Raw genomic sequence first — 115,343 nt, forward strand, 5'->3', positions numbered from 1 at the left:
TTTACTTTAACTAAGGTTCATAGTATAAACTCTACTGAAATCAGTGAATTAAGAAAGTACGTACATTTTGATAATTTGCTTCCACTTTATCCTGAAAAAAGCCTCATCCTTGAGAACAACAGTAGCGGAGATAATAAAAAGGATATAAACATGCGTGCTGTAGATATAGTTACACCTCTTGGAAAAGGACAAAGAGCATTGATAGTTGCTCCACCTCGTACAGGAAAAACGATATTGCTTCAGCAAATGGCTCACTCTATAGCTACAAATCATCCTGAAATAGAACTAATAGTATTACTTATAGATGAAAGACCCGAAGAGGTGACAGATATGATACGCTCTGTAAAGGGTGAAGTGGTAAGCTCTACATTTGATGAACCTGCCTACCGTCATGTCCAACTTGCTGAAATAGTAATAGAAAAAGCTAAAAGAATGGTTGAACACAAAAAAGATGTAGTGATTTTGCTTGATTCTATAACTCGCCTTGCACGTGCTTATAATGCAGTCATTCCTTCGTCTGGAAAGGTTCTAACCGGTGGTGTAGATTCAAATGCGCTGCAAAGACCAAAACGCTTTTTTGGAGCAGCTCGTAATATTGAAAATGGTGGTTCTTTGACAATCATCGCTACAGCCCTTATAGAAACTGGTTCAAAAATGGATGATGTTATTTTTGAAGAGTTTAAAGGCACAGGTAATGCTGAAATTATACTAGATAGAAAACTTGCTGATAAACGTATATTCCCTGCTATTGATATTACAAAATCCGGAACAAGGAAGGAAGAGCTATTAGTTGATAAGGCCATACTAAATAAAATATGGGTATTGCGTAGGATACTTAACCCTATGGGATCTGTTGAAGCAATGGAGTTTTTACGTGACAAATTACTTTTAACAAAGAGCAATGCTGACTTTTTTAACTCCATGAATCACTAAAAGTAAGCCAATTCTAATGGAGCAAAAAAGCAAAGCTCTCTTATAGCTAAAATAATTTGGATTTATCAAAATATATTAAGCTGGCAATCTAACTTAAGTTGCTATTCCAACTTATAGAACTGATTTTGATCAAAAATTTTGTGTAGTCAGTTTATTTACAATCGATTTTCCAGTGTCAGCCACTTAGATGACACCTTTTTGACTATTAGTATTAATATGTTTATACAATTGTGTACCAGTGTTGAAATGACACACTCAAAAGGGGATTGTATTTACTCTGAATCAGATGATAAATTAGATGCTTGGTAAGCGTAATTTGGAGCTTCCTGTGTAATGATTATATCATGAGCATGACTTTCTCTTAACCCTGATGAAGTAATAGTGACAAATTTGCAGTTTTTTTTCATCTCTTCTATATTACGGTTGCCGGTGTAACCCATTGCAGCTTGCAACCCACCAATTAACTGACAGATCACTCCTGAAGCTGGACCTTTAAAAGGAACTCTTGCTTCTACTCCTTGTGGGACTAAATCAAGTTTTGAATCTTGAAAATAACGGCTAGCTGACCCTCGTTTCATTGCACTAATAGATCCCATTCCTCGATATTCCTTATATGCTCTACCCTTATACATGATAATCTCACCTGGGCTTTCCTCAGTACCAGCAAAGATTGAACCTATCATCACAGTATCAGCACCAGCTGCAATAGCTTTTGCAACATCTCCCGAATATTTTATTCCACCATCAGCAATTAGTCTGACGTTTTTTGTTTTACAAACCTCTGCAATATTCTTGATCGCAGAGAATTGTGGCATACCAACGCCTGTAACTATTCTGGTAGTACAAATTGATCCTGGCCCTATTCCAACTTTCACTGTATCAACACCAGCATCAATCAACGCTTCAGCAGCCTCTGTTGTTGTGATATTTCCGCCGATTAATTGAGTATTAGGATACATCTTTTTTATTTCCTTAATAGTGCTGATAACGTTCTGGGAATGACCGTGAGCGGTATCTACAATAACCACATCAACCTCTTCTTCGACCAAAGCTTCACATCTTTCTATGCCGTCTTTTTTACCAGTACCAATTGCAGCGGCAACTCTGAGTCGACCTTTACTGTCTTTACATGAATTTGGATATCTATTGTATTTTTCGATGTCTTTAACTGTGATTAGACCTATGCAACAAGAATTTTCATCAACAACCAAAAGCTTCTCTATTCTATTTGCATGCAACAATTTCATTGCTGAGGCGCTGTTTACTGCCTGCTCTCGAACTGTTACTAACTTATCCTTTGTCATTACCTCGGAAACTTTTGTATTCATGTTATGGTCTTCAATAAACCTTACATCTCGATTAGTTAAAATTCCCACCAACTTGCGTTGATCAACTACAGGAATGCCGGAATAATTATACTCTCTCATTAATGAAACTGCTTCTGCAACTGTTTTATCTGGGGAAATTGTAATTGGGTTATACACGATCCAGCTTTCATATTTTTTCACCCTTCTTACTTCTAACACTTGTTCATCTATTGATAAATTCTTATGTATGCAACCTATTCCACCATGTTGGGCAATAGCTATTGCAAAGCCTGATTCAGTGACAGTGTCCATTGCAGAGGATATGAGAGGGATATTTAGTTCTATATTATTTGTTAGATAAGTTCTTGTGTCTGCATCACGAGGCAATACATCAGAATAGGAAGGTAAGAGAAGTACATCGTCAAACGAATAACAAGCTTCCATTTTTTTTCATATGCTTTATTTAAAGCTTATACGCCAATTAATGAAATTGCAATAGAGCTTTTGCAAAATTAGCCTGGCTCCAGCTATTTTTAGATCAAAATAGGATAGAATAGGTATGCAGCTCCTAATATATTTATCGCATAATTACATTATTTGCTAGCAAACAGAACTGCTCAATAGTTAAGCTTTCTGGACGTTGGTCTCCACTCAGTTTAGCATTCTCAAGAGTAGTTGAGACATCACTAGTTATACTTTGCAAGCTATTCCTCAGCATCTTTCTTCTTTGAGCGAACACAGCACGTGTTAGCTTTGTTAAGGTTTCTAAATTTACTGCAAATCTTGGAGTGGGTAAAGGTTTTACTGTAATTACTGAAGAATATACTTTTGGTCTTGGAAAAAATTCCTTAGGTTCAATATCAAATTCCTTTTTTATGTCGCATAGTAACTGGCTTAGCACTGATAGGGAACCATAATCTTTAGAATTAGGTTCTGCTGTAATACGCTCTGCTACCTCCTTTTGGAACATTAACGTCAAATTCGTAAAAAATTTTATATTATTTAACCACTTTAAAAATAATGCTACTGAGATATTGTAAGGCAAGTTAGCAATGACTTTGACTGGACATTCTACCAGCTCTTTTTCTACAACATTAAGTGCATCTGATTCTATAATTCTATATTTTCCCTGATGCTCATTTAGCAATTGTTCGTGATGTTTCACTAAACTACTATCTTTTTCTATAGAAAGTAGAAACTTTGGATTATACGCCAATATTTCTCTTGTTAACGCACCATACCCAGGACCAATTTCAATAACATTAAAATCTTTCAGGCTACCAGCTAGGGCAACTATTCTTTTTGTTATCTCATTCGATAAAATAAAATTTTGCCCTAGACTCTTTTTTGGCTTCAGTGAAAATTTTTTCATATGATCTTAGTATGCAGTATTTTAAAAATTAGTTGACGAAAATTCATCAATAATTGTATATTATCAGTGTATTTAATGCCGGCTTAGCTCAATTGGTAGAGCAACTGACTTGTAATCAGTAGGTTGTCAGTTCAAGTCCGACAGCCGGCACTCTTATCCATACAAGTAAAGTTGATGTCCTTTTTAATAGTAGCAAATTGGAAAATGAATGGAACGCGTTCTTCATTTGTTAACTTTATAGGCAGACTTAACAACAAGAGCAACGAAATTACCTCTAAATTAGTAATTTGCCCTCCTTTTACATCATTTCCAAGCAGCATAGAGTTGAACAATAATATTAAAATAGGAGGACAGAATTGCCATCATAAAGAATCCGGTTCTTACACAGGTGAAATTAGTGCAGGAATGTTGAAGGAACTAGGATGTAGTTACGTAATACTTGGACATTCTGAAAGGGCTCATGAAAAAGATAGTGAAATAAAACTTAAATCGAAAACAGCAATAGAATCAGGATTACACCCAATCATCTGTGTAGGTGAAAACTCAGAAGATTATAAAAATAAAAAAACAAAAGAAGTAATAGAATATCAATGCAAAAACCGTTTGCCAACACAAGGTGAATATACCATAGCATACGAACCGATATGGGCAATAGGAACAGGAAATGTGCCAAATAATGACGCAATTGCTGAGGTGATAGAGATAATAAAATTGTGTACTGGTAAAAAACACATTATATATGGTGGCTCAGTCAGCTCAGAAAATATAGGAAACTTGCTCAGTATTCCAAATCTATTAGGAGTTTTAATTGGTAGTGCAAGCTTAGATTTTGATCACTTTTATCAAATTACACAACAAGTCGAGAAAAAACTTTCTCTTAATTAATTCTAAAGGATAAACATTCTTATTATAATGGTAAGGGAGTTGGAGAAATGTTTCAAGGAGTTTTCTGTTGGCTAAGGTTGTGACAATAAAGTTAAGCACTGCCAAAAACTATGGAAGAAGTCATTATAATTTGTATTATATCTTTCATAAAATGGTTCGCATAAGTTATCTAGAAGTGCAACTAAACAAATACAAAAATCAAAGTGTTGCGGTTTTCGGCCTTGGTAAAACTGGTTTGTCCGTTATTAATGCTCTAACAAAAAGCAGTGCAAAAATATATGCATGGGATGATAATAAAGAGCAAATAGCAAATGCAAAAAAAATATATAAAGAGTGTAACTATACTCATCCCAATGAGTATAATTGGCATGAGATAAGCACACTAGTGTTGAGCCCTGGAGTGCCAATACCAACGCATTGGGTAGTAAAACTTGCAAGAAGCTTTGACTGCAAAATAAAATCAGACATTGAGCTATTTCTCGAAACTAAAACTACAAGCCAGAAGGTTGTAGGCATCACCGGAACAAATGGCAAATCAACCACCACGTCACTAATAGGGCACATATTAAAATCCACAGGGAAAAAAGTAGCTATTGGCGGGAATTTAGGTGTGCCTATTTTGGATTTAGAAAGAGATGCAGAAATTTATGTAATTGAATTCTCCTCTTTTCAATTGGAGCTAATAAATAAAATTAATGTAGACATTTCTGTATTGCTCAACATCACACCAGACCACATAGATAGACATGGAAGTATGAATAACTACATAGCAACTAAATTAAAACTGATAAACAGTAGCAAGATTGCCGTGATAGGATGTGATAACAAAATTACCGCTGATGTATTCAATAAATTCACTGGGAACAAAATTCCAGTTTCAGTAACATATTCCCTGGTGTCATTCCAGCGTATGACCAGAAAAGAAAAACCATTGCCAACTACTCAGATGATAGAGGGTAGTGCAAGAGATCTAATATCATTGGCAGATAACAATTTGCTTGATTATAGTGAACAGATTACTGGTATAGATCGAAATTATCTGGATCCCAGTGTCAGCTACTTGGATGACAAAAGGAGTACTGAGATTCAGGAGATCTCGCTAAAACTAGAGAATCACAACTTATCAATGAGTGATATGAAAGTAAACCTAGTATCCAATGTAGAAAATATAGTAGCTGCACACGCTGTGTGCAAGTTACTTGGAGTAGATAGCAGCACTATTGTCAATGAAATCAAATCCTTTCCAGGGCTAAGACACAGAAATGAATTTCTTGGCAAAATACATAATGTACTTTTTATCAACGATAGCAAAGCAACCAATGCAGAATCGACCGAAAAGGCAATTTTATCTTATAAAAACATATATTGGATTGTTGGCGGAAAAAGGAAAAAAGGCGGAATAGAATCATTAATCAAGCATTTCACCAAGATTAAAAAAGCTTTTCTTATTGGAGAATCAACTGAAGTTTTTGCAAACATTATGGAGAACAAAATAGATTATATGAAGTGCTATAATCTAGAAAACGCATTTAAACTGGCTTTTGAAGAGGCCATAAATAGCAAAGAAGAAGTAGCGATATTACTTTCTCCTGCATGTTCTTCTTTTGATCAGTGGAAAAATTTTGAAGAGCGCGGTGAAGCATTGTGCAGAATGTTTGAAAATCTCAGGTACAATTATATATGATGTTTAGTATAGTAATGTATGGAACAAAAGTTAATAGTAGATGAGCTGATTAAGGTTATTCCATTTGAAGGAATAAGTGACGCAACCTTATTGAAAATGTGCACGAACCTTAACCTAGCCAATAGTTTTTGTAAATTTCAAAATGGAATATATAGTGCTTTGGAGTACATAGCAGAGGACTTAAATAGCTCAATGGAAACTGAACTTTGGAATTCCAACTTAGAAGATATGAAGGTAAGAGAGAGGATAAAGTTAGCTGTCCAAATACGCCTTTCAAACTATGCTAAATTACAAAATTACAGAGAGTTTTTAAAAAATGTTTTATCATTTTCCATATTACCCCAAAATACATATTTTTCTAGTAAACTCTTGTACAGAACTGTTAGCGCGATTTGGTATGGCATTCATGATCAATCAACAGATTTTAACTACTATACAAAAAGAGCAATATTAGCTGGAGTGTACTTAAGTACGATACTCTTTTTTATCAATGATTATTCAGAAGATTTTGTAGATACCCTGTCGTTTCTTGACAAACGTATCAATAATGTCATGGCATTTCAAAAGTTTAAAACCTGTTTGAATAGAATGGTAAGAAACTTCTTATAGCCTCTTTACTTATACGGGTTACTCGTATTTATACCTAAAGCTGCCTTGATTTTTACGTTAAGATAATTGAACATCAACTAACAGTGAGCTTAACAAAGAACTTGATTGAAAGCAATACACTAGAAAGTAGTTTTCCTGGAAACTTGAAGTAGACAGAATTGATACACATAAAGCTGATCCATGTAAAAAAGTATCTGTTCAGATACACGACCAATGCTGTGTGATCCGTAGAGGTTATTACAATAAGAATGTAAGATCAAATAGAAATTTGGATTTGCAGTAGTTTATAGACCTTATTACAATTGCAAAGGATAAATTAGTTAATCTAGGTAAACTACGTCTGAGTTGGATAAAACTATACAAAATGACTACTTTTAGCAGCAAACATTAGAGCAGTTTTTCCAAGAGCAGTTTTTTTCATAGTCAAAATGAGGTAGACTAGGAGTACTAACTGCATAATTAACACCTGCGTTTGCTATTTCTACTAAGTATTTTACTACATCCAAGTGACCTGCTTGAGCAGCATCAAGTAAAAAGAGTGGAGCAACTATCTCCATGAAGCTTCTTTTGCCTTTTTTTGGTTGCTTAATATTTATAGCTAAAGCTTCAGGGTGTCATTTCAGTGCGTGACGCAGAGATGTACGTAGATTGAAGATCAGTGCTTGAAACTGGAATCCAGAAATTTTTTGAGAACACAAGTTATGCTAAGTTTTTGTTGGTAAGAAAGTCTGATGTCTGGGCACTGGGATGACAGTAGTGTGAGATGGGGCTACTTGGCGATGACAAAAAAGAATGTACTGGGATGACAAGAAATAGGGCAAATGTATAAAAATAAATATTTCTATATTCGGGAAATTGTGGACTTTAATATATCTGAATTTAGTAACTTCAATAAATTGTGATATATCTCTTACAGATTCATTCAAACTTAATTAAGTGGGAGTATTGTTAATGCGAAAAGGGTTTAATTAAAATGGTATGGCGTGTGAGGAAGACATACATCAATTGGTAGAAAATGGATTTGATATTAACTCAAAAGATGTAAGCGGAGTCACTCTCTTGCATAAGTTTACAAAAGAAGGAGATTTAGTTGGAGTAAAATCATTATTAGAGCACGAAGCTGACTTTAATGTTGTGGACAATGAAAATAGAAATCCACTGCATTATGCTATTATGCATGGACACAAAAAAATTGCTAAACTTCTTGTTAATCAACTGACAATTAATTCTAGAGATAAAAATGGATTTACTCCACTTTACCTTGCTACACTACAAGATGACACAGAATTAATGGATTTTTTAATAACAAAAGGCGCAAAAATTAATGAAAGAGATGCTGAGGAAGGCTATACTCCTCTTCACATAGCTTCACTATACGGTTCTAAAAAGAGCGTCCAGATTTTAATTGATAGCGGAGCAGATCTTGAATGTGAAGATAACAACTTTCGTACTCCTTTATTTTTGACCATTTATCAATGTACTACACATTATGAAAGTAGAGCAGGGATTATAGAATATCTGATAAAGAAAGGTGCAAACATAGAAGCAAAAGATGCAGAAAATAATACTACGCTTTTTCTAGCAGCATATAACAACAAAATGCAACTGGTAAAGCTTATTGTAAAGCAAGCAAAAGCTAGGTTAAAAGAGTTTATTTGCACAAAAAACAAACATGGTTTTGATGCACTGGATTGCGCTATTAAGCATAATAATAGGCAAATGGCAACATTTCTTGTCTCAAAGGGAATAGGAGCAGATGAACAAGATTATAGCGGTAACACCAGGTTACATGAAGCTAGCTATAATGGTGATACTAAAGCAGTTAAGTTCTTATTGGAGCTTAAGGTAAACGTTAATGCCGTCACTAGATGCAACAGAACTCCTCTGCTACTTGCAGCTAAAAAAGGCCATGTAGAAATTGTAAGAATGTTGTTAGCAGTAAAAGCCAATATGAACATTTGTGATCAACAAGGTTTTTCACCTCTACATCTTACTATTCAAAAGGATTATTTTGATATAGCTCAGCTATTAATAGAAAAAGGGGCAATTAAGTGTAGTAAAGATTATACTATAATAGGATTATTTATTGACAAGGCTCGTAGCAAAAAAAATATTGAAGAAAATGACAAAAAATTTTGTAGGTTTTTGATGCTTTACTTGAAAGAGCTACATAGTAAACACAAAGCCTTGTATGTACTTTCAATCCTAGCTCTAAGCTTAACAATTATAGGTTTACCGTTTATTTTCAAGCCTATTATTAAATATAGAGAAAGAAGTAAAATATATAAAAAAATTAGGGCTATGCTGATTTATATTTAAGTACAACAGGAGAACTAAGCTAAATAAAAATGGAATTAAATGTATCCGTTTAGCAGAGTGGCAAAATAAAATAGACAAAACCATAAAAATAAATGGTGTCATGCAATTTGAGCTTAGGCATAGATCCCACATAAATTTTTTGGTACATATTTTTTCAACACTAATTTCATATTCCATTCAAAGAATATTAATATTGGCATATAAGTATGAACATTATGCTAATATAATTACTTTTTAGGTATACATGGTAAATTTATGCCTGGAAGCAGTTTTTAGTTATTTCCTACACTTTCTTTATAAAAATTACAGGCGCCTTTTATTAGCTAAAGTAAAGGTCAAGTATCTGGAATTCTGGACATAAAATCCTCCTGTATAAAAAGATTAGAAAAAAAATGCAGCGCACATATGACAGAAGTGTGTATACGCTGAAAAAGATACGCTACGTTTTTTATTGAAAAGTTAACTGAAAGTCTGCAGACAAAGATAGATTTTGAGCTCTTAAAATATCTCTAATTGTCATTATAATCAGATTCAAAATATGAGGAAGTAATTTTTTTGACAATAGATTTCTTGCATAACCAAGTGTCATGCCAGCTGGGATCCAACTAAGTTGGTAAATACTTTACAACGTCTTTTACGCGAAAAGGCTGGATGTAAGTGTCACGCACTGGCATGACATCGTCTTGGATGAAAATCAGTACGTGATGCACCAAAAATTGTGCATTAAAAGGGTGTCATTTGAGTAACTTTTTTTGTTGTCATGCCAGTGTCAGCTACTTTCATGACACCTATTTGTTCCTATGATAGTCTTATCTGTCTATCTTATTTTGCTACTCTGCTGAACAGATACGTTTTTTTACCTTTTTTTGTTCTGTAAATTTTCTAGTATTTGTATGTTTAACATAAGAACTACACAAGACTACAAATGGTGAATCAGCATTACCTTAAAGAGAGTACCCATATTTTCAGTTAACCTTAAAAATTCACTGAAGATCTTATTCTTCTGTTCATTACTTGCATTTTTCATTAAAGCTTGTGCTCTTTCCTTTATACCAAAAAGGTGTAAAAATTCTCTTTGAGTCAAAATCTCACAATTTATGTGCCTTAATGAATCTTTTAATGATTGAAAGTTCACAAGTGCAGTGATGTCACTATTACCGACGTTTTCAAGAAAATTAGTATATTTATGCTGCCTTATCGATTGCAAAGTGCTCTTATATTCAGGATATACATAACCATAATCTATAATCAGGGCAGCTCCTCCGTTATTGACTATCTTATTCTCAAGTTTCTTTAATATTTCGATTCCTGCTAGGCATACTTCCACTACTGCACCATTGAAACCCCCTGTCATTCCAGTCTGGAATCTAGTTTTTGGTCTGGTTAAGCACTGGAGTGACAATGAAAGACTGCCATCATCTTGTTTTATTACTCTATTTTCATACCACTGCTCATCACGATAAATAAATTGGTCAATTGGAAGGGCGTCAAATAACTCATTTGCAAAAAAAACAGTTGGCTGATTTGGTAAGTTGTCGACATCTGTGTACCAATTAATATCTAATCCCTTTAATTTTTCCTTTTGTATTTTCTGTAAAATAGGGCTTATCTCAACTAGATGAATGTCCATTGAGCTAAAAAAACAGCTATATTTTTTGGTGACTCTTATTATATCATGAATGAGTGTTCCTTTACCTGGTCCAAGTTCAACTAGAGAAAATTTTGATGGCTTTCCTAATTTTTCCCATGTATTCATTATCCACACTGCAATTGTTTCACCAAATAGCTGACTAATTTCAGGTGCAGTAATGAAGTCACCATCTTTGCCAAGTGGTAATTTATTCATGTAATAGCCGTACTCTTTATGATATAGAGCAGCATTCATAAAATTACTGATGGATATTGATCCTTGGCTTTTATCAATTAATTCGTGTATATAAGTAAGCATATTATTAATGAATGTTTAACTATAGCGTGCCATACTATAAAATAGTGGAGTATTTATATATATAATATAAGTTTAAAGGCGATAGTGCTTTGGTTATGAATAGTCAAGATACGGATTATGTTACCCTTATACCTCAAGATGATGGTGTTGAATATAAATTTGAAGAAGTTGTCAATTTTATAGAAAATAAGGTTGTAGGTGCTGATGGATTAACTTTAGCGGAGGTATTTCAAGCATTAGTTAAAATGCTGAATGGTGACCTAGAGTTAGTAAAAAAAGTGTTAGCACATGCTAAGATTATGGTAAAGCATGGAATGAGGTTAGCAAAAGAGTCACAATTGAGCAGAGCTGATATTCGTAGAGCTTTAGAAGGGGAAGAAAGTGTTTTCAATAGGCAAGATTTTATCAAAAAACCACCTCTTGTACCTTCTATAAAATCGGTTAAAAAGAAAAGCAGAGGTCTTTAAATGGTTGAGTCTATAAAAAAATTTACTGTACAGTGTGATTTCAAAGGGCAAAGTTCACCTTTTGCAATATACATAGGAGATCCAAAGAGTGATACTCATCCAATTCACTATCAAGATTCCTGGCTTGCAAAGGAGCGTGGGGGAAACATACCTAATAGAGTCAAAGAAAGTCTGCAAAAACTATATAAGTTATCTAAAGAAAATGGAATCTCTTTCTCAGAATTATGTGCATATGCTATTACTGTAGTTAGTAATAATGATAAAAAAAATGACTGCAAGTAGTTAGGTTCTCAATATTTCATTTATAGAAGTTTTTGATCTCGTCTTCTCGTCCACTTTTTTTACTATAACTGCACAATAGGTTGAAATGTTATTTTTAGGTGGAGTAGATCCCGGTATAACTACAGAGTAAGGCGGTACTTCACCATAAAATACCTTACTTGTTTCTCTGTCAATAATTTTTGTTGATGCTCCAATAAACACACCCATGCCAAGGACTGATCCTTCTCTTATTATAACACCTTCGGCTACCTCACTACGCGCTCCAATGAAGCAATTATCTTCTATAATGACTGGAGAAGCTTGAATGGGCTCAAGAACTCCGCCTATTCCCACTCCACCGGAAATATGGCAGTTTTTCCCTATTTGTGCACAACTACCAACTGTTGACCAAGTGTCTACCATTGTGCCAGAATCAATGTATGCACCAACGTTGATAAAGCTCGGCATTAGAACAACATTTTTACCTATGTAAGCAGATTGGCGGACAAAACACCCAGGAACTGCTCTAATTTTTGAATGGCAAAATTTTTCTTCATTCCATTCACTAAACTTACTACCGATTTTGTCAAACCAGCAATTGGTGTTGTCTATCATTTTGATTTCCTCAGTGAGGAAATATAATAATATTGACCGCTTTATCCACTTATGTACTATCCATTCTCCACTTGATAGCTTTTCTGCTACTCTAATTTTACCACTGTCAAGTAACTCAATTACCTCTTTAATTATTAATCTTGCTTCGTGTTTTAGATTATAGTCGTTAAGTTTTTCTTTATCTTTCCAAATATTTTCTATCTTATCTTGTAATTTTTTAGTTGCAAGTTCTTCATTTATTATATACATATTGATATCAAATTTATATTATTTTACACGTAAGCACTATGAAAATACAATGTCATAATTGTACTAAAACTTACTTAGTATCTCGTAGGCAAATAGGTGAATCTGGAAGAAAAGTGAAATGTACAAACTGCAATCACATTTGGCATGAGTATCTAAAAGAAATGTCAAGTGAATTGTGTCCTGCTGGTACACAAGAAAAAAAAGCTAGCTGGAGGCAAAGTTTAACTCTAGCTTTTGCAACAGTTGCAGGGTTATGCGTTATAATTGTTGGTGGTATCTTTCCAGGGGAGGTAAGTAAGATATATAAAGCAGTTAGTTCATATAAAGATTCAATAAGCCATAAATTACGATACAAAAAAGTGCAAACGGAAAATTCACATGCAAGAGAACTTGTTGTCAATGAATTTTATCAAGATTACCTTTTTCTGTCTGATTTTAGACCTAGTTAAATAGGCATAAGTCATCAATGTCATGCAAGTAACTACACTTATTCCTTTATGGTAGTGTCATTCCAATGTCAGCTACTTTCATGACGCTCTATGATTGTTGTTACATCTTTTACTATAGATTTGTTTCAGAAGCTTACATCCAGAAAACTTGTATAGATTTTTTCTACTTCTGTGATATTATAAGCCTGTGATGATAAAATAAGTGGATATGGATAAGTCAGCGTATGAAATCATAGAGCATGAGTATGATGTGGTGATAGTGGGTGCAGGTGGAGCAGGGCTTAGAGCAACACTTGGAATGGCTGCAACTAATTTTTCAGTTGCCTGCATTTCTAAAATTTTCCCTACACGAAGTCATACAGTTGCAGCGCAAGGAGGAATTAGTGCAGCTTTGAGTAATATTGCTGAAGATGACTGGCGCTGGCATGCATATGATACAATAAAAGGTTCAGACTGGCTTGGCGATCAAGATGCAATAGAGTATATGTGTAAAAATGCTGCCAAAGCTGTGATTGAACTTGAAAATTTTGGTGTACCCTTTTCTCGTACGGAAGATGGAAAAATATATCAGCGTGCCTTCGGTGGAATGACAACTCACTTTGGTAAAGGAAAATCGGCTCAGCGTACTTGTGCAGCAGCAGATAAAACTGGGCATGCAATTCTTCATACTCTATATCAGCAATGTCTTAAATTTAATGCTGAATTTTTTGTCGAATATTTTGTAATCGATTTAATTATGGACAAAGGGACATGCTGTGGGGTGATAGCTTGGTCGCTGTGTGATGGTACATTGCATAGATTTCGTGCACATTCTGTGGTAATAGCAACAGGTGGTTATGGACGTGTTTATTTTTCTGCAACAAGTGCACATACCTGCACAGGTGATGGTAATGGCATGGTGGTAAGAGCTGGGTTGCCACTTGAAGATATGGAGTTTGTGCAATTTCATCCAACAGGAATATATGGCTCAGGGTGCTTGATGACGGAAGGATGCCGCGGTGAAGGTGGGTACCTCGTTAATTCTCAGGGTGAGAAGTTTATGGAACGTTATGCGCCAAAGGCAAAAGATTTGGCTTCTCGTGATGTGGTAAGTCGAGCAATGACAATTGAAATTAGAGAGGGAAGGGGAGTTGGGCCAAAGAAAGATCACATGTACTTGAATATAGCTCATCTTGATCCGGAGGTAATAAAGCTCAGATTGCCAGGTATTAGTGAAACAGCAAAGACCTTTGCAGGAGTTGATGTTACTAAAGATCCGATACCTGTTATTCCGACTGTTCACTATAACATGGGAGGTATTCCAACCAACTATCATGGGGAAGTGATCACGTTGCAAAAAGGTAAAGAAGAAGTGGTAGAAGGATTATTTGCAATAGGAGAGGCAGCGTGTGTTTCTGTACATGGTGCAAATCGACTAGGTTCCAACTCGCTTCTTGATCTTGTGGTTTTTGGTAGAGCTGCCGCGCTTAGGGCAAAAGAAAAATTAAAACCTGATACACCACATAAAAAATTGTATTCAGACTGCACAGACTTGATAGTAGATAGATTTAATAAAATGAGATTTGCTTCTGGAGAGTTCAAAGTAGCAAAAATACGAAGTGAAATGCAGCACACTATGCAGAAATATGCATCGGTATTCCGTGTTGCTGAAGTTTTAGAGGAAGGTAAAAAAGCTATAAAAGAAGTAGCAAAAATGATGTCTGACATTGCAGTTGAAGATCGCAGTATGATATGGAATAGTGATTTGGTTGAAGCGCTGGAGCTTGCCAATATGGTTCCACAAGCAGTTATTACCATGGAATGCGCAGCTAATCGCGAGGAAAGCAGGGGTGCTCATGCTCGTGAAGATTTCCCTGAACGTGATGATAAAAACTGGATGAAGCATACTATAGCATGGCTTAAAGAAAAGAAAAACCAAGTCAGTGTAGAGATTGACTATAAAAAAGTTGCTGAAAAAACTTTGAGCGATGAGATTGATTTTATCGCCCCGGAAAAGAGAATTTATTAGTCAATTCATCTAGTTTATTTATAAATTCTAGTATTAATATATCGCTCATTTTAGTAGCTGGTCTCTCTGTATGTTCTGACTGCTCTTGTGCTGCTGAGTTGTTAGCTAAATTTTGTTGTTCAGTAACATTTTCAGGTTGTGTTGCAGTTTGGAGATTATCTTTACTGGTTTGCTGATCATTGGTTAATTCTTTAATATGTTTCCTAATGCCGCTAAGTTCCAAAGTGAATATCAGACAGACCACTCCTGTTATAGCTATGATGGGTAACGCTGTTCCAATTGCAATTTGTCCTTGAAAGCAAGAAAGTGTTGCTATTGTAATAATAGTAGTTGCTACTGTGATTGCTAACAACACACTAGCTCTCCTGCCCGGATCAATGCATTTCCATACAGCAGATGCTCCTTTTTTTACACTAGAACCTAGCTTTTTAATGCCTGATTGACATTTTTTCGAAGCAGTTCCACAGTGGTATTTTTCCTCAAGCCTCTCTTTTAGTTCTTTAGCTTTCTCATGTGCTTTCTGTGGAGTACTTGAAAAATCTTTTAGATCTCGTAAAGTTAAATAGTACTTTTTAGTATGGAGTTCTGGATCTTCTAACCATAAAGAATCAGGGTTAGCACCGTTTTGTAACAATGCTGCACAAAACTTTGTTGTATTATCATAATTAGTGGCTAAATCAAAAATTGTTTCTTGCGATAGGTATTCGATACTTTTTTTTTCTGCTTTTTTCTTTAGTGCTAATTCTAGAGGTGTATTTCCTTGCCTGTTAGTTGCTTTTATAGCTTCATCTAATTTATCTTCAGATATTTTTCTTTCTTTTACTAAGGCTAATATTAATTTCAAGCATGTAACTTTTTGCTTCCCTGCCAGCAAGGCAATATGGTGTAAAGCATTATTGCCATTGGCATCTTTAAGGTTAATATCTGCTCCTTTTTTCAATAATTCCTTAAAAGATTTTTCATCTTTATCTTTAATTGCTAAATGTAGTTGATAATTATCATTACTATCTGGAGTATTTATGGTACGTGGCGTAATTTCTTTAATTTTTGTTCTTATTTCTGATTTTAACTCAGGTTTCTTTACTGACTTTGCTAATGTTTCTAAGAAATCACAATAGTATGTCTTTTGCTCTTCTTTTAAGTATTGTAATTCTTTTGTAGATAATCCTAAATTGTCAGAGCTGGCTCCATACTCTAGCAATTTTGTAAGAAACTTAAGTGTTTTATCGTTATCTTGGATTGTGTGAGAATCATGTTTCCCTTTTATTATCTTGTTAATTAGTGCTACCTGAAAAGGAGTCTTTCCTTCTTGATTTTCACTATCAACAAGTTGTGCTAGATCTTCCTTGGTGAACGTTTTTTTTAGGGTACCTAGAAACTTGCATTTCTGTTCCTTTTCGAGCGATGCAATAAGATGTAAAATATTATTTCCTTTTTCATCTTTTATGCTGTTAACATTCGTGCAATCTTTTAGATATTTTCTAAATTTCATGCTATTTCCATTTTTGATTGCTTTTAGTAATTGAACATTATTATCAGAATCTGATATTCCGTTTACTTCATTTTCAAAATTGCTACTGTAACCACTTTCTGACTCATTATCCTTGCGATTTTTATTAGAGTGACTTTTAGTGACTTCAGAAATTGCTTGCCTTACTTGGTTTTTTGTTTCATCTGATATTTTTTTTAATTGTTCGATTACTTCACCTAGTACTGGAAGGAAACATTGGACATAATATCTGTGATATTTTCTCTGTTCTCTAAGAGATTCTTCTAATTTAGTTAATACTTCAGGACTAGCGCCTTCCTTAAATAACCTTTTACATTCCTTGAGTGTTCCATCTTGACTTCTTGGTTTTTTATGCTTATGTTTTTCTTTTTTTACCTTTCTCTCTATAATGTTATACAATTGCTTGTCTTTTTTATCTTGCTCTTGTTTTTCATTTTTGTTTATATATTCACCTAGTTTGTTTGCATTAGTAACTAATACACTTAGATCTATAATCATATTAAAACCTCAATATTAAAAGCTATTTGGCGTTAACGAATTGGATTAAGCTTTCAAATTGAGCTAGATGTTATCGAAATCTAGATGAAAAGGCAGAAAATTAGTTTCTATTAGAAAATCTATTGTCATATTCAAATCCCCACTTTAGCACCTGTCTACTATTTTAACTATTTTATCTTAAAAAATAATAAATGTGGCTAAACTGTGAAGCATGAGTGCTACCGAAAGAGGTAAACCAATATTTTTATAGATCTTTCAAACTTGGTTTTTCTTCTAATTTTTTAAGAATTCCTTTACTTAGTATTGATTTTATCTCTTCTACGCTTTTATCAAGATCATCATTAATTATTACGTAATCATATTTATTACTTTTACTTATCTCTTTTTGCGCTTCTGCTAATCTCCGCTCTATTTCAATTTCATCATCACTATTACGCCTTTGTAGACGCAGTCTAAGCTCTTCCATTGAGGGAGGTAGTATAAAAACACTTACAACTTTTTCTCTTAAGATTTCAAATAAATGAAATGCTCCTTGCCAATCTATATTCAGTAAAACACTTATGCCACTACTCAGGTTTTGTTCTATAAAATCTTTTGGTATACCGTAAAAATTTTCAAAAACTTTAGCATATTCAAGCATTTGACCAGCCTTACATAGTTCATGAAACTTTTCTTCAGTAACGAAAAAATAGTCTTTTCCATTTACTTCACCGGGACGAGGTTTGCGTGTAGTCATAGAAACAGACATAACTAAATCGGTTGATTGCTCAAGTAATTTTTCTGATATAGTAGTTTTTCCAGCTCCAGAAGGAGAGGATAGAATCAGTAGTATGCCCTCATTTTTTACGGTCATTTTTCTTTATTTAACAAGTACATTATAGAGCTTTTTTAAGACTTTATATTTTTTGAATCAAAGTTTAAAAGACTAGAGTCCTCTAAATTAGAATTTGATAAATTGGTATCAATAAGAGAGGAATTATCAAAGACAGTATAACGTAAATCGGCTTTTTCAAGATTTGCCTTATTCAAATTAACGTTTACAAACTTTGCTCTACTTAATATTGAATTAGAAAAATTAGCATTTTCTAAATTCATGTCCTTAAACTCAAAGTAAGAATAATTTACATCAAATTTTTCACCCTGCGATATTTTCTCTTGCAGATCTTTAATTGAAGTTATAGCACTCTCTAGACCTGTAATTTTGCTCTGTCCCTGATTGTCAATCAAAATTGAATTATCAAATTTGCAATCTGTTAAATGAATATCAGCAATTGAACTTTTATATATGCTTGAAGAGAGAAAAGACATATCACTTATTGTCGAATCACTCAAATTGCTAAGAAAAAAACTAGCCTTTCTAAAGGTATTATCATAAAACACGGAGGATTTGAAATCACTTTCAATAAAATTTGAATCAGTGACTTTTAAGTTAGACCAGCTCGAATTATCAGCTAATAATTTGAAGAATATTGAATTTTTTATCTCACTGAAGTCAATACTATGGTGGGAAAGAGTACTATTATAAATTTGAGAGTCTTGAATTTTTGTCTTATACATTGAAGTTGTGCAAAGATCTGAATTTTCTATTTTTGCAGAGGTAAACAATGAATGGTCAAAGAACGAACCATTCATGTCGGAATTCACAAATTTAGTATTATGAAACTTTCCGTGACAGATGTTAGCATCATAGGCGTTAACTTTATACAATTCACTAAAACTAAAATCAATATTAGATAAGTCAGCATCCTGAAGGTCTGATTCTAAAAAATATGTATGTTCCATCTTGGAACCATTTAGTATAGATTTAGTGAAGTTTGAATTATCCCCTTTCACATAGGAAATTTGTGAATTGCTTAAATTGGCTTTTTCAAAGTTACTATCAACTATAATAGAAGCATTAAAATAGGCGTTCGAAAGATTACTACCTGTAAAGTCCAATTTTTTTATTTTAGCACCGTATACATTAGCGTTTTTTAGTGAAGAGAATTGTATCTTGAGCTTGTGTGCATCCACTCCAAAGAAACTTGCATTGTCGAAATTATTCTTCTGCATAACAGTGTCGTTTATTTCACTATCACTAAAATTTATGTAGCTAGCATTTGAGTTTGATAAATCGGATAAATTCATTTTTACATTCAAAAATTTGGTATGCAAACCAATTATATTACGCATACTTACTTTGTTGAGATTAGAATTGACAAAATCAGCATAACTGATATTAGATTGATCAAATATGATGTCTGTTAGATTTGTAGAAGCAAATTTTGAAAAACTTAAATTTGTGCCTTGTATTTTAACGCCATGTAAACTAGCATTGGAAAAATTAGCACCACGTAAATCAACATCGATAAAAGACACATCTGATAAATCGGTGTTAGAAAAATCAGCACCAATTAAACTTACTCCCTCAAAAATAGATTTATTTAAATATAATTGACTAAAATTAGCCCCATTCAAATTAGAGCCAAAACCTTTCTTAAAATCTTGTGGTATGCCTGCTTTATTACAATGTACTAAAAATTTAGCGAAATCTTTTTTATTGTAAGATACGTATTTTACATCGTGCAGAGCGCTTAAAAAATCGTTGATTGGATTTTTTTCATCATCTATTTCATTTCCATAGCATAAATGACCAACTAGAAAAGTTAATATCAAAAGTCTAATTATCTTTTGCATCGCAGGTACTTTCTTTTGTTTTTATAGCAAAGTTATACATCTCTGAGTCTTCTTCATTGTTTATTTCTTTATCCTCTAAAAGGTATGGCATCATTTCGGCAATTGCGTTTATTATGTTGATCTGCTTCCTTTCGATTGCTATTTCAATAAGGGACTTAAAATTATTATCAACTACTCTAGGATCAGCACCTTGTAATAAGAGAAAGCGAACTGTGTCTATTTTACCTTGTTTCACTGCATAAATTAGAGGAGTATCACCCAATTTATTTCTAAATCTTAGTATTTCTTGAATTGTTAATCCAATTTTTTCTAGCTTATTTATTACTCCTCTTAGACAAATTAAGTTGCCCTTTTTTATGCAGTAAAAAAATTGCTTACTGTAATCATCAGTAAATATAGTTTTAGGAAGGTGCTCATTTAGGATATCATATTGTCTTTTATATATAGACTTGCTTTTATGGTTCCATTCTTTTTTTATTTCTTTGTTTAGCTTTGTCCATTTTTCGCTTTCTTCATTTTCTTTGTCTACAGGTGTTATATTGTCAGGCTGTTCTTCTTTCTTTTTCTCTGTTGATTGGCTTGTTGAAAGTTCGGTATCTTTTATGTTATTCCCCTCTTCAGGCTGTAGGTTTGTTTGATTATTGTGACTGATTTTGTTCTCTTCAGGTTCTTTTTTTTCTTCTGATAAAGGACTTGTTAGAGCTTTGGTATCTTTTATATTGTTCCCCTCTTCTTCTTTGTCTACAGGTGTTATATTGTCAGGCTGTTCTTCTTTCTTTTTCTCTGTTGATTGGCTTGTTGAAAGTTCGGTATCTTTTATGTTATTCCCCTCTTCAGGCTGTAGGTTTGTTTGATTATTGTGACTGATTTTGTTCTCTTCAGGTTCTTTTTTTTCTTCTGATAAAGGACTTGTTAGAGCTTTGGTATCTTTTATATTGTTCCCCTCTTCAGGCTGTAGGTTTGTTTGTATATTTTCATTACTTGAATGTACTTCTTGATTGATTACATTTTGGGTTGTGCTTTCTTTTGGATCGCTGGAAGGTATTTCGACTACATTTGTTGAGTCTGTGCTTTCTTTCAGTTCGCCCAGAAGCGGAGAGGTTTTTTCAGCATCAGTATTGCTTTTCGATACGTCTTCTTGATTTATATTTTCTTCAGACTGCTCTACAGCAAACAAGTTGGATGATAAAAATATAGCAACTAATAGTATGAAATATAAAGTGTTCTTCATAGATATTGCAGTCATAGGCTTAATTAGAATGATACTATAATCAAATGATTAATCTACAGTAAAAAATGCCTTAAGGTTTTATTTATAAAAAACATTTGTATTACCTTTTCTATACGAGTAGAATTTTGCAGAGACTGAATATCAAAGTTTTTCCCATTTATTTAGGTTTTACCTCCAATTTTCATTGAAGTAGCTGACACTGTTTTTTTCTCGATTCCAGCGTCACGCGCTGGAACGACACCTTCATAATGTTATTCCATTTCTCTTGTCACCCCAGTACTTGATACTGGGATCCAGAGGACTGACCAGATAATAAGAACTGGTCACGCGTTGGAATGATAAAGGAGGAAGTGCTGGTTTGAAATTAAATTTTCTGGACTTTGGTGACACGCATTGACCCTATAGTTTTCTTTTCTCGTCTACCTGATTCTATCACTCTCCTGAACGGATATAAATTACTTGACACATTTGGTAGTTTAATTATTGTGAGTGAAGAGGAAGGTATTTTAGAGATCGAAATTCACCTTATTCAAGTCCGCAGACTTTTCAACTAATCTCTCAATAAGAAAATATAGCACAGTCTACTTCAGTACATACTTAATTTCTGTCATCAGGTGTGTTATATTTTTCTAAATCTTTTTTTATAGGAGGATCATTATGTCTAAAATTCCTTAAAATTAATTAAAGTTAAACATTAATTAAATAGTGCAGTACTGCCTTACGCGTTGCTAATCCAAACTTTACTTGCTGTAAAATAACACAATCTGCTACATCATTGCTAATCTCAATACCTCTGTTTATTGGTCCTGGGTGCATAACAATTGCATCGGGCTTTGCATACGATAGTTTTTGTTCATCAAGTCCATACAAATGAAAATATTCTTTTTCTGAAGAATTATTATTCATGCGCTCTTTCTGCAACCTCAAGAGCATAATTACATCAGCATCCTTTATACCTTCAGTTAACGAATAGTGAAGTGAATCTACTTCAGAAAAATGCTTACACATCAAAGCTGGTGGTGCAACTAAGCTTATTTTTGCTCCAAACATTTTTAGCAATCTTATATTTGATCTTGCAACTCTACTGTGCAAAATATCTCCACATATCACGATTTTGAGGTTTTTTATTTGCTTTTTATAATTGATAATTACAAGATAATCTGCAAGAGCTTGAGTTGGATGTTCACTGCTTCCATCGCCTGCATTGATTGACGAGCAGTTAACATACTTTGCCAGTGTATTAATGATACCACTACTTCTATGCCTGATTATCATATAGTCAGGATTCATTGCATTTAGTGTTCTTATCATATCTTTTAGATCTTCCCCTTTGTTAATAGAAGAAGATTTTATTGGTAAAGTTATAACATTTGCTCCAAGGTTTTTTGCTGCTATTTCAAAAGATGCGAGCGTACGTGTTGAATCTTCAAAGAATAGGTTTATGACTATTTTATTTTTCAGAACATGACTATTTTCAACTTTTTCTTCAAGGTGTTGGTTGGCTAATTTAGTTATATTTTCTACATCACCGATTGTGAGGTCTGAGATATTTAATAAATTCCTTCTCTTGTCCATAGCTCTCTTTTTGAGCTTATTCTACTTTCTTAATTTCAATTATACAATTGTAAAGTAAAGTAGAAGGAAGCTATAAAATTTTATTTCCACTTACATTCATCTGCTATCATAACAGCTTCAAAAAGGTGCTTTTCAAGCTCACTTATAGGTAGATCATTTTGTGGATAATTCCCCCAAGATTTTAACACATCAGAAGTTTCAATACCTTCAACAATAGGATATTCTTGATTTTTTTTAGCATATAGCTCTTGAGCCTGTTTGCTTACAAAAAACTCCAATAAAGCTATGGAATTTTCTCTGTGTTTTGCGTTTTTTGTTACCGCTGCACCACTAATATTCACCATTGTACCATCACTCGGGAAGAAAGCTCCTAACTTTTCTGTGATATTCTTTTTATTTTCTGATGAAAGGATTCTTGCAAAATAGTAGCTATTTACTATTGCGACATTGCCTTCACCAGCGGCTACAGCATAAATTTGATCTGTGTCACCACCGCTTGGTTTTCTTGCCATGTTGCTTACAATTCCACTCACCCATTCTTTTGTTTTTTCAAAACCATTTTTTGCAATCATAAAAGCGATCAATGATCGGTTATATGGACTTGTGGAAGAGCGTACTAATATTTTCCCCTTCCATTTTTCATTCGCTAAATCTTCATAGGTACTCAATTCCTTAGGATCTACTGATTCTTTGTTATAAACTAACATTCTAGCTCTTTTTGTTAGACCAAACCAATAATCTTCATTATCTCTAAATTTTGCAGGTATAGCATTTTTTAGAGTCTCTGAATCCACTCGAGATAAGAGCCCTCTTTTTTTCGCTAAAATCAAATTCACCGCATCTGCAGTTAAAAACAAATCAGCTTCACCGCCATTTTCCATACGTGAAAGCAATTGGGAATAATCGTCAATGATATAACGTACCTTGATGCCAGTGGTTTTTGTAAAATCATCAAACAAACTACGTACTAATTCTTCTTTACGTGATGAATAAACGTTTACTACTTGTGAATCATCAATTCCACTACTTTTATATAAAAAATTAACGGCTATCAATATAGCCGCTACTAAAGATATAAATATTAAACCTTTTTTCATAAACAAATCCCTTCATTGTCATCATCTCAAGCTATCAAAATAGCAAGGTCTTAGCAAGTGTAAATCTTCAAAACGTTGCGGTTACAGTACTGGAATAGCGATAAAAAGAAGTACGAGCCAGATTTAATTAATAATATAAGTAATATCCGGATGGCCACATCGTTCAGCAACTACTTGTAACAATTTTGAACCAATCTCTTCTTCACTCTTTTTGATAGTTCTAATAGCTGTTTCATTGGGCTTTTCACTACTAGCATCTTTTGTATCTAATAACAAGTAATCTTTAAAATCAGTTTTGCTCCAATGATGAATTGTGCAAGCTAAAGTGAAAAGCAGTAGAGTGCCTGAAATTGCAACGATTGGCCAGTAAATAGTAGGATTTGTGTATGAACTTACTATATTGCTCAAACCACCTGTTGAATAAAGTGCTAAAGGGAAGGTTATGTTTCCAGTAATAAGAACTGTTCCTAAGATAGGAAGCCATATTCTATCATTGATTAATGAATTTACTTTACTCTTGTAACAGACTGGCTGGCCTGTAAGTTCTACGATGTTCGGATCACTTTTTGCTTTTTCTGGAAGAGAGTGAAACGTAAAGTAAACACGATTACCGTTGCTATATTTTAATACCAAAGATTTGATGCATTTCTCATCTTTCTTTAATGTGCCTAATATCTCATCTAAAACTTCTTGAGTATCTCTTTTTGTGATCTTGTGCTCCTTAGTACGTACTGCTTGCATAAGTTCCCATATAATTCCAAAGACTAAACAAGACGCTAATACTCCGACAAATATAGTAACAGGATTTATGCTGCCGATGAATCCAATGAATTCTCTTTTCTTCACAGCTAAAACGATTGACGTAATACAACATGCCGCAACAAGACCTACGAAAGGCATTGTAACTTTCTTCTTTTGCATCGTATACTTTACTTTCTGTAAAAGTCTGTTTGTCTTTTTATTATCTTCAAGCAAAGATTTTTCAGAGCCATCTGTTTGATATGATGGTGGAGGAGTTGTATGTGCCTTCATTGATTTTTCTAAAGTTTTTGATATTTTTTGACTATCCCAAGGTTCGCTATATACTGCCTCTTGAGAAGATGATTTTCTTAGGTTTGTATTACCTACTTCACTATCTGAACTCTTTTTCGAAGTTTTTTTACTTCTATCTATGGATGCATAAAGAGGTTCTGAACTGTTCACATTCGATGCTTCTTGCCCTTCTTCATAAGAACTTGATTCGCTAGCCGAACTTGTACGTTGTAAAATTTCATTTTTACCATTTGTTTGTGATACTGTTCTTCTGCGTGCTGGTTCTAGTAGACTTGTTTTTTCTCTTCCATCTTTTTCAGTTATTCTGACGTTTCCTACGTTTGCTGATCCAGGCATATTCGCTCCAAAGTTAATTACAATGTTATGTTGATTACGCTATAGTTATTAAGATATAGTAAATACTAATTTAAGAATAAATATTAGTATAAGAACTGCTGATCAAAGATCCTTTCATTTAAAGGGAAATCTTTGTCAAAAAGTAGGGTGACTGTATTTTCGTGATCTTTCTGTATTTTTACCTGTGATATGTCGTGAAATTCCTTGTAATCTGATACTACAAGTGCTGGACGATTTTTCACATCATTGATATCAATTTGCACTATTGTATCATTTGAGATTAGCGCTCCATTCCAATGCCTTGGGTAGTAACTATTTATGGAAGTAAGAGCAAATAAATTTGAATTAAGTGGTAATACTGGCCCACCGGCAGAGAAGTTATATGCAGTGCTACCTGTTGGGGTAGACAATATAATTCCATCTCCTCTGAATTTTTCTACTTTTAGCTTATCATTGATGGTAATATTCATTTCCACTATTTGATTTGCATTTCTAAAGACATACACTTCATTTACTGCGATGTAATGGTGTTTTTTGCCACTTATGTCTGTGGCTTCCATTTTTAGTAAAGTTAGCTGAGTAGGGACTGCACGTTCTATATGATTAATTGGATCTTTAAAACACTTATTCATCAAAAAACCGACGTTGCCGGTATTTATTCCATACACATGTGTATCTTTATTTCCTATGACGTAGCCGTGCAGGGTGCGTAGCATAAAACCATCTCCGCCAACAACTATCAGCAGATCAACTTCATGCTTACCTACTTCCGCTATATTGATAAAATTGAATTTCTGTAGTAGTTTAGATACTTCCTGAGGCTTGGGTAGCGAAGAAGCAATATAGCCTACATTTTTATATTTATACATGTTAAACAAAGAGGGGAGGAACTAAAAAAGACTCCCGTATTTATCATTAAACTTAGCTATTTTACTATCCTTCTCCCCTGAACCGCTTGTTAAACTTCCAGTCCATGCAGGATGAGTAAGAGGATCTCTATCAAGCTTTATTTTTTGACCTTCTTTTCCATAAGTGGAATAAGTTTCAAACTCTTGACCATCTGTCATAACTATAGTAACTTTGTGATAATCGATTTCTGCCATTATTCTTACAAATTTCTTACCAGCTAAGATTTTAGTGAATCTGGTTCATTTGGTCAATCATCATTGTGAAATTTTGACAAAAATAAATAAAGTAGTATTCTTAATGAAGAACGAAAAATTTTTTATGGTTTTTGCTTTTCCTGGTCAGGGCTCTCAACTTATAGGAATGGGAAAGAGCTTATATGATGAATTTTCAGTTGCAAGGCAAGTATTTGATGAAGTAGATGACGTATTGGGTAGAAAGCTGTCTCATTTGATTTTCAATGGTCCTATTGAGAAATTAACCATCACGGAAAACGCTCAGCCAGCTATGATGGCAGTATCAATTGCAACGCTACGTGTTATGGAGTATGTGCTTGGTAAATCTCTTCACAATGTTCAGTATGTTTGTGGGCATTCAGTTGGAGAGTATACAGCGCTATGTGCTGCAGGAGCATTGACGCTTGAGTCTGCAGTCAAGTTGCTAAAAGTTCGTAGCGAAGCAATGCATGAAGCTTCACTAAAATGCAAAGGTGGAATGTTTGCTCTACTTGGAGCAGAAATAAGTGAAGTAGAAGGTATGTTAAAATCAGCTCAAATTGATTGTGAAATTGCAAACGATAATGGTGGTGGGCAGGTAGTGGTGAGTGGTACTGCAGAGGCTCTTGGGGTCTTACCTGATTTATTCAAAAACTCAAGTGTCAAGAAAATGATAAAATTACAAGTTAGTGGGCCTTTCCATTCATCTTTTATGAAACCTGCTGATGAAAAACTTCTGGAATTTTTAAAAAGCATCAACATAACTCGCCCTTCGATTCCTTTTGTATCAAACGTTACAGCTAAGGAAGAAAGTGATCCGGAGATCATAAGAGCTTTGCTCGCTAAGCAAGTTGTAAGTAGAGTAAGATGGAGAGAGATGGTTTTATATATGACAAGCCATGGCACTAATAGGTTTGTTGAAGTTGGCCCTAACAAAGTTTTATCTAATCTAGTTAAAAGAATTGACCAATCTATCAGTGTGAAAAATATAGATAGTATTGGTGATATTAATAGCTTCTTTGATGAATCATTAGTACTAACAGCGAAAAATTTAAAAGTTGGGTTAAGTTAAAGCATATCTATTTAATATCATTCAAGTAGCTAACACTAGTTCCTTTATGATGGTGTCATCCCAGCGCCAAGCACTGGGATGACACCGAATAGGCTACTTGAATAATACCGAAAGAGCTACTGGAACGACAAGGTGCTACTGAATGACACCTCTGGCCACTGCCATCATAAAGTTGCTACTTTTTAGGTGAACAAAGATGGTCAGCGCGTGACTCTGGAATCCAGGATTCAAGAAGAATGGGATCCCAGCACTGGGATGACACTGAAGGGGATACTGAAACAACACCGGGACTGCTTTGAGTGACAACCTTACGATGTTTCAAACTACAACAGCTGTGCATAGAGAGTAATGCGAAAAATTATACAATCAACGAACTACCTGTCATTTCATTTGGCTTTTTGATTCCAAGTAGCTGTAAAATAGTAGGAGCAATATCAGATAATTTTCCATCTCTTAGTTTTAAATTGTGACAAGATATAATAAATGGCACTTTATTTAAAGTGTGAGCTGTGTGAGGTGTATTATTTTCTTCATCGAACATACATTCCACATTACCATGGTCTGCTGTAATAATGAGTGCGGTGTTACCAACTTCTTCAGCAGCACTCAGAACTTTTGCAAGGCAATCGTCTACAGCAAGTACTGCTTTCTCAGCTGCTTTTATATCACCTGTGTGTCCTATCATATCAGGATTAGCATAATTTACAACTATCAGCGCAAATTCTTGAGAATGAATTGTTTTTACAAGTTCTTCTGTGAGCTTAAAGGCTGACATTTTAGGCTGCAAATCATAAGTTTTAACTTTTGGTGAAGGAATTAGTATTCTTTCTTCACCAGAAAAAGGTTCTTCTCTTCCACAATTAAAAAAGAAAGTCACATGCGCATATTTCTCAGTTTCTGCAATGCGCAGTTGCCGTAATTTATTGTCTTCTATTATCTGTCCCAAAGTGTTGGCAAAAGATTCAGGAGGAAAGAGATAAGGGATTTTTAAGTCCGCTTTATATTGCATCATACTTAGAATTGAAGAGAATTTTGCCACTTCAGTATAGCCTGCTTTACCAAGACAAATACTTGCCAATTGTATCATTCGATCAGCACGAAAGTTAGCCAATAGCAATCCATCTTCTGGTTTTATACCTTGATAATCGCCTATTACTGCGGGCCTGATAAATTCATCGGTTATATTATTTTGATAATTTTCATCAATAAGAGATACTGCATCATCATAACGAGGAGCCTTTGCAAATGCGATGGCTTCATAAGCTTCAATTGTTCTTTCCCACCTACTATCACGGTCCATAGCATAATAACGTCCAGAGACAGTGGCAATTTTTATATCATTGTCTTTTATACTCTCTGTAAATTCTTGAATGCATCTTTTCCCTGAATTTGGAAATGTGTCTCTGCCATCTAAAAATGCGTGTATTACAACTTTAATTCCGGGCTGTGATATTTTTTTTTCTAAAGATGAAATGTGCTTTTGATGCGAATGAACACCGCCATCTGATATCAATCCCATTATATGGCATATGCCATTCTTACTTTTTAGATCATTAATAAAATTCTGTAGATTTGCATTATTTTCTATCGTTTCGATTTCTTGATTAATACGCTGAAGGCTTTGCATTACCACTCTACCACTGCCAATATTCATATGGCCAACTTCTGAATTGCCTATTTGACCATCTGGTAATCCAACATCAGTGCCACAGGCAGATAGACTGCATTTTGGATAATTAGAGCTAATATATTGCCAGCAAGGGAGATTTGCATTGCTAATAGCGTTGTATTTACTATTTTCTATTCCATTACCCCAGCCATCTAATATACATAAAACGACTGATTTAAAGTTCATATAAAAATTAACATCGAAAACCTCCGATGATACCAAAAATAAACTCTTCTCACAACTTTTGTGTTAAAGTAGGAGATAAAAAAAAGCTGTTTAGAGGCAATAGTATATGAGTTTTTTCATAAAATATTTTATTATAGCTTTAATGGTGAGGTCAAACGAGTTATAGCCAATATATAAAGGATAATACTTTAGCAACATCAGGTGCTGTAATTAATGTTGATAGATCAGTAAACTTTTTAAAAAGCAATACAAAGATTACAAGACTTATTTTACGATGTTCAAAAATTAATTATGAGGTTATAAAAGAATTAGCTCAGCTTTCTCATCTTACTTCACTTGATCTAAGTTGCGGTTATGTTGGTACGGAAGGTGCAAAGATTTTAGCAAGTGGGAATCTTATAAATCTTACTTCGCTTGATTTAGGAGGAAACGAAATTGGTGATGAACGTGTAGAGGCTTTAGCAAGTGGAAATCTTACAAGTCTTACTGAGCTTAAATTATATGATAATAAATTGGCGATAGGGGAGCAAATGCTTTAGCGAGTGGGAATCTTATAAATCTTATTAAGCTTAAAGTATATGATAACAGCATTAATTACAGAGGTTCACAGACTTTGGTGAGTGGAAATTTGGTGCGTCTTACTTCAATTATTTTTAATTATTGTTATATTGATAGCACGTTCCCTAAAAATGTCCTGCCTTCACTGCAAAGTAGGTGTAATAAAAGAAAAATAGGGGAAGAATCAGGTAGCAAGCTAAGTGAGGTACAGGCATCTTTGCATTTTGAAAGTAAAGGTTTTAAAGCTATATAACTCCACAGTTTTGTCTGTTTAAGAGACAGAGAAAAGTTAGTGAATTCTGGGCTAAAAATGAAATGTACAGATTGTATAAAACAATGCTCCCCGGGCCGGATTCGAACCAGCGACCAATTGGTTAACAGCCAACTGCTCTACCACTGAGCTACCGAGGAATAAACTGCCTTCAACTTATCATATTGAACGTAGATTGTAAATGATTTTTATGTAGACTTTAAACCTAGATATCATTCCAGAGCATGGAGCTGTAATCCAGTTCTTATTACCTGATATGCTCATTTGACAGTTAAGTCTTCTCTACCCCTATTTGCATAATATCTTGACGATTCCGTTCACGGTTAAAAGATACCGAGGTAGTAGGGTGTATTAGTTTTTGCAAGCTGTTATTTTGCTATGGATTGCTGTAATGGCATCATCTATTTTATTGTTATCAAAGCCTGTTTGGGCAAGTTCGGCATTTCCACCGCAATCCCTTCTAGTTACAGTAGATACTAGCTCTTTTGCATTGATCTTATTAGTTAAATCTTTACTTACTTTGACAATCAAAACTGCTTTATCTTTTTCTGTTACCATGAAGGCTATTATAGTTTTCGTTTTTTGTTGCTGTAGAGCAAATTCCCTTATTATACTTCCTGGAACGTTATTGAAAGTGTGGCTTACGAAATTTATTCCATTTATTTCGGTACTTTTTATAGTTTCTACACTGATAAGCTTTTTATAAAGATTTTTTATTTTGACTTCAAATTCTTTGCGCTCCTGGCTTAAAATACTGAGTCGACTTATTATTTCATTTACTGGTGCTTTTACGCATTCTGCAACTTTTTTTAAGCTAATTTCATTATTGCGTACATAATTAATTGCTTCTTGACCGGTTAAAGCTTCAATTCTTCTCACTCGAGATGCAACGGAACATTCTGCTGCTATCTTAAACAAACCAATTTCTCCGGTACGCTCCACGTGTGTACCACCACATAGTTCTTTTGAATCTCCAATTTTTACAACCCTAACATTATCACCATATTTTTCACCAAATAAGGCCATTGCTCCTTCGTCTATTGCCTCATCCATACCTTGAACTTTTGTGGACGTAGAAAGATTTTCTCTGATTAGAGAGTTTACTATATCTTCTACTGAAGACAGCTGATCCTGAGTGACTGGCTTATTGTGACTAAAGTCAAATCTTAGTCTATTTGGTGCAACTAGAGAACCTTTTTGAGTAACGTGATCACCTAAGATTTTTCTGAGTGCAAAGTGTAGAAGATGTGTAGCTGAATGATTTCTTCTTAAGTCTTGTCTTCTTTTTTTGTTAATACTAGCTGTAACTGTGTTACCTTTACAAATTGAGCCTACGCACCTGTGCAAATACAAGTCATTAATCTTGTTGGTATTTTTGACTGTTACCATACTTCCATCAGACTGTATAAGATTTCCAATATCTCCCACTTGTCCACCTGACTCTCCATAAAAAGGTGTTTTATCAAGTATAATAGTTATCTTTTCTCCTTCTTTTGCAGAATCAATTACTTCATTTTTAGAGGAAATTATTGCGAGTACTGTTGCATCTTTTACTTCATCACGTTCATAACCAACAAATTCCGTTTTGCCAAACTGATCGATTAAATTAAACCATACTTGTTCAACAGACTTTTCACCAGATCCAGTCCAATTAGCACGTGCTCTTTCTTTTTGCTCCTTCATTGCATTATCAAAACCTTTTTGGTCAAAATTTATTTTCCTTTCTTTCAAAATATCAAGTGTGATATCCAAAGGAAATCCATAAGTGTCATATAGTTTGAATGCTGATTCTCCAGATAGAGTGTCACCTGATTTTAAATCTGCAGTGAATTTGTCCAAGAGATTAATGCCTTTCATTAAAGTGTCTTTAAAGTTTTCTTCCTCTGATTTTAACGTTGTTTCTATTAAGCTTTTCGCTCTGATTAGCTCTGGATAAGCATCTCCCATATAAGCCAAACTTGTGCCATCTATGAGTGCAGGAAAAACAAGGTTCAATAGAGAATCATTATATCCAAGTAGGTGGATATAACGTACTGCTCTCCTGATCAATCTGCGTAGTACATGATTTCTTCCTTCATTTCCAGGAAGCACTCCTTCTGCGATGAGAAATGCAGCTGCACGAAGGTGATCTGCGATAATCTTATGAGCTACTTTATTTTCCTTATTTCCACAGTACTCTTGTGATTTACCTACCAGAGCAGAAAATAGGTCAATATCATAGTTATCATGAACGTTCTGCATAACAGCTACTATTCTTTCAAGACCCATTCCGGTATCGATGCATTTTTTTGGTAATTTTTGTAAATTACCTTCTTCATCTTTATTAAATTCCATGAACACCAGGTTCCAAATTTCAACAATTCTGTCGTCTTCATGCAAATCCTGATTTGCATGATCGTAAAAGATTTCAGAACATGGGCCACATGGACCAGTATTGCCCATGCTCCAAAAGTTATCATCTGTTGTAATTCTTATGATTTTATCATCTGAAAAGCCACTTATCTTACGCCAAATTTCATATGCTTCATCATCAGTGTGGTAAACAGTTATGGATAGTCTATTTTTATCAAGAGACAATTCTTCAGTAATAAATTTCCACGCAAATTCTATCGCAGTTTCTTTAAAGTAATCACCAAAGCTAAAATTTCCGAGCATTTCAAAAAATGTGTGATGCCGAGATGTATAGCCAACATTTTCAAGATCATTGTGTTTACCACCTGCTCTGAGACACTTTTGACTTGAGACGGCACGTTTCATTTCAGTTTTTTGCGTGCCGGTAAAGATGTTTTTGAACTGTACCATACCAGCATTTGTAAACATGAGTGTTGGATCATGCTCTGGAATCAAAGGAGAAGAAGGAACTTGCTCATGATTATTATTTACAAAAAATTTTACAAATCTTTCTCTAATTTCGTTTAGCTTCATCGTTTTTACTGAGGTTATCTATGCATAATAAGTTGTAACAGAAGTAAAATCAATTTATCAATCTAAATATTAATATATACACTACTTAGTATAATAAAAGTAACCTTTATATAAAAATATTAATAAAAAGATATGGGTTTAAATATTTTATCCACTAACATAGAGAAATATTTATTAATTTAAATAATACTTTTGTTAATTAATTTAAGGAGTGTGAAATGCCAAAAAAAAATTCCAAAACACTAAGAATAGCATGCGAAAAAGAGAAACAACAAATAAGCAGGAGATGGATGGTCCAACAGTTAGAATTGTATCTGACTTGGAAAGTATAAAACAAAACAGAAGAGTAGAATTTTTAATTAAAGGAGAGAATTTAACAGTAGAAGACCTCTCTATATCTTCTAGAGCAGCTGAGATGGGTTTGGTTACAGGAATAGTAAATTCAATAGACATTCCTCAAGCAATTCGTGAATCGACAATAGATGGAATTATTTTAGCTCTTAAGAGTGGAGAAATAGAAAAAGGTAAAGAATATAATTATAGAGAATTTAAGAAAATATATCTAAAAAACCTTGTAGATGAATTGGGTGAGGATAGTTCAAAAAAAAAGCTAAAAGAAAGAACTGATGAAAATAGCCAATTGAGAGAATCTACTACTGAAGAAATTGATTATCAGATGCAGGAAGATGTAACTATCGAATCAGCTTATTTAACAAAACAAGAATTCGATTTTGCATCAAGCAAAGTAACTACTAAAGAGATTAATGACGTAATAAATGAAATAGAAGAATCAAATGCTAGTTATTGAATTACTCCTGAAGATATAAGTAGTCTTTCCCGTTTTGATAGTAATTCACAAGAAGTGTTAGATCATTCTATATTTAATAGCACAGATGTGGAAAGGCCTAAATTACCCGAAATAAATGGAGGACAGTATATAGGAATAGCAGGGATTGCTGGTGGTATATTGGGTGTAGTGCTAGCAGTAGCTTTTGCAGGATTAGGATACTTTTTATGGCATAGAAAAATAGGGAAGGTAGCTACGATATTGAAAAAGCGATGAAAAACCTTCCTGAACAAGCTCAACTTGAGGATTCCGGATCTACATCAGAAATAGAATCTTTGCTCAGCAATGCTACATCGGTAGTACATCTATCTTCTCAGATTAGTATCAAGTAAGATTCCAGAGTTTGATGGCACAACAGTGCCATCAACTTAGCTCTTACAGCACTTATATGATCTGGAACCAAAGGAGAAGAAATTTTCCTGTCTTACAAAAAATTTTATAACTCTTTCTCTAATTTTATATCGTTTTTACTAAGGTATAATAAACTGCAATGAGAAATTCAGATATTAATATATATCATTTAGTATAATAAAAATATAAAAATCTTAGTAAAAAGATGTGGACTTAAATAATTTATCTTTTATACATAAGGAAATATTGGTCAGCTTGGGGGTCATATACGTCAAGAAGATTTAAAAATACTATAGGAAAAAAAAGATCAATCAATAAGGAAAAAAGGAGTAAATGGATTATTATTGAATCAGAATTGCGAGATGTAGAACAAAACAGAACAATATATTTTCTATTGGGAGGAGTTGATTTAAAACTTAAGTATGTATGTATGCTTGACGATACATCTTATCGTATTCTTGTTGCTGAAGGGGAAATAGTGCATGCAGAAAATCCAAAAGTTATGATTGATTATATTGTTTCTGATCTCAAGAGTGGAAAAATACGAAGTTATAAAAGATATAATGCCAAAGAGTTTTATGAAAAGTATCTCAAAGAGTTTTTGAGTAATGAGAATTTGCAAAAGCTGGAAGCTGTTGATATTGAAAGTACAACAACAGAACTACCAAACTTAAAACAAGTAATGGAAGAAATGAAAAAATCAAACGCTAGTAATGGAATTACAATTCAAAATATAGGAAATGTTAAAAATATGACAAATATTTTGGGTAATCCTATGATTCATGATACGAACTTGAGAAGATTTAAATTATTGGAAACATCTCGATCAAATAAGGAAATATGGGAGCGTTAACAGTAGATATGTTACCAATGGGAGTAGTCTTGTTAGCAGCTATCTCAGCGGCTGTACCATTTAAAATGTTGGTTTTATAATAGAAAAAATAAAAGCCATAGTAGTTCTAAGGAAGAAACTTCATCTGGTTTTATTAAGTGCAATAACCTTGGAAAGTAGAGGTAATAGTATTATTTAGTCAAAATATTGCAAAAATAGAATTTTTTTATTGTTTTTTTACAGTTTCCTTATTTAATAATTTTTATGCTTAATTTATCACTAACTGTTGTGTAAACAGGATGAGAATTTTCAATAATCTACATCCTTTAGTAAGAAAAAATCAATACATTCACGATAAATTTACCTCATATCTGTGTTTTATATGTGGAATTTCGAATGGAAAATTATGCAGGCAAAGAAAGAAGAATAGTGAATATAGTTACTCAACATTGGAGTGATATAAAAGGATCAGATAGAGAATGGCCAGAAAGACATGAAATAGACACTGCAGAAATCATGGAGTCATGGCAGCATTGTTTTATCATTGAAGTGAAAGATCGAGGTTATATTTGTGAAAATGCAGGAGAAAAAGCCATTGAATTCTATGGTTTTAAAAAAAAGATGTACATCGATGATAAGTATGCAATTGATGCACCATTTTTGCGGCTATATAAAATAGATGCAGTTATTGATAAACTTGATACTGTAATAGAGAGTAAATGCTCAATTAACGAAGGGGAAGAAAGTGAAAGTGTTAGAATGAGGCAAGTATTGCTACCAGTTGGGAATGAAGGAGGTATAACACATATACTGGGTGTGATTACATTCAAGCTGTTTTAAAATACAATTTTAATTTGATTCTTTAATAAAATTATCTATACTCATACTTAATTACTAGTAAAGAACTCAATAGTGGTGTTTGTAAATTTGTTTAGAATATGACAAAAATAAAACTAAAAACCAAATCTTCTGTCAAAAAGCGCTTTCGCCTTACAGCTAAGGGTAAAGTCATCTCTACTCAGTCAGGTAAGAGACATGGCATGGTAAAGAGAAGTAAATCTAATATTCGTAATCAACGCGGTACAACGATTCTCAATAAATCTGACTCGCGTATAGTTAAACTTTATATGCCTTATGGCATTTAATAAAATGGAGGTAAGATAAAAATGGCTCGGATAAAGCGTGGAGTCGCTACTCATGCTCGTCATAAAAAGGTATTAAAATTAGCAAAGGGTTATAGAGGACGGGCAAAGAATTGTTATAGAATTGCATTGCAAAGGGTTGAAAAAGCACTACAGTATGCCTACAGAGACAGGAGAAATCGCAAACGTGATTTTCGTGGTTTGTGGATAATACGTATTAATGCAGCGGCAAGAGAACATGGACTTACTTATGGTAGGTTTATGCATGGTCTTAAACTTGTTGGAGTTGATTTGAATAGAAAAATTCTCGCTGAGATGGCTGTTAATTGTAAGGATGATTTTGCTAAATTAATAGAAACTGTAAATAGTAAGTTGGCAGAAAATTCCTAAAGCGAAAACACCTAAAAACATGAGAATTATTTTCATGGGGTCACCGGGGTTTGCTGTTGGTGCGTTAAACTTACTATTGAAACTACAGAGTGAAATAGTAGCAGTATATACCAAAGCTCCAAAACCTTCTGGACGTGGGCAGAGGTTAACAAAGTCCCCAGTACACATCGTTGCTGAAAAAAGTGACATAGAGGTATGTACTCCTACTTCTTTAAAATCTTCGATAGAGCAAGAAAGGTTTGGAAATTTTAAGCCAGACGTTGCAGTTGTTGCTGCGTATGGATTGATACTTCCAAAAGAAATTTTAAATATTCCCAAATATGGTTGTATTAATATTCATCCATCATTGCTGCCTAGGTGGCGCGGTGCAGCTCCGATACAGCACACAATTTTAGCCGGAGATCAAGAAACCGGAGTTAGCATTATGCAGCTAAATGAAGGATTAGATTCTGGCCCTATTTTAAAACAGAAAAAATTTCTTATTGAAAAAAGCGATAATTATAAGACGTTGTATGATAAATTGTCTGAATTAGGTAGTGATTTACTGCTGAAAGTACTAAACGAAATTGAAAAGCAAGCTCCCTTAAAACAGAGCGATAACGATGCGTGCTATGCTGACAAAGTAAAAGACTATAAAATTTACGCAAGTGACGCCTGTGAAATTGCTTATAGAAAGGTTAAAGCATTTTATCCAAAAGCATTCATTAAGGTAGAGAACAAACGTATCAAGATACTTGATTCTGAATTTGAAGCCTTCACTTCAGGACAAGGTGAGATCATTAATGATAATATGCATATAAGTTTAAAAGGTGGTACTTTAATTCCTAAAGTTGTACAAATGGAAGGAAGAAATCCTTGCGATATTAAAGATTTTGTTCGTGGCTTAAAATTAAGTTTAACAAAAAAATTTATAGAATAGACTACTTTGAAGGGAGGTTGAGGAGAGCTAAAGCAACTTCTACAATTTGGTATTCCTCTGCTTATTAGCGGAATCTACAACAAGATACCGCGTTTGGTGTACGAACTTGCAATTTGCAGGTAATTTGAGTAGTAGATGTTGTCATTCCAGTGCTTGATAATGGATCCATTTTCTATTGTACAGCCACCTGGTGTGCTCATTTAAAGTGAAGTTTTCTGGATCCCAGTGTCTGGACACTGTGATGACATCTTTCTTGGTCTCTTGTATCACAATGTTCGTACGGTTGTGGATAACGTGGCGGTATGACGTAGTAGCTATATATAGACAAATTTTCTTTTCTTAGATAGCATATAAGAAACCTTCTATATGAAAATTAAAAGAGCTTTAATATCAGTATACGATAAGACAAATATAATTGAACTTGCATCGTTTTTGATGCAGCAACAAATAGAAATTCTCTCAACCGGGAATACTTATAAAGTGCTATCAGGTGCGGGAATAAAAACGCAAGAAGTTTCAGATTACACACAATTTCCAGAAATACTAGATGGCAGAGTGAAAACTTTACATCCTAAAATTCATGGAGGAATACTCTGTGATCGAAAAAGGCACGAAAAGGAAATGCAGAATCTAGAAATTAAGCCGATAGATCTGCTTATAACTAACTTATATCCATTTTGGAAAACGGTTAATAGCAACTCAAATGAGAAGCAAATCATAGAACAAATAGATATAGGTGGAGTAGCATTAATTAGAGCTACAGCAAAAAACTTTCATTTCACTTCAGTGATTTCTAGCATTCAAGATTACGAAACACTGAAAGCTGAGATGATCAAAAATAACAATCAGACAACATTAGAATATAGAAAACATCTAGCAACTAAAGCATTTGCTCTGACTGCACAGTATGATTCTAATATTTACAATTGGTTTCTATCACAGGGTAAAAGCAATGAGTTACCAGAGTTTTTTACTTTATATGGATGTAAAGCACAAGGACTCAGATATGGTGAAAATCCTCATCAAAAAGCTGCATTTTATAGCAATCAATTTAGCAAATATCCACTGGAGAAAATACATGGAAAAGAGTTAAGCTATAATAATATAGTCGACATAGAGTCTGCACTTAACATAATTTCTGAGTTTCAAGAACCTGCAGCAGTGATAATAAAGCACAATAATCCATGTGGCGCTGCTGTTAGTGATAGTGCTTTAAAAGCATATGAAAAAGCTCTATCATGTGATGAAATAAGCAGTTTTGGTGGAATAGTTGCTTTCAATCGGGAGATAGATTTAAAGTTAGCAGAGAAATTAAACGAGATATTTTTGGAAGTGGTGATAGCACCATCGGTAAACAATGAGGCACTAAAAATTTTACAAAAAAAGAAAAATTTAAGAGTGATTATTCATCAATCTCTTCAGCAAAATGCAAAATATCAAATCAAAAATGTTGTTGGCGGGTTCTTAGTGCAAGAAAATAATAACCATACAGTAAAAGTAGAAGAAATAAACCGAGTGACAGAATGGACTACAACAAAAAAAGAGAAGGAAGATCTTATTTTTGCTTGGAAAATATGTAAACATGTAAAATCCAATTCAATAGTGATAGCAAAAGACGGTTGTGCTATTGGCATCGGTGCAGGACAAACAAGCAGAATAGATAGTGTGAATATTGCAGTAAAAAAAGCAGGTGAAAAATGTAAAGGCGCAGCGCTTGCTTCAGATGCATTTTTTCCATTTCCAGATAGTATAGTAGAGAGTGCAAAGCATGGAATTACAGCTATAATTCAGCCAGGTGGTTCATTGAAAGATCAAGACGTGATAGCAGCTGCAAATGAGAATAAAATTGCCATGTTTTTCACTGATGTTCGTAACTTTCTCCATTAAGCTTTGTATCCTGTCAGAATTATACCCACACAGGGCTTTGTTGCATAGCAGCTTATAGGTTTGAAAATTGTAGTAAATTGATGTGGTTACTTTAAACTCAACTATACCTATCTGTAATTGTAAGCTGTACTCTTGAGCTCCTGATGCGATTATAGCAAATCCTAAATGCCTTGCTGTTTTTCTTTATAGACATTCAGCTTACCTTGTATATTAGTCTATCTGGATGATATTTTACTTTTTCTAGAATATAATAATTCCCTAGAAATTACCCTACTCAATTCTATTGTACCTTGTTTAACATTGAAACATGAGTCTGGAATCTAGAATTTTTTTTTAAGAACAAAAGTTATTCTAAGTTTTTGTTGGTACGAAAGACTCGATTCCAGTGGGCTTTGTTGCATAGCTCAGATAAAAAGAATTGAAAGTTACTGACGAAATTCACTATAAAACAGGCATTTAACCTACGAAAGAAAAATATGCCAACTAAAGTGAAGGTGAGTAACTGCCATGGATATAACGGATTTCTGCAAGAAAGAGGAAATATTTTTCATTTTATTAATGAGGCAATAGAAAGTTGGTACGAAAATAGCCCCAAAATGCGAGGTGGAAATTATATTTATAGTAATAAAGTTGTGATTTTGGTGCATATGTCGCTAGTCTCTTTAGAATTTGCTTAAGATAAACGGTAGGGTTTATAAAAGGATATTTGCAGCAAGTAGTTAGTAGTCATTAGCTATTCGCAGGCTTCAAGAAGGTTTCAATATTAAGATCAATGATTGCAGAGTTGATAAAAACAATATGGAAGATATTGAAATTGCTATAGACAGTACAAGTATCAGATAATACCCCCTGGTCACAGTAAGGAAAATAGCGAAGTATCGCAGTTATAAACAGGTAAGAAAGCTACACGTAATATTGAGTATAAATAGTAAAAAAGCTATAGCTGCACGATATAGCAATGGTGCCTACTCCGACCATTATGGTGCTTGTAACTTGCTCAGCTTTCAGCATGCTATAAAAGCATTATATGCAGACAGAGCCTATCAAGCTTTATAAATTCTGCAAAAAACATGATACAAAGACAAAAATTTTACCGAAAAATCGTGCAGCGGAGCATACAAAATTGGATTATATGGCTGAAAGGAATGTTGCCATTAGATTATGTGGTAAAGACGGTGTGAAAGAGTGGAAGGAGGAAGAGGTTTATGGAAAAAGGTCATATATTGAAGGATTTTTTTCAAGATTAAAGCAAATATTTGGGTTTAGTTTTAGAAATAGATCTGAAGTAAATCGAGAAAAAGAGTTGCTAATAAAATGTTACTTACTCAATAAATTTACTGATATTGGCATGGCTAAGTTTGAGGTAGTTTCATGAATTTTTTATGCTTTACCCACTATCCGATAAGCGATGCAACAAAGCCATCCCAGTGTCAGCTACTCGGTTGACACCATCATAGAGATCAGCTACTTGGATGATAAAAGTAAAAAATATCGAAGTGTTGTGCTAGACTTTATACCTCTTGCATTGAAACTCACATAAATCATGAATTATGCATGTTTCACATAAAGGTTTTTGTGCTTTGCAAATGTATCTACCGTGTAAAACTAGCCAATGATGAGCATAAAGCAGGTATTTTTTTGGAACCACATTCAAAAGAGATTGCTCTGTTTTAAATATATCTTTTTCTTTCACAAGCCCAACTCTATTGCTTACTCTAAAAACATGAGTATCAATTGCCAATGTTGGAATACCAAGCCCTGAATTTAAGAACACATTAGCGCTCTTTCTCCCAACCCCTGGTAAAGATACCAAATCATCGAAATTAGTAGGCACTTTGCTATTGTACCGCTCAATCAATATTTTACTGAGCCCGATTATATTTTTTGCTTTGGAATTATATAAACCAATACTGCTTATGCATTTTCTCAGCTCACTTTGCCCAAGATTCAACATTTTTTCTGGCGTATCAGCGATACTAAATAGCTCCTTTGTAATTTTATTAACACTTATATCGGTCGTCCGCGCTGACAGAACTATTGCAACTAATAACGTAAAATGATTGGTATAATTTAGCTCTATTTTTGGCGCAGGATTTGACTGTTGAAATCTTTCAAATATTAATCTACTTTTTTTTGAGTCCATGCATAGAGCTAAAAGCTTATACTATACTGTTTGCTGTGTAAATTCAATTGCTCGAGGATGAGGTAGTCCTTCAGTATTAATATCAGACATATCAGTTTTTACCTCATCAAAATTCCTTTCAATAAATTCGCTTGCCACTTCTGTAAAACACTTTCTAACAAGAGGCATAATTATCGGCATTAATAGCCTTCGTGGATCATACCGTCCTAACAGATTAGTTTCCTTTTGTACTATATCTCTTGGATCTTCCTCAACTAAATCTTTCATGTGTTTTTCAGTGTATATTTCACAACCTTTTGAAAATATAGGACTAAATATCTGAGTAGCTAGCAGTGCTAACAATGACAAAGTACCAAATATTGTCACATCAACATAAAGACTATTAGAAATAAACCCTCTATCATCAAAGAACCTGTTCATAATCTTTTGAGGAGGAAAGAAATAAAAGCAAATTTGTAGGCTAGTATTAAGTTTACGCTCGCAATTTTTCCAAAGTCGCCTACATTTTTCCAACCAGGCAAAAGAAGATCTCTCAACAACCCATCTTTTTGGCAATATAGCAAAGGTGTGTAATTCGCTTCACCTCGACAGTTGCACCAATAGTTACTTTCATCTGTGTTGCAAAATTTTCTCCAGTGTAGCATGCATCAACCAGTATGTTTTTAACTTCAGAGAGACTTTCTTTAGCATTTTTAACCATTGTCAAAGCACTGCTACGATCAGTTATTTCTGACGTTGTTATATGAATTACGTGTGTCAAACCTTGTGTATCAACTGCGATATGAAGCTTTATTACTGAAATTTTTTTTGCCAGCATCATAACTTTTTTCTTCAGCATTACCGGTATTTTTACACTTTGGGCACCAATAATGCAGAAGCTTGTTTTGGTATTCCGACCACTGTTCTCTCCAATCAATTTTTAAGACAATTTCTAGAACACTTTCTCCATCTTCATTCGTTTTTTTACTCCATTTCTTGAAGTAATCGTAACAATTTCGCCATCTTGGAAACTCTTTTGGAAGCATTTGCCATTGACAGCTACTTTTTAGTACGTAAAGCACACCACAAAATAACTCGTATAAACCTAATCTTCTTGGCTTTATTTTCTTTCGCACGCTTTCTAAAATTAGTCTAATCTTTTCAAATTTTTCACAACTTATGTCACTTGGATATGTATCCCTCATACTTTACCTCATATAAACTATAACTCATCTTACCATATTCAGAGATCACTTACAGGCTCTTAGGTTAATATAAGCTTCCATTCAATTTAGTTTGCTTGTTAATCTTTATGGGGATTGGCAATCTTTTATCAAATGATGATGAAAGGAAAAAATTAGCTCAACAATATTACATATATTAGCTAATATGTTAATAGATTTACAAAGATTAAATTATTGCTATTCTAAATTTAAGTGTTAGTTAACTGAGTTTACAATGAGTATTAGAAATTTTTTTACCAAGGCAATCGTTCTCCTTTTAGTTTGCTTGTTAGTCTTTATGGGGATTGGCAATCTTTTATCAAATGATGATGGAAGGAAAGAATTAGCTCAAGTAGGAAAGGAAGTTATAACATCAGATGAATATAAATTACTATATCAAAATTATGAAAAGCAAATTTCTGGATCTGATGTAAGTAAAGAACAAGTAAAAAAGATGAAATATGATCTACTTAACGCACTTATAGAGCAAAAACTATTGTTTAACCTAATTAGCGAACTTGGATTAAAAGTTGGAGAAGAATCTATCAAAAGCCATATAAAAAATACCAAGTACTTTCAGGACGATAAAGGAGAATTTGACCATAATAAATTCCATCAAACTCTAAATAGCCTACATATAACAGAAAAGGAATATATAGAAAAACTAGAGAAAATCCTGCCTGCAATGATGTTCATGACTTCGTTGTTTAAAGATAATTATCCGGTAACTTTTGGTGAGAGTGTTGATGAGCAGATATACAAAAATCGCTACCAAACTAGAGTAGTTGATATTGTTAAAATAACTGAGGATGCAATTACAGACGTTCCTGAACCAGATGATCAAGCCTTACTTGATTTCTATGAAAGAAATAAGTCTAATTTTTATTACCCTGAGTATCGAACTGCGCAATACATTTCTCTGGATCAAAAATATTTTGAAGATCAAATCAGAATTTCAGATGAAGAGGTTGATAGTATAGTAGAACGTCAGGAACTTAAAAATCAAAGAGACATATTCAATGTGATATTTCCTACCAAAGAAAAAGCTGAAATGGCAAGAAGAGCACTTGAAGAAAGTAAAGCAAGCTTTGAACAAATAATAGAAGAGTTTAATAAAGTGAAACTCGATGAAACCAGAGTAAATAATATAACTAAGGATTTCTTACCTAAAAATATGAGAGAAAAGGTATTTGCTCTCAAAACAGGTGAAGTAAGTGAAGTTTTAACAAGCAATTTTGGATGGCACGTAATAAAGGTAGAAAGCATACATCAAATCTCTGATGAAGACTTGGTTGATTTAAAAAAAGACATAAGGTCAGTTTTAACCAATCAAAAGTCTTTTGAAAAAGTCAATGATTTCATAAATCAAGTGAATTATAAGATATACAATGGTGCAACGATTGAAGAAATCTCCAATAATTACAATTTACCTATACAAACCATTGGTCCAGTAGATGCTAGTGGAAAAGACCAGAGTGGTAATGAAGTAGGAAATTCCAGTGATTTCATTTCTTTCATTTTTTCACGCGAGAAAGATCAGAAGAGTTATTTTAAGGGTGTTGGAGATGCTGTTGTTGGTGTAAAAATCAGTGATATCGTTCCTCCTAAATTACAAAATTTTGAAGAAAGTAGGGAATCAGCCATAAAGCTTTGGCGTAGTGAATTTATAAAAGAAAGAATGTTTAAAATGGGACAAGAAGTAGCAGTTCAACTAAGAGAAAAGACAGATTTGGAAGAAATGCAAGGTATAAAATTGGTTAAAGGCCAGCAAATACAACGCAATGAACAAAACTACCCTTTTTCTTTCATAGAAGAGATTTTCAATATGAAAACAACTAATTCGGTAACAGATCCTATTCAATACAATAATGAAATTATAATAGGCGTTCTAAAACAAATGCATTCATCAAATGGTAAATTAAACATGCTTGACACCGGAAAACGTGTGATGATATCGCTAAAGGAACAGTTAATTAGCTATCTAAAATCAAAGTATAGAGTAGAAGTTAATCATGCTATGATTGATGATATATAAAAAAGTTTATTATCTTCCTTTTATGAGTGATTGGAGGGGATATGTTGTGTTTTTAGGTAAAAGAGGTACAATTAGTTTGACTTGAGCTGTTTATTGTATTTAAATTGTAATTAATATATGAATAAAGGTTGACATGGCAGTTAAAATAAGGTTAGCAAGGTTTGGGGCAAAGAAACGTCCTTTTTATAGGATAGTTGTAGCCGACTCGCGAGCACCAAGAGATGGGCGCTTTATTGAGAGAATAGGACAATATGATCCAATGTTGCCAAAAGACAATAAAAATCGTGTTGTGGTAAAAGCTGATAGATTAAAACATTGGCTAAGTTTAGGAGCGCAAGCAACTGAAAGGGTAATGTGGTTCATTAAAAAAGGCATAATAGATTTAGAAACAGAATCGAAAAAAATAGAAAAGAAAAAAGTTAAGAAAGTACAAGGGCAAGAAGCATAAGTCCTCTTAAATGCTAAACACTTATTTAACAAAAAGTAGTAAATTAGATGATGTTGTATCTTCTGATTTATTGGCTATGAATGAATTTATCTTTAAAAGTGTCAATGGTGAAGGTACTAAGCTTGCTACCGATATTACATCTCATCTTATTGATTCAGGAGGAAAAAAGATAAGGCCTAAGCTCATTTTTATTATATGTAAAATGCTGAATTACTCTGGAGAAAGTAGGGTCAACATTGCTGCATCGGTAGAATTTATACACAACGCTACTTTACTTCATGATGATGTGCTTGATGAAAGTAAGGCACGCCATGGAGTTGCAACAGCAAATAAAATTTGGGGGAATAAATCAAGCATTTTAGTTGGTGATCTATTATTGACCTTAGCATTTAGATGGCTTATAGAATGTGGGAATTTAAGTGTTCTCTCTATTTTATCTAAGGCATCTAATTTGCTTGTCAAGGGTGAGATAAAGCAGATGACAACGCGTTTTGACCCTAACACAATTAGGAAAAATTATTTTAATATCATTGGAGAAAAGACAGCATCTTTATTTTCTGCATGCTGCGAGGCTGCATCAGTAGTATCTGGAGCCACAAGTGATGAAACAGAGAGGCTAAGGAATTTCGGGTTTAATTTTGGTATGGCATTCCAAATAATTGATGACGTGCTAGATTATACTGCTAATCAAGGCACTTTAGGAAAGCAACTTGGAAAAGATTTCTTTGAAGGTAAAGTTACTTTACCTTCTATTATAGCGTATGAAAAAGGTAGCCCATCAGAACAAAAATTCTGGGAGAAATCTTTTTCTTCAGCTAGACACAATTTTGACCAAGCATTACAATATATTAATCATCATAATGCCATTCATGTTTCTATGGAAGAAGCTAAACACTATATTAATATGGCGCAAAGTAATATTGATACTTTTTCTGATTCTCTTTATAAAACTACTTTGATTGACTTTTTAAATGCAAGCATAGAAAGACAAGGATAGCTAACGCTTGATATTTTTAGATTGATTGTTATATATCTATTAAGTTTGTAAGGGTGAATGATATGTCAGATAGTAGTAAAGGGAAAAAAAAGAAATTTGCAGATCTGGTCAGTAAACGAAAAGGGGATGATCAAGAAGATCAGCAAACAGGTGATTTAAGTGAAGAGCTTAATATATTAAAAGAGCGTGCAGCTCAGCTTGAAGATCATTTACGTCGCGCTGTTGCGGATAATGAAAACGTTAAACGTATAATGCAAAAGCAAGTTAGCGATGCAAGTGATTATGCAGTCACAAAATTTGCACGTGATATGATCGACTCTTGTGACAATTTAAAAAAAGCAATGGAAAACTTGAAAGATGATGATCCTATTCATAAAGGAATAAAAGTGGCGCACCAAAAGATTGTGAGTGATCTAAAAAAACATGGAATAGAAGAAATAGATCCAATAGGTAACTCTTTTGACAGCAATTTACATCAAGCTATTGTGGAAAGAGAAGATAATGAAAAAGAGCCTGGCACTATTGTAGAAGTACTACAAACTGGTTATACAATTAAAAATAGGTTGCTTCGTCCTGCAATGGTTATTCTTTCTAAAAAATCTGCTGATTGCGAAAGTAACTAATAAAACACTCGAGGTATGGAAGAAGTTGTCTTCTCAGGTATTCAGCCAAGTGGAGTATTACACTTGGGCAATTATCTTGGTGCAATTAAGCAGTGGATAGGCTTGCAGGATAAATACAGATCTCTTTTTTGTGTTGTTGATCTGCATGCAGTCACAGCAAATAAGCTTCCCGCAAATGAATTAAAAAATAATATTTTTAAAGCAGCAGCAACTTATATTGCATGTGGAATAGATCCGGAAAAGTCGATTATTTTCAATCAATCCGCAGTTAGTGGTCATGCAGAATTGGGCTGGCTGCTAGGGTGCTATACACCAATTGGTTGGCTTAATCGTATGACTCAATTTAAAGATAAGGCTGGAAGCGATAGACAAAAAGCTTCTCTTGGGTTATATAGCTACCCACTACTTATGGCTGCGGATATATTGCTGTATCAAACTAGATATGTTCCTGTTGGCGATGATCAAAAACAGCATTTAGAACTTGCACGTGATATTGCATCAGCTTTTAACAATCATTATAAATGTAGTCATTTTATCATACCTGAAATCTTAACTTTGGATTGTACATCAAGGATAATGAGCTTACGAGATGGAGGAAGCAAGATGAGCAAATCTGATTCTTCAGAATACTCATGCATTAACCTTGACGATACAGATGACTTGATTGTCAAGAAAATAGAAAAAGCAAAAACAGATTCAATTCTAGGATTTGATTTTGCTACTTTAAAGTGCCGTCCAGAAGTAAACAATTTGGTAAACATTTATTCAGCGCTTAGTGATTTGAATGTGGAAAAAGTGTGTGAAGGAGTGAGTAAACATGATATGAAACACTTTAAAAAAGAGTTAGCTGGCTTAATCATCAGTATTATATCACCCATACGTGAGAAGTTGAAAGGTCTTTTGAAGGATCAGCTCCATTTACATAAAATACTAAAAGAAGGTACAGAAAAAGCAGCAGAGGTTGCAAATAACAATATAAAAAAGATCAAGGATATTATAGGGTTTGTTCAATAGGTTACGACTATTTCTTCCCATGGCTTTCAAATCGTGCAGCTATTTTCTTTACACTAACATGAGTGAGAAGAGGTTTTTTACTAACTGGAAGTTTAGAATCGGAACTTGCTGTTATGGGGTTCATTTTAGATCTTTTATTTCCTACCGGAAATGAGTGAGATTGGGAAGCAGTTTTTTGCGATGGTGCAGGATCTTTCTTCATACCGATATCTGCTTGTGTTGCAGGGGTGGCTTTGCTCTTAGCAGCTTGGTTTTGCTCAAATTTTCCTACTGTTAACTTTACTCTACCGTCCTTCTTGCTATTTACTTTTTCTTTTATAATAACCGCTTTTACTTCTGATGCTGCTTTATCAGCAGATTTTTTCAGGATTGGTTTACTTTTAGCTGATTTTTGCGAAGTCACTTCTACTATTATTGGTTTCGTGCTCACTTGTTGATCAACAATATCTAGCCTTTTAGGATTTGACAGTATTTCAGATTTATCTTCTTTAGTTTCTTGCCTAATTTCTTGATTGGTAGCATTTAGCGCTGGTGGATCTGGAGCCTGTCTCTTTTTATATCCTCTTCTTGCTCCTGCATTTTTCTTAGGTTTCGTTTTGTGAGTTGGCTCCTTTTTAGCTAACTTTGAGTCTTCCGAACCTTTTGTTGAAGATTTACTACTTTTCTCTTGATAATTTGATATTTCCTCACGTCCAGACTCTTCACTTAATGAACTTTCATAGCCCGAATCTTCAGGAGATACATTCTCTATTTCTGGTTTAAAGTGTACCTTTTTTGAGGCAGTAGGAGGTGGCGGAGGTGCTGTTGTTGGCCGTTTTATTCTCTTCATAACTAATTTTCCTACCGGCTGTTTTCCTTCTTGCAGCTTAGGAGTATCTTCCTTCTGCTTTGATGTCGTTTTATTTTCCGTGCTTACTTCGTATGATTTATGTTCTTTATTGCTTTTTCCACTCTGCTTTGAATCTAAAATTTCTTTAAGTCCTTTCTTGAATAGATTAATTGTACTTAAAATATTTGTGTATTCGGCTGCTTTTTCTATAGTGAAACCTGATAATTCATCACCAATAAAATTTTTTATGTCATTATCATTAGTTGGAATATCTTTTCCCAAGACTCTATCTAATATCCCTTTTAATGTTCCAATAAAACCGGGTGGCTTTGTGCTCAAAGGTTCTACATAATTATTCAAGTCGCTATATATAACAAATTTGGCTACATCTTTTGCTTTGTTTGTAAAATTCTTCAGAGCTTGAGATAAATCTTTCAGTGTTTCATCATATTGTTCATTAATTTTTTTTGTATCCTTCACCTTTATGACTCTTATCAAAGAATTGAGATTTTTATCATAATTGTCACTTTTAAGTAGATCACTCATACCAATTACTGTTTATTGTTTACTTAAATATCAATTCAAAGTATTAAGAACGAGTAAATGTTATATGACTTATCCTCTGACTCATAAACGCTTGCGTTCCTTAATGTGCAAAAAAAAATTCAATAATCTTCAATCAGCAATAGTATAGAAATCCAAAAAACAAGTAGTTAACACTGGAATCTAGGAATTATGATTGGGCACAAGTTGATGAGTATAGTTGTTTTATGTTGAAATACAGCATTTATGGAAAGATTAGATGTCAGTCTATAATGACACCCTTTCTGGAAAACTGGGATTACAGTGTTTGTATAACTTAATAGTTAGAAACTAAAGGAGTTCTTTTTTAAAAAACTTAAGTTATACTCATAAGTGTTTGATACTTTTGTAGTGATTATGTCCAGTTTTAAAAATAACTCCTGTTTTTATGGCGATAATGTCGAATTTGTGGAAGAAATTTATAGCCGTTACTTGCAAGGCGATAAATCAATTGGAGAAGATTGGTACAGAATTTTTTCGAGCAATTTAGAAGTTAATAAAGCAGAACCCTGCAGAGCACAGAATGAAGCTAAGGCAGATGCTGATGATTTAGCAAATTTTTTCAGATTTTATGGTCACTTTTTTGCAGACTTAAATCCATTATCACCGAATTTAAATAAGGAAATAGATTATCAAACATACTTGAATCTTTCTCCTACAAGTGACACTAGAATCTACAGAGATATTTACTGCAAGAATATCGGTTTTGAATTTATGCATATTTCCTCTTATGAGGAAAGAGTTTGGCTGCAGGAGAAAATTGAAAATCAGGTCTATACGCTAAGCCCTCAGGATAAAAAAGAAATACTAAGGCACTTGATTGAATCTGAGATGTTCGAGCAATTTCTCCATATGAAATTTCCTGGATATAAGCGTTTTTCTATCGAAGGTGGGGAGTCAGCCATTGTTGCAATTGAAAGAGTTATTAGTGATTCTGCAGCTTTTGGTATTGAAGAAATAGTTCTTGGTATGGCCCACCGAGGACGGCTCAATGTTCTAACCAAAGTGATGGGAAAAGATTATGCGGCAATGCTGTCTGAATTTCAAGGTAACCTTGCATATCCAAGTGTTCTTGAGGTGTCTGGTGATGTAAAATATCACCTTGGTTACTCTTCTGATCGAGCACTTGCGGGTGGTAAAAAAATACACTTAAGTTTATGTCCTAACCCATCTCACCTTGAGGCGGTAAATCCGGTTCTAGCTGGTAGAGTAAGGGCAAAACAAAATACGAGATCTGTGCTTGGAATATCAATTCATGGTGATGCAGCTTTTATCGGGCAGGGAGTGGTTGCTGAAACCCTGACTTTGAGCAACATTGAAGGTTATAAAGTTGGTGGTATCGTGCATATTGTCATCAATAATCAAATTGGTTTTACTGCGAATCCTCGTTGTGGACGCTCTTCTTTTTATTGTACTGATGTAGCAAAATCGATAGAAGCTCCAATATTTCATGTTAATGGAGATAATCCAGAAGCCGTGAGTTTTGCCGCGAGTTTGGCAATGGAGTATGTGCAGAGATTTAAAAAGGATGTGGTGGTTGACATAATATGCTACCGCAAATATGGCCATAATGAAGGTGATGAACCAAATTTTACTCAGCCACTTATGTATAAAGCAATATCAAGGCATAAAACTCCGGGAACAATTTACGAAGAGAAGCTGGCTGCAGAGAAAGTCCTAATTAGTGATGAAGTAAGTAAATTGCGCAGCGAATTTAGGGTAAGGTTGGATAAAAGTCTTGCTGAGTCAGTGACTTACACTCCAAAAAAAGCTGATTGCTTTGATGGAGTGTGGTCGAAATTGAGAAGAGCAAAGTTGAACGATTTGAGTGAATATTATACGGAATCTGGTGTTTCACCAGATGAGCTAAAAAAATTAGGTGTACACATAAATAGCAATATTCCAAGTAGTTTTAATCTCAATAATAAAGTGAGGAAAATACTTGATGGCAGAATAGAAAGTATAAGTTCCGGTAGCAACATAGACTGGGCCACTGGTGAAAGTCTTGCATTTGCGTCATTGCTTGAAGAAGAAATAGGAGTGCGCTTGTCAGGACAAGATTCTGGTCGTGGTACCTTCTCGCACCGTCATTCAAGGCTTGTTGATCAAGTAACGGAAGAAGACTTTATTCCACTAAACAACATAAGTGAGAAGCAAGCTCGCTTTGAAGTTATAGATAGTGCACTATCTGAGTATGCTGTGATGGGTTTTGAATATGGATATAGCCTTGACTCTCCATATTCACTGGTGCTCTGGGAAGGGCAATTTGGTGATTTTGCAAATGGTGCGCAAATCATGATCGACCAGTTTATTGCATCAGCAGAAACAAAGTGGTTGCGATCAAGTGGTCTAGTTTTACTTTTGCCTCATGGTTATGAAGGACAGGGGCCTGAGCATAGTTCTGCTCGTATAGAGAGGTTTTTGCAACTCTGTGCAGAGGATAATATGCAGGTGGTTAATTGCTCTACTCCTGCGAATTATTTTCATGTTTTACGCCGACAAATTAATCGAGATTTTCGTAAGCCTTTAGTGGTGTTTACACCTAAATCACTATTGCGTCATAAAAGCGCAGTTTCTAACCTTTCTGACTTTGAAGGAAAATTTCTTACGGTAATTCGAGAGTGTAGAACAGGTTTAGTTGCAAGTGATAAAATACGTAAAGTTGTAATATGTAGTGGTAAAGTTTATTACGACATAATTGAAATGCTTGAAGCACAAAAAATAAACGATATAGCAATAGTGCGTTTAGAACAATTTTATCCATTCCCGGCCGATAAACTAAACAATGAACTCGAAAAATATAAGAACGCTGAAATTATATGGTGTCAAGAGGAACCAAAAAATATGGGAGGATGGTTTTTTGTTAATCCGTTAATAGAAGAGGTTCTATCTAATCTAGACACTCAAGCAAAAAGGCCTAAGTGTGTTGCAAGACCCGCTGCTGCATCTCCTGCATGCGGTTATGCTAATGTCCATGCTCAACAACAAGCAGAAATTTTGAAGCAAGTTGTGCAGGGTATCTAGCACAATCTTGCAGATATTGAAGCGAAACCTAGCAAGCGAACATTGTTCTTAATACTTGGCACTGCAGCCGGGTGCGATAGAAAATATATCACAACAATCAAACTGCTTGTATACTCATGCAAATATAAAAAGACTTTATTTTTTTAATCAAAGCTTAATATTTGTTAACTTTTTCATTTATTTTTCTTAATATAGTTAATATTAACTATATTAAGATATATATGAATACAGAAGTATTTGAGAGGTTAATAGGGCAAACTAGTCTACGCAGCAATAGTAAGGCTGAAATCATACAATTAAATAGAAGCGAGAAAGCTTTTATAGATGAGGATAAAAAGTCTATCGAATTGGCTAAGGCTATTTTTGCAGAAAATAATATGTTTCGTTTTTGTAAACCAGGTTCTACTACAGATTACATTTTGCACAAACTAATAAATGATAAAAAGCTTCTAGAGGAAATGAAAGATAGAGGTACAAGTATAATACGTCTTTTTTCTTTGCTATCAATGTATCGTAATCTTCCTGATTGCTATGTTGTGAGAAAAGAAGGGTGTATTACTGAGTTTGAAATACTTACTGATGTTAACGAATGTTTAGAATCAGTACGTTTAGAAGACTTTATACTTATTGAGTCTGCTTTGTACCTAGAGTATATTTTGTTTGACAATGATGATATCATAAATAGGTTAGCTGAAGACTTGACTGAAGATAAAACAAAATTAGATATTTTCCTAAATGGAATTTTAGCAATGAAGAATTCGGATTTAGTATTGTCTTGTATTAACAAAATACAAGGGCTGAATGAGGAAGCTAGAAATTATGTTAATCGCTTACAGGAAAAAAACATGCTAGATAAAATCTTAAATCAAGATGATACAACGCTTGAAAAATTAGCTCTAAAGGAGTTATTAAAACTTTCTGTTTTACAGGAAAAAGAAACCACTAAATTAGAATCTCCTCAAATTTCAGGTGTAGAACATTGTAATGGGCGACAGATTTTAAAATATGCTGAGGCTCATTCAAATATGAGCCTTAGTATTGCTTAACTTTTATGGAGCATACTTTAACTTATTTCACTTCTACCAAGGGAATATTGTTCCAGCTATTGCTGCCATAGTTATCAATAGAAGCGTTTAGGTAATCTTTATCAAATCGTACTGGTACATCAAATTCGAAGCTTGCGGTGATTATTGTACCTTTTGCTGGTGGTTTCATAAATGCTATTTCTCCAGTTGAATAATTCACTGAATATTTTTCTGTCTTTTCACCATCTAGGTAAATTTTATTGTATCATGCACTGGCTTTTTAATAGTTCGTGTATGCTTGTCTTTTCCACTTATGTAAGTTTTCATCAGTTGAAAGATTGTTTTTTTATCGTCTCCTATGCCAATTCTTGATTGATAACTGTAAAGTCTGACCAATCCTTAAAGCGAAACCCTATAGCTTTACCTTTTCGTGCCTGAAAAATGTTATGAGTTCTGTTAGCTGCTCGTTTAACCTAACTCCATAAGCTATGTTATACCTGGCACGTGCACGAGACCGATTAATATTGCGCTGCTCACAGCCATTATGAGTTGTTACAATGTCAGTGGAAAATTCCGTCCTCCAGTGGAACCATAAGATATATTTTCTGGAAATCTAATTTCTGTGAATGACATATTTCCTCCTGTAAAAATAAAATTGAGATGTTTTAGCTAAAAAAAAGTGTGATTTATGCAAGTTACAACAAACATGTAATAGTATCTAGAAATCTAGATACTATTAAAAGATGAAGTAAATGTAGGGTTAGTGAAAAAAGAAATCAGTAATATTATTACTACGCAGAAGGTTGTAATAATGGTGTCTTTTCAGACATTTCAAATTCTTGCAGAAGTGTTGATATCGCTCCAGCTTGTTTACGATCATGATCTAAGAAATATATAATTAGTCCAGCAGCTATGCTAACAAGAGGAGATGCTATGATTGCACCTAATATAGCACTAGGAAAACTTACTACATCACACTCTGCTGCAATGCATGCACACAATCCAAATGCAATAAAAGCAAGAAGACTGACAGCAAATGTACGCCCTAAAGCATCATATATAGATCTTCCTTCTTTCAATTGAGCTTGGTCTTTCATACTTTCAATTAGTTTTGTTTTTGTATCTCCTTGAGCCAAATCTAATGGAGTCTTACCATCTGTATTTTTGATTAGACAGTTTGCACCACACTGCATAAGAGTCGGTATATCGTTAGGTTTATTATGGAAAGCTGCGTAGTGCAACAACGTATTTCCTTCATTGTCTTGAAAATTTAGTAGTGTATCAAGTTCTTCATATTGATCTATCGACCCTTTATTCCATATTGTCTCATTTAAATGCTCTATTACATCTTTTAGTGATTGCTTATTAGAATTTTTTACAAAATGAAGCAGAATTTCATGTATTGCCACCTTTTTTATAGCCTGTGAGCATTGTAAAGCATATCTAAATATTTCTGTATTAACAATCACTTCATTTTCTTTAAGAGCGGTCTTTAAATCCTCGATCGTCTTTCGACCATCTCTTATTTCAAGAGTTACTAAATATAAATCTGTGTTACTAGTCATATGACTCTCATAAATAATGTTAACTTATTGAAAATATAATAAATTATACTAAAAACTAAATAAATTAATATACTAATTATTTCAAAAAGCCTTTACTTTTGACTCAACGTCCATCTTTATCTCCTGTAAAAATAAAGTTGAGCTGATGTAGGAAAGAGCTTAAGCTTTTGAAGCTACTTTATCAATCAGGCTATAAATTTTAAATCCCGTTTCTTCTAGAAAAGTATGAGAAATATTTTCCTTTCTCTCACTTTTGAGTTCATGAATGTCGTTATGACTTTGCATTAACTGATATACACAAACACATGCAACAACTAAAGTCACTCCAGCAAGACATGCTAAAGGAATTGGTTGAGTAAAAACAGCAGCTATAGCAGATGCTGTGAATACTATAGCTGTTATTACAGCAGCTATGCTATAAATAGCCTCTTTCATGTAACTATTGATTAATTTCTTTTGTATTTCCTCTTGTTGATGAGTAAAAGTAATTACTGTATCTGTATGAATTGGCTCACCAGCGCTGGTATTAATTCTCTCTTTTTGTGTTTCATGATCTTGCACAATTGCTGATTTGCTAGTTCTGATATTATATTGTTCTTCTTGCTCTGATTGATCAGAAGCAGGAACTTCTATCACCTCACCAAAGATTTCTTCATTAGAAATTGGTTGACTTTCTGTTATATCTTCAGAAATTTCACTTAGGAGTGGCACAAAATTCCTCATGTAATTCACTACTCCTACAGTTTTTTTTTGCTACTATCTATCTCTAGTTGATTGAGATTTATATCTTGTATAAAAACTTCTGGATCATCATCATGTGCTGTAATTTTAGTTACCGTAACTTTTTGACTATCTTTCTCTATTGAATAAATATAAAGTTACACTTTGTACTTGTCGCATATCATTCTACCTTCAATGTTTGGACGACCCCATATAGGTGCGTCGGCTGTATGTGTATTAGTAATACGCTCTAAATATATTTGTAGAAAGACTTTGCGTCGTCTTGCTTATTAAGTCCATTTTCACTTATTACTTCTCCATCCGGATCTTTTTTAGGTACAAAATACTCTCCATTATCTTTTATTACTGCTTTATAGACCCAAAAACTTGGCCTTCTATTTTTGCTAGCATAATCTGCACAATCTTTTCTTAATGATTTTGCAGTAAAATGATGGCTGAGTATTAACTCGTTCAATCCTTGAGCCACACAGTTAAAAAAGCAATCTCCTGTCTTTATAGCAGCTCCTATTTTTAGCTTTTCAGGATGAGCGCTCTTTAGATCATGCAACAAATCACTTGATTTTTTTTATTTTCTTTGATTTGTTGAAAAAGAGCAATTGGCTCTCTTACATAGTTAGAATCTCTCATATTGTAACTCCAAAATAATTATTGTGTTTTAGTAGATTAATCAGCCTAGGAAGGCTAATTACTTAAGGTCGTGCTATGTTGCAAGCAAACACCAGCTATTCTTCTTGAACTAATATGTAGCACATACATATTGTTACTTAGTATATCTTAACTATACTCAAACTCTCTTATGCTACCAAGTAGGGAATTTATTAATCTTTTAACTCATCCACTTTTTTGCGTAGCACATTTAAATCAGTTGCTCCTACAAAAAGACTATCTCCAATTATCAAAAAAGGTGTACCGCCTACTCCTAAATTCCTTACTAAAAGTTTGCTGTTGTTTATCATTTGCTCAATTTTGTCTGCATTATTTTTCATAGAGTTATTAAAATCGTTCTCGTTAATCCCTATATTTTTCACTATACCTAATATAGTTTTATCTGAAAATTCTCCTCTGTGATCTAGTGCAGCATAGTGAAAGTCTAAGTACTTTTCTTTATCGATAAAATAAGTCGCTAAAGCACCTTTTGCTACCTTTAAGGAGTTGTTACCAAGTATTGGAGCATCCCTAAAGATATATTTAATTTTGCCATCATTGATCAACTGTTTTATGTCATTCTTTATTGCCTTACAATAGCCACAAGAATAGTCAAAGAACCCTACAGCTATGACATTGCTATTTTCGTTTCCTGAGTAAGGATAAGTGGAGTCGAATATTTCATTTTTATGCTGAGAAATTTTATTTTTGGTTGCATTAGCATAACTATTTTTAGCTGACTCTTCCTGGAGAGTTTTTATGATCTTATCAAAATTTTTACTGATGTAGTTATCTAATCTCTCACTTATATGGTCATCGTTTAAGATTGGATCGTTTAAGATTGGACTGGGGTGTGAAAGCCAATTGTTTATTACTGGTAAACTTGCTACTGCAAATATAAAAATCAATAAAAATAATATTTTAGACATACACTTACTTAAAGAATACAAATACTAAAGAAATTCTCAATGTTAAAACATTTTTATCAAGAAATGCAAACTTTATATATGTTATATCAGAGAATCTGGTGATATTAAGTAACGAAAACTTGTGTATAATAAGGCATTTGAAATTTAAGCAATCCTTACCTCCACGTATAACAATTGTAACCGCGGCAGTAAAAAGTTGATTATTTTATAACCGCCGCATGTAATGCTGACAAACACGGCGGTAAATTATATGAGAGAACCAATAATTGGTAGAGAGAAAGAAATAGCCACTCTAGAAATAAGCTTCTTTCTCAATCTGCTGAGTTTATTGCAATTTACGGTCGGCGTCGTGTGGGTAAGACATACCTAATAAAACAATTTTTCAGTAAGCATGCCGATATTGTATTTGAACAGACCGGGCTTAATGATGGTACTCTGCAGGAGGAGCTTACAATTTTTACATAGTCGTTATCACATACTTTTTATAAAAGTGCAAGGATGGCTTTGCCTAAAAACTGGATGGATGCCCTACAACAACTCACACTTGCTGTTGATCACAATACGCATGAAGATGAGCAAGTTGTTTTATTTTTTGATGAGTTGTCATGGCTCGCGGCAAGAAAATCTAGTTTTCTCAAAGCATTGGAATATTTTTGGAATACACATTGGACATATCGAAAGAAACTTATCTTGGTTGTACGTGGTTCAGCAGCTTCTTGGATGTTGGAAAACTTAATCTATAGTAAGGGGGGGATTATATAATCGTATTACTGCAAGGATACCTTGGCAGCCTTTTAACTTACGTGAAGCTAAAGAGTATCTGAGATATTTAGGGGTTAATCTTAACCACCAACAAATACTACAGATCTATATGGTTATGGGAGGAATACCACATTATCTCAAAGAAGTAAGTAAGGGGCTATCAGCAACACAAAACATTAATATGATCTGCTTTCAGAAGGATGTTTTATTATTTGATGAGTTTGATATGCTATTTCATTCTTTATATAAAGAACAAGAAGCGTATCTAAGCATTATTCGTGTAATTGCAAAAAAAAGCCAAAAGGAATCAGTAGAAAAGAATTGATAAAAGCAACTAAAACAACGGAAGGTGGCCGCTTAACTGCTAAATTAAGGAGTTTAGAAGAAGCAGGATTTATTGATGGTTTTTTGCCACTGAATAAGGGAAAAAGAGGAGTATATTATAGGGTAGTTGATGAATATATATTATTTTATCTAATATGGATTGAGCCGTTTAAAGAAGTAACAAAAAGAGCGATAATAAGTGATGTTCATTACTGGAAATTCGCGATAAACAAACCAGTTTGGCTAACATGGATAGGGCAAACATTTGAAGCGGTGTGTTTTAAACATGCCAATAAGATTAGAAGAAAATTAGATATAGAACATATAGGAGTCATATGTGGAGATTGGCAACATCATCCAGAGAAGAACAGTAAAGAAAGTGGTGCTCAGATTGACTTAGTTTTTGATCGAGAAGATGGGTGTACAATGCTCTGTGAAATAAAATATAGCGATAAACCTTACCCAATAACAAAGGAATTTATTGAACAATTAAAAGGAAAGGAGGCGGTTTATAGAGAAAGAACAAAGTCAAGGAAACAGAATTGGGTACTAATTGTTGCAAATGGAGCTCTTGAAAATCAATATCTAAAAGATACGATACATCATGTGATTACACTAGAAGATTTGTTTTAAGTAATTTTAGATTGCGTCTACAATATTTGTGCAATTGCAAATTTTAAGTTAAAATTAGTAGTAATGTCGTATGAACGGTATATAGGTATTTTATTTAGTTATAATAATGAGGTTTTTAAAAACTGTCCTTGCATTGTTAGTATTTTTCATGTCTACTATAGCTGAAGCAAGGTGGAGCAAGTACGAAGATGCTTCTGTCGAGGTTAAGTTTTCTAATGTTAACATTAATGTTAATAGAGATGGTACCTACGAAACGGAAGTTGAGCTTCAAGCAAAAATACTCAAGGAGTCTGGGCGTGATAGATTTTCTCTGTATAGTTTAATCTACAATGATGATAGTGCAGATTTGACTGTTTTAGAAGCTAAAACAGCTTATAACGGAGAGGAATATATAGTCACTGAAGACGTGATAGAGGATAAACCGCTAGCTAGTCCTAGTAAAGGCTTCGATCAGCTAAGGCAAGTAACCATACCATTTCCCAAAATAGAAATTGGCACAGAAGTATATTTAAGGTATAAAAAAGTTAACAAAAAGGTTCCTGTCGATAATTTTTATGGCTTGAGCCTTTCTTATTATGGGGATTATTTACAAGCAGATAATACTAAAATCAATTCTGAATTGCCCCTGAAGATTAAAGTTAATGATCCAAGAGAAGTATTAGAAATCGCTGAGGAAAAAAATGATGATATACACTCTATAAGCATTGCTTTGAAGAAAGCAGTTTATGAAAACACAATGAATGAACCACATAATGGAATATTGAATATTAAACACAACACTTGGGTATCACTGTCGAGTCTATCTAAATGGGAGGATTTGGCTAAAGAATTAGCTCCTGGGTATCATAGCGTCATTAATCAGCCACTTCCTGCAGTTTTTGAAGTCATAGCAAAATCTGCTGCTGATAAGAATAGTGATGAAGATAAGATCAATGCTGTTACTTCTTTATTGAATGAAAAAGTTCAATACATGGGAGATTGGCGCACAGTCTCAGGAAAATATTTTCCACGAGATTTAGAGAAAATTGCTGATTCTCAAGTCGGGGATTGCAAAGACTTTTCTGCGAGCACGGCTGCTGTTTTACAAGAACTTGGTTATAAAGTTCAACCTATTTTAGTTATGAGAGGAACTACTAGCACTTCTAATCCTGAAGCATTACCTAATATTGGTAATTTTAATCATGTGATGCTCAAAGTAACAAATAAAGATGGAAAAATATATTGGATTGATCCAACTAATACCGTAAGTATGGCACAGGGTATTTTTCCAGACATTGCTGATAGGAACGCTCTAGTACTCAATTCTGAGGAAGCAGATTACATAAAAATTCCTGCTGTACAAGCTGAAAATTCAAAAGTGATATCTCATAGTGAATTAACTATAGAAGATAATGTCGTAAATGAATATGGCCGGCTTACCGTACAAGGGGAAGCAGCCCTAGGTTTAACAGGGGTTGGATTGTATTATTCAAATGAGCAACTAAGGGATTCTGTTTTTCATATGATTAGTGGGGTATATCTTGATGAAGAAGAAAAGAAGTTCTTAGAATTGCCTGACCTTACTTTACGTAATGTAGAAGATCTTACAATCAAATATGAGTTTCAGCAAAAAAATAAGATTTTTAAGACAAATCTAGGACCTGCTTTGAATTTAGGAGATAATTGGCTTAATGATGTTGTCAATACAGCTTCTGACCAAGTGTCAGACCTTTTTATTGGTGTTCCTCAAACTAAGGAAAGCCATATGATAATAAAAGATATCAAAATTAAAAACTGTGAAAATTTGAATTTTGAAATAGATTCTCCCTGGTTATATGTAAATAGGTTCTGTAAATATAAAAATGGTGGAACCGAATTTAGCAATTTAATAACCATAAAGAAAAGCTTTATTACCAATGAAGAATTAAAGACTGCTGAATATAAAAACTTAAAAAGCGAATTGGAGAATGATTTTTCTAGAGCCTCTATAATAATAAGTGAATGAGTTGTGCTGGAAAAAGCACTTCTTAAAAGGCTTAAAATTTTTAAAATATGTACAATAACTTACGCGACTTCATCAGAGCATTAGAAGAAAAAAAAGATCTAATTAGAATTAAAAAAGAAGTTTCAACTATTCTTGAAATGACAGAAATTCATCGTAGAGTTTTGTCAAACAAGGGACCAGCTATCATTTTTGAAAATGTTATCACAGAAAATGGCAAAAATTCAATTCCCGTTTTAGTGAATTTATTTGGTACTATTGAGAGAATTGCATTCGGACTTGGTATAAATTCTGATGAATTAAGGGATCTGGGTAAACTTCTGGCGTTTTTGCGATCACCTGAGCCGCCAAAAACCTTGAAAGATGCTGTGAAAATGTTTCCTCTACTAAAAGTTGTATTGTCGATGCGGAGCAAAGTTGTGAGTAAAGCCCCATGTCAAGAGGTGGTGCTAACTGGGGATAAGGTGGATCTTAGTTTGCTACCTATTCAGACATGCTGGCCAAACGAGCCTGCACCGCTTATCACTTGGCCACTTGTGGTAACAAAAGGACCAACAGCAGACAAGCAAGATAATTTCAATCTTGGAATATATCGTATGCAGCTTGTGAATAAAAAAACGACTCTCATGCGCTGGCTTGCACATCGTGGTGGTGCAGGTCACCATAAACGGTGGAAGGAGAGGGGGCAAAATATGAAGTTTCCTGCGGCTGCTGTGATTGGTAGCGATCCTGCAACGATTATTGCTGCGGTAACTCCGGTGCCGGAGACTTTATCAGAATACCAATTTGCCGGACTGCTGCGAAAAAAACCACTTGAGCTTGTAAATTGTAAAACTATTCCTCTTCAGGTTCCAGCTCATGGAGAAATTGTTTTGGAAGGATATGTAAGTTTGGATAATTACCAAGATGAAGGGCCATATGGAGATCATACCGGTTACTATAATGCTGTTGAACAGTTTCCTGAGTTTAACATCACTGCAATTACAATGCGCAAAGATCCAATTTATCTCAGCACTTTTACTGGCAAACCACCTGATGAACCATCAATTCTTGGTGAAGCACTCAACGAAATCTTTGTGCCGATTCTCATCAATCAGTTTCCGGAAATAGTAGATTTTTATCTGCCCCCAGAAGGTTGTTCATATAGAATAGCGGTAGTGTCGATAAAAAAGGCTTATCCAGGGCACGCAAAAAGAATTGTTATGGGCACACTATCTTTTCTCAAACAGTTCTTATACACGAAATTTATTATAGTTGTCGATTATGATATAAATATACGTGATTGGAAAGAGGTGATGTGGGCAATGTCAACAAGAATGGACCCTGTGCGTGATACAATTACGATAGAGAATGCCCCAATTGATTATTTAGATTTTGCTTCCCCTGAAAGTGGTCTCGGAGGTAAAATAGGGTTTGATGCAACAAACAAACTTCCACCTGAAACCAAACGAGAATGGGGAAGAAAAATTGAAATGAGCGAGGAAATAATAAAGAAAGTTACAGAGAAGTGGAAGGAATATGGGTTGACAGATGATTAAACTATGATGTAGACTACCGCCGTGTATTTAGGTGTGGTTTGTGAGGCTTTTATATCTTTTATTTTTGTCAGCGTGTTTTTCTCTGTATTACTATGTGGATCCTACATTCTCGCCTTGCCCAAAAGCAATAGTTTGCTTCTCACCTGAAGAAGACTGTGCTGTACCGATAATCAGCGAGATAGACCAATCTAAAGAATCTATCTTAGTTCAAGAATATACATTTACTCTTGGAACAGTTGCAAAATCTTTGATTAACGCCAAAGAGCGTGGTGTTGATGTTAAAGTCGTCTTAGATAAATCACAACTCCATTCAAAACATAGTGTCATAAGCGAATTGTTTTCAAATGGAATACCGATTTGGATCGATAACAAGCCAAAAATTGCTCATAACAAGGTAATAATTGTTGATAATCAAAAAGTCATCACAGGATCGTTTAACCTCAGTAAGACAGCTGAAAAGGGAAACGCTGAAAATTTATTAATTATTGAAAATTATCCTGAATTAGTCCAGCAGTATGTGAAGAACTGGGAAATACGAATGTCACAATCCTCTCAATATGCTCCCTAGATACTTGATATCAAAAAAGTCTTTTTATTAATAGATGTAATTTCTTGTGATATAATAAATTAAAAGGTTTTAAGGGGTAGGTAATGGATTACATAAATGATGCTGCTGATAGTTGCTGCCATTCATGATTTTTTTCAAAATAATGGTGTTGGAGATTACAAAGTTCAATGCAATTATGGTGGTGTACCGTATGCTACTGACGAATATGTACATTCTGGAGACAAATTTTGGAGCAATAATTTTATATACTCACATTTTGGAAGGGAAATAAAAATTTATCCTCAAAGTGAGCTTTTAGCTAAAGAGTATGCTGGGAATACACTACCGGTTTCAATATCACTAAACGAGGATCTAATAAAAATAAAAGAATGTCAGAAAAAAAACTAAATTTGTAGAACTAGAAGGGGAATCAGGTGATATAGTATATAATAAGCAAAAACATATAAAGTGCTATACGACAAAGTTATCATATGACGATGTTTCTGTTCATAATAAAAACAAATTTTCAATACTGAATATTAGATATGATATGCCAAATGATCCGAGGTACAGTTTAAACATAGCCTTCACGAAGGTTAATGATAATCAACCAGGGTTTTGGAAAAAATTTAAAAATATATTTTAATAAGGTAGCTTCTCAATCAGGAATATTCTGGTGGAAAATGAATATCTACTTAGTAATGAATTTGGTCAGTAGCTACTAAGTTTTTCCTATAGCTATATAACGAAGGTTTGCTGGTCTTACATTTGTTCTCTGCAAGACAAAAAATTCACATAATTGTACATAGTATGGAATAAATAAACTTTCACTATATTTTTCGATTAAACTTACCTTTTCTCTATTGAACAGATTTCGTATTAAATCTTAAGTTCAACGCACCTAAATATATAAGCATTCCCAGCAAAATCATAGGTATAGAAAGAAATTGTCCCATAGTTAAATTGAACCATAAATAGCCAATTTGATAGTCTGGCTCGCGGAAAAATTCAACCACAAAACGTGCTATTCCATACCACATAACTGCAATACCAGTTGTTGCACCGTAATATAGTTTCACTCTACTCAAGAAAAACAGTGAATTTGCAACTACAAAAAGTAGCGCTCCTTCAAAAAATGCCTCATAAAGTTGGCTTGGATGGCGCAATAAATTATCACCATTTTCTGGAAATACCATACCCCACGGCATATTTGTAACCCTGCCAAATAACTCTCCATTTATAAAATTACCTATGCGGCCTAGAAGTAAACCTATCGGAACTCCACAAGAAATTAGATCCAGTGTGTAAAATATAGGAATGTTATGTCTTCTACAGGAGATTATTACTGCAAGCAAAACTCCTATAGCACCGCCATGAAATGACATACCTCCTTCCCAGGTCTTTAGTATTTCGATAGGATTGCTTATATAGAGAACTGGATCATATATCAATACGTACCCAAGCCTACCTCCAAGGATAATGCCTACAATAACGGCTGTTAATAACGAATCGTAAAAATTCTCAGTAAATATTTTTTGATTGTCTAGCTTATGTAAATACCAATAAGCAAAAACTATACCCAAAACATATGCTAAAGAGTACCAATATATAGAAACAGGACCGATGCTAAAAATAACTGGACTTAAAGACATATTTTACTACAAATTATTCTTATACAATCTACTTTTCTCACGTTCCCACTCTCTCTGCTTTATGGTTGCTCTTTTATCATAGAGTTTTTTTCCTTTCACAATGGCAATTTTAGTCTTTGCCAACCCTTTATCGTTAAAATAGATAGAAAGTGGCACAACAGTTATTCCAGAGGTTTTAATTTGACCAATGAGCTTATTTATCTCTTTTTTATGCAAAAGGAGTTTTCGTTCTCTTTTTGGCTTGTGATTCTTTTGGTTTGCAGCTTTATACTCTGCGATATGCATATTGTTTAGCCATATTTCACCTTTTTTTTCAGTAACGTAAGCATCAGAAATGTTTGCTTTTCTTTCCCTGAGTGACTTCACTTCACTACTTAAGAGGATCATACCTGCTTCAAATTCTTCTAAGATAAAGTATTCAAACCTTGCTTTTCTATTTTCTGCAATAACTTCCATATCTAAAGATATCTTTAAGCTTCAATATATTACAGAACTTTTGGTTTAATTCATAACAAAACAATTATCTCAGTAAATGCAAATTTGGTTAAAAAAGCTCCAATCTTCCTGCAAGTGTAATTTGTCCCACTCTTCCTACTGCCATTTCAGTCCTAGGACTAGCATTGCCTGACAAAGAACTTATCACATCTTTGCAGCCCCATTCAATAGCAAAGTGTAAAGGAGCATATCTATTATTGTTCTGTTTACTAACATATGCCCCACTTTCAATTAAAATATCTCTTATACTTTCATGATCGCTAGCAAAATGCAACAATGTAGTTTCTACGGGATCTAGATCACTATGTGTAGTGAATATATAATTGATATTAAATCCACTATCTTTCCGCCTCCGTAAATCAATTCTTTCTAATTTTATTTTTATTCGTTCAACTATGTTGTTCTTGCTTAAACCTGAAGTATCATTTATTTCTTCAAGCATTTTTAGAAAATCATCAAGCGTCATAATCTCCACTACTTATTAAAATAACTTGGTTACTATGTTCTTTGACACAAAAATCAAGAACTTTTTATTTTCCTAAAAAATCATTTAAGTTATACTCCAAATCATGAAAGTCAGACAAAATATTAAGTTTTTTTTTCTATCATTTGTGATTTTGTTTTCTCTATGGATTACATTGTCTGGTTATTTTGAGCCTTTTTTTATTCTCTGTGGAGTATTTTCTTCTGTGTTCACATTGATTATATTTAAAAGGTTAATTGATGCTGAAAGTGACCTTAGTCAAATTCTAAATGATAGTGGTAGGCTGTCACTTTATCAGCTTATAAGTTATATGCCTTGGCTAATTTACCAAATTATTTTTTCAAGTATTTATGTAACAAAAAAGGTGCTACGATTCAAATCTACAGTTGAGCCAATTGTTATTGTAAGAGAATGCATAGGACATAATGATAAGACTATTGCATTATTTGCTAACTCGGTTACGATTACTCCTGGAACTTTAACTATCAATGTTGAAAAGAAGCAGAAAAAATATTTATCTACCATATGTTTGATAGATAAAGATCTTGAAAATGGCATTTCTGAAATAGAAGGTAAAGTCTTAAAAATGCTATACCTAGTTAAGTAATTGCTTTAAATAAGTTAACAGCATCTCTGTATTCTCTTCTTAAGCTCTCAAGCATTTCTTTTGGAAGGCTATCAATAACAGTAGAACATAAATAATTGTACAAATCTTCTAGCCTTGATATGTTATTTTTCTTCTTGCTGTTGAATTTGTACGGAAAAATGCCCTGCATAATTTCAATATCAACAACCTTATTTAAAAATGCATTTTCACTTGTTATGCTTATTCTTGTAAGTATAGTATTAATTTCAGGTTCATTACTCGTATAAATATCTGATAATTCTGCCATTTTAATGACGTATAAAGTTACTACTTTTGATAAACAATTATCAGAATATTCACAATTTTTTACTACCTCCCACTGAGTAACCTGAGACTTGCTTGTTTTTGCATTGCTTGGTAATTTATTCATTGAATTTTCTCCATCTAATTCAGTGTAGTAAATTATACTAATACTTTGTTAAATAAATAATAACGCAGCCATAAAAATATGCATTTATTTACCATAAATTGTATAATATTCCTAAAATTAAATGTTAAAGTTACTTCAAACTGAATGATTTCTTTAATTCCATATTATCCAGCAGTGTAAAATATTGCTACACAATAGTATTTATTCTAAAATAAAGTTGCCTTTTGAGATATTTTATTAATATCCGTTCTTACGGCTGTACTAAAATGAAAAAGATAAAACTCGGAATACTAATTTCAGGTAGAGGATCAAACATGCAGGCTTTAATAGAAGCATGTCAAGATCAGAATTTCCCTGCTGAAACTGTGTGTGTTATCACAAATAATAGTGAAGCTGGAGGCCTTAAAATAGCAAAGCAAGCAGGAGTTTCAGCATTTGTTGTTGAAGATAAGCCACTTGATACTGATAAAATTCATGAAATACTTATTCAAGATAAGGTTGATTTAATTTGCCTTGCAGGGTTTATGAGAATTATAAAGGCCAATTTCCTGAATAAATGGCATAACAAAGTTATAAATATTCATCCCTCTTTACTTCCGTCATTTAAGGGCCTAAATGCTCAGGAGCAAGCTCTGAAAGCGGGTGTAAAAATTACAGGATGTACTGTTCATTATGTTACTCCTGAAATTGATGCTGGAGCCATAATCGCTCAAGCTACTGTTCCAGTGTTACCAAACGATGATGTTCACAGTCTCTCAGAGCGCATTCTAGCTGAAGAGCATAAGTGCTATGTAAAAGCAGTAAGATCAATAGCAGAAGGTATTAACTACTTACCTTGAGCGTTTTTTCCAACTTCAACAAAAAATAAATTTTCAGGATTCAGTAAAGAACTTGCCAGCTTGTTTACTTTTTCCAATTGAACATCATTAATCATATTTTCATAATTATTTATATGGTTAATATCAAGATCATCTATCTGCATACTATCCAGTAACGTTGCTGTATTCGCATTATTGGATAGAAAAGAGAAGATAAGGTTATTTACTAAACTGGTTTTTGCATCCTTGAATAATTGTTCGTCAATTCCTTCCTCTTTTATTCTGCTAAATGTATCTTTTACTGCTGATATAGCTTTGCTAGCAGTGGAACTATCAGTACTCATAAATCCAGATATAATATTTCCATGCTTATTAGGAACATTACGTACACTAACACCATAAGTAATACCTAGATTTTGTCTCAACTCTTTCATCAGTATTGAGTTTAGACTCATACCACCAAGTGCATTAATCAAAACACTAGCATTATAGTAATTAGGGTCTTCATATCCTATGCCTTTTTGAGCAAAAAGTATTACACTCTGTGGTATATCCATAAAAACGCTCTTACTTTCTGCAGGCCCAAATTCATTTTTTATAGATACCTTCCTAACTTTAGATCTTTTTGATGGTAACTTAGATAAATATTTATCGAGCAGCGTACTAACCTCTTCTTTTGTTGCACAACCAACAATACTAATAACGATATTATCCTTAGTAAAACTACGCTTTATGTATGTTAAAACATCGTCTCTAGTAATGCTCATTATAGTGTCTAGAGTTCCATATGGATTTCTTGAGTAAGGATGTTTTTTGAATAACAACGTATCCAACTCTTTTGCAGCAATAAAATAAGGATCTTTTTTAAAATTATTAAAGTTTACTTTGGCTTTTTCAAAAACTCTATTCAATCCTTCAGGATCAACTTTAGGACGCATTATAGCATCACTTAGTAGTGAAATTGCATCCTCTAGATTCTCAGATAAAGTGTTTAATGAAACCCTAAATGCTTCTAAACCAGCAGTAAAATTTAAACTAATTCCTTTATCCTCAAGCTTTTTTACAAAAGCTTTGGCATCATTTTTTCCTGCTCCTTCTTGAATTACAAGAGAAGTAAACCAAGCAAGCCCCTGCTTTTCTGCACTTTCATACACGTAACCTGCATCTTTGAATGATATATTGAGTGAAACTTTTGGTAGATCACGTTTTTCAACAAACAAAAACTTAAGCCCTTTATTAGTAGTAACCTCATCTATATTTAGGTAGCTGCTCGCCTGCAAATTAAAGACTGGACAGAAAAAAAGTAGAAATACAAGTTTACTTATTCTTATCATAATTACCTCCTTTTGGTAACAAACGGCCGACTAATTTATTAGTAGAAAAAATAGTACGAATTTTGTGATTTACATCTTTCAGATTGACATCATTAATTTTGCTATATGAAATGTCTATTTCATCAAGTGGGATACCTAGTGCTAGACGTGGTATATAAAACATTGCTACACTAGTTAAATCAGATAGATTATCAAACTGTGCTGCTTTGTATTTAGACTTTGTGCTTTGCAACTCTTCGCTTGTTATTTCTTCAGAGGTAAAGTGATTAATAGAATTTTCTAACTCTCTTGCAACAGCATCCAAATTCACCCCGCTTTTTGGAGTTACCCGAATCTCAATATAACCATTACTAAAAGCTAAGCTATTATAATAAGCAAACACTTCTACTGCTACATTTTTATCTAGGACTAAATCTTTATATAGCTTGCTAGACTTGCCATTACCCAAAATATCGACTGCCAAATCAACAGGAAAAGTTTCACTTATTTGCTCAAATAAAGGAACACTATAGCGAAAGTATAAAACTGGCTCTTTTACTTCAGTGCTTTCTAAAATTACCGATATATCTGCATTATGTATTGAATCTTGGTTCGGATAATGCTTAACTACAGGCTCAGCTTTAATTGCACCATATTTTTCCTTTGCTAATCCCACTACTTCTTCAAATTCTACACCACCAACAACGAGGAGTATAGCATTACCTGGATGATAATAGTTATCATGAAACCTTGTTATATCATCTTGATTGTAAGTTTTAATATCGCTCTCCCAACCAATAACAGACCTACCATAGCCATTACGATAAAATGCACTGTTCATTTCTTCCCAGAGTAAAGCTTCAGGATTATTATCAAATCTCATCTTTCTTTCTTCTAGTACGATATTTTTTTCTCTATCTATTTTGTCTTGAGTAACATCAAAATTGCCCATTCTATCTGCTTCAATTTCCATTGCTATTGGTAAATCTTTTTTGAGAACTAATTCGTAGTAGCAGGTGTATTCTTTAGTGGTAAAAGCATTAAATTGGGCCCCAATGCTGCCCAAAGTGGATTCTATGTCTTTAAATTTTCCTGTAGTTTCAAACATTAAGTGTTCAAAGTAGTGAGCCAATCCTGCTTTGCCAATCGGGTCATCGATTCCCCCAACTTTATATATTATTGCATGAAAAACAGCTGGAATTCGGTGATTGGGTACTACATAAACATCCAATCCGTTACTGAGCTTAGCATGCTTTATGATTTCAGCTTCCAAAGAAATCGGACAAACGAAAAAAAACACAGATAGTATAAAAAAACTAAAGAATTTGCACAGCATTATTTCATTCCTCATTTTTCTTAGAGATAGACCTATCATATATATACCACTTATATAACAATGTACACATTCCACAAACTATAAATAGATCAGCTAAATTAAAGGCTGGCCAATACCAATCATTGATATGAAAATATATGAAATCATATACAGCGCCCCAATAGATTCTATCAATTACATTTCCGATCGCTCCACCAATTATCAGAGAAAAACTAAGGTAAATTGACTTATCATTAGATTTATATATCAAGTATGCAAGTATAGCAATTATTAATATTGAACATGCCGAAAAAAAGAAGCTGCCATGCGGCAGAGTACTACACATTCCAAAGCTAATTCCTGAATTCCAAACTTCAACTAATTTCATAAAACTAGTAATCTCGATTGACTCCCCCTCATCAATCAATGAGTTTATATACAATTTACTTATTTGATCGAATGATACTATAATCAATATAATAACTAAACATATCCTCTTCATAAGTTTATCTTTGACTGGTAAGCCTTCATTATATCACGATCTATCTGTTTTGTTAACTCGTTAATACTACGGAATTTTTTTTCTGCCCTAATAAATTTTAAAAGTTGTATGTCAACCTTAAAATTGTATACATTTTCGTTGAAGTCAAATATATGCATTTCTACTATAGGTTTTTTTAAGTCCTTAAATGTAGGTCTCATACCAATGTTGACTACTCCATATAGCCAACTTGAACTATTTTCAGAAAATGCAACTTTGGCGTAATATGTACCAAGCTTAGGTTTTATCATGTAATCTTCTATCGGAATATTTATGGTTGGAAACCCTATTTCTCTACCTCTACATGCACCTTTTGTTACAATACCAGAAACTTGATAAGACCTACCAAGCAATTTATTAGCAATTTCTATTTCGCCTTTTTGTAAACACTCCCTGATTGAGGAAGAAGAGCAAATTTTTCTATCGATTATCAATGGCTCTAATTTAGTTAAAGTATATTCATACATCTGAGAATATTTTTCTAGAGTCAATATGTTACCCAATCGTTTGTGACCAAAAGTACAACTTTCTCCAACAGTTATATGTTTAGCACCATACTTCTTTATCAAAATCTTACCAATAAAGTCATCGCAGCTAACCTCAGAAAAACCTCTACTAAAATTAATAATATACAAGTAATCTATACCATAGCTGCTGATTAGTTCCTTTTTTTGTTCTTGGTCTATCAACCTAAAATTGTTCCTACTAAATAAAACAGTTGATGGGTGAGGCTCAAAAGTTAAAACTGCAGAGGGTAATCCCCTTTCTTGTGCTACCTTCTTTAGATTGGAAATTGCAAACTTATGTCCTAAATGAACGCCATCGAAATTTCCGAAAGTTAGTGCCACATTATCTTTTATCCCTTGCTCACAGTTGTAAATAATTTTCATACAATTTGATATTTTATATATAATAGTTGTATTTTATAAACTATGGAGATAAATCGTGAAAAACACTAAAGGAAAAGTTGTAATATATGTGAAGAAGTATTGCCTATTCTGCAAGAAAGCAAAAGAGTTATTGGATGAAAAAGGTGTGAAATACGAAGAGGTTGATGTACTTAGAAACTCGGATCTGTTTGACAGTATAAAATCAAAATATAACGTCAGGACAGTTCCACAAATTTTTATTACTGATGAAAATGGTGATTATGTACATCACATTGCTGGATGTGACAAATTGATGGATCTTGAAAAAGAAGGAAAGTTGGATAATATGTTGAATAACAATGAAGATGGCATTAATGCAACAGCTTACACAAGCGGCAGTAATGCAACAGCTTACACAAGCGGCAGTGATGAACACGAGGGATGTAATGTAATACATAATGAAGATTTTGTGTGATTTTTGTCTTACTGTTGCTGACATACCCACTTTAAACAATTTTTAATGAATTAAAAATACAATTCATCTGGTGAGTTTTTTTAGTGGGAAAAAATGATAAAAAATATTATAATTGTTAGCAACAACTTAATTAGTATTGAATTAACTAATAAAGAAGATTTAGAGAGTTTCATCAAGATTTTCACAGTGCTTGATAAGCATGTAGCAGCTACAACTCTTTTTACAGAAGAAGTGAAAATAGAGTATAAACAACACAATCGCATAGAAGTTGTTGAATTGATAAGAGATACAGGTTTTACATATCATGATGTTGAGAATGTGTTAAATCACCTAAGTAATCATGGAATGAAAGTACCAAGTAGCGTTATAGCAAGCACCCTTTCTTCTTCATACAATCACGCACTTGAGTCTAAGGATGTGGCATTTGCCTGTTCTAAAGGGTTGCCACAATTTTACATCAGGGTAAATAAGAATACCTTTATAATGACTCCTATAAGTGAAGAGAATCTGGAATTGAATTCGCAAAATAGCAAAATGCTTATAGAGTCATTAAAGAGTGAAAAAAGCACTTATGAATGCATGGTGGAAGAAAATATCATCAAAGTTATAGTTCATTCTGAAATACATCAGGCTATAAACTCGATTATAAAATCACTGATAAAGTCTTGCCTTTTAGCAAGAGATGAAGAAGAAAAATTCAAAGAGAAATTGAGACAACTTGCTTTTAAAGATCAAGCTTTCCTTGAGTATTCTAGCATCAAAACCATTCATAGATATCCGAATAACCATCCTCTGAGAAAGCATGAAAGTGTTATTAAAGATATAGAAAATATTTTATGTGATTTCATAATAAATGAGAACAGCGGGTTTGCTATAGAGCGGTTAAATAGACTGGGCTCAGAAGTCTCTCCAAATACTCCAAGAATCATCACTAAAACTATAGATAAGCTTGTTAAGTTTCACTAAAATGTTGTTGGAATGGTTTTAGCTAATGTCTACATATATCTGATTTTACTGATTGAGTCGAGCAGTTGAGCTGCTCTCTTTCATCCCAGTGTTTGACACTGGGATGATTTCTTTGTATGGTATCTTATATAGTGTTTTACAAATTCACGTAGCTATCTCAAATTTACCCGTATCAATGTCAGTAAATTTATTGAGAAATATCACTTAGTTCCTTAAATTTATGTTTTTGGATATATACTAATCATTTATTTTCAAAGCCTCAATAAAAGCATTTTGTGGGATGTTTATGTTTCCCACAGAATGCAATCTTTTCTTACCTTTCTTCTGCTTTTCAAGCAGCTTCATCCTTCGTGTGACGTCTCCACCATAGAGCTTGGCTGTTACATCTTTTCTATACGGGTTAATCGTTTCTCTAGCAATAATTTTTCCTCCTACTGCCGCTTGAATCGCGATTTTATATTGCTGGCGTGGTATCAAGTCTTTCAAACGTGCACATATTTCACGGCCTCTTTTTTCTGCCCTGCTTTTATGAACAATGCAGGCTAACGCATCCACAGGTTCTCCATTAACTAAAAAACTTAATTTATCTATCTGACTTTCCTGATAATCGGATATTTCCCAATCTAAACTTGCATATCCCTTGGAAATTGATTTTAGTCTATCGTAAAAATCAAAAACAACCTCAGATAGCGGTAATTTATACTTCAGTAGTGCTGTTGTCGTATTACCAACATAAGATAAATCCTGCTGTTCTCCTCTCCTCTCTTCACACAGAGATAGAATCTCTCCTAAATATTGATCAGGTACCATTATAGTTGCAGTGATCCACGGTTCTTCCACTATTTCAATTTTTGTAGCGTCTGGCATATCGCTTGGGTTATGGATATTTAAAACTTTACCATTTTGTGTTGCAACTTTATATATAACACTCGGTGCAGTTGCTGTTAGATCTAAATCAAATTCTCTTTCGAGTCTTTCTTGAATGACTTCAAGATGTAGTATTCCTAAGAAACCGCAACGAAATCCATAACCTAGCGCATTTGACGTTTCAGCATCAAATGTAAAACTAGCATCATTTAAATGTAATTTTTCTAGTGCTTCCCTTAAATATTTAAAATCATCTGTGTTATTGGGAAAAATACTGCAAAATACTACAGGATGCACTTCTTTAAAGCCAGGTAATGCCTTGCTGCACGGCCTTTTCTCTTCAGTAATAGTGTCTCCTACTTTGCAGTCTGCTACTTCTTTCATTGAAGCAGTTATAAAACCAACTTCACCTGCTGAAAGTTCACCAGTCATAACTTTTTTAGGAGTGAAAATACCGATATTATCGAGCTGATATGTAGCATTATTAGACATCATAACGATTCTCATGCCTTTTTTTAGTACTCCATTTTTAACTCGCACTAAAATTACTACTCCTAGGTAAGGATCATACCAACTATCAACTAAAATTGCTTGCAGTGGAGCATTTGTATCACCTTGAGGAGCGGGAAATTTTGTCACTATAGCTTCAAGTACATCCTTTACCCCAAGACCAGTTTTTGCCGATATCAAAATTGATTCAGTTGCATCAATTCCGATTACCTCTTCAATCTGAAGCTTTATCCTTTCTGGATCTGCAGCAGGAAGATCGACTTTATTAAGCACAACTATTATCTCATGATTATTGTCAATTGCCTTGTAGACATTTGCCAGAGTCTGAGCTTCAACTCCTTGGCTGCTATCTACTACCAAAAGTGAGCCTTCACATGCAGCTAAGCTTCGGCTGACTTCATATGAAAAGTCAACATGACCTGGTGTGTCCATGAGGTTGAGGCAATATTTATTACCATTATTTGCAGTGTAATTGAGTCTTACCGTTTGTGCTTTGATTGTGATTCCTCGTTCACGCTCTATATCCATTGAATCAAGTACCTGATTGGTCATTTCCCTTGTCTCAAGACCGTTACATTCTTCTATCAAACGATCAGCAAGAGTTGACTTCCCATGATCTATATGTGCTATTATTGCAAAATTTCTTATATTGTTCATAGATCTACTTATTTAAGTAGATCTATTTTACATTTTAAGTATTACAAGAGCAATTATTTATATCTCTTTTTGCTAAAAACATTAAGCTGAAGTCCTTGCCAATGGCCGGCAATGCTCATTAGCTGATGCTTGCTTCACTGTGCTACTTGGATCTCCTTGCTGTCTACACGTTTTTACTGCATCAGCAAGGCTTAGGTAACCAAGGACAGGAACTTTAATCTTTACATCTTTATTTTTTTTCTAAATCTTTATCATCTGGTTTATTACTTACTATTTTGGTGTACTTGGCAGAAAAAAAATAATTACTTTGGCCACGGAACTTTTACGACAGAGTTTGGAAAGTGGAGTAGTGATATAACAAAACTGACTATATGTTACAACTACTAGCAGGTAGCCATACATACGATAAAGATTACGTTAGTTTTTATCGGCTAAGACAACTAAGTTTTATAGAGGGAAGTAAAGGAACATTTATTTACGGAGAGTTATGCACAAAAAGTTTTTCTGGTAGTTATGATGAGATATACTATTACCCGTATGCTGCACTTGGAGTAGTATTTATAAAAAATACAACCAATGTGAACATAAATAAAACAATAGAATTTGTTGGATCATCATACTCTAGTACGGAGTATGGGGGAGCAGGATTATTTGTGGGAACTCCTGAGAATACTAATTCTAATAAATCAGGTATTTTAAAAATAGTATGGAAAAATGTTTACCAATACACGAGTTCTGATAGCAAGTTAGCCGGATCTGGGAATGTATAAATTCCAGCAAGAAAAACAATTGTAATATTACTTCACACATCATTCTAGAACACAAGTTAGTCAAGATATTCTTGCATCAAATTATGTACACAACTATGGTCAATTTATTCAGTGGGGGATTTATAACATAAGTAGCAATGTTCTCACCACAGGACTTGAGGTAGATGTAGAAAGTACGCTCAGGGCTTGGCAATGTCCAGGATTAGAACGAACTGATCAAATATGGCAATGAGGAGGAATTTGTGACTATTTATATACGTTTTGAAAACTACAAGCAGATTGAAACAACAACACTTGAAAACAAGCCAACAGGAAATGATTGGTATGAAGCGCCAAAGAATTTTGATTGGCAAAAAAGCTATTGTTTAACAGAAGGAGGAAAAATTGCTCAGCGTACTAAAGAAGATATACAAAAGGAGTTACTGGATAATGCGAAGCTTTGTGCATTTGATAGTATGCGTTTCCATTATGATAATCATACTCACCAATATGAAGGTCATTCTCACCAAAAAGCTAAATCTTATGAGATTCAAGCGGAAGCCACAAAAAGCGTTATAGCAGCACCAGAATCTATAGATGAAAAGGATAAAGAAATTGTAGAACCTTTAAAAAGTCCGTGGTATTATGGTTATTGAAATGGCAAGAATAATTGAAGAAAAAGTGAAAAAGCAGTAAGAGAAATAATGAAATGTGAAGAGCTTGAAGATCTAGCCAAGAGAAAGATTGAAGAAGCCAAGAGTGAAAATGAGCTAAAGACTTTGCTCGATGATTTTAGGAAAAAAATACAAAGAAATGGCTGAAGAATTTTTACACGGAGTAAATGTTATTGAGGTAACCTCAGGAGCAAAGACAGTACGTACAGCTAAATCATCAGTGATAGGTGTAATTGGTACTGCACCTGAAGATGATGAGAAAAAATTTCCGCTAAATAAACCAGTGTTAATTTCAGGAAGCGTAAAGGAAGCAGCAAAGCTTGGAAAGAGTGGAACACTACCTTCTGTAGCAAAGGGAATATTTTCCCAGATTGGTGCAACAGTAGTAGTTATTCGAGTTAAAGAAAGTGAAAACAGCGATTCAAATCTCAAAGAAATTGAAGTGCTAAAAGGTAAGTATGGTAAGCTTGGGTATGCAATACGTAGTCACCAAAGTTTTTTAGCAAGCAAAGCACATTTTAAGTCACAAATTATAGAGACTATTGGGCTAGGGCTAACGCTTGCAGCTCCAGTTAAAGTTGCGATTGACCTTGAAAGTGCTTTGGCTGATATTAAAAAAGTAGTAAAGTTTGACGATGAAACAAGAGAAGTTGACAAATTTGCGCAGAAAATAAAGGAGATGTCACGTACTATACCATTATCGTCAGCAGAGTTAGCACAAATAGCTGCAAGTGGTGATCAACTTGGTATTGACAAAAATGATCTTATGAAGTTTACAATAGTAGTTGCCAGAATGACCACAGCGTTTGATATGTCAGCAGAAGAAGCTGGTAATGCTATTGCAAAAATATCCAATGTCTATGGAATTAAAGTTGATGGCATGGAAAATGTAGGTAACATAATAAACCATCTTTCAGATAATACTGCTGCCAAAGCTAAGGAAAATGGTTTTTACACTGAATAGAATTGGTGGTAATAATAAACAGTTTGGTTTAGAAATTGATCAAGCAAGTAGCTTAGCAAGTGCATTCATAAGTTTAGGTAAACAACCTGAAAAAGCAGCAACTGCTATAAATAATTTTCTTAGTAAATTACATACCGCAAGAGAGCAAAGTCCTGAATTTCACGATGTATTAGATGAGATGGGAACAAGTATAGAAGAGCTCGGACAAACTATTAAAAAAATCCTCAAGAGGCAATATTGCAATTTCTTGAAACTTTAAAAAAAATAGATGATCAAGAGCGTGCCGGTATTCTTATGAATCTATTTGGTGCTAGGTTTCAAGATGACATTGCTCTTTTAGTAGGAAGCTTAGACATTTACAAGAAAGCTATTGAACATTTAGCTGATAAAGAAAAATATAACCCTTCAATGCAGGACGAATTTAACAATCGGGCAAATACTACAGCTAATAAATTACAATTACTTAAAAATGCAGTATTTGAAGCTGTCATGAATCTAGGGTCAGTAATGTTGCCTACTTTAAATTATGTAGCTGGAAGTTTGAAAGCAATAACAGAGCGTATAGCTTCTTTTGCAGAAAAATATCCAACTTTAACTACGGCAATCATGAGTACTTTAGCAGCTTTGATAAGTTTGAAAGTCTTAGTAGTGGGAGTAGGCTACGGAATTACTTTATTAGGAAGTACAATTTTTGGTCTTAAAGCAACGATATTTGCAACATTTTCATTTTTATCAGCTATATTTTCCTTCAGTAGTGACAGGACTAAGAGCAATAACACTCGCTGTAATGACTAACCCAATTGGACTTTTAATAGCGAGTCTTGTTGCTGGTGCAGCTTATGTTCTAACTGACTGGCAAAAAGTGAAAGACTTTTTCTCTAGCTTTTGGAAATCACTCATTGAACCTATGGGAAAAGCTTTTTCATGGATGGGAAATACAGTTAGTAGCATATTTGCTGAGAATATCCCGATTAGAAAATTTGAAAATAATGGAAATTTTGTTAATAAGCTTTCTAAAAATAGCATTTTCAGTAACGGAAACCCATTGACAAGTAATAGTGCTACTAAACAATTTTCAGAAAATAGTAAAGGCAATTTTGAGAGTTTTAAAGTTAAAGGTATTATAGAAGAAAAAAAAGAGCTATAGAACAAGAAGAAGTTGAGAAAGGATTCAAGAAAAGTAGATATGAAAATAGGGAATCTAAAGTATATAACCAAGCATTCTATCAAACGTTTAATATCAACATTAAGTCTGAAGATGTCCGCAGCGTTACTGATGCAGTAATAGAAAGATTTAGAGAACAAGCACGTGGGGCACTTTTTGATATAGTTGAAGAGTTACATTGATGTTGCTTGGGAAATGTAAGATTGAACCAACAAGCCTAAGATACAGTAAAGAAAAAAAAGGTGGTATACAATTGAATGTATTGAAAAAAAATGTTGCTACAAAACATTAGCTCAGGAATTGAATGTATTGATCTGACAGGAGTAATGTTATCCACGTTATCAGAGTAATGGCTTAGAACAGCTAAAAAATATACGTGATACTCAAGTTCTGGCTGATAATTCAGGAAATGTACTTGGGAATTTTGTCATTTATTTCATGTTGGAAAGAGTATAGTAGGAGTTGAAAATGTAGGAGGAAAAAGAAATTATACAGACGTTTTAGAAGGTGGCATTGAAATGTCTTTTACTATTGAAGTAGGAAAGATTAGTATTCATCTACGTTCTAGTGATAAAGACAACAATAAAATTGAAGTAAAGATAAGTGATGATGACGAGAAGAAACTTGATCAATTAAAAGATAAGGAAGAGATAGGAGAAAATTGCTTACTTGGTGGATATTCAGTACATGATGCGATTAAACGAGGATATTTTGAAAAATATGAACACTACGTCAATCTTCTAAAAAAAATTACCTTATATAATGAAAAGAAAAAAAATAGTTGGTGTGAGATGGTAACAAATTCAAAACAGACAACAAGCCGTACTGTAGGGTAAATGCTACACTGCTTGATTGTCTAAAGATCTTATATTACTCACCATAAAAACTTAACGAAGTGAGTAGTAAAAAGATTATGGTTATTGACTTAATGTTACATACCTTATACATTATGTTATGTATCTTAGCTTAAGGGGGGTAAGTATGGGTGAGTCTACTGGGATAGCAAAATCTATCATCAATCTACTAAAACTAAAATCCAAACCAGAACCGTATGATTTTGAATATGAATCCATTATAGAACATTTATTATCTAAAGAGCATTTGTTAAATGAACTGATGAATGATATGTGGTACTTAGGAGCTTTACCATCAGTTAGAAACTATAATGAACCACTATCTTTGATAGATAGCAAACTTGGATTAAGTGAACAGATTTGTGTTTGGCTTGCTCTAGATCACGATCTTACACCAAGTCAAAAAATTTTAAACAAAAAGTTACTTAGTGCTCTAAGATGTTTATCTTCTAACTGTGGTTCATTTGATAATACTGAGCCCCTTGAAGGATTTTTACATGATAATAAAAACAATAAAGATTTAAAAGTAATTCTTAACCTAAGAAGAGGAGAATCTCAATCAACAGTATTGCATGCGATTGCAGGAGAAAATATTGGTGGATTTCGTCGCACAGGAAATCAGGCTATAGATTTTCTCCTAGAAGCAGGTGCAGATCCTAACATACAAGATAATAAAGGAAAAACACCACTATACCTTGCTTCTGCTAAAGGTCATTACGATAATGCAAAGTCTCTTCTCTTGAAAGGAGCTAACCCTAATATAACAAGTAGAAAGGGAAGAACTCCACAACAAATAGCAACTAATAAACTCCGCTATGATATTGAAGAATTATTTTTAACTGATAAACAGAAAAAGATGAATAAGGAATTATATGACTTACTTGTACTCGATTCGGACTGCACTAAAAATTTAAAGGAGTTTTTAAGTAAGCATAAAGGAGATTCAGACCTAAAAGTGGTGCTAAATATTCGGCGAGGAATGGGTGAATCAAAAGTATTTTCTTATGTTGATCGTTTTTCTTGGGACAATGAAGGCCTTATTCAAGAGTTAAGAAAGATATTTTTAGAAGCAGGAGCATTAGATTATGCTATGAATATTTATCGTCAGAAAAAGGAAGGACAGGCCAGTAAATTACTCGTTAATTTAACTTCAAATCAAAAGGAGAAGTTAAATAAGTTTTCTGATAAGGTATTTCGAGCTCAAAACATGGCTGAACTTGAAAGGATTGTAAACGATGCTATAAAGTCTGGTGTACGATTAAACTATTCTCTTCCACAAGATTTCTTTTTAGGTAATGAGTACACTTTTACTGATTATGTGATGAAAAAAATCAGTGAGTTGGAAAAAAATCCTAAAGTTTCTAGTAGTATAATATGTCAATTAGTATCAAAAGGGGCAGTGTTTGGTAATACAGTTGATGCTAACACACTGATATCAGAATTTAAAGAGCATAAAACTAATCTAAAAAAAGCTTATATAGATTATGTTAGCAATTCTCGTAAGTTTATTGAAATCGCAAAAAGTGCAACCAATAGCGAGCTAAAAGATGTAAGAATAGACAACTCCGTTTTTTACTTAGAATATTCTCAAGATAGTAAAATAGACATTATAAAGATAACAGATGGGGTAAGGGATTTAGGTATAACCGATGGAGATGTAAAATGTGGAAGAAATATAGTAAAGATCGGTAAAAGTGAAGTAGAAATTAGAACTGAAGATGGCATAAGGAATTACACAGATCTTACAGAAGGCAGCAGTATAGCATTAACTTTCTATACTAGTTTGGGAAATGTAGACGTTAGGCTATATCCTGACGTACAGGATAAAAGCAAAATTATAGTAGAAGTGAGTAATAGAGAAGAAATATTAGAAAAATTCAAAGGTCGCGAAGGAGAGTTAGGCAATGATTGCGAGCTTGGTGGCTACTGGGTCTACGATGCTATTGAACAGGGATATTTTGAAAGATCTAGTGGATTGATGCATCCTGAAGTAATAGAGGAGTCTAACAACAAATGGACAGAACGTGAAGAATTAAGAAGGACTTCTGATCCTAGGAGAGAAGTTTCTAGGTAGATTAATTTGCCATAAAGGTTAAAGATTATTATTTAAATATAAACTACTATAATTTATAGATTTTGGATCATTTTCTACTACTGTTGTATCCAGCATGATTTATAACCCTTTCCCCCTAAATGATTGTTGCACACGTAATAAGTTAATTAAATAATCGATACCTTTTATCTCTTTTTTTTGAGTATGTCAGAGTCATGTTTACATCATAGCTCCTGCACTTAATTATTCCCCTAAGTGGCGCTTCATCATATTTTGCTTTTCTCTATATAGGTTGATTCTTTATCAATTCCTGCGCTTTTTGCCATTTTTCCTCTTTTATTATTGCTTCATGCTTTCCCTCATACTCTTTCTCATAATGTCTGATTTTTCCCACATATATTGGATTTGTTATTATTCTTCTCACCGTTGCTTTTTTAAAGATATCCGATTTTGTTCTGTAACCTTGACTATTTAATTCCCTTGCTAGTTCTGCCATTGACTTCAGCTCCAAATATCTTTCAAATATATGCCCTTATTATTAATTCTTTATCTTTTACATCATACCCAAGTGGCAAAGTTCCACCCATCCATAAACCTTGTTCTTTTGATGTTGCTATTTTGTTTTTTTATTCTCTCGACTATCATCTCTCTTTCTAGTTGTGCTGCACCTGATAATACCGTTTGTACGAATTTTCCCATTGGCGTATTATTGTCAAATATCTGCGTGACTGCTACAAAGTTTACTCGGTGCCTTCTAAAAAATGACGTTACTTCAATGTTGTCTTTTGTTTCTCTTGATAATCTATCTAACGTATATACTACTACACAATCTACTTCTCCTCCCTTTACATCTTCAAATAATTCCTTTATTGCTGTTCTTTCTAAATTTTTCCCTGAATATCTACCATCATCGTATCTTTTGGCCAATACCACCCATCCTTCTCGCCTTTTTATATATTTTTCATATGCTACACGTTGTGTATCAAGACTGTTAAACTTTTGTTCTAGACCGTCTTTATTTGACTTTCTCGTATATATTGTGCATCTCACCTCTTTTAGCATTTTCTCCTCTTCAGCTCCCATTTTTATCACGCATGCCAAATAATAAAGGTCCGTTGTAACTCATTCCCATTATTCTCCCTGCTACTGCTGACAATGACATGTAAAACTCTTCTCTGTACTCTAATAATTTAGACTTGATCTGACAGAAGAATTGACGAGTTCAAAACTGATATCAGAATCTGTTTTAATGTTATCAATATTTTTTTTTTGGTAAGCAATACTCATACTATCAAAAAAGGTCTGCATAGGCATAGCAATACTTACTGGAATGAGTTCTATCTCTGTTATAAGAATGCAACCAATGACGACATCTAACTGAAGCTCCTCCAAAGTACTATAAATCTTTTTCCTAAAGATAATATTGTAACATTCATCTTGCATAGTTCTATGAAACCTTTGACATATACCATTAGTTTGTGGAGAATAAGCTTTGGTTCTAGAATGATCAATATTTTCTACTCCCAAATATAACAGGTACGCATGACTACCTGGTTTACCACAATACTCTGTACCACGATCAGTTAAAATGCGTAGCAATGGAACTTTCTGTTCATCAAAAAATGGTATAACTCTATCATTGAGAAGATCTGCAGCTGTGATAGCAGTTTTCTCCGTATAAAGCTTAGCGAAGGCCACTCTAGAGTAGGTGTCAATAAAAGTTTGTTGATAAATTCTTCGAATACCTTTGATATTGCCTACATAATAGGTATCTTGACTACCTAAGTATCCAGGGTGTTGTGTCTCAATTTCGCCATTGGCTTCTTTTTGTTCCCTAGTTTTTTTCTAAAGCAGCAACTTGCTCCTCCGTTAAAATTATACCGTCTTGGACCACCTTTGCTTCCAGGGCTTTCAATCTCTTTTTAAAATTTTCGAGATCGTTTCTTTGCCATATTGACCTTATACCACTAGCAGATATTAGAATTCCTTTTTTCTTTAATTCATTAGCTGCTCTTTCTTGTCCATATGCTGGAAACTCTACTGCTATTTTAACTACTGCTTCTTTTGTATCCTTTGGTACTCTATTGGTAAGTAATGGTTTGCTTTTGTTTATCTCATATAATGCTTTTCCCCTCCTGTTTCATATAGCTCTTTGAAGCGGTAAAATGTATCCCTTGAATATCCCATTACTTTACACGCTTGGGATACATTTCCTAATTGCTTTGCAAGTTCTAGCAACCCCAACTTTGGTTCTAGTATTTTTTCTTGTGTTGTACTCATGTCTGACACTCCTTTAAAATTTATTTATATTTTTATCTTACTTTATTAATCTGTCAGATCAAATCTAAACTATTACATATTAAAACCTTTATATAATGCTGTCAGCGAATAGATGTTCGCTTGGCATTTCTATGCTTTCATCATCAGTAGGATTAAAGGGGAAATTACACTGAACAAGATTTGGAAGCTTATTGTTGTTCAATGATTCGTGTAATGCTACTATACCTTTATCGCAGACACTGTAAGAAAGTAAATTGAACTCGGTAATATTTGAAAAACTGCCATTCTTTAGTGCATTTATAAATTCCACTCCACCATTAGGGCTTATATTATTGGAAATTAAATCAAGCTTAACAAGATTTGGAAAGTTACCATTCTCTAATAATTTAGTGATTGCTATTGAACCTTGATTACCTATGATACTAGAAGTTACTTTACACTCAGTAAGATTAAGAGCATTAACATTCTTTAGTGTCTCATCTAAAACTTCTGCACCCTCAGCATCAATACAACAGTCGTGTAAGATAAGGCTTGTAATACTTCGATTCTCTTGTAAAAAGTTTATTAACTTCTCCATTTGTATATGCAGACTATTTAAGTCTAAGGTATTACCATTAACATATTTATTAAGTTCTACATGTTTATAACTCCTCTGTTAATATAATTCTCATTATAGCATAGACTTCAGTCATTGTCAAGTGTATTAACAAGCTGACACAAGATAACCCTTCAACTTCCCCCATTTATCCACTATACTGCTACAGGTCCTATAGCTTTTTAGTTAATGAATATTTTCAAGCAGGTTTCCTCTCTCATTTCCAGCAAGTTAAATGAGTTGAGGCAAAGGGGTGTTATAAGCACGAATGCAACAAACTTTATCATAGAGCCTCCAAGAAATAGAGCACATGGTGATATCTATACAAATGTTGCTATGGTGCTTGCAAAACATGAAAAGAAGAATCAAATTGAAATCGCAGAAGTTTTAGCTAAAGAGTTTGAACTTTTTGGTGAAGTTGCAAAAGTCGAAATAGCGGGCCCTGGTTTCATCAATATGCACTTGAAAATGGAAGTATGGCATGGGATTTTAAAGCAAATAAATGAACTAAAAACGGAGTTTGGCACTCTCAACATTGGAAACAATCAGGCAATCAATGTTGAGTTTGTATCCGCAAATCCAACTGGGCCACTACATATTGGTCATGCAAGAGGGGCAGTGTTTGGTGATGTTTTAGCAAATTTACTAAAGAAAGTTGGCCATAATGTCACTAAGGAGTACTATATCAATGATGCTGGAGCACAGATAGATAAGCTAATTCGGTCAGTATATTTGCGGTATAAGGAAGCTCTGGGAGAGAAAGTTAGCATTGAAAAAGGTTTATACCCAGGTGAATATTTAAAGCCAATAGGGAAGGGGCTAGCTAAAAAATATGGCAAGGAGCTTAGAGAAGAGGAAGATAATCGAGTAATTAGAGAATATACTTTAAGTTCTATCTTAGAACTTATAAAGGAGGACATGAGCTTGCTTGGAGTCAATCATGATATTTTTACTTCAGAGTATGAGCTACAAAAAAATGGCAAAATCGAAGAGAGTATAAAGATATTATCTGATAAGGGCCTTGTGTATGAAGGATACTTGGAGAAACCAAAAGGCAAAGAAAGTGAAAGTTGGACTTCCAGAAAAGAAATGTTATTTCGCTCTACAACATTTGGTGATGATGTTGACCGCGCACTAAAAAAAGAGGATGGTAGCTGGACTTATTTTGCATCGGATATTGCTTACCATTTTGATAAGATATCACGTGGTTTTAACAATATGATCATAGAGCTCGGCAGTGACCACGGCGGTTATATTAAGAGGCTTAGAGCAGTTGTCTCTGCGCTCAGTGATGATCAAGCAAAGATAGAGGTAAAACTGCATAATATTGTGAATTTCTTCGAAAATGGCAAACCTGTTAAGATGTCGAAAAGATCAGGAAATTTTCTTACAGCTAGGGATGTAGTGGAAGAGGTTGGCAGGGATATAACTCGTTTTATAATGTTAACACGCAAGAATGATATGGTCTTGGACTTTGATTTTGCTAAAGTTAAAGAACAGTCAAAAGACAACCCTATTTTTTATGTGCAATATGCTCACGCCCGTGCTCATTCGTTAATGCGTAATGCTCCAAAAGAGCTCCCAACAGCAGACCCTTCACTTTTAAAGACAGATGGGGAGCTATGCCTCATAAAAACCTTAGCAAAGTGGCCAGATGTGGTAGAAATATCTGCAAGGCTTTGTGAGCCACATAGAATTACTTTCTACTTACTTGAAGTTGCAGAAGCGTTTCACGTTTTATGGGGGTATGGTAAAAGTGATTTAAACATGCGTTTCATACTAGAAGATAACTTGAAACTCACCGCTGCAAGGATGTTTCTCGTCCAAGCCTTAGCGCACGTAATCTCTTCTGGGCTTTCTGTTTTTAATATAGATCCTTTGCAAGAGATGAGTTAATTTTAAGGCGAAAAATTATACAAGAGGTCTATTAAAATCACGTATATCGATTGTCTTGAAGTCACACAGTTGTTCTTTAGAGCTATGTCCTGTGATAATTACTATACCGTTCTGCTCGGAGCGTATTGAGATTAGGTTCAATACTAATTCACATGTTGTGCTATCAAGATTACAGAATGGTTCATCTATCAGCCAAATGTTTGCATTAGAAATTAACAGGCGAGCAAGCGCAACTCTTCTTTTCCAGCCTGCAGAAAGTTCACTATATTTGATATTAAGTACAGGTTGCAACTGTAAGCAACAAACGGCTGCCATAATTAGTTCTCTAGTATTCCGTATTCTTGCCCAGAATTGTATGTTTTCACCAACTGTTGAGCTATCTTTACAGGCATTTTTATGGCCTATATAGACCATGGAAGGTATATAGGATTTTAGGTCATCGTATATATCTTTTCCACAGTACATTATATTACCTGACACTGGCAGCAAAAGTCCAGATAAACTCCTGATTAAGCTGGTTTTGCCGCTACCATTTGGACCAGTGATCAAGATTTTTGATTTTGGTTCAGCTTTAAAATTGAGGTTTTTAAATAATACTTTGTTATTACGAGCACAGGATAGATTTTTACATTCAAGCATCTATTGGACCTTTAAAGAGAACTTGGAGCCTAAACACTTCAGTGTAAGAACATTGGATAGCTTGCACAACAAACAGTCAGTGTTCGACATACAACTGTACGAACATTGGGTTTGTAGGTAGAAGATGGTGTCATCCCAGTGCTTGACTGACTATAACACTGAAGAAGTTTAATGCCAGAAAGCAGGTTATACAACGGATACGTCATCTGCCTTTTCCTTTATACTTACCCTTAGTTGCAGACTGAGCTTTTATAAACAGCTCCCAAAATCCTTTTTTATCACCTTCTCCGTGTATCAATTGTGCAAAATGCTTAATTAAAACGCTACCCATCATAACCATCTTTGTCCATTTACCTAGCGGTTTTGCTATATCAACTATTTCTAGATCTTCTTTGTAAACTTGCATATTCTTTTGTCTCTCCCTTAGCATTTCCTGTTGTTTCATCAACTCTTTTTGCTTATTTTTTTGATATAATTCATTAAATCTTCTATTTTCTTCCCACTCTTCTTTGAGAACTTTTAGAGGAAATATAATTTTTCTAATATGATTTTTGTATATTTTTCTCAAAAAGAGAAATACTGCAATTACAGCAAGTAGTTCCGCACTATATATAATGATTTGTCCGAACGGCATTTTTATACTCAGCTTATTGGCAAGCAGTATTCACGATTATACCATAACTATAGAAATTTTACAATTTTTTTTCTGGATAAAGATAGTAGACTAAAAATTTCTAAAGAACAAAAGCAACGTATTTACGTACAGGCTATCAACTACTACACTCAAAACTGACAAGTGATTAATCATTAGAGAGTAGAGGAATCACGGCTCTCTAATGATTAAAGATGGACTGTGGTGGAAATTGAAGAAAATCTAATTGTCGGTTATCATGCTAGATCTACAATATAAGTTATAAAATTTTTAATCATTTTGGCTTATAATAATTTCTGAGTTAACCTTAGATTTCCTGAGCTGTGGTTTCTTTTACCCATGTTGAACTCTTAGCTTCTATACTCTAATTTAATTCCAGTTTTGACTATATAGGAGTTCAGAATGTCAAACAATATCTATAGCGATCAAGTTGATAATAGTAATTTATATACCTCTAATAATTTAGACTTGATCTGACAGAAGAATTGACGAGTTCAAAACTGATATCAGAATCTGTTTTAATGTTATCAATATTTTTTTTTTGGTAAGCAATACTCATACTATCAAAAAAGGTCTGCATAGGCATAGCAATACTTACTGGAATGAGTTCTATCTCTGTTATAAGAATGCAACCAATGACGACATCTAACTGAAGCTCCTCCAAAGTACTATAAATCTTTTTCCTAAAGATAATATTGTAACATTCATCTTGCATAGTTCTATGAAACCTTTGACATATACCATTAGTTTGTGGAGAATAAGCTTTGGTTCTAGAATGATCAATATTTTCTACTCCCAAATATAACAGGTACGCATGACTACCTGGTTTACCACAATACTCTGTACCACGATCAGTTAAAATGCGTAGCAATGGAACTTTCTGTTCATCAAAAAATGGTATAACTCTATCATTGAGAAGATCTGCAGCTGTGATAGCAGTTTTCTCCGTATAAAGCTTAGCGAAGGCCACTCTAGAGTAGGTGTCAATAAAAGTTTGTTGATAAATTCTTCGAATACCTTTGATATTGCCTACATAATAGGTATCTTGACTACCTAAGTATCCAGGGTGTTGTGTCTCAATTTCGCCATTGGCTTCTTTTTGTTCCCTAGTTTTTTTCTAAAGCAGCAACTTGCTCCTCCGTTAAAATTATACCGTCTTGGACCACCTTTGCTTCCAGGGCTTTCAATCTCTTTTTAAAATTTTCGAGATCGTTTCTTTGCCATATTGACCTTATACCACTAGCAGATATTAGAATTCCTTTTTTCTTTAATTCATTAGCTGCTCTTTCTTGTCCATATGCTGGAAACTCTACTGCTATTTTAACTACTGCTTCTTTTGTATCCTTTGGTACTCTATTGGTAAGTAATGGTTTGCTTTTGTTTATCTCATATAATGCTTTTCCCCTCCTGTTTCATATAGCTCTTTGAAGCGGTAAAATGTATCCCTTGAATATCCCATTACTTTACACGCTTGGGATACATTTCCTAATTGCTTTGCAAGTTCTAGCAACCCCAACTTTGGTTCTAGTATTTTTTCTTGTGTTGTACTCATGTCTGACACTCCTTTAAAATTTATTTATATTTTTATCTTACTTTATTAATCTGTCAGATCAAATCTAAACTATTACATTAAAAAATACAAATCTACTCAATGTTTGTTTGCCGAGTTTCGGATTGACACTTAAAGTTTTTGTATTTGAAGCGCATCCACAAACTGCATCAATGCCCTTCTATACCATATATACTGGATTTCTTACTACTTTTTCCGTGATTTTCTAAAAAAAAGTTTAAATAATTTTAATGCAGCTCAGAAATTACATGAGTTTTTAGTAAAAGCATACAAAACAAATTATCTAAATCAGAGATAACGCTATAATAACCTTCTAAAACGTTTTAAATCATAAAATTCAGAGATTTCTCATAGTGAGGAACTTTAATCTTTAATCCTCTTTAAAAAGTTATCTAATGCAGATTAGAAGCACCTGAAAACAGTTATGTAAAAGAAAGTTGCCAAAAAACTATTGACTTTTTTTTAACAGTCAGATAGAGGAGCTCAACGATTCCATACAAAAGATTATCGATGAAAATCCAGAGTTACAGAAGTGCCAAAAAATCCTTAGAACAGTGCCAGGAATAGGTCCAAAATTGTCTCAAGATTTTGTATGTCTAATGCCAGAACTTGTCTACTTAAACAAAAAAGAAGTCGCAAGTCTTGCTGGAGTTGCTCCACATCCAAAGGAAAGTGGAAAAACTATTGGCTATCGAAGAATAACAGGTGGTAGAAGCAATGTTCGTACAAAGCTTTTTATAGCTGTGATGGCTGCTACAAGATCTAAATCTGTACTTGGTACTTTTTACTCTGATCTGATTGGTAGAGGTAAAAAGAAGATGGTGGCTATAACAGCTCTAATGCGAAAGATCATAGTAATTGCCAATGTACGACTTAAAGAAGCAATTAATATGAAATAAAAAAAGCTGCATAGAAATAGGTTAATGAATATGTGCGCCCACACAAACTGAAAGCACATATTCATTAATTATAAGATCTAAGCAGTAACAGCTGTTTGATATAAAATTCTTTTTCTGCAATAAATTAGATTTTTTATTGCCGAAAGTACATTTTCTAGTTGAGTAGAAACACAAAATTATAAACAAGAGTTGTAATAAAACTAAACTCAAAAAATCATAGTTGATCATTGAATGACTTTATTTCTTAAGGATCTATAAAGAGACTGTGCAGTTCCTTACGCTCTACTCTATCTTGTATTTTGTTTTATTGCTTTTAATATCTTACTACTCATATATTTTACCTCATAGAGCTACTCGATATTATATACATAAAGATTAGGAAATGTTAAAACTTTCTACATTCTTGCATACTTCTTATTATTCTTTTAACATAGAAGATACTTTTTTTGAATGAGAAATCGCTTTATTAATCATATAATTCTCATGATTGTCATCTATTTTAGGCAGCTCATACAGATAATTCACCATTATTCCGGCTGACTGACTAATGCCTTTTTCAGAAGTATCAGCCATCCAGTTGATTTGTTTAATTGATGCACCATTGCTTAAATGAAAGTGTGCTACTGGATCATAAGCACCACCACCACTGCTTTTAACCTTTAGCAAATAATGTGCACAAAGTTTCAGTAGGGAATGTTTTTCGCATTCAATGTTAGTTTTTATGCTTTCTAAAATTTCTGTACCTGATTGTTTTATATTAAGCTTACCTAATAAAGCTACGTCTTGATTTTTTAGCCATTTTGTAAATCCAGGAACTGGAGAAAGAGTTGCATACACTTTTACGCTTTTAAATTCTTGCGATAGTTTTTCTACGACTCTCTTTATTAAAAAGTTACCTAGGCTAATTCCAGATAAACCAGTTTGAGTGTTTGATATTGAATAGAATATAGCAGTACTTGCACTGCTTGGGTCACTTGAAGGAACTGACTCGTCCAAAACGTGTTGAATACTATCTGCAATCTCATTCATCAGTGCAACCTCTACAAAAATTAAAGGTTCATTTGGTATTTTGTAATGAAAGAAAGAAAAACAGAGACGATCAGAATCTAGTCTGTTTTTTAAGTCATCCCAAGAGGAAATTTTATGTACAGCTTCATATTTTATAAGTTTTTCCAACAATGATGCAGGTGAATCCCAAGTGATTTGATGAAGATCAAGTAGATCAACATCAACCAAAGTACAAAGTATACTTTTTAATTCATTTTCTAGTGGACTTAGACTTTTATATTGATTCTTCAACTTGAGTACATCAGAACGCATATCAACAATAAACTTAAGGCCCTCCGGTAAGGAGATAAACTGCTTCAATATTTTAGAGCGTGGTGATTCAAGGACTTTTATTAAGTCTTGTTCAAACTTATAGCTCGACTCAGAATCTTGATTTTTCTTATATACTTTTATTTCTTCATCTATTTTCTTTTTATCCGGATTGAACTTTTCTGCCAGGGTTTGTAAAAATTTCATTTGACCTGCCTCGGATAAACTCAAGTACAAATTACCAAGAGATACGGTGTTCTTACGTGCTGAGACTTCATCCCCCTTTGGGTTTAAGCATTCGTTCATCTTCAAGACTAAACTATCGACATCGCGACTACTACTTAAATCAGGGCTAATATTGCCAACCCATGACCTTACAGCATCTGCTACTTCACCTAATATTTTAAAAAAGCCCTTTTGTGCTTTCTTATCTTCAACTTTTACTATATCAGTTTTTGCTAATGACTCTTTTATCATATTTTCTTTTATCGTGTATCTATCTTAATTTAAAGAAAAATCTTAGTCTACAAAGAAGGCATATATTTTCATGGTACAACTATTTTACAATCTATTTAAAATTTTCGTAAAGAGAGTTATATTTTTAATTTCATTATTTCTCTTACAAAAGTACTTTTATTATAAAAATGCTCTTTTTTCTCTCCCCCTTTTCCGGGTAAGGCTGATTTTTAATTACCTAGTCGAAGTTACTTAATTTTTACACATCTATTGTAAAGTACAAAGGCTGACTTTGGAATGAAAATGCTAGCTGATGCTTGGACTTTATTGATACTTACGCTACTTGAAACTATACTTGGTATAGACAATTTAATCTTTATTTCTCTAGCAATAGATAAGGTGCCAAATCTGCTGAGAGAAAGAGCCCGCCTGATAGGTTTTGGCTTGGCGCTATTGATGCGTTTTGTAATACTATTTTTTATATCACGTATATTATCAATGGAAAAGCCTATATTTTACTCTGTATCACTAGATATTTCAGTAAAAGATTTGCTTATGATTGCAGGAGGGTTATTTCTTATTGTTAAAAGTTCTATGGAGTTATGGAGCGAAATTTTTGTGCATGAGGAGAACAAAACAAAGGCAAACGTTAAATCACAATTTTTTTTAGTTGTGCTACAAATTATATTAATAGATTTAGTTTTTTCTGTTGATTCAATATTAACTGCTATAGCATTAACTCATAATATGATAATCATTGCTATGGCATTTACATTTTCCATATTAGCAATGCTATTTTCATCGAGTTATACCGCTAAGTTAATAAAATCCAGCCCAAACTTAAAAGTAATTGCCATTCTATTTATGTTACTCATCGGTATATATTTAATACTTGAAGGACTTCACATAGAGCTACCAAAAGCATATTTGTATTCTTCATTTATGTTTGCACTGCTTGTGGAAGCCATAAGCAAAATAAGGAAAATGCGGCCTTGAAATTATTTTGTACAAAGCAGAAATCTAATTTTATTCCGGTGTGTGACGAATGTCTGTACGAACATTTCGATGTCATCCGAGTAGCTGACACTGGGATCCATTATTCTTTTTTCTGGATTCCAGCATCACGCGCTGGAATGACATTAAATAGTTTTCCTTAAATTTTGAGTTATGCAAGCAGCCTCTTTGGTGTGATTCAAGTAGCTGAAACTGGAATGAAATTATTGCTACTCCCACTCAATAGTTGCTGGTGGCTTGGAAGTTAAATCATACACAACTCGATTTACTCCGGAAACTTTGTTAACAATTATACTACTGATGTCTTGCAAAAACCTCCAAAATACTAACGAATGTTGATCTTTATTTTCAAATGGAAATGCATCAGCTGTCATGCCATCAGATGAAGTCACAGCCCTTAAAGCGCAAACATATCCGTATGTACGATTATCTCCCATAACTCCCACAGTTTTTACTGGTAACAGTACAGCAAAAGCCTGCCATATTTTATCATACAGATCATAATTTTTCATTGTGTTGATATATATTTCATCTACTTCTTGCAATATTCGTACCTTTTCTTCATCAACCTCACCTATGATCCTCACTGCAAGTCCAGGTCCAGGAAATGGATGTTGCAATATTATCTCATCTGAAAGCCCAATTTCTTTGCCAAGCAGCCTTACTTCATCTTTAAAGAGATAGCGTAAAGGTTCTACTAGTTTTAGATTCATTTTTTCTGGCAAACCACCAACATTGTGATGAGATTTAATTGTACTAGTGTTTCCTGAAGCGTGCCCTGATTCAACTACATCAGAGTAAATGGTGCCTTGCATTAAAAAATCCACATCACCTATTTTTTTTGCCTCTTCTTCAAATACTTCGATAAAAGTATTACCGATAATTTTTCGCTTTTCTTCCGGATCAGTTATTCTCCTTAACCTACTTAAAAACAAGTTTGATTTATCAACGTAATTTATTGGAATTTCTTTTAACATAGCAGTGGTCTGGCTCTTACGCAATAACCCAGTATCGATAAAAATACAGTTTAATTGTTTTCCTATAGCTTTGTGTGTAAGAACTGCTGCAACACTTGAATCAACTCCCCCACTTACTGCAGCAATTACTTTTCTCTTCCCTACTAAGTTTTGAATTTTTTCCTTCTGTTTTTCAATGAATGACTTCATTGTCCAATCTCTCTCACAATTTGCAATATCTAAGAAATTAGATAGAAGTTTACTACCATTTGTCGTAGGCTTAACTTCAGGATGGAACTGAGTACAGTAAATCTTCCGCTGTTCGTTGGCAATTATTGCGATTGTTTGATTTATTATACCTGAGGCAATAGCAGTAAATCCTTGCGGTATAGTTTCGACACTGTCTGCATGGTTCATTAGCACATCGACTTCGGAATTAACGTCCCAAGTATCCTTTATAATTGGGGATTCTTTTAGTATCTTGATTTTAGTTTTGCCAAATTCCTGATTGAATTCTTTTCTTACCTTTGCCCCGAAGTAATGACAAATGAGTTGCTGTCCATAACATATTCCGAGTATAGGAGTGTTTATTATTTCGTTAAGTTTTATAATTTTATGTGCTACTTCACTTACTTCAGAGCAATTGTCATTTACAGATTGCGGTCCTCCAGAAAAAATAAATCCATTGAATTTTGATACTGTTTCGAAATCGATATTTCTTGGAAATATTTCACAGTAAACGCCCATTTCCCTGATTTGTCTTGCAATAAGCTGTGTAAACTGTGAACCAAAATCAATAACGGCAATTGCTGACAATGTGCTCCTCCATATTCTTTAAAGCGATATTTGATAATAAAGAAAACAATAAAGTAAGTAAACTAAGACCTGTTTAAAAACTTTAATACATGACTAAAGTAACTTAAATTTACCGCAACAGATTTATGATTAAGCTGTCTTAATTATCATTCCGATACTCTCTTCTTATCATAATAGCAACCCCAACATCTTTCCTTAAGTTGATGCCATTGCCTGAACGGATACGTTTAATATACATATAAATTCCTATCTTTTGTATCTAATAAACCAAGTGTTGGTACGATTGTTGCTTTCAGGAAGATAACGGTTTCTACTGTCTTAGCCAGTTTTTTTGACTTTTTATGCAATAAGTTTTGGTTATCTTTTCTATGCTCTATAAGCCCACCAATTACCATAACTTCGCCGCTCTTAATTTTTAACGTAGAGTGCATTTCTCTGGTTTCAATAATTGGAATGTCACTATTTAATTTCATTTTATTCTGTTGTGCGACATATTCTATATTTGGGTCTTTAGTGTAATCGTTAATTCTTGATAAGGTTGGGTGTATATCCATGAATATTTCATTAGTATCAATGTTAATGCTTGGGTGGATTATTAACACCACACCTATTGGAGTGCTATTCATCTTGGTAATTAATGCATGATTAGAATTTTTGGTATTTTTCTGTATATCGGAAGTAAAATAGATATGGTTTTTAGTAAATGAAATCATTGCTCGCTGATTATTTATAGCATGTACTCTAGGGCTTGAAATTACGGTTGAAGTGCCAAATTTGCCTAAATTTTTTACTAAATCTCCTAAATCACTAACACTAGAGTTAATTGCTAGGTCAATAATAGAGTTACCTTGATTTGTTATAGATTTGGTTTCATTATGCAAATCATTTAAGTTGAGACCAGAAAGGTATTTATCGTCTAATAAAACTTCAACTATTTTGGCCTCGATCATTACTTGAGAAGACGCCAATTTCTTAACTTTATTAATATATTCTTCAACAGCTTTGTGAGTATCTTTTCTAGCATTTAGTATAATGATACCAGCTTCTCTGTTGGATGAAAGAAACTCACCATCATCTACTCCGTTAACATCCATTATTGCATTTAAGCCTTTTTCTAATGAATTCCATAAATCACTACTATATTGAGATTTCATATAGTTTCTATCACCATCACTGTCGGTAATATTGCTACCAATGATAAAACTCCTTTGCGCAGAGTGTTGAATATTGATGAAGTCTACGTAATAATTTTGTGCATATGGCAAATCTTGTTCAATTCTAATTACACCATTATTCATTGAGTAACGCAATTTGGCGCTGTTGGCTATATTCTGAATTACTTCGTTTACGTTCTTATCTTTTAGTTTTAAAGTGATATTACCTGATATTTTGGGGTCTATGTCTAAGTTAATGTCAGAAAGTTTTCCTATCTCAATCAGTAAATCCTTTACTGGTACTTTTTCATCAACATTAATCGAAAGAAACTGATTACTGGTTGTAAGATAGGGAAACTCTACCGGTAAAGGTATCATTTCTGGTATTGCTGGTTCGTTATTCTTCAAAGGATTATTATATTGTTGCAACGAATAATCGTGCTTATAATTGTCTATATTAACAGAATGTTGCTTATTAGGTAGATGCGCACAAGAAATAATGAAAAGGAGTATTAAACATTTTAAAATAGCCATGAGGGCAGCATACAAATCTATACTAATAGTTTTCTATAAAAATGTTAAAAATGTATTTAATTATATCCGTTCAGGGGAGTGGTTTAAGAAATGATAGATAGGAGATTATGAAAAGGGTTTAGCCGCATGGAAGTGGGATGAAAAGAAGCACTGGTTTCACATGCGTCTGAACAGACACCATTTTACAGCATTTTAAATTTGTCCTGTGCAATGTTTGTACAGTTGCGATAAAATTACTTGACAAATTTTGACAGCTTTGTCATTTCGACAGTGAAGATGTTCTAGAGCTCGAAATCTATCTTCGTCTGCGGACTTTTCAACTTCATTAATTTGTAATCTCTAGTTAAAGTATATTGTACTTATGTATAGATAACCTCTATCATAGCTATATACATTTTTCTGAGTTTTTTTGTATTACTTAGGAGGATCATCATCTTTAAAATCATGGATTACGCATATCATTGACATAAATGCCTTAAGAGGACAGATGGTACCTACGTCCTCATATAGATTATGTATTTGTTCAGATACGGCTAAATTGTGTCTAGTGTAGAAAAATTAGACAAACTCAGCCTTATATGGAGCCAAATTCAACGGAAGTAGAATTATCCTCATTTCCATAATAGTAAGAATTTGCCTCTTGCGTATTATTAATAGAAGTTTTTAATAGTATTTCCTTATCACTATTCCATGCAACTTTCTCCATAATTAGAATATAATTCCTTACACTCTTGATTATCTCCACAATCCTTGATTTTACCATCATCATTTAGATAACTCTTCAATGCATCATAGTATACTTTAGTGTTATTACACTCTTTATCTACCATTTGTCCTAAGGTATTAACAAGTATCAATGGTGCAACTTGTTTTGCTTTTACAACACTTGTTTCACTGGACTCTCTAAAGAGATTAGGGCATGATCTCCTAGAAAAAAAAGCTCTTGTTGAATTCTGGATTACTACGGTAAACGTTCGGGTAACAGAAACTCTTAATCTCTTCTTCTCGATACGCTAACTCTATTTGATCATCCACACATTTTTCACATTCTATATTACCAAGCCAGGATATTGAATTAAGATCCTCTGTAAAGGCAAATTTAAAATTTACTGAACCATAATTACCATTTGCTCCCTCTTCTATATATTTTGCAATCTTAGGATTACTGTACATCTCAGGATATAATTCCTTTAGTAAATCAGATGCACTAAAACCTTGACAACCTATCTTATTATCAACTTTATAAAAATGAGAATACGGCCCACAATTTTCATACTTGGGACAATCTGAGGTTACTTTTCGAGATGTAATTTCTCCATTTTCATTCTCTCCTTCATCGTTAACAGGTTCGCCCGTACCACTTCCTTTTTTACATTCTTCAGCTATTTTTTATACCACTCAGTCTCTGCTTTTGCTCGCTTAACCTCCTCTTCACATTTCGTAAGCTTCTTTTCTACTAGTTCAAAATCCTCTTTTACTACGGAACTATTTGTAAATTCCTTCTCAGTCGTAGTTTCACCCTCAGTGATCTCATCTATATCCTCTTCACCATAAAAAAAGTTTGTTGTTATATAAATAACTATTATTAATTTGGTCAATATAGGTGTTTTTTGACATAGGAACCTCCTCTACAGTCAAAATTGAAATTGTATTAAAATAAAAAAAACTACAAATTTAATGTGAGTAAAAGAAACCACATTTCAAGAAACTTCGTGGTAACTTAGTAGCTATTATAAGCTATAATAATTAAAAATTTAATAACTTGCATTATAAATATAGCATATCTATCAATAAAAATTTTCTTTCAATTTCTAACGTATCTTTGCTAATTTTGCATACAGTTCACCTTAGAGAGTCATGATTCTTCTACTTTCATGTGATTAATCACTATAATCTTGAAGTGTGGTTTGTACGTAATTAGTTCTGGAACTTGCTAATGGATAATTGCTCTACATTTTAATCTCTATCGCTGTTCACAACATTACACTCTGGAACTGCATACCTAATACCGCATACTGATTTCTCTCTTTATCTTCTGCAAATTAATTAAATGAAGGGCATTAAGTATCCACACTACTAAAAAGAATGTTGCACAAAATATAAACATTGCAATGAGTGGCAGCAGTAAAGAACCTTCTATTGCTACTCCACCTTTTCTAAAAATACTTGCTGGCTGATGAAGAGTAGACCATAAATTCACAGAAAATTTTACTATGGGAATATTTATAGCACTAAAAATGGCAAATACTGCTGATGATTTCTCTGCTCTTGCTTGATTATCAAAAGCGCTCCAAAATGAAAGATAACCAACATACAGAAAAAACAAAATCAGCATTGAAGTAAGCCTTGCATCCCATACCCACCAAGTACCCCATGTTCCTTTTCCCCAGACGCTACCTGTGATTAAGCATATTGCCGAAAAGACTGTCCCTGCAGGAGCAGCGGCATGTGCTAAGACACTAGCAACGCTATTGTTCCATACCAACGAAATGAAACTGAGTGATGCAATGAGTCCGTATATTCCAAGAGCAAGCCATGCAGAAGGCACATGAAGATACATAATTCGTACGATTTCTCCTTGTTTATAATCTCCTGGGGAGAAGAATAATGCCAAGAACATTCCAATTAAAAAACATGCGAAACAAATAACCCCAAACCAAGGTAGAGCTTTTTTAGTAAAAGAAGTGAAATTTGTAGGCTTTAATAAAAACATTTGTTTTGAGAATAATTGTGTTAAGAATTTATCAATTAGTTTGAGTTTTATCAATAAGATAGTTTTTCTATATTTACGTAGTATAATAAATTAGCACAATTTCAGTAGCAGATTGCTTGCCATTATTTTTAGTATAACGTTGATGATCCTTAAAAAGCTTAACCTACACTTAGTGTCAGATTCAAGTGGTGAAACTGTTATATCAGTTGCAAAATCAGCTCTGAAACACTTTCGTTCTGTAGAAACGATCGAATATGTTTGGTCTTTCGTAAAAGGAGAAGAGCAGATTGACAAAATTTTAGAGGAAATTAATAGAAAAAGTGATGAGCATAATTTTGTTATATGCACTATTACTAATGATGAGTTAAGAAAATATCTAAAAAATAATTGTATAAAGCTAAAAATTCCCTACAGAGCGATATTATCACACATTATTAGGGAAATCTCATCCTATCTTGAAATTGAAAAAGACGAAAAACTTGACTTACATGCTGAGATAAATAACGAATATTTTCAGCGCATTGAGGCAATAAACTATACCATTAATCATGATGATGGACAAAATATTCAAGATATTGATAAAGCCGATATAATTTTGGTTGGAGTTTCACGCACATCAAAATCTCCCACCAGTATGTATTTAGCTTACCGAGGCTATAAAGTTGCAAATGTTCCTTTTGTTAGCGAGATACCCTTTTACGTCGACTTAGCAAAATTAAAAAATAAACTGACTATAGGAGTAACAATAGACGTAAGAAGGCTAATAGAAATACGCAAAAATAGACTGACTTCAATTAATAATGAAGGTAATAATATATATGCTGACCCTAGAAAAGTAGAAAAGGAAATTAAAGAAGCAGAGGAATTCTTTAAGCAAAATAACTGGCCAATTATTGATGTCACGCAAAGGTCAATCGAAGAAGCGTCAGCAACAATTATACAGTATTTTAATAAAATGTGAAAAATTTACCAATTGACTAACTCTCTGTCAGTGATCATAATGTAAGGTAATTCTATTATTACTGTAGATATGAAAGTTAAAGGGTCGCTAAAATCTCATCGTAACAGAGATAAAAATTGTAAAGTTGTGAAAAGGGGTGGTAAGGTTTATATTATAAATAAGGTAAAGCCAAGATGTAAAGCGCGTCAAGGTTCTTAGCTTTTTGTTTCCCTTTTTATGTCATATGTTTTTCATATGGAAGCATGGTTAGAAAGAAACAAGAATTGTTCTGTTTAACCATAGCACTGCCGATTTCTTCTCTTGCGTTATATTTTGGTATTAGCCTGATTACAGGCAGACGTGGCTTGTTAACATTAATTAACTTTTAAAAAAAAGAAATTAGTTACGTGCGTCAACAAGTCCATGAATTTTAGTTCCACCCTAAGCCCTCTTGAGCTTGAGAATTTTTCCTATGTATAGGCTGAGCATGAGTAACATCTGATCATCAATTATGCAAATCTGGATCTTGTTGTGCATACTTAAGTCATTTTGCCAAAATTCCCTTTTTGCATCATCTTTTAAACCTTTTGTGTATACTTCTGTAATTGTGGTAAATTTTTGATCATTGGCAGCCACTTCTCCACAATGCTTCCATACATATTCTCAACTTCTTCTCGCTTTTACTTTGTATTCCTTTTGTGCTCTTTAAAACGGTACCTTCTATATATATTTAATGTCATTAGGCTAAGTTACCGCTTTTTCTATTTTTACACTTCCTGCCCTTGATTAATTTGACCTGCTAACATTTTGTTTACAGGGCCTGCTATTAACTCTGGACAATTTATTCTTATGGTAAAAACTTCTTCTTCACTCTTATTTTTCCTTAACTCGATGCGTATAGTTTGTTAAATACTTCCGTCTGTCAAGTAATTTCTACTCATGAAAGTTATTGCTTGGAAGATTACTGAAATTTTGAAAAATGTAGTCTACTTCTATATTCAAATATATCAAGCAGTAATTCAAAATTAGCTATTGTACCTTTTGCACTATTATATGCAAGGTTGAGCAATTCTCTGTCCTCATATAAATCAGCAAATTTAAACTCCATGCACCCTGATTGTTTTGTGCCTAGAATATCTCCGCTACCCCTCAGCATCATATCCTTTTCAGCAATATAAAATCCATCCTGTGACTCACACATAATCTTTAACTTTGAATACGAACTTTTACTGAGATTGTCATATAACAGTACACAAAAAGACGGTTTATTTCCTCGTCCTACTCTACCTCTTAACTGATGTAATTGCGATAACCCGAACTGCTCTGCATTCTCTATAATCATAATAGTTGCATCTGGTACATCTATGCCAACTTCTATCACAGTAGTTGCAACAAGCAGAGAAAATTCATTCCTCTTGAAGGAAAACATCACTTGATCTTTCTGCTCTTGAGTTAGTTTTCCGTGTATTATTCCAACTCTACCAAAAAATGTCTTTTGTAGTTCCTGAAAGCGCATTTCTGCTGCGGCAATATTGAGTTCTTCGTTTTCTTCTATATATGGACAAATCCAATATGCTTTTTCGCCTCTATTTATAGCATCTTTCAGTCTTTGAATAATATCTGATACTTTTTTAACGTTCATAATAACGGTTTTTATTGGCAATCTAGATTTTGGTTTTTCCCTTAAAATAGAACATTCAACATCACCATACATAGCTTGCTGCAAGGTTCTTGGAATGGGAGTTGCAGTAACAAAAAGTATATCGGTATTTTCTCCTTTTCCTACCAACTGATTCCTCTGTATCACTCCAAATCGCTGTTGTTCGTCTATGACTGCGAGTCCTAAATTTTTAAATGTAACGTTGGCTTGAAATAATGCATGAGTACCAATTACTATATTTAAAATACCACTTGCAAGTTCGTTCATAATAATCTTTCTTTCCTTGCGCGCAGTTTTACCGGTAAGCAAAGCAACTTTTATATCAGTACAAGATAGAGCTTCTTCGATCCAATTATAATGTTGCTCAGCCAAGATAGTAGTTGGTGCCATTAGAGCTGCTTGCATGTTATTTTCTACCACATTCAGCATCGCAAAGAGTGCAATTACAGTTTTGCCACTCCCAACGTCACCTTGCAACAGACTTACCATGCGGTATCTGGATTTTTGTCTTTCTGAGATTTCATCTATCGCTCGAATTTGATCATTTGTTAATTGGAACGTTAATCCATTTAAGACCTGCTCTTTGTATTTATTCAATATTATAATTTTTTTTCCCTCTTTTTTTACATGATTTTCCCTTGCAAGCTTTAGTGCCAACTGATACGCAAATAGCTCATCATAAGCAAGTCTTTCTCTGCAAACTTCTGCTTCTACGAGTGAGCTCGGTCTGTGCAATCTTATGGTGCTTTCTTTCCAATTCAGCCATTTCTTTTGCTTGATTAATGTTTCATCTATCCACTCTGGCAAATCAGGCAAATCTTTTAGATTAGAACTTATTATGTTTCTAATGCTCTTGTTAGTAATACCGCGACATAATTGATAAATTGGCTCTATGCAGGCTATTTCTTTAAATTGATTGATATCAGATAACATGTAATCTGGGTGAGTAATTTGCCAATGTTCGGCAAACTTTTCAAGTTTACCACTGATTACTATATCTGTTCCAACTGGAAATAATTTATACAAATATTTAACTGAGTAATTAAAAAAAACTATAAATAAATACTGACTTTCACTTTCAACGATTATTTTATATGGCCTACCTCTAACAGTGGGGCGCTGGTGCTCATACACTTTTGCCATAAAAGTTGTAAATTCTCCCACTTGAGCATCAGGTAGTGATTTACTTCTATCAACATAACTGAGCGGCCTATAAAACAGCAAGTCCATTACTCTGTCTCCACCGCAAAGTTTAGGCAACATTGCGGAATGAAACCTTGGTATATTCTCAATTTTACTATTTAGAAAAGTCAGCACACTTGACTGCTCATCAACATTCATACTGTGTAAAACCTTTTATTCATAATAGAGCCTTACTAAAATCCTGTCATCCCATTATGACTGTCTATGTTAAGTATATTATTGATATATTAACTATTTTATGTATTATTATACTATCAGCAATTCATATCAAAGTATTAACAATGAACAACTCTATACAGGAAAAAAGGGAAATCCAGTAGTTACGCTAAAGGCTCAAGCGGAAAAGTTTGATTTTAGCAGGTTAAGGGCTGATAAAACCAATGAGTCAGCAAACACTGGTGAGCAGATGTATGAAGATTTTCGAAGAATGAGATTTGTTATTAACAGCAAAAATCTAGACCAAAGTTTAATTGGTGCATTGATAGACGGAGCTAAGCAATACAATTTTGATGAAGTTTGGGATAGGTATTATAAAAATCAAGGGATACCTGGCAATAAAAAAATGACCAATATAAAAAGGAGTTTGAAAGGTTTTATAATCTAGGTAAAGGGTACGCTCATCTATTACCAAAAGAAGGGGATGAAAATAAAAGTTATCGTGCGTTTGGAAAAGAAGTTTTCAAGGAAATGTTCAAATATTCTGAAGCTCAAGTTCCAAGCGATTCTATCTTAAAAGAACTAGTTACTAACTGTAACCAAGCTGCTTATGTAGGTACATTATATAATGAGGATAGTCCTATTTTCATGTAACTAAAATACATGAATTAACTTTCAGCTCGAGTCATATAACATATATTAATTGCAGTAATTCAGAACGTGTAGAAGTCACAGTTAAAGAGCTAATCTCTGCCACCGTATTTGTAAAGCCAAATGAAGAATTATGTAAATTGAACAGCTCACTAGAATTAGCACTTAAATCTCAAGATGGGAAAGATGATGTGATATACAAAAATGGCAAATTGTCACTTACTGTGCCCCGAAAATTGAGAGACTACAAAATTGATGGCAGAAGTTCATTTGATACCATTAAAGAATATTTCTACAAATTCTGCGAGAAGTTAGGGTTCAAGTTTGAAGTAGAAATAGAGCATGATTTAGGTGATACGATGAGCTACCTCGAAGAGGTAGCTCTGCCTATTCATAGCAATGAACACGAAAATACACCCTAAAACTAACAATTAAAATATCTCAAGTTCTGTTAGCTTATTTGCATAGTCAGTTGTACTAGACGCAACTTAATCTGACAGAAAAACTAATATCATTCTCTATAAGCAAAATATACTTAGCCAGGATAGAATAAAGACAAAATTTGAAGAAAAGCTAGGAAAAGAGAGAATTGAAGAGATACTCCAAGCTAAGCCTGAAAAAGACATAATGTGTGCAATACCTTATTCTAAACCTGAACGTATTTTTTTGAGCAAAACATTGCTCAGCTTGCTTTTATCCGTGAATTAAGAGATATGGCTCAATCATATGATGTTAACTTTATTGAAAATGGTGGTGAGTATCTTGCCCGGGGAGAAAAGATCGATAATCAAAGGGTTGGCCACAATGATGTTTCTTGGTGTAAAGATCTTTATATTTAAAAAGAAGAAAGTGAGATTGATGGTATCTTTGCACTAGTTATACATTTATCCACCAAAAAATAGTCATTTTGCTTGGATATTTGATATAATTTAGATCTATTAAAGCAAAAGCATGAATGAAGTGATAACGTTTGGTTGTCGTCTAAACTTTTACGAGAGCGAGTTAATCAAAGAAGCATTAAAAAAAGCAAAGAGAGAAAATGTTGTTGTAGTGCATAGCTGTGCAGTGACAAATGAAGCAGAACGCCAAGTGAAGCAAAAAATACGTAAGATCTATAAAAACGACCCAAGTAAAGAAATTATCGTAGTTGGCTGCGCTGTTCAATTAGATCCTAAATCATATAGTGATATTCCTGGTGTAAGTAAAGTCCTAGGTAATCAAGAAAAGCTAAGAGCTGAAAACTATCTACTAAATAATGATGAAATCTTAGTCAGTGATAACCAAGTAGAACCTATTCTCATTAATGGATTTGAAGATAAATCAAGGGCATTTATTGAAATTCAAAATGGTTGTAATCATAGTTGTACATTTTGCTCAATTACTGAGGCAAGAGGAAATAATCGATCTGTGCCAGTAAACAATATTATAGGGCAAATTAAGATTTTCATAGAGAATGGGTATCAAGAAGTGGTGTTTACAGGTGTTGATATTACTGACTTTGGTACAGATTTGTTTGGTAAGCAATCACTCAGTTCAATGATTAGAAGAGTTTTAAAGGATATACCACAATTAAAGAGACTAAGACTTTCCTCTATTGATGTTGCTGAAGTTGATGATGAACTAATGGATTTAATAGCTAATGAGTCAAGACTTATGCCTCACTTACACTTGAGTCTACAGTCTGGTAATAATTTAATACTAAAGAGAATGAAACGTCGTCACAACAGAGAACAAGTGATAGAATTTTGTCATAAAATGAAGAGCGTAAGACCTAATATAGCATTTGGCGCTGATATTATTGCTGGATTTCCAACAGAAACTGATGAAATGTTTCAGGATACAGTTGATTTACTGAAAAAAATAAATGTAGTTTATCTACATGCTTTTCCATATTCAGAGCGGAAAAACACACCTGCTGCACGGATGCCACAAATACCAGAGAATGTACGTAAAGAACGAGTAAAGCATCTAAGAGAAATAAATAAAGAAATGATGAGCAGTTTTTATCAATCTTTGCTCGGCACTGAGCAAAGCGTTTTGGTTGAGCAGAATAATATTGGTAGAACAGAAAATTTTGCATTAACAAAACTTACATCAAGAGTTCAAGCTAAAAGTATTGTGAAAGCTCATGTTAAAGGAATAGAAAATAATTGTTTAATTGGAAATATTATTTCTTAATTTTTGTACATTAAAGGAATATATGATATAGTAATTGTACTATAAGTGATAACTCCTTTATGATAATTAGAGTATCTGTTGCTTTATTTTTCATCTTCATTCCGTATGTCTATTTTTTTCTTACTTATATCAGTAACAATACACACATTGAGCAAGTACAATCGTTAAAGTTAGAAACAGATAATAATGAAAGTGTGATACATTCTGAAGAGGTTACTGAAAAAGAAGTGCCAATAAAATGTCAAGAACTTGAAAGTAGTTCACCTTCTGTTTTCCAAGTAGCTAATCAGAAAAATATGTGGCCAAGTATTGCAGATCAAGCTGAGCCTACAGAGAAAAAATCAAAAAAACTTGGTTTCTATGTTAGTGCTAGCGGTGGTAAGATATATTCTGATAGCTCAGAAGTATTTGTGGAGGGTATGCGTGCAATAGGAAAAAGAATTATTGCTTTAGCTGAGGGCCATTATGGTGGTTTTCTTTTAGACCTATTCTTAGGAGATGAAATTAAAAACATAAAAAAATTTAACGGTAAAATTGATTTTCAGTTCTTTGGCAGCGTATCTGTAGGTTACTCTGCTGGAGAAAATGGCCGAGTTGATTTTGAGACCATACATTCTAAAGTTAATATCGAAGATAGTAACTCTCCTCCGTTATTTGATAAATCAGCGAGTGTATCTGCATTCTTATTAAATTTTTACTATAACCCTAGTGTTCAAAATACTCAATTTGCTCCTTATATTAGTCTTGGTATAGGATCAACAGTTTTTAGATTAAAAAGGATTGATAAATCATCTAAAAATTTAGTGCCACTGAATCTTCCTTGGCTTGTTTATCAAATAAAGCTTGGTGTTGTTTACTCAGTAATTCCAGAAGTTAAAACCTTTCTCGCCTATCGTTACTTTAATATTCCAGCACCTATTGCAAATGATATATTCACTCATAATATTGAAGTTGGTTTGATGTTTAATTTTTAGTAATAATATCTGTTCAAGGGCATCTGAAGCAAAAGTGGTCAGTGCTTCTTTTCTTGCCATTAGACTTCTTGGATAACTTAAGAAACAAGTAGTAGAAGCAATATTAGGGAAGGTATAAATTTTGAGCAGGTAAGTAAACTTGATGAAGAGAAGCTTTGAAGACTAAGAGGAGTAAAAAGAAAAACATTGGAAAATAATAGAAATTTTAATAGAGGAAGAGTCCAAGAAAAAGGCAAGAGGAGGAAAACCAAATAAACAATGCATGTTTGTTAATAGTACTAGAATATTTGCGTAAATAACGTACATATTTCCATATAGCACAAAGCTATGGAATAAGTGAAAGTATTGCTAACGGCTGAATAGAAGATGCATTGATAAAACATTCAGATTTCAGGAAGATAAAGAGCTATTGAAGTCAAATGTAGAATACGAGATTTTAGTAATATAGCTAACCGAAGTAAGATCTGCTCGAGCACTGAAAGGCAAAATCAATAGCCGAATTAATATTGGGCCAAAAGGTTTATAGAGCCTTTCTTATGGAGTGCTTGATCAGAACTTCTCAATTCGATTTAAATCTGGCGAGTATGAAGGCAAGAACAAAATTTTACACCCAGTATTTTCTATCAAATTTTTCGTCCTTGCAGATTTATCAAAACTCGTATTGTCGAGAACAATAGTCTGTCCAGGTTTAAATACAGGAACAAGTACATTTTCTACATAAGCATCAAAAATCTCGCTGTTGCAGTAGCCATCAATTATCCATGGTGCTTTTTTCCTTCATTCAGTGCTCCAATCATGCTTACCTTCTTTCTTTTGAACCCTGGGCAAATAACCTCTTGCCTCTTTGAGACCAACCATATTCATAAAATTCATTGTCCTCTATTCCAGACTCATCTATGTATATCAAGTTTTCTTTATCTATTTCTTCTACTTTTTTTATGAACTCTTTGCGTTTCTCTTTATCTCTTTCTCGATAAAGAAAAGTTTTTTATATGTATAGTTTACTTTGCTAAGGTAGTTATATACTGTGCTTCTACACATATTACCAAATTCTTCAATTATCTTTTCAATCCTAATATCCTGATTTCCATTCAGAAATTTGATAAATCTATCCATATCTTTAATCTTATGGCCATATCCTTTGTGATAGCCTGAAGATGGTTTCTGTTTCTTTTTTCCTTTTCCTCCACAAATATATTGGTTTTATGCTCACTAAATTGGTAAACATGTTACAAAGTTTTTGACGACGAAAAGACTGGATAGCTACTTGTATGACAACTATTTAGTTGTCTTTTATCATATTTTGTCACTTCTCATCCTGCTGAACAGATACTAAAGTACTAGCTTTTGCAGATTGATGCACAATTCTATCAGAAGTTTTGTGACTATAATTGCAGAAAACATCGAGCATAAAACTCCTATCGATAAAGTGACAGAAAACCCTCTAATTGCTCCGCTACCAATAATGAACATTATTCCTGCAGCAATCAGTGTGGTGAGATTTGAATCAAGAATTGTTTTTATTGCATTTTTAAACCCTTCTTCAATGGCACGAGCTGTTCTTTTTCCTGCTCTTATTTCTTCACGGATGCGTTCAAATATTAAAACATTTGCATCCACCGACATGCCAACAGTTAGTGCAATTCCAGCAATTCCAGGGAGAGTAAGAGTTGCTTCAAGTAAGGTAAGAATGAGTAGTATAGAGATTACATTAAAAACGAGTGCAACAGACGCTAACAAGCCTAATTTGCCGTAAGTAATGATCATAGATAAACCAACGGCTATGATAGAGATTATTGCTGCAATTTCTCCTGCTTTTATTGACTCTTCTCCAAGGCTTGGACCAATGTTTTTTTCTTCAATTATTTTAAGTGGTGCAGGTAGTGCACCTGATTTTAAAAGTATTGCAAGTTCACTCGCTTGTTTTTCAGTGAAATTACCGCTAATTTCTCCCTCTCCATTTAGAATAGGTTCACGTATTGTTGGTGCAGTTAAGACTGTGTTATCTAAAACAATTGCAAAAGGCTTTCCTAAATTTTCTTTAGTAATTTTTGCAAATTTTTTGCTTGCTATGCTGTCGAATTTGAAATGTACTGTTGGTTTACCTAAATTGCCAAATCTAACTGATGCGTTAACTAATGAATCACCGCCTATTTCAGTTTTGCGGAATATCGGGTAGGAATTACCCAAAGAATCCTTGAGCATAATCGTAGTGTCGTGATCGATATCTTGCATTTTAGCTACATTGGTGTTTGCCAAATGGAAGGCCAACTTGGCTGTTTTGCCAAGCAGAGATTTTATCTGCTGAGTGTCTTCTACTCCAGGAACTTGGACTAATATCTTATTTTGTCCTTGTTTTTGCACACTTACTTCCCTAGTACCAAGCTTATCTAAGCGTCTTTGAACATTAACTATTGACTCTGAAACTACTTCATTGATTAATGAATTCTTATAATGCGGTTTATATGAAACTAAAATTGCAGTATTTTTTCTACTCAATTCTAAATTTGGGTTTATTTTATGTATTAACGTTGAAACTTTTTTGTAATCATCAATATTATTTAAAGTTACAACCACTTGTTTATCGTTTTTTGCGCTAAATTCAATCTTTTGTGTTAACAGACCTTCTTTTATTTCATCGGTTAGCATGCTTAGTTTCTCTTTGAAGTAAAAATCTAAGTCTACGTTCAGGAGTATAGACGATCCACCTTTCAGGTCGAGCCCTAGATTTATCCTCTTTTTTGAGGTGAGAAACTTATTATCAAAGAAGTTCGGCAGTGCTATATATAAAGATAACAAAAAAATTAGCAATACTGAAAGAGATTTAACTGTGAGCTTGTTTAGCATAAATTTAAAATATACTTAGGTAAAGTGTAAACTGAATGGTTGCTAATCACAAGCACCTAAATGAAAAGGTCCGTGAAAGATGAAAAACAAGCCTAGAACCAATATCTCTATAATTGATTTTGTTCTTCTAGAACATCATTTATTGAAGCAGTATAAACACATGTATTAGGTTCAGAGTTGGCTCTCAGATTCTCTGTTTGTTTTGTCTAATTTTATCAATTGCAAGGTAAGTGCATAAACCAAGTGTTAAGAAAATAACTATGCTAAGTAGTATGTGATTAGCAAGAAATTTATTATAACTTAAATCTTTCCAACCGAGAGGACTAGATAGAGAGGGGTGAGAGTAAAATCTGGGAATTACTACTACTGCACTTAATGCTGTTAGAATAATAGCGAAAGTGGCACCTACAAGAGGTAAAATATTCTTTTTATTAAATCTGCCATTAGAATCTTTTAAAATATCAAACATACATACTCGTCGATTACTAAATGTTCGTGATACTATGCACTAATTATAAAGTATTCAATAACTAAACTGGAGATAATAAAAAATGGACATAGAATATAGACATACAATATGAAGGATATATGCTAGTTAAAATAGGTACGAGAGGAAGCGACCTTGCGATCATCCAAGCTTTGGAAGCAAAACAAAGATTATTAGAGTCTTTTCCTAATCTATCCGTTGAGATCATTAAAATCAAAACTTCTGGTGATAAATATGCTAATGTAACCCTTGCTGAAATAGGAGGTAAAGGACTCTTCCTCAGGGAGATTGAGGCTGAATTACTCAAAAATAATATAGATATGGCGGTTCATTCGCTAAAAGATGTACCTGCATTTTTCTCGAAGGACTTAACAATTCCTTGTGTTTTAGAGAGGCTAAGTCCATGTGATGTATTTATTTCTCATAAATATAAGAGCCTAAAAACTGTGCCACAGCAGGCTACAATTGCAACTTCTTCAATAAGAAGAAAAGTTCAGCTGTTAAATCTCAGGCCAGACTTAAATGTAGTGTCACTGCGTGGAAATGTGACAACTAGACTGCAAAATCAGAATTTTGATGGAATGATTTTAGCTGAAGCAGGGCTGATAAGATTAAAAAAATATCACTTAATTACAGAGGTATTGCCACCAAAAGTCATGTTAAGTGCAGTAGGGCAGGGGGCAATTTGCATTCAATGCCGAAAGAATGATATAAAAGTTATCGATCTTTTAGAGAAAATTAATAATAATATGTCTTTTATAAGGGCAAAGTCAGAGCGCAGTTTCATGAAGACAGTAAATGGTTCATGCTTTACACCGCTTGCAGCTTTAGCAGAATATGCGAGTGAAAACATGCTACATCTTTATTGTATGTTAGCGGGCGCGAGAGTTATATGCTTTACTGAACGCACTTCGTTTGTAGAAGATGCAGAAAAAATGGGTATGGATGCAGGATTAGAATTAAAATCAAAATGCTTATAACCTTACCTAAAGTAGGTGGAATCTACCGTTATAATGTTTCAATGTCTAAAATGACTTGGTTAAATGTTGGTGGCCAAGCTGATGTGCTATTTAAACCACGTGACGTTGAAGATCTAATGTGCTTGATAAAAGATACTGAGTTACCAATTAGCATTATCGGTGCAACATCTAACATAATAGTGCAAGATAGTGGCATTCGAGGAATAACGGTGAAATTAGGCAAGGAATTTGCATATATAAAATGTAAAGATAATAACTCCATTGTTGCAGGTGGTGCTGCATTGCTTAGTAACCTTGCATACTTTGCCGGGGAACAGAAAATTAGTGGGCTTGAGTTTCTTGCTGGAATTCCAGGAACAGTTGGCGGTGGGATAGAGATGAATGCAGGTGCATATGGTAGTGATATTGCGAGTGTTGTAAAGTTTATAAGGGCAGTGAATCTAGAAGATGGAAATTTATATGAATTTTCCAGTGAAGAAATGGGATATTTTTATCGTGGACATAGTCTAAAAGGCAGGTGGATTTTTATTGAAGCTGAATTTAAAGGAGTAAGTTCAGAGTATGAGCTTATATTACAAAGATTGAAAAAAGTTATTGATAAAAAAAATAAAAGTCAACCAGTAAGAGGAAAGACTGCTGGTTGTATATTCAAAAATCCAATAGGCTGCAAGGCATGGAAACTGATTGATGAGTCTGGCTGCCGAGGATTAAGTAACGGTAGAGCTAAAATTTCTAAGAAACATTGTAATTTTCTGCTCAATTACAATAACGCAACTGCATTCGACCTAGAAAACCTTGGCAACAGAGTAAAAGATGCAGTAAAAGATAAATTTAACATTGAACTTGAGTGGGAGATAAGAGTGTTAGGTAGATAGCTGCTGCTGATTATCTTAACCTAATTCCAAAAGTTATTGTATAATATCATTTTGAGGTTTTATTTTCGATGCGCAAACTTGCAATATTCTTTTCTATACTATTTGCAGTTGTCGCTTACTATTTAAATAATGAAGTGATATTTGAAGTAGCAAAGCTATTTAGTGATATATTCATCAGTTTGTTGAAATTAATCAGTTTACCTTTGGTTTTTCTATCTATCGTGTCCACAATTTCAGGGCTTAAAGACTCAATTGAAATTAAAGTATTACTTAAGAAGACGCTGTTTTATACGCTGCTTACAACCATTATAGCTGCATTTGTTGCGCTATCTTTCTATTTATTTATAGATCCAGTAAGAAAAAATTTCATAAGTAACACAATAGAAAGTGTGAGTGACAGCAACCACAATTACTTTTCATACTTAAAATCACTCATTCCATCAAATTTTGTGCAAGTTTTTCTTGAAAATAACGTTATTGGCAGCATATTGATTGCTTTTTTGATGGGTGGAGCTATTATTTCGCTCTCAAAAGAAAAACAAGATATATTACACCAAATATTTTCTGCACTATTTGATACACTTCTTAGCATTGCTCAAGGGTTATTAAAGTTTATTCCTCTTGCTGTATGGTCTTTTATCACATGTTTTTTATGCGAGTTAAAAGGTGGCAGCGAATTCCATAGTCTTTTTTGGTATTTTGCTTGCATAATGTCTGCAAATTTCGTGCAAGCATTTGTGATTTTGCCACTACTCATGTGGCATAAAGGTATATCACCAATTCAAACGATGAAAGGTGTTATGCCAGCACTTACACTTGCATTTTTTTCTAAATCATCTAGCGCAACGCTGCCTACAACTATAGAATGTGTGCAAAATCAGCTAAAGGTACCAAAGAAATTGTCATCTTTTATTCTACCAATATGCACAACAGTCAATATGAATGCGTGTGCTGCATTTATTTTAATCACAGTGATGTTTGTTGCAGAGATGAATGGGCACACATTTTCCTTAAGTGAGATGTTCATATGGATTTTTTTAGCTACAGGAGCTGCAATTGGTAACGCTGGAGTGCCGATGGGGTGCTATTTTATGGCAACTAGTTATTTGGTATCAATGAATGTTCCTTTGTACATTATGGGATTGATTTTGCCTATTTATACAATCATTGATATGTTTGAAACTGCAATAAATGTGTGGTCTGATATCTGTATAACACAGATAATTAATAAAGAATTTAAAACTCAAGAATGATATTAGATAATACAATAATAAAAGAATTTGAAGAGGCTGGTGCGATTTTGCACGGACATTTTGTACTCTCATCAGGGCTGCACAGCAACACTTACATACAATGCGCTAAAATTTTTGAAAATCCAAGCAGAGCAATGAACGTTTGTGAGCTATTGGCGAATAAAATAAGAAAAGAGCTTATTGAACCCATAGATTTAATACTATCTCCTGCAATTGGTGGAATAATCGTGGGTTATGAGATTGGTAGACAGCTTGGAATCCGAACAATATTTTGCGAACGTGTTAATGGTAAATTTGAATTACGCCGTGGATTTGAGATTAAACAAGGTGAGAAGATATTACTAATTGAAGATGTGATTACCACAGGTAAATCTTCACTTGAAGCAGTAAAATATGCAGAAGAGAAGGGGGGTGAAGTTGTTGCTGGAGCTTCTTTGATCAAGAGAAATAGTGAAACAAAACTACCTTTTCCTATCATATCTTTGATTGAACTAAATATCAAAAACTATAGCGAGGAAGAACTGCCAAGTGAATTAAAACAATTACCCATAATGAAACCTGGGAGTAGAGAATATTTAACAAAATAGTTCTATATATGGCTAAAGTGATTCAGTAACTTTTACGTGTTATATGTTGATCTTTTTGCATCAAAGTTAGATATTACAGTTTATTTTCCTGTATTTTTTTAATAGAATGGCAAAATAAGATAGACAAGTAAAGATACAAAGTAAAAACAACAATAGGTATCATTACGGTTTGTGACACTTGCTTTATGTAGTTTCATTGTAAATGTTGTTTTTATTATAATACCTCCTATGATTAGTTTGCTTGTGAGCACCAGTGTCTAGGCACTGGAATGAAAAGAGAAGGCTAATTGAATGACAGGAAAGGAAGTACTAAAAACAAATAGGTGTCATTTCAGCACGTGACGCTGTAATCCAGAAAGGAACAATGGATCCCAGTGTCTAAGCACTGGGATGAAACCTTTTTGCTTCAATATTTTGCACAGTAGCCATGCAACTTAACAGATATTTTTCTCTTCATTTATCCTCAGGTTTTTATGGGTTAAAAAAACATAAAAACCTTATATAAAACCCCTGTTGTGATTAAAAATACACTAAATCTTGGTTTTTACATATTTCATCTTGTGCAGCAAAAGACAATAATTTTGCGCTCTCAACGAAACTTTTTGCACTGGCTTCTAAGATATTAGATTTTATTTCTGTAAGTTCACATTTAATCTGATCTATTTTCCCATTCAAATTTTTATGTGCATCTTCGATTAATTTATTCATTTCATCTTCTAAAAGTATTCTTATTTCTTTGCTTTCTGAAGTGACAATGTCGGCTATTTTGTCTGTAACTTCAGGTTTTATAAGTCTTTCAATTTTTTCTTCAGTGTATTTTTTACTGCTTCTTCTACCTGAGTTTATATTTCTGGCTTTAGCAGATCTGCAACTTCCGGTCCTACTTTTTTTTCACTGCTTTTTTAGCATTTGCTTCTACTGATTTTACTGTCTTATCAATTGAAGTCGATATTTTTTCTATTTGATTAGCTTTCTCTTCAGCTAAAGTTAGCATTTTTCCTTCTATTTTTTACTTCATCTTGAGCTGCTTTTCTAGCTTCTAGTTTTAAATCGTTACCCATTTTAGATATTACTTGATTCGCAGCTTCTTTTGCTGTTTTGCTTATACCAAGAATTTTATCAAACATTCCTGCACGATACACTTGAGAGCCGAAGTTTGATTCGTCGGCCAAATTTTTGTAATTGTATTCTTTCATAATGTACTCCTTAATTTAAAAATTATACTAACATTAATATATAAATACAAAAATTATATTAATATAAGTATAGTTTTTCAGGGCAGTAGTATAAATTTATAGTACCTTTTAAAAAAAATTCATGACTTGACGACAAAGAGCATTATATTGGTATCATGACTGACTTGGAAAAGACGAGAGAAAAACTGCAAAATCAAATTAACTATCATAATATCTTATATTATCAAAAAAGTAAGCCAGAGATAAGTGATGCTGAATATGATGAACTGAAGAAAAAGTTAGCTGCAATAGAGCCAGAAGCTTATGCAACACAAGATAGTGTTGGTGCTCCACCTGATGAGAGATTTTCTAAGGTGGAACATCAAGAACCTATGCTTTCTCTTGAGAATGCTTATGATGAGCAAGGTGTAGAAAAATTTTTTTCTAAAATAAAGAGATTTTTAATTGTAGATGAAATAGAAATACTGTGTGAGCCAAAAATTGATGGATTGTCATTTTCTGCAATTTATGAAGATGGGAAATTTGTTAAAGCTGCAACTCGAGGTGACGGTTTTGTAGGAGAGGATGTTACTCACAATGTTGCAACAAT

At 33.7% G+C, this 115,343-nt stretch carries 105 protein-coding genes, 2 tRNA genes and 14 pseudogenes (2 of these 121 only partly in view); 63 read left to right on the forward strand and 58 right to left on the reverse strand.

Features of this window, described 5'->3' with window-relative positions:
* Positions 1-933, forward strand: partial view of a transcription termination factor Rho gene (gene rho, locus wTKK_RS04895; RefSeq protein WP_407512460.1) — the 3' portion only. The gene continues 474 nt to the left of window position 1, outside the view; 933 of the gene's 1,407 nt are visible here — the last part of the coding sequence; its start codon lies beyond the left edge, outside the window; its stop codon occupies positions 931-933.
* A 272-nt stretch (positions 934-1,205) separates the two neighbouring features.
* On the opposite strand, the gene guaB is transcribed toward rho, so the two are convergent.
* Both guaB and rsmA read right to left on the reverse strand, forming a co-directional pair.
* Complete coding sequence (gene guaB, locus wTKK_RS04900; RefSeq protein ID WP_407512462.1) at positions 1,206-2,684, reverse strand: IMP dehydrogenase; 1,479 nt, start codon at positions 2,682-2,684, stop codon at positions 1,206-1,208.
* A 133-nt stretch (positions 2,685-2,817) separates the two neighbouring features.
* Complete coding sequence (rsmA, locus tag wTKK_RS04905) at positions 2,818-3,612, reverse strand: 16S rRNA (adenine(1518)-N(6)/adenine(1519)-N(6))-dimethyltransferase RsmA (protein WP_407512464.1); 795 nt, start codon at positions 3,610-3,612, stop codon at positions 2,818-2,820.
* 77 nt (positions 3,613-3,689) lie between these two features.
* On the opposite strand from rsmA, the gene wTKK_RS04910 reads away from it, so the two are divergent.
* From wTKK_RS04910 to wTKK_RS04925, 4 genes are all read left to right on the forward strand, one after another.
* A tRNA-Thr gene (locus wTKK_RS04910) sits at positions 3,690-3,762 on the forward strand.
* 24 nt (positions 3,763-3,786) lie between these two features.
* A complete protein-coding gene (locus tag wTKK_RS04915; RefSeq protein WP_407512466.1) occupies positions 3,787-4,497 on the forward strand; it encodes a triosephosphate isomerase in 711 nt (236 codons plus the stop codon).
* A 151-nt stretch (positions 4,498-4,648) separates the two neighbouring features.
* Positions 4,649-6,181: a Mur ligase family protein gene (locus tag wTKK_RS04920; RefSeq protein WP_407512803.1), complete on the forward strand. Its 1,533-nt coding sequence runs from the start codon at positions 4,649-4,651 to the stop codon at positions 6,179-6,181.
* Between the two features lie 18 nt (positions 6,182-6,199).
* Positions 6,200-6,790, forward strand: coding sequence for a COQ9 family protein (locus tag wTKK_RS04925; protein WP_407512468.1), 591 nt, complete (start codon positions 6,200-6,202; stop codon positions 6,788-6,790).
* A 374-nt stretch (positions 6,791-7,164) separates the two neighbouring features.
* Here wTKK_RS04925 and wTKK_RS04930 read toward each other — a convergent pair whose 3' ends face one another.
* On the reverse strand, positions 7,165-7,347 hold the full coding sequence (locus wTKK_RS04930; protein ID WP_407512469.1) for a hypothetical protein: 183 nt from the start codon (positions 7,345-7,347) through the stop codon (positions 7,165-7,167).
* A gap of 421 nt (positions 7,348-7,768) precedes the next feature.
* Here wTKK_RS04930 and wTKK_RS04935 point away from each other — a divergent pair, with 421 nt between their 5' ends.
* Positions 7,769-9,109 (forward strand): ankyrin repeat domain-containing protein, encoded by a 1,341-nt coding sequence (locus wTKK_RS04935; protein WP_407512471.1) that lies wholly within the window; start codon positions 7,769-7,771, stop codon positions 9,107-9,109.
* 919 nt (positions 9,110-10,028) lie between these two features.
* Here wTKK_RS04935 and wTKK_RS04940 read toward each other — a convergent pair.
* Positions 10,029-11,057, reverse strand: a complete 1,029-nt coding sequence (locus wTKK_RS04940; RefSeq protein ID WP_407512472.1) for a class I SAM-dependent methyltransferase — start codon at positions 11,055-11,057, stop codon at positions 10,029-10,031.
* A gap of 95 nt (positions 11,058-11,152) precedes the next feature.
* Here wTKK_RS04940 and wTKK_RS04945 point away from each other — a divergent pair, with 95 nt between their 5' ends.
* Together wTKK_RS04945 and wTKK_RS04950 are read left to right on the forward strand one after the other, a co-directional pair.
* On the forward strand, positions 11,153-11,524 hold the full coding sequence (locus wTKK_RS04945; protein ID WP_407512473.1) for a hypothetical protein: 372 nt from the start codon (positions 11,153-11,155) through the stop codon (positions 11,522-11,524).
* Positions 11,525-11,806 carry a DUF2610 domain-containing protein gene (locus tag wTKK_RS04950; RefSeq protein ID WP_010406917.1) on the forward strand — a complete coding sequence of 94 codons (282 nt, stop codon included), beginning with the start codon at positions 11,525-11,527 and terminating at the stop codon, positions 11,804-11,806.
* Here the strand turns inward: wTKK_RS04950 and dapD are convergent, their stop codons facing one another.
* Positions 11,807-12,649 (reverse strand): 2,3,4,5-tetrahydropyridine-2,6-dicarboxylate N-succinyltransferase, encoded by an 843-nt coding sequence (dapD, locus tag wTKK_RS04955; protein WP_407512476.1) that lies wholly within the window; start codon positions 12,647-12,649, stop codon positions 11,807-11,809. It lies immediately after the preceding gene.
* Positions 12,650-12,687: 38 nt separating this feature from the next.
* On the opposite strand from dapD, the gene wTKK_RS04960 reads away from it, so the two are divergent.
* Positions 12,688-13,098 (forward strand): zinc-ribbon domain-containing protein, encoded by a 411-nt coding sequence (locus tag wTKK_RS04960; protein ID WP_407512477.1) that lies wholly within the window; start codon positions 12,688-12,690, stop codon positions 13,096-13,098.
* A 208-nt stretch (positions 13,099-13,306) separates the two neighbouring features.
* Complete coding sequence (gene sdhA / locus wTKK_RS04965; protein ID WP_407512479.1) at positions 13,307-15,106, forward strand: succinate dehydrogenase flavoprotein subunit; 1,800 nt, start codon at positions 13,307-13,309, stop codon at positions 15,104-15,106.
* On the opposite strand, the gene wTKK_RS04970 is transcribed toward sdhA, so the two are convergent.
* The 4 genes from wTKK_RS04970 to wTKK_RS04985 all read right to left on the reverse strand — a co-directional run bounded on the left by wTKK_RS04970 (position 15,078) and on the right by wTKK_RS04985 (position 21,021).
* Complete coding sequence (locus wTKK_RS04970) at positions 15,078-17,114, reverse strand: ankyrin repeat domain-containing protein (RefSeq protein WP_407512480.1); 2,037 nt, start codon at positions 17,112-17,114, stop codon at positions 15,078-15,080. The genes sdhA and wTKK_RS04970 overlap by 29 nt on opposite strands.
* A gap of 244 nt (positions 17,115-17,358) precedes the next feature.
* Complete coding sequence (gene gmk, locus wTKK_RS04975) at positions 17,359-17,967, reverse strand: guanylate kinase (protein ID WP_407512481.1); 609 nt, start codon at positions 17,965-17,967, stop codon at positions 17,359-17,361.
* Between the two features lie 35 nt (positions 17,968-18,002).
* On the reverse strand, positions 18,003-19,790 hold the full coding sequence (locus wTKK_RS04980) for a pentapeptide repeat-containing protein (RefSeq protein ID WP_407512482.1): 1,788 nt from the start codon (positions 19,788-19,790) through the stop codon (positions 18,003-18,005).
* Positions 19,774-21,021 carry an ankyrin repeat domain-containing protein gene (locus tag wTKK_RS04985; protein ID WP_407512484.1) on the reverse strand — a complete coding sequence of 416 codons (1,248 nt, stop codon included), beginning with the start codon at positions 21,019-21,021 and terminating at the stop codon, positions 19,774-19,776. Before wTKK_RS04985 ends, wTKK_RS04980 begins: the two co-directional genes overlap by 17 nt.
* A 383-nt stretch (positions 21,022-21,404) precedes the next feature.
* Here wTKK_RS04985 and wTKK_RS04990 point away from each other — a divergent pair, with 383 nt between their 5' ends.
* Complete coding sequence (locus wTKK_RS04990) at positions 21,405-21,575, forward strand: hypothetical protein (protein ID WP_407512487.1); 171 nt, start codon at positions 21,405-21,407, stop codon at positions 21,573-21,575.
* A gap of 133 nt (positions 21,576-21,708) precedes the next feature.
* Here wTKK_RS04990 and wTKK_RS04995 read toward each other — a convergent pair whose 3' ends face one another.
* The 5 genes from wTKK_RS04995 to rpmE all read right to left on the reverse strand — a co-directional run bounded on the left by wTKK_RS04995 (position 21,709) and on the right by rpmE (position 26,185).
* Positions 21,709-22,596, reverse strand: coding sequence for an aspartate carbamoyltransferase catalytic subunit (locus tag wTKK_RS04995; RefSeq protein WP_407512489.1), 888 nt, complete (start codon positions 22,594-22,596; stop codon positions 21,709-21,711).
* Between the two features lie 80 nt (positions 22,597-22,676).
* The gene (locus tag wTKK_RS05000) at positions 22,677-23,693 is read right to left on the reverse strand and encodes an extracellular solute-binding protein (RefSeq protein WP_407512491.1); all 1,017 of its coding nucleotides are present in this window, start codon (positions 23,691-23,693) and stop codon (positions 22,677-22,679) included.
* Positions 23,694-23,816: 123 nt separating this feature from the next.
* Complete coding sequence (locus tag wTKK_RS05005; protein ID WP_407512492.1) at positions 23,817-25,082, reverse strand: hypothetical protein; 1,266 nt, start codon at positions 25,080-25,082, stop codon at positions 23,817-23,819.
* 83 nt (positions 25,083-25,165) lie between these two features.
* A complete protein-coding gene (locus wTKK_RS05010) occupies positions 25,166-25,951 on the reverse strand; it encodes an NAD kinase (protein ID WP_407512494.1) in 786 nt (261 codons plus the stop codon).
* Between the two features lie 21 nt (positions 25,952-25,972).
* A complete protein-coding gene (rpmE, locus tag wTKK_RS05015) occupies positions 25,973-26,185 on the reverse strand; it encodes a 50S ribosomal protein L31 (RefSeq protein ID WP_068651074.1) in 213 nt (70 codons plus the stop codon).
* 124 nt (positions 26,186-26,309) lie between these two features.
* Between rpmE and fabD the strand changes: the two genes are divergently transcribed.
* Complete coding sequence (gene fabD / locus wTKK_RS05020; RefSeq protein ID WP_407512805.1) at positions 26,310-27,275, forward strand: ACP S-malonyltransferase; 966 nt, start codon at positions 26,310-26,312, stop codon at positions 27,273-27,275.
* Between the two features lie 358 nt (positions 27,276-27,633).
* On the opposite strand, the gene gpmI is transcribed toward fabD, so the two are convergent.
* Positions 27,634-29,130 (reverse strand): 2,3-bisphosphoglycerate-independent phosphoglycerate mutase, encoded by a 1,497-nt coding sequence (gene gpmI / locus wTKK_RS05025; RefSeq protein WP_407512497.1) that lies wholly within the window; start codon positions 29,128-29,130, stop codon positions 27,634-27,636.
* Positions 29,131-29,429: 299 nt separating this feature from the next.
* Here gpmI and wTKK_RS05030 point away from each other — a divergent pair, with 299 nt between their 5' ends.
* Complete coding sequence (locus tag wTKK_RS05030) at positions 29,430-29,669, forward strand: hypothetical protein (RefSeq protein WP_407512807.1); 240 nt, start codon at positions 29,430-29,432, stop codon at positions 29,667-29,669.
* Positions 29,670-30,027: 358 nt separating this feature from the next.
* Here wTKK_RS05030 and wTKK_RS05035 read toward each other — a convergent pair.
* Positions 30,028-30,099: transfer RNA gene (locus wTKK_RS05035), tRNA-Asn, on the reverse strand.
* A gap of 211 nt (positions 30,100-30,310) precedes the next feature.
* The gene (alaS, locus tag wTKK_RS05040; protein ID WP_407512499.1) at positions 30,311-32,884 is read right to left on the reverse strand and encodes an alanine--tRNA ligase; all 2,574 of its coding nucleotides are present in this window, start codon (positions 32,882-32,884) and stop codon (positions 30,311-30,313) included.
* Between the two features lie 253 nt (positions 32,885-33,137).
* Here alaS and wTKK_RS05045 point away from each other — a divergent pair, with 253 nt between their 5' ends.
* From wTKK_RS05045 to fmt, 7 genes are all read left to right on the forward strand, one after another.
* Positions 33,138-33,692: a hypothetical protein gene (locus wTKK_RS05045; RefSeq protein WP_407512501.1), complete on the forward strand. Its 555-nt coding sequence runs from the start codon at positions 33,138-33,140 to the stop codon at positions 33,690-33,692.
* Between the two features lie 87 nt (positions 33,693-33,779).
* Complete coding sequence (locus tag wTKK_RS05050; protein ID WP_407512502.1) at positions 33,780-33,947, forward strand: hypothetical protein; 168 nt, start codon at positions 33,780-33,782, stop codon at positions 33,945-33,947.
* Between the two features lie 529 nt (positions 33,948-34,476).
* A complete protein-coding gene (locus tag wTKK_RS05055) occupies positions 34,477-34,935 on the forward strand; it encodes a hypothetical protein (RefSeq protein WP_407512504.1) in 459 nt (152 codons plus the stop codon).
* Positions 34,936-35,310: 375 nt separating this feature from the next.
* Positions 35,311-35,754 (forward strand): PAS domain-containing protein, encoded by a 444-nt coding sequence (locus tag wTKK_RS05060; protein WP_407512506.1) that lies wholly within the window; start codon positions 35,311-35,313, stop codon positions 35,752-35,754.
* Between the two features lie 98 nt (positions 35,755-35,852).
* On the forward strand, positions 35,853-36,059 hold the full coding sequence (gene rpmI / locus wTKK_RS05065) for a 50S ribosomal protein L35 (RefSeq protein WP_407512507.1): 207 nt from the start codon (positions 35,853-35,855) through the stop codon (positions 36,057-36,059).
* A gap of 21 nt (positions 36,060-36,080) precedes the next feature.
* Entirely contained in the window at positions 36,081-36,446 is a 366-nt protein-coding gene (gene rplT, locus wTKK_RS05070) for a 50S ribosomal protein L20 (protein WP_353277325.1), read from the forward strand.
* Between the two features lie 19 nt (positions 36,447-36,465).
* Entirely contained in the window at positions 36,466-37,365 is a 900-nt protein-coding gene (fmt, locus tag wTKK_RS05075) for a methionyl-tRNA formyltransferase (RefSeq protein WP_407512509.1), read from the forward strand.
* Positions 37,366-37,471: 106 nt separating this feature from the next.
* Here fmt and wTKK_RS06295 read toward each other — a convergent pair.
* Positions 37,472-37,602, reverse strand: a pseudogene (locus tag wTKK_RS06295) (WPE palindromic element domain-containing protein); the annotation flags it as partial.
* A gap of 129 nt (positions 37,603-37,731) precedes the next feature.
* On the opposite strand from wTKK_RS06295, the gene purH reads away from it, so the two are divergent.
* A complete protein-coding gene (gene purH, locus wTKK_RS05085; RefSeq protein WP_407512513.1) occupies positions 37,732-39,252 on the forward strand; it encodes a bifunctional phosphoribosylaminoimidazolecarboxamide formyltransferase/IMP cyclohydrolase in 1,521 nt (506 codons plus the stop codon).
* A gap of 476 nt (positions 39,253-39,728) precedes the next feature.
* Positions 39,729-40,627 (forward strand): annotated as a pseudogene (locus tag wTKK_RS06300) (IS5 family transposase).
* Positions 40,628-40,756: 129 nt separating this feature from the next.
* Here the strand turns inward: wTKK_RS06300 and nth are convergent.
* From nth to wTKK_RS05110, 3 genes and pseudogenes are all read right to left on the reverse strand, one after another.
* Positions 40,757-41,395, reverse strand: coding sequence for an endonuclease III (gene nth, locus wTKK_RS05100; RefSeq protein WP_407512519.1), 639 nt, complete (start codon positions 41,393-41,395; stop codon positions 40,757-40,759).
* Positions 41,396-41,416: 21 nt separating this feature from the next.
* Positions 41,417-41,788: pseudogene (locus wTKK_RS05105) on the reverse strand (molecular chaperone DnaJ); the annotation flags it as partial.
* 23 nt (positions 41,789-41,811) lie between these two features.
* Positions 41,812-42,579 (reverse strand): annotated as a pseudogene (locus tag wTKK_RS05110) (IS5 family transposase).
* 253 nt (positions 42,580-42,832) lie between these two features.
* Between wTKK_RS05110 and wTKK_RS05115 the strand changes: the two are divergent.
* The 5 genes from wTKK_RS05115 (at position 42,833) to trpS (ending at position 47,714) form a co-directional block, all read left to right on the forward strand.
* Positions 42,833-44,632: a SurA N-terminal domain-containing protein gene (locus wTKK_RS05115; protein ID WP_407512523.1), complete on the forward strand. Its 1,800-nt coding sequence runs from the start codon at positions 42,833-42,835 to the stop codon at positions 44,630-44,632.
* Between the two features lie 133 nt (positions 44,633-44,765).
* Positions 44,766-45,080, forward strand: a complete 315-nt coding sequence (gene rpsP, locus wTKK_RS05120) for a 30S ribosomal protein S16 (protein ID WP_407512525.1) — start codon at positions 44,766-44,768, stop codon at positions 45,078-45,080.
* Between the two features lie 10 nt (positions 45,081-45,090).
* Positions 45,091-46,077, forward strand: coding sequence for a polyprenyl synthetase family protein (locus wTKK_RS05125; RefSeq protein WP_407512526.1), 987 nt, complete (start codon positions 45,091-45,093; stop codon positions 46,075-46,077).
* Between the two features lie 62 nt (positions 46,078-46,139).
* Positions 46,140-46,700 (forward strand): nucleotide exchange factor GrpE, encoded by a 561-nt coding sequence (locus wTKK_RS05130; RefSeq protein WP_407512528.1) that lies wholly within the window; start codon positions 46,140-46,142, stop codon positions 46,698-46,700.
* A gap of 15 nt (positions 46,701-46,715) precedes the next feature.
* Positions 46,716-47,714 (forward strand): tryptophan--tRNA ligase, encoded by a 999-nt coding sequence (gene trpS, locus wTKK_RS05135; protein WP_407512530.1) that lies wholly within the window; start codon positions 46,716-46,718, stop codon positions 47,712-47,714.
* Positions 47,715-47,721: 7 nt separating this feature from the next.
* Here the strand turns inward: trpS and wTKK_RS05140 are convergent, their stop codons facing one another.
* The gene (locus tag wTKK_RS05140) at positions 47,722-49,089 is read right to left on the reverse strand and encodes a hypothetical protein (protein WP_407512531.1); all 1,368 of its coding nucleotides are present in this window, start codon (positions 49,087-49,089) and stop codon (positions 47,722-47,724) included.
* 393 nt (positions 49,090-49,482) lie between these two features.
* Here wTKK_RS05140 and wTKK_RS05145 point away from each other — a divergent pair, with 393 nt between their 5' ends.
* Positions 49,483-52,149, forward strand: coding sequence for a 2-oxoglutarate dehydrogenase E1 component (locus tag wTKK_RS05145; RefSeq protein ID WP_407512808.1), 2,667 nt, complete (start codon positions 49,483-49,485; stop codon positions 52,147-52,149).
* Positions 52,150-52,370: 221 nt separating this feature from the next.
* On the forward strand, positions 52,371-53,195 hold the full coding sequence (locus wTKK_RS05150) for a hypothetical protein (RefSeq protein WP_407512532.1): 825 nt from the start codon (positions 52,371-52,373) through the stop codon (positions 53,193-53,195).
* A 22-nt stretch (positions 53,196-53,217) separates the two neighbouring features.
* Here the strand turns inward: wTKK_RS05150 and wTKK_RS05155 are convergent.
* The 5 genes and pseudogenes from wTKK_RS05155 to wTKK_RS05175 form a co-directional block, all read right to left on the reverse strand.
* Positions 53,218-53,807, reverse strand: a pseudogene (locus wTKK_RS05155) (TIGR02217 family protein).
* A gap of 158 nt (positions 53,808-53,965) precedes the next feature.
* Positions 53,966-54,739, reverse strand: a complete 774-nt coding sequence (locus tag wTKK_RS05160; protein WP_407512534.1) for an ankyrin repeat domain-containing protein — start codon at positions 54,737-54,739, stop codon at positions 53,966-53,968.
* Positions 54,740-54,898: 159 nt separating this feature from the next.
* A complete protein-coding gene (locus tag wTKK_RS05165) occupies positions 54,899-55,471 on the reverse strand; it encodes a hypothetical protein (RefSeq protein ID WP_407512535.1) in 573 nt (190 codons plus the stop codon).
* 238 nt (positions 55,472-55,709) lie between these two features.
* Positions 55,710-56,030 (reverse strand): OTU domain-containing protein, encoded by a 321-nt coding sequence (locus wTKK_RS05170; RefSeq protein ID WP_407512536.1) that lies wholly within the window; start codon positions 56,028-56,030, stop codon positions 55,710-55,712.
* A 268-nt stretch (positions 56,031-56,298) separates the two neighbouring features.
* Complete coding sequence (locus wTKK_RS05175; protein ID WP_407512537.1) at positions 56,299-57,054, reverse strand: DsbA family protein; 756 nt, start codon at positions 57,052-57,054, stop codon at positions 56,299-56,301.
* Between the two features lie 519 nt (positions 57,055-57,573).
* Here wTKK_RS05175 and wTKK_RS05180 point away from each other — a divergent pair.
* The 7 genes from wTKK_RS05180 (at position 57,574) to wTKK_RS05210 (ending at position 63,247) form a co-directional block, all read left to right on the forward strand.
* The gene (locus wTKK_RS05180) at positions 57,574-57,816 is read left to right on the forward strand and encodes a hypothetical protein (RefSeq protein WP_407512538.1); all 243 of its coding nucleotides are present in this window, start codon (positions 57,574-57,576) and stop codon (positions 57,814-57,816) included.
* Between the two features lie 115 nt (positions 57,817-57,931).
* Entirely contained in the window at positions 57,932-58,141 is a 210-nt protein-coding gene (locus wTKK_RS05185; protein WP_407512539.1) for a hypothetical protein, read from the forward strand.
* Positions 58,138-58,773, forward strand: coding sequence for a hypothetical protein (locus wTKK_RS05190; protein WP_407512541.1), 636 nt, complete (start codon positions 58,138-58,140; stop codon positions 58,771-58,773). Before wTKK_RS05185 ends, wTKK_RS05190 begins: the two co-directional genes overlap by 4 nt.
* Positions 58,774-58,921: 148 nt before the next feature.
* On the forward strand, positions 58,922-60,757 hold the full coding sequence (locus tag wTKK_RS05195) for a DUF3857 domain-containing protein (protein WP_407512542.1): 1,836 nt from the start codon (positions 58,922-58,924) through the stop codon (positions 60,755-60,757).
* 47 nt (positions 60,758-60,804) lie between these two features.
* Entirely contained in the window at positions 60,805-62,292 is a 1,488-nt protein-coding gene (locus tag wTKK_RS05200; protein ID WP_407512543.1) for a UbiD family decarboxylase, read from the forward strand.
* Between the two features lie 40 nt (positions 62,293-62,332).
* Entirely contained in the window at positions 62,333-62,860 is a 528-nt protein-coding gene (locus tag wTKK_RS05205; RefSeq protein WP_407512545.1) for a phospholipase D family nuclease, read from the forward strand.
* 96 nt (positions 62,861-62,956) lie between these two features.
* Positions 62,957-63,247, forward strand: a complete 291-nt coding sequence (locus tag wTKK_RS05210; protein ID WP_407512548.1) for a hypothetical protein — start codon at positions 62,957-62,959, stop codon at positions 63,245-63,247.
* A 452-nt stretch (positions 63,248-63,699) separates the two neighbouring features.
* Here the strand turns inward: wTKK_RS05210 and lgt are convergent, their stop codons facing one another.
* The 3 genes from lgt to wTKK_RS05225 all read right to left on the reverse strand — a co-directional run bounded on the left by lgt (position 63,700) and on the right by wTKK_RS05225 (position 65,452).
* A complete protein-coding gene (gene lgt, locus wTKK_RS05215) occupies positions 63,700-64,491 on the reverse strand; it encodes a prolipoprotein diacylglyceryl transferase (protein ID WP_407512549.1) in 792 nt (263 codons plus the stop codon).
* Between the two features lie 6 nt (positions 64,492-64,497).
* Positions 64,498-64,947, reverse strand: a complete 450-nt coding sequence (gene smpB / locus wTKK_RS05220) for an SsrA-binding protein SmpB (RefSeq protein ID WP_407512551.1) — start codon at positions 64,945-64,947, stop codon at positions 64,498-64,500.
* Positions 64,948-65,035: 88 nt separating this feature from the next.
* Positions 65,036-65,452, reverse strand: coding sequence for a hypothetical protein (locus wTKK_RS05225; RefSeq protein ID WP_407512553.1), 417 nt, complete (start codon positions 65,450-65,452; stop codon positions 65,036-65,038).
* Positions 65,453-65,555: 103 nt separating this feature from the next.
* Between wTKK_RS05225 and wTKK_RS05230 the strand changes: the two genes are divergently transcribed.
* A complete protein-coding gene (locus wTKK_RS05230; RefSeq protein WP_407512554.1) occupies positions 65,556-66,077 on the forward strand; it encodes a Na+/H+ antiporter subunit E in 522 nt (173 codons plus the stop codon).
* Here wTKK_RS05230 and wTKK_RS05235 read toward each other — a convergent pair.
* The gene (locus wTKK_RS05235) at positions 66,070-66,486 is read right to left on the reverse strand and encodes a hypothetical protein (RefSeq protein ID WP_407512555.1); all 417 of its coding nucleotides are present in this window, start codon (positions 66,484-66,486) and stop codon (positions 66,070-66,072) included. The two genes, wTKK_RS05230 and wTKK_RS05235, sit on opposite strands and share 8 nt — an antisense overlap.
* Before the next feature lie 266 nt (positions 66,487-66,752).
* On the opposite strand from wTKK_RS05235, the gene purN reads away from it, so the two are divergent.
* A complete protein-coding gene (gene purN / locus wTKK_RS05240) occupies positions 66,753-67,325 on the forward strand; it encodes a phosphoribosylglycinamide formyltransferase (RefSeq protein WP_407512556.1) in 573 nt (190 codons plus the stop codon).
* On the opposite strand, the gene wTKK_RS05245 is transcribed toward purN, so the two are convergent.
* The 4 genes from wTKK_RS05245 to ribF are packed head-to-tail and all read right to left on the reverse strand — an operon-like array spanning position 67,313 to position 71,363.
* Positions 67,313-68,635 carry a M16 family metallopeptidase gene (locus tag wTKK_RS05245; protein WP_407512810.1) on the reverse strand — a complete coding sequence of 441 codons (1,323 nt, stop codon included), beginning with the start codon at positions 68,633-68,635 and terminating at the stop codon, positions 67,313-67,315. The genes purN and wTKK_RS05245 overlap by 13 nt on opposite strands.
* Positions 68,622-69,953, reverse strand: a complete 1,332-nt coding sequence (locus wTKK_RS05250; protein WP_407512812.1) for a M16 family metallopeptidase — start codon at positions 69,951-69,953, stop codon at positions 68,622-68,624. The genes wTKK_RS05245 and wTKK_RS05250 overlap by 14 nt, the downstream gene beginning before the upstream one ends.
* Before the next feature lie 4 nt (positions 69,954-69,957).
* Positions 69,958-70,434: a signal peptidase II gene (gene lspA / locus wTKK_RS05255; protein WP_407512557.1), complete on the reverse strand. Its 477-nt coding sequence runs from the start codon at positions 70,432-70,434 to the stop codon at positions 69,958-69,960.
* On the reverse strand, positions 70,431-71,363 hold the full coding sequence (gene ribF, locus wTKK_RS05260) for a riboflavin biosynthesis protein RibF (RefSeq protein ID WP_407512559.1): 933 nt from the start codon (positions 71,361-71,363) through the stop codon (positions 70,431-70,433). The genes lspA and ribF overlap by 4 nt, the downstream gene beginning before the upstream one ends.
* Before the next feature lie 55 nt (positions 71,364-71,418).
* On the opposite strand from ribF, the gene wTKK_RS05265 reads away from it, so the two are divergent.
* Together wTKK_RS05265 and wTKK_RS05270 are read left to right on the forward strand one after the other, a co-directional pair.
* Entirely contained in the window at positions 71,419-71,817 is a 399-nt protein-coding gene (locus wTKK_RS05265) for a glutaredoxin domain-containing protein (RefSeq protein WP_407512560.1), read from the forward strand.
* A gap of 93 nt (positions 71,818-71,910) precedes the next feature.
* Positions 71,911-72,783 (forward strand): hypothetical protein, encoded by an 873-nt coding sequence (locus wTKK_RS05270; protein ID WP_407512562.1) that lies wholly within the window; start codon positions 71,911-71,913, stop codon positions 72,781-72,783.
* Positions 72,784-73,020: 237 nt separating this feature from the next.
* Here wTKK_RS05270 and lepA read toward each other — a convergent pair whose 3' ends face one another.
* Positions 73,021-74,817, reverse strand: coding sequence for a translation elongation factor 4 (gene lepA, locus wTKK_RS05275; RefSeq protein ID WP_407512563.1), 1,797 nt, complete (start codon positions 74,815-74,817; stop codon positions 73,021-73,023).
* 262 nt (positions 74,818-75,079) lie between these two features.
* On the opposite strand from lepA, the pseudogene wTKK_RS05280 reads away from it, so the two are divergent.
* The 9 genes and pseudogenes from wTKK_RS05280 to wTKK_RS05320 form a co-directional block, all read left to right on the forward strand.
* Positions 75,080-75,819 (forward strand): annotated as a pseudogene (locus wTKK_RS05280) (hypothetical protein); the annotation flags it as partial.
* 10 nt (positions 75,820-75,829) lie between these two features.
* Positions 75,830-76,387: pseudogene (locus wTKK_RS05285) on the forward strand (hypothetical protein).
* Positions 76,380-76,683 (forward strand): annotated as a pseudogene (locus wTKK_RS05290) (phage tail protein); the annotation flags it as partial. The pseudogenes wTKK_RS05285 and wTKK_RS05290, both read left to right, overlap by 8 nt.
* The gene (locus tag wTKK_RS05295; protein ID WP_407512814.1) at positions 76,683-77,204 is read left to right on the forward strand and encodes a phage tail tape measure protein; all 522 of its coding nucleotides are present in this window, start codon (positions 76,683-76,685) and stop codon (positions 77,202-77,204) included. The pseudogene wTKK_RS05290 and the gene wTKK_RS05295, both read left to right, overlap by 1 nt.
* Positions 77,185-77,463, forward strand: a complete 279-nt coding sequence (locus wTKK_RS05300) for a phage tail tape measure protein (RefSeq protein WP_407512564.1) — start codon at positions 77,185-77,187, stop codon at positions 77,461-77,463. The genes wTKK_RS05295 and wTKK_RS05300 overlap by 20 nt, the downstream gene beginning before the upstream one ends.
* A complete protein-coding gene (locus wTKK_RS05305; protein ID WP_407512566.1) occupies positions 77,442-77,999 on the forward strand; it encodes a phage tail tape measure protein in 558 nt (185 codons plus the stop codon). Before wTKK_RS05300 ends, wTKK_RS05305 begins: the two co-directional genes overlap by 22 nt.
* On the forward strand, positions 77,992-78,351 hold the full coding sequence (locus tag wTKK_RS05310) for a hypothetical protein (RefSeq protein ID WP_407512567.1): 360 nt from the start codon (positions 77,992-77,994) through the stop codon (positions 78,349-78,351). The genes wTKK_RS05305 and wTKK_RS05310 overlap by 8 nt, the downstream gene beginning before the upstream one ends.
* Before the next feature lie 536 nt (positions 78,352-78,887).
* The gene (locus tag wTKK_RS05315) at positions 78,888-79,205 is read left to right on the forward strand and encodes a hypothetical protein (RefSeq protein WP_407512569.1); all 318 of its coding nucleotides are present in this window, start codon (positions 78,888-78,890) and stop codon (positions 79,203-79,205) included.
* 145 nt (positions 79,206-79,350) lie between these two features.
* Positions 79,351-81,297: an ankyrin repeat domain-containing protein gene (locus wTKK_RS05320; protein ID WP_407511583.1), complete on the forward strand. Its 1,947-nt coding sequence runs from the start codon at positions 79,351-79,353 to the stop codon at positions 81,295-81,297.
* Positions 81,298-81,392: 95 nt separating this feature from the next.
* On the opposite strand, the pseudogene wTKK_RS05325 reads toward wTKK_RS05320, so the two are convergent.
* The 4 genes and pseudogenes from wTKK_RS05325 to wTKK_RS05340 all read right to left on the reverse strand — a co-directional run.
* Positions 81,393-82,338 (reverse strand): annotated as a pseudogene (locus tag wTKK_RS05325) (recombinase family protein); the annotation flags it as partial.
* 10 nt (positions 82,339-82,348) lie between these two features.
* A pseudogene (locus wTKK_RS05330) lies at positions 82,349-82,468 on the reverse strand (DUF2924 domain-containing protein); the annotation flags it as partial.
* Positions 82,459-83,556 (reverse strand): annotated as a pseudogene (locus wTKK_RS05335) (IS481 family transposase). The pseudogenes wTKK_RS05330 and wTKK_RS05335, both read right to left, overlap by 10 nt.
* A gap of 88 nt (positions 83,557-83,644) precedes the next feature.
* Positions 83,645-84,133, reverse strand: a complete 489-nt coding sequence (locus tag wTKK_RS05340; protein WP_407512570.1) for a leucine-rich repeat domain-containing protein — start codon at positions 84,131-84,133, stop codon at positions 83,645-83,647.
* Positions 84,134-84,340: 207 nt separating this feature from the next.
* Between wTKK_RS05340 and argS the strand changes: the two genes are divergently transcribed.
* Positions 84,341-86,047: an arginine--tRNA ligase gene (gene argS / locus wTKK_RS05345; RefSeq protein ID WP_407512572.1), complete on the forward strand. Its 1,707-nt coding sequence runs from the start codon at positions 84,341-84,343 to the stop codon at positions 86,045-86,047.
* Between the two features lie 15 nt (positions 86,048-86,062).
* Here argS and ccmA read toward each other — a convergent pair whose 3' ends face one another.
* The 3 genes and pseudogenes from ccmA to wTKK_RS05360 all read right to left on the reverse strand — a co-directional run bounded on the left by ccmA (position 86,063) and on the right by wTKK_RS05360 (position 88,890).
* The gene (ccmA, locus tag wTKK_RS05350) at positions 86,063-86,686 is read right to left on the reverse strand and encodes a heme ABC exporter ATP-binding protein CcmA (RefSeq protein ID WP_407512573.1); all 624 of its coding nucleotides are present in this window, start codon (positions 86,684-86,686) and stop codon (positions 86,063-86,065) included.
* Positions 86,687-86,888: 202 nt separating this feature from the next.
* Complete coding sequence (locus wTKK_RS05355; RefSeq protein ID WP_407512574.1) at positions 86,889-87,320, reverse strand: hypothetical protein; 432 nt, start codon at positions 87,318-87,320, stop codon at positions 86,889-86,891.
* A 472-nt stretch (positions 87,321-87,792) separates the two neighbouring features.
* Positions 87,793-88,890: pseudogene (locus tag wTKK_RS05360) on the reverse strand (IS481 family transposase).
* Between the two features lie 414 nt (positions 88,891-89,304).
* Here wTKK_RS05360 and wTKK_RS05365 point away from each other — a divergent pair.
* Positions 89,305-89,807 (forward strand): annotated as a pseudogene (locus tag wTKK_RS05365) (transposase); the annotation flags it as partial.
* A gap of 417 nt (positions 89,808-90,224) precedes the next feature.
* Here wTKK_RS05365 and wTKK_RS05370 read toward each other — a convergent pair.
* On the reverse strand, positions 90,225-91,601 hold the full coding sequence (locus tag wTKK_RS05370; protein WP_407512575.1) for a malonyl-CoA decarboxylase: 1,377 nt from the start codon (positions 91,599-91,601) through the stop codon (positions 90,225-90,227).
* 282 nt (positions 91,602-91,883) lie between these two features.
* Between wTKK_RS05370 and wTKK_RS05375 the strand changes: the two genes are divergently transcribed.
* Positions 91,884-92,576, forward strand: coding sequence for a TerC family protein (locus wTKK_RS05375; RefSeq protein ID WP_407512815.1), 693 nt, complete (start codon positions 91,884-91,886; stop codon positions 92,574-92,576).
* 227 nt (positions 92,577-92,803) lie between these two features.
* On the opposite strand, the gene guaA is transcribed toward wTKK_RS05375, so the two are convergent.
* The 7 genes from guaA to ccmC form a co-directional block, all read right to left on the reverse strand.
* Positions 92,804-94,366, reverse strand: a complete 1,563-nt coding sequence (guaA, locus tag wTKK_RS05380; protein WP_407512577.1) for a glutamine-hydrolyzing GMP synthase — start codon at positions 94,364-94,366, stop codon at positions 92,804-92,806.
* A 227-nt stretch (positions 94,367-94,593) separates the two neighbouring features.
* A complete protein-coding gene (locus wTKK_RS05385; protein WP_407512578.1) occupies positions 94,594-96,054 on the reverse strand; it encodes a type II secretion system protein GspD in 1,461 nt (486 codons plus the stop codon).
* A 574-nt stretch (positions 96,055-96,628) separates the two neighbouring features.
* Entirely contained in the window at positions 96,629-96,760 is a 132-nt protein-coding gene (locus wTKK_RS05390; RefSeq protein ID WP_407512579.1) for a hypothetical protein, read from the reverse strand.
* Positions 96,738-96,884, reverse strand: a complete 147-nt coding sequence (locus tag wTKK_RS05395; RefSeq protein ID WP_407512580.1) for a hypothetical protein — start codon at positions 96,882-96,884, stop codon at positions 96,738-96,740. Before wTKK_RS05395 ends, wTKK_RS05390 begins: the two co-directional genes overlap by 23 nt.
* Before the next feature lie 97 nt (positions 96,885-96,981).
* On the reverse strand, positions 96,982-97,227 hold the full coding sequence (locus wTKK_RS05400) for a hypothetical protein (RefSeq protein ID WP_407512582.1): 246 nt from the start codon (positions 97,225-97,227) through the stop codon (positions 96,982-96,984).
* Positions 97,228-97,436: 209 nt separating this feature from the next.
* Positions 97,437-97,652, reverse strand: a complete 216-nt coding sequence (locus wTKK_RS05405; protein WP_407512584.1) for a hypothetical protein — start codon at positions 97,650-97,652, stop codon at positions 97,437-97,439.
* Between the two features lie 404 nt (positions 97,653-98,056).
* A complete protein-coding gene (gene ccmC, locus wTKK_RS05410; protein WP_407512585.1) occupies positions 98,057-98,767 on the reverse strand; it encodes a heme ABC transporter permease CcmC in 711 nt (236 codons plus the stop codon).
* A 142-nt stretch (positions 98,768-98,909) separates the two neighbouring features.
* Here ccmC and wTKK_RS05415 point away from each other — a divergent pair, with 142 nt between their 5' ends.
* Complete coding sequence (locus wTKK_RS05415; RefSeq protein WP_407512587.1) at positions 98,910-99,728, forward strand: pyruvate, water dikinase regulatory protein; 819 nt, start codon at positions 98,910-98,912, stop codon at positions 99,726-99,728.
* A 69-nt stretch (positions 99,729-99,797) separates the two neighbouring features.
* A complete protein-coding gene (ykgO, locus tag wTKK_RS05420; RefSeq protein ID WP_006015378.1) occupies positions 99,798-99,926 on the forward strand; it encodes a type B 50S ribosomal protein L36 in 129 nt (42 codons plus the stop codon).
* A gap of 222 nt (positions 99,927-100,148) precedes the next feature.
* On the opposite strand, the gene wTKK_RS05425 is transcribed toward ykgO, so the two are convergent.
* Together wTKK_RS05425 and wTKK_RS05430 are read right to left on the reverse strand one after the other, a co-directional pair.
* A complete protein-coding gene (locus wTKK_RS05425; protein ID WP_407512589.1) occupies positions 100,149-100,343 on the reverse strand; it encodes a hypothetical protein in 195 nt (64 codons plus the stop codon).
* A gap of 325 nt (positions 100,344-100,668) precedes the next feature.
* Entirely contained in the window at positions 100,669-102,708 is a 2,040-nt protein-coding gene (locus wTKK_RS05430; protein WP_407512591.1) for an ATP-dependent DNA helicase RecG, read from the reverse strand.
* 143 nt (positions 102,709-102,851) lie between these two features.
* Between wTKK_RS05430 and wTKK_RS05435 the strand changes: the two are divergent.
* The 4 genes and pseudogenes from wTKK_RS05435 to wTKK_RS05450 all read left to right on the forward strand — a co-directional run bounded on the left by wTKK_RS05435 (position 102,852) and on the right by wTKK_RS05450 (position 106,529).
* Positions 102,852-103,799, forward strand: a pseudogene (locus wTKK_RS05435) (hypothetical protein).
* Between the two features lie 291 nt (positions 103,800-104,090).
* Positions 104,091-104,216, forward strand: a complete 126-nt coding sequence (locus tag wTKK_RS05440; protein ID WP_407512594.1) for a hypothetical protein — start codon at positions 104,091-104,093, stop codon at positions 104,214-104,216.
* Positions 104,217-104,328: 112 nt separating this feature from the next.
* Positions 104,329-105,555: a tRNA (N(6)-L-threonylcarbamoyladenosine(37)-C(2))-methylthiotransferase MtaB gene (mtaB, locus tag wTKK_RS05445; RefSeq protein WP_407512596.1), complete on the forward strand. Its 1,227-nt coding sequence runs from the start codon at positions 104,329-104,331 to the stop codon at positions 105,553-105,555.
* A 59-nt stretch (positions 105,556-105,614) separates the two neighbouring features.
* Positions 105,615-106,529 carry a P44/Msp2 family outer membrane protein gene (locus wTKK_RS05450; RefSeq protein ID WP_407512597.1) on the forward strand — a complete coding sequence of 305 codons (915 nt, stop codon included), beginning with the start codon at positions 105,615-105,617 and terminating at the stop codon, positions 106,527-106,529.
* A 549-nt stretch (positions 106,530-107,078) separates the two neighbouring features.
* On the opposite strand, the gene wTKK_RS05455 is transcribed toward wTKK_RS05450, so the two are convergent.
* From wTKK_RS05455 to wTKK_RS05465, 3 genes are all read right to left on the reverse strand, one after another.
* Positions 107,079-107,288 (reverse strand): transposase, encoded by a 210-nt coding sequence (locus tag wTKK_RS05455; protein ID WP_407512817.1) that lies wholly within the window; start codon positions 107,286-107,288, stop codon positions 107,079-107,081.
* Positions 107,289-107,861: 573 nt separating this feature from the next.
* Complete coding sequence (gene secD, locus wTKK_RS05460) at positions 107,862-109,376, reverse strand: protein translocase subunit SecD (RefSeq protein ID WP_407512598.1); 1,515 nt, start codon at positions 109,374-109,376, stop codon at positions 107,862-107,864.
* 184 nt (positions 109,377-109,560) lie between these two features.
* Positions 109,561-109,845, reverse strand: a complete 285-nt coding sequence (locus tag wTKK_RS05465) for a hypothetical protein (RefSeq protein ID WP_407512599.1) — start codon at positions 109,843-109,845, stop codon at positions 109,561-109,563.
* Between the two features lie 119 nt (positions 109,846-109,964).
* Between wTKK_RS05465 and hemC the strand changes: the two genes are divergently transcribed.
* The 4 genes from hemC to pyrE all read left to right on the forward strand — a co-directional run bounded on the left by hemC (position 109,965) and on the right by pyrE (position 113,558).
* Positions 109,965-110,843 (forward strand): hydroxymethylbilane synthase, encoded by an 879-nt coding sequence (gene hemC / locus wTKK_RS05470; protein ID WP_407512600.1) that lies wholly within the window; start codon positions 109,965-109,967, stop codon positions 110,841-110,843.
* A complete protein-coding gene (murB, locus tag wTKK_RS05475; protein WP_407512601.1) occupies positions 110,834-111,718 on the forward strand; it encodes a UDP-N-acetylmuramate dehydrogenase in 885 nt (294 codons plus the stop codon). The genes hemC and murB overlap by 10 nt, the downstream gene beginning before the upstream one ends.
* A gap of 68 nt (positions 111,719-111,786) precedes the next feature.
* Complete coding sequence (locus wTKK_RS05480; RefSeq protein ID WP_407512603.1) at positions 111,787-112,971, forward strand: dicarboxylate/amino acid:cation symporter; 1,185 nt, start codon at positions 111,787-111,789, stop codon at positions 112,969-112,971.
* A complete protein-coding gene (gene pyrE, locus wTKK_RS05485; protein ID WP_407512605.1) occupies positions 112,968-113,558 on the forward strand; it encodes an orotate phosphoribosyltransferase in 591 nt (196 codons plus the stop codon). Before wTKK_RS05480 ends, pyrE begins: the two co-directional genes overlap by 4 nt.
* A gap of 519 nt (positions 113,559-114,077) precedes the next feature.
* On the opposite strand, the gene wTKK_RS05490 is transcribed toward pyrE, so the two are convergent.
* Together wTKK_RS05490 and wTKK_RS05495 are read right to left on the reverse strand one after the other, a co-directional pair.
* Positions 114,078-114,266 (reverse strand): hypothetical protein, encoded by a 189-nt coding sequence (locus wTKK_RS05490; protein WP_407512606.1) that lies wholly within the window; start codon positions 114,264-114,266, stop codon positions 114,078-114,080.
* Between the two features lie 269 nt (positions 114,267-114,535).
* Positions 114,536-114,754 carry a hypothetical protein gene (locus wTKK_RS05495; RefSeq protein WP_407512607.1) on the reverse strand — a complete coding sequence of 73 codons (219 nt, stop codon included), beginning with the start codon at positions 114,752-114,754 and terminating at the stop codon, positions 114,536-114,538.
* 155 nt (positions 114,755-114,909) lie between these two features.
* Between wTKK_RS05495 and ligA the strand changes: the two genes are divergently transcribed.
* A protein-coding gene (gene ligA / locus wTKK_RS05500) for an NAD-dependent DNA ligase LigA (RefSeq protein WP_407512608.1) crosses the window boundary here: on the forward strand, positions 114,910-115,343 show its 5' end (the start). It continues 1,522 nt past the right edge of the window; only the first 434 of its 1,956 coding nucleotides appear in the window; its start codon is at positions 114,910-114,912; the stop codon falls past the right edge of the window.

The sequence above is a fragment of the Wolbachia endosymbiont of Trichogramma kaykai genome (genome assembly GCF_045765165.1).
Taxonomy (GTDB): Bacteria; Pseudomonadota; Alphaproteobacteria; order Rickettsiales; family Anaplasmataceae; genus Wolbachia.

Excerpts from the sequence above, each read along its gene's own strand:
- wTKK_RS05375 (WP_407512815.1), top strand. The coding sequence starts at position 91,884 with ATGCTAGCTGATGCTTGGACTTTATTGATACTTACGCTACTTGAAACT.
- wTKK_RS04930 (WP_407512469.1), bottom strand. The coding sequence starts at position 7,347 with ATGGAGATAGTTGCTCCACTCTTTTTACTTGATGCTGCTCAAGCAGGT.
- pyrE (WP_407512605.1), top strand. The coding sequence starts at position 112,968 with ATGATATTAGATAATACAATAATAAAAGAATTTGAAGAGGCTGGTGCG.
- wTKK_RS05370 (WP_407512575.1), bottom strand. The coding sequence starts at position 91,601 with ATGATAAAAGAGTCATTAGCAAAAACTGATATAGTAAAAGTTGAAGAT.
- argS (WP_407512572.1), top strand. The coding sequence starts at position 84,341 with ATGAATATTTTCAAGCAGGTTTCCTCTCTCATTTCCAGCAAGTTAAAT.
- wTKK_RS05045 (WP_407512501.1), top strand. The coding sequence starts at position 33,138 with ATGCGAAAAAGAGAAACAACAAATAAGCAGGAGATGGATGGTCCAACA.
- wTKK_RS05140 (WP_407512531.1), bottom strand. The coding sequence starts at position 49,089 with ATGAGTGATCTACTTAAAAGTGACAATTATGATAAAAATCTCAATTCT.
- wTKK_RS05180 (WP_407512538.1), top strand. The coding sequence starts at position 57,574 with ATGGATGCCCTACAACAACTCACACTTGCTGTTGATCACAATACGCAT.
- wTKK_RS05440 (WP_407512594.1), top strand. The coding sequence starts at position 104,091 with ATGGCTCAATCATATGATGTTAACTTTATTGAAAATGGTGGTGAGTAT.
- wTKK_RS05465 (WP_407512599.1), bottom strand. The coding sequence starts at position 109,845 with ATGTTTGATATTTTAAAAGATTCTAATGGCAGATTTAATAAAAAGAAT.
- wTKK_RS05150 (WP_407512532.1), top strand. The coding sequence starts at position 52,371 with ATGAATACAGAAGTATTTGAGAGGTTAATAGGGCAAACTAGTCTACGC.
- hemC (WP_407512600.1), top strand. The coding sequence starts at position 109,965 with ATGCTAGTTAAAATAGGTACGAGAGGAAGCGACCTTGCGATCATCCAA.
- wTKK_RS04995 (WP_407512489.1), bottom strand. The coding sequence starts at position 22,596 with ATGGACAAGAGAAGGAATTTATTAAATATCTCAGACCTCACAATCGGT.
- wTKK_RS05430 (WP_407512591.1), bottom strand. The coding sequence starts at position 102,708 with ATGAATGTTGATGAGCAGTCAAGTGTGCTGACTTTTCTAAATAGTAAA.
- trpS (WP_407512530.1), top strand. The coding sequence starts at position 46,716 with ATGGAAGAAGTTGTCTTCTCAGGTATTCAGCCAAGTGGAGTATTACAC.
- sdhA (WP_407512479.1), top strand. The coding sequence starts at position 13,307 with ATGGATAAGTCAGCGTATGAAATCATAGAGCATGAGTATGATGTGGTG.
- wTKK_RS05385 (WP_407512578.1), bottom strand. The coding sequence starts at position 96,054 with ATGGCTATTTTAAAATGTTTAATACTCCTTTTCATTATTTCTTGTGCG.
- wTKK_RS04980 (WP_407512482.1), bottom strand. The coding sequence starts at position 19,790 with ATGCAAAAGATAATTAGACTTTTGATATTAACTTTTCTAGTTGGTCAT.
- wTKK_RS05490 (WP_407512606.1), bottom strand. The coding sequence starts at position 114,266 with ATGAATAAATTAATCGAAGATGCACATAAAAATTTGAATGGGAAAATA.
- wTKK_RS04960 (WP_407512477.1), top strand. The coding sequence starts at position 12,688 with ATGAAAATACAATGTCATAATTGTACTAAAACTTACTTAGTATCTCGT.
- wTKK_RS05130 (WP_407512528.1), top strand. The coding sequence starts at position 46,140 with ATGTCAGATAGTAGTAAAGGGAAAAAAAAGAAATTTGCAGATCTGGTC.
- smpB (WP_407512551.1), bottom strand. The coding sequence starts at position 64,947 with ATGGAAGTTATTGCAGAAAATAGAAAAGCAAGGTTTGAATACTTTATC.
- wTKK_RS05495 (WP_407512607.1), bottom strand. The coding sequence starts at position 114,754 with ATGAAAGAATACAATTACAAAAATTTGGCCGACGAATCAAACTTCGGC.
- wTKK_RS05300 (WP_407512564.1), top strand. The coding sequence starts at position 77,185 with ATGGTTTTTACACTGAATAGAATTGGTGGTAATAATAAACAGTTTGGT.
- wTKK_RS05400 (WP_407512582.1), bottom strand. The coding sequence starts at position 97,227 with ATGTACAGTAATCCTAAGATTGCAAAATATATAGAAGAGGGAGCAAAT.
- wTKK_RS04970 (WP_407512480.1), bottom strand. The coding sequence starts at position 17,114 with ATGATTATAGATCTAAGTGTATTAGTTACTAATGCAAACAAACTAGGT.
- wTKK_RS05195 (WP_407512542.1), top strand. The coding sequence starts at position 58,922 with ATGTCTACTATAGCTGAAGCAAGGTGGAGCAAGTACGAAGATGCTTCT.
- wTKK_RS05250 (WP_407512812.1), bottom strand. The coding sequence starts at position 69,953 with ATGCTGTGCAAATTCTTTAGTTTTTTTATACTATCTGTGTTTTTTTTC.
- wTKK_RS05390 (WP_407512579.1), bottom strand. The coding sequence starts at position 96,760 with ATGGAGAAAGTTGCATGGAATAGTGATAAGGAAATACTATTAAAAACT.
- wTKK_RS05000 (WP_407512491.1), bottom strand. The coding sequence starts at position 23,693 with ATGAAAAAAGGTTTAATATTTATATCTTTAGTAGCGGCTATATTGATA.
- lspA (WP_407512557.1), bottom strand. The coding sequence starts at position 70,434 with ATGAAGAGGATATGTTTAGTTATTATATTGATTATAGTATCATTCGAT.
- ykgO (WP_006015378.1), top strand. The coding sequence starts at position 99,798 with ATGAAAGTTAAAGGGTCGCTAAAATCTCATCGTAACAGAGATAAAAAT.
- fabD (WP_407512805.1), top strand. The coding sequence starts at position 26,310 with ATGGTTTTTGCTTTTCCTGGTCAGGGCTCTCAACTTATAGGAATGGGA.
- wTKK_RS04945 (WP_407512473.1), top strand. The coding sequence starts at position 11,153 with ATGAATAGTCAAGATACGGATTATGTTACCCTTATACCTCAAGATGAT.
- wTKK_RS05225 (WP_407512553.1), bottom strand. The coding sequence starts at position 65,452 with ATGACGCTTGATGATTTTCTAAAAATGCTTGAAGAAATAAATGATACT.
- guaB (WP_407512462.1), bottom strand. The coding sequence starts at position 2,684 with ATGGAAGCTTGTTATTCGTTTGACGATGTACTTCTCTTACCTTCCTAT.
- wTKK_RS05200 (WP_407512543.1), top strand. The coding sequence starts at position 60,805 with ATGTACAATAACTTACGCGACTTCATCAGAGCATTAGAAGAAAAAAAA.
- wTKK_RS05315 (WP_407512569.1), top strand. The coding sequence starts at position 78,888 with ATGTCTTTTACTATTGAAGTAGGAAAGATTAGTATTCATCTACGTTCT.
- wTKK_RS05320 (WP_407511583.1), top strand. The coding sequence starts at position 79,351 with ATGGGTGAGTCTACTGGGATAGCAAAATCTATCATCAATCTACTAAAA.
- wTKK_RS05415 (WP_407512587.1), top strand. The coding sequence starts at position 98,910 with ATGATCCTTAAAAAGCTTAACCTACACTTAGTGTCAGATTCAAGTGGT.
- wTKK_RS05450 (WP_407512597.1), top strand. The coding sequence starts at position 105,615 with ATGATAATTAGAGTATCTGTTGCTTTATTTTTCATCTTCATTCCGTAT.
- gmk (WP_407512481.1), bottom strand. The coding sequence starts at position 17,967 with ATGACCGTAAAAAATGAGGGCATACTACTGATTCTATCCTCTCCTTCT.
- wTKK_RS05115 (WP_407512523.1), top strand. The coding sequence starts at position 42,833 with ATGAGTATTAGAAATTTTTTTACCAAGGCAATCGTTCTCCTTTTAGTT.
- wTKK_RS05160 (WP_407512534.1), bottom strand. The coding sequence starts at position 54,739 with ATGACTAGTAACACAGATTTATATTTAGTAACTCTTGAAATAAGAGAT.
- wTKK_RS05125 (WP_407512526.1), top strand. The coding sequence starts at position 45,091 with ATGCTAAACACTTATTTAACAAAAAGTAGTAAATTAGATGATGTTGTA.
- purN (WP_407512556.1), top strand. The coding sequence starts at position 66,753 with ATGAAAAAGATAAAACTCGGAATACTAATTTCAGGTAGAGGATCAAAC.
- wTKK_RS04985 (WP_407512484.1), bottom strand. The coding sequence starts at position 21,021 with ATGAAGAACACTTTATATTTCATACTATTAGTTGCTATATTTTTATCA.
- wTKK_RS05185 (WP_407512539.1), top strand. The coding sequence starts at position 57,932 with ATGGGAGGAATACCACATTATCTCAAAGAAGTAAGTAAGGGGCTATCA.
- nth (WP_407512519.1), bottom strand. The coding sequence starts at position 41,395 with ATGGACTCAAAAAAAAGTAGATTAATATTTGAAAGATTTCAACAGTCA.
- ccmA (WP_407512573.1), bottom strand. The coding sequence starts at position 86,686 with ATGCTTGAATGTAAAAATCTATCCTGTGCTCGTAATAACAAAGTATTA.
- wTKK_RS04920 (WP_407512803.1), top strand. The coding sequence starts at position 4,649 with ATGGTTCGCATAAGTTATCTAGAAGTGCAACTAAACAAATACAAAAAT.
- wTKK_RS05210 (WP_407512548.1), top strand. The coding sequence starts at position 62,957 with ATGATGCTGCTGATAGTTGCTGCCATTCATGATTTTTTTCAAAATAAT.
- rsmA (WP_407512464.1), bottom strand. The coding sequence starts at position 3,612 with ATGAAAAAATTTTCACTGAAGCCAAAAAAGAGTCTAGGGCAAAATTTT.
- lepA (WP_407512563.1), bottom strand. The coding sequence starts at position 74,817 with ATGAACAATATAAGAAATTTTGCAATAATAGCACATATAGATCATGGG.
- wTKK_RS05060 (WP_407512506.1), top strand. The coding sequence starts at position 35,311 with ATGGAAAATTATGCAGGCAAAGAAAGAAGAATAGTGAATATAGTTACT.
- alaS (WP_407512499.1), bottom strand. The coding sequence starts at position 32,884 with ATGAAGCTAAACGAAATTAGAGAAAGATTTGTAAAATTTTTTGTAAAT.
- wTKK_RS05010 (WP_407512494.1), bottom strand. The coding sequence starts at position 25,951 with ATGTATAAATATAAAAATGTAGGCTATATTGCTTCTTCGCTACCCAAG.
- wTKK_RS05005 (WP_407512492.1), bottom strand. The coding sequence starts at position 25,082 with ATGCCTGGATCAGCAAACGTAGGAAACGTCAGAATAACTGAAAAAGAT.
- wTKK_RS05270 (WP_407512562.1), top strand. The coding sequence starts at position 71,911 with ATGATAAAAAATATTATAATTGTTAGCAACAACTTAATTAGTATTGAA.
- lgt (WP_407512549.1), bottom strand. The coding sequence starts at position 64,491 with ATGTCTTTAAGTCCAGTTATTTTTAGCATCGGTCCTGTTTCTATATAT.
- rplT (WP_353277325.1), top strand. The coding sequence starts at position 36,081 with ATGGCTCGGATAAAGCGTGGAGTCGCTACTCATGCTCGTCATAAAAAG.
- fmt (WP_407512509.1), top strand. The coding sequence starts at position 36,466 with ATGAGAATTATTTTCATGGGGTCACCGGGGTTTGCTGTTGGTGCGTTA.
- ribF (WP_407512559.1), bottom strand. The coding sequence starts at position 71,363 with ATGAAAATTATTTACAACTGTGAGCAAGGGATAAAAGATAATGTGGCA.
- wTKK_RS05355 (WP_407512574.1), bottom strand. The coding sequence starts at position 87,320 with ATGCCGTTCGGACAAATCATTATATATAGTGCGGAACTACTTGCTGTA.
- wTKK_RS04925 (WP_407512468.1), top strand. The coding sequence starts at position 6,200 with ATGGAACAAAAGTTAATAGTAGATGAGCTGATTAAGGTTATTCCATTT.
- wTKK_RS05310 (WP_407512567.1), top strand. The coding sequence starts at position 77,992 with ATGACTAACCCAATTGGACTTTTAATAGCGAGTCTTGTTGCTGGTGCA.
- wTKK_RS05175 (WP_407512537.1), bottom strand. The coding sequence starts at position 57,054 with ATGTCTAAAATATTATTTTTATTGATTTTTATATTTGCAGTAGCAAGT.
- wTKK_RS05480 (WP_407512603.1), top strand. The coding sequence starts at position 111,787 with ATGCGCAAACTTGCAATATTCTTTTCTATACTATTTGCAGTTGTCGCT.
- ccmC (WP_407512585.1), bottom strand. The coding sequence starts at position 98,767 with ATGTTTTTATTAAAGCCTACAAATTTCACTTCTTTTACTAAAAAAGCT.
- mtaB (WP_407512596.1), top strand. The coding sequence starts at position 104,329 with ATGAATGAAGTGATAACGTTTGGTTGTCGTCTAAACTTTTACGAGAGC.
- wTKK_RS05230 (WP_407512554.1), top strand. The coding sequence starts at position 65,556 with ATGAAAGTCAGACAAAATATTAAGTTTTTTTTTCTATCATTTGTGATT.
- wTKK_RS04915 (WP_407512466.1), top strand. The coding sequence starts at position 3,787 with ATGTCCTTTTTAATAGTAGCAAATTGGAAAATGAATGGAACGCGTTCT.
- rpsP (WP_407512525.1), top strand. The coding sequence starts at position 44,766 with ATGGCAGTTAAAATAAGGTTAGCAAGGTTTGGGGCAAAGAAACGTCCT.
- wTKK_RS05145 (WP_407512808.1), top strand. The coding sequence starts at position 49,483 with ATGTCCAGTTTTAAAAATAACTCCTGTTTTTATGGCGATAATGTCGAA.
- wTKK_RS04950 (WP_010406917.1), top strand. The coding sequence starts at position 11,525 with ATGGTTGAGTCTATAAAAAAATTTACTGTACAGTGTGATTTCAAAGGG.
- wTKK_RS05235 (WP_407512555.1), bottom strand. The coding sequence starts at position 66,486 with ATGAATAAATTACCAAGCAATGCAAAAACAAGCAAGTCTCAGGTTACT.
- wTKK_RS04940 (WP_407512472.1), bottom strand. The coding sequence starts at position 11,057 with ATGCTTACTTATATACACGAATTAATTGATAAAAGCCAAGGATCAATA.
- wTKK_RS04935 (WP_407512471.1), top strand. The coding sequence starts at position 7,769 with ATGGCGTGTGAGGAAGACATACATCAATTGGTAGAAAATGGATTTGAT.
- wTKK_RS05395 (WP_407512580.1), bottom strand. The coding sequence starts at position 96,884 with ATGGTAGATAAAGAGTGTAATAACACTAAAGTATACTATGATGCATTG.
- dapD (WP_407512476.1), bottom strand. The coding sequence starts at position 12,649 with ATGTATATAATAAATGAAGAACTTGCAACTAAAAAATTACAAGATAAG.
- secD (WP_407512598.1), bottom strand. The coding sequence starts at position 109,376 with ATGCTAAACAAGCTCACAGTTAAATCTCTTTCAGTATTGCTAATTTTT.
- wTKK_RS05340 (WP_407512570.1), bottom strand. The coding sequence starts at position 84,133 with ATGGAGAAGTTAATAAACTTTTTACAAGAGAATCGAAGTATTACAAGC.
- gpmI (WP_407512497.1), bottom strand. The coding sequence starts at position 29,130 with ATGAACTTTAAATCAGTCGTTTTATGTATATTAGATGGCTGGGGTAAT.
- rpmE (WP_068651074.1), bottom strand. The coding sequence starts at position 26,185 with ATGGCAGAAATCGATTATCACAAAGTTACTATAGTTATGACAGATGGT.
- rpmI (WP_407512507.1), top strand. The coding sequence starts at position 35,853 with ATGACAAAAATAAAACTAAAAACCAAATCTTCTGTCAAAAAGCGCTTT.
- murB (WP_407512601.1), top strand. The coding sequence starts at position 110,834 with ATGCTTATAACCTTACCTAAAGTAGGTGGAATCTACCGTTATAATGTT.
- purH (WP_407512513.1), top strand. The coding sequence starts at position 37,732 with ATGAAAATTAAAAGAGCTTTAATATCAGTATACGATAAGACAAATATA.